This window comes from Frondihabitans sp. PAMC 28766, from assembly GCF_001577365.1.
Classification (GTDB): Bacteria; Actinomycetota; Actinomycetes; order Actinomycetales; family Microbacteriaceae; genus Frondihabitans.
Genome location: NZ_CP014513.1, coordinates 729391 through 844733, shown reverse-complemented (window position 1 = coordinate 844733; position 115343 = coordinate 729391). Strand labels below are relative to the sequence as shown.

General features: G+C 63.9%; 101 protein-coding genes (1 of these 101 running past the window's edge). 49 read left to right on the top strand and 52 right to left on the bottom strand.

All coding sequences use genetic code 11. The features are described from left to right. Positions 1-811: 811 nt before the first annotated feature. Genes AX769_RS04070 through AX769_RS04040 form a run of 7 tightly spaced genes read left to right on the top strand, consistent with a single transcriptional unit; the run spans position 812 to position 8657 of the window. Positions 812-1708: a hypothetical protein gene (locus AX769_RS04070; protein ID WP_157887442.1), complete on the top strand. Its 897-nt coding sequence runs from the start codon at positions 812-814 to the stop codon at positions 1706-1708. Then, positions 1705-3780, top strand: a complete 2076-nt coding sequence (locus tag AX769_RS04065) for a DDE-type integrase/transposase/recombinase (RefSeq protein WP_066276257.1) — start codon at positions 1705-1707, stop codon at positions 3778-3780. The genes AX769_RS04070 and AX769_RS04065 overlap by 4 nt, the downstream gene beginning before the upstream one ends. After that, the gene (locus AX769_RS04060) at positions 3777-4916 is read left to right on the top strand and encodes an AAA family ATPase (RefSeq protein ID WP_066276254.1); all 1140 of its coding nucleotides are present in this window, start codon (positions 3777-3779) and stop codon (positions 4914-4916) included. The genes AX769_RS04065 and AX769_RS04060 overlap by 4 nt, the downstream gene beginning before the upstream one ends. A gap of 3 nt (positions 4917-4919) precedes the next feature. After that, complete coding sequence (locus AX769_RS04055) at positions 4920-6866, top strand: TniQ family protein (RefSeq protein ID WP_066276252.1); 1947 nt, start codon at positions 4920-4922, stop codon at positions 6864-6866. Beyond that, complete coding sequence (locus AX769_RS23655) at positions 6854-7699, top strand: metallophosphoesterase (protein WP_066276247.1); 846 nt, start codon at positions 6854-6856, stop codon at positions 7697-7699. The genes AX769_RS04055 and AX769_RS23655 overlap by 13 nt, the downstream gene beginning before the upstream one ends. Continuing rightward, complete coding sequence (locus AX769_RS04045) at positions 7696-8106, top strand: hypothetical protein (RefSeq protein WP_066276245.1); 411 nt, start codon at positions 7696-7698, stop codon at positions 8104-8106. The genes AX769_RS23655 and AX769_RS04045 overlap by 4 nt, the downstream gene beginning before the upstream one ends. Continuing rightward, positions 8103-8657, top strand: a complete 555-nt coding sequence (locus AX769_RS04040; RefSeq protein ID WP_157887441.1) for an HAD domain-containing protein — start codon at positions 8103-8105, stop codon at positions 8655-8657. Before AX769_RS04045 ends, AX769_RS04040 begins: the two co-directional genes overlap by 4 nt. 893 nt (positions 8658-9550) lie before the next feature. Here the strand turns inward: AX769_RS04040 and AX769_RS04035 are convergent. Together AX769_RS04035 and AX769_RS24620 are read right to left on the bottom strand one after the other, a co-directional pair. Next, positions 9551-11086: a hypothetical protein gene (locus AX769_RS04035; protein ID WP_066276242.1), complete on the bottom strand. Its 1536-nt coding sequence runs from the start codon at positions 11084-11086 to the stop codon at positions 9551-9553. A gap of 520 nt (positions 11087-11606) precedes the next feature. Continuing rightward, on the bottom strand, positions 11607-13592 hold the full coding sequence (locus AX769_RS24620) for a DUF6414 family protein (RefSeq protein WP_204249320.1): 1986 nt from the start codon (positions 13590-13592) through the stop codon (positions 11607-11609). Between the two features lie 588 nt (positions 13593-14180). Here AX769_RS24620 and AX769_RS04020 point away from each other — a divergent pair. Beyond that, the gene (locus AX769_RS04020; RefSeq protein ID WP_204249319.1) at positions 14181-15446 is read left to right on the top strand and encodes an IS110 family transposase; all 1266 of its coding nucleotides are present in this window, start codon (positions 14181-14183) and stop codon (positions 15444-15446) included. Between the two features lie 47 nt (positions 15447-15493). Beyond that, complete coding sequence (locus AX769_RS04015) at positions 15494-19180, top strand: hypothetical protein (RefSeq protein ID WP_066276237.1); 3687 nt, start codon at positions 15494-15496, stop codon at positions 19178-19180. A 136-nt stretch (positions 19181-19316) separates the two neighbouring features. Here the strand turns inward: AX769_RS04015 and AX769_RS25020 are convergent, their stop codons facing one another. Next, positions 19317-19739 carry a helix-turn-helix domain-containing protein gene (locus AX769_RS25020; RefSeq protein WP_239452080.1) on the bottom strand — a complete coding sequence of 141 codons (423 nt, stop codon included), beginning with the start codon at positions 19737-19739 and terminating at the stop codon, positions 19317-19319. A gap of 426 nt (positions 19740-20165) precedes the next feature. Between AX769_RS25020 and AX769_RS04005 the strand changes: the two genes are divergently transcribed. After that, on the top strand, positions 20166-21482 hold the full coding sequence (locus tag AX769_RS04005) for an MFS transporter (protein ID WP_066276234.1): 1317 nt from the start codon (positions 20166-20168) through the stop codon (positions 21480-21482). Positions 21483-21602: 120 nt separating this feature from the next. Here the strand turns inward: AX769_RS04005 and AX769_RS04000 are convergent. Then, a protein-coding gene (locus AX769_RS04000) for an IS3 family transposase (RefSeq protein WP_157887440.1) occupies positions 21603-23011 on the bottom strand; the annotation gives its coding sequence in 2 pieces (ribosomal slippage) (positions 21603-22654 and positions 22654-23011; 1410 coding nt in all). A 198-nt stretch (positions 23012-23209) separates the two neighbouring features. Here AX769_RS04000 and AX769_RS03990 point away from each other — a divergent pair. Beyond that, the gene (locus AX769_RS03990; RefSeq protein WP_066276227.1) at positions 23210-24673 is read left to right on the top strand and encodes a glycosyltransferase; all 1464 of its coding nucleotides are present in this window, start codon (positions 23210-23212) and stop codon (positions 24671-24673) included. 64 nt (positions 24674-24737) lie between these two features. Here the strand turns inward: AX769_RS03990 and AX769_RS03985 are convergent, their stop codons facing one another. The 4 genes from AX769_RS03985 to AX769_RS03970 form a co-directional block, all read right to left on the bottom strand. Then, the gene (locus AX769_RS03985) at positions 24738-26798 is read right to left on the bottom strand and encodes a beta-glucosidase (RefSeq protein ID WP_239451935.1); all 2061 of its coding nucleotides are present in this window, start codon (positions 26796-26798) and stop codon (positions 24738-24740) included. A 1210-nt stretch (positions 26799-28008) separates the two neighbouring features. Further along, positions 28009-28539: a TMEM175 family protein gene (locus tag AX769_RS03980; protein WP_157887439.1), complete on the bottom strand. Its 531-nt coding sequence runs from the start codon at positions 28537-28539 to the stop codon at positions 28009-28011. 296 nt (positions 28540-28835) lie between these two features. Further along, positions 28836-30239 carry an NtaA/DmoA family FMN-dependent monooxygenase gene (locus tag AX769_RS03975; RefSeq protein ID WP_082763474.1) on the bottom strand — a complete coding sequence of 468 codons (1404 nt, stop codon included), beginning with the start codon at positions 30237-30239 and terminating at the stop codon, positions 28836-28838. 33 nt (positions 30240-30272) lie between these two features. After that, the gene (locus AX769_RS03970) at positions 30273-30839 is read right to left on the bottom strand and encodes a hypothetical protein (protein WP_066276219.1); all 567 of its coding nucleotides are present in this window, start codon (positions 30837-30839) and stop codon (positions 30273-30275) included. 753 nt (positions 30840-31592) lie between these two features. On the opposite strand from AX769_RS03970, the gene AX769_RS03965 reads away from it, so the two are divergent. The 5 genes from AX769_RS03965 to AX769_RS03945 all read left to right on the top strand — a co-directional run bounded on the left by AX769_RS03965 (position 31593) and on the right by AX769_RS03945 (position 37839). Beyond that, positions 31593-32732, top strand: coding sequence for a hypothetical protein (locus AX769_RS03965; RefSeq protein WP_066276217.1), 1140 nt, complete (start codon positions 31593-31595; stop codon positions 32730-32732). A gap of 202 nt (positions 32733-32934) precedes the next feature. Continuing rightward, positions 32935-34029 carry an extracellular solute-binding protein gene (locus tag AX769_RS03960; RefSeq protein ID WP_157887438.1) on the top strand — a complete coding sequence of 365 codons (1095 nt, stop codon included), beginning with the start codon at positions 32935-32937 and terminating at the stop codon, positions 34027-34029. Between the two features lie 54 nt (positions 34030-34083). Further along, a complete protein-coding gene (locus AX769_RS03955; RefSeq protein ID WP_204249318.1) occupies positions 34084-35109 on the top strand; it encodes a carbohydrate ABC transporter permease in 1026 nt (341 codons plus the stop codon). Beyond that, positions 35099-36025, top strand: coding sequence for a carbohydrate ABC transporter permease (locus AX769_RS03950; protein ID WP_157887437.1), 927 nt, complete (start codon positions 35099-35101; stop codon positions 36023-36025). Before AX769_RS03955 ends, AX769_RS03950 begins: the two co-directional genes overlap by 11 nt. Next, positions 36025-37839, top strand: coding sequence for an alpha-galactosidase (locus AX769_RS03945; protein ID WP_066276207.1), 1815 nt, complete (start codon positions 36025-36027; stop codon positions 37837-37839). The genes AX769_RS03950 and AX769_RS03945 overlap by 1 nt, the downstream gene beginning before the upstream one ends. A 2-nt stretch (positions 37840-37841) precedes the next feature. Here the strand turns inward: AX769_RS03945 and AX769_RS03940 are convergent, their stop codons facing one another. Then, positions 37842-38804, bottom strand: coding sequence for a LacI family DNA-binding transcriptional regulator (locus AX769_RS03940; protein WP_204249317.1), 963 nt, complete (start codon positions 38802-38804; stop codon positions 37842-37844). Positions 38805-39104: 300 nt separating this feature from the next. Here AX769_RS03940 and AX769_RS03935 point away from each other — a divergent pair, with 300 nt between their 5' ends. From AX769_RS03935 to AX769_RS03920, 4 genes are read left to right on the top strand one after another with little or no spacing between them, the layout of a single operon-like run. Next, complete coding sequence (locus AX769_RS03935; protein WP_239451934.1) at positions 39105-40667, top strand: amylo-alpha-1,6-glucosidase; 1563 nt, start codon at positions 39105-39107, stop codon at positions 40665-40667. Continuing rightward, entirely contained in the window at positions 40633-42873 is a 2241-nt protein-coding gene (locus AX769_RS03930; protein ID WP_239451933.1) for an alpha-galactosidase, read from the top strand. The genes AX769_RS03935 and AX769_RS03930 overlap by 35 nt, the downstream gene beginning before the upstream one ends. A 40-nt stretch (positions 42874-42913) precedes the next feature. Beyond that, a complete protein-coding gene (locus AX769_RS03925) occupies positions 42914-45625 on the top strand; it encodes a hypothetical protein (RefSeq protein ID WP_204249316.1) in 2712 nt (903 codons plus the stop codon). A gap of 58 nt (positions 45626-45683) precedes the next feature. Further along, on the top strand, positions 45684-46700 hold the full coding sequence (locus AX769_RS03920) for an aldo/keto reductase (protein ID WP_066276202.1): 1017 nt from the start codon (positions 45684-45686) through the stop codon (positions 46698-46700). A gap of 16 nt (positions 46701-46716) precedes the next feature. Here AX769_RS03920 and AX769_RS03915 read toward each other — a convergent pair whose 3' ends face one another. Beyond that, positions 46717-47973 (bottom strand): alpha/beta hydrolase, encoded by a 1257-nt coding sequence (locus AX769_RS03915; RefSeq protein ID WP_066276199.1) that lies wholly within the window; start codon positions 47971-47973, stop codon positions 46717-46719. Positions 47974-48047: 74 nt separating this feature from the next. Here AX769_RS03915 and AX769_RS03910 point away from each other — a divergent pair, with 74 nt between their 5' ends. Beyond that, on the top strand, positions 48048-48515 hold the full coding sequence (locus AX769_RS03910) for a MarR family winged helix-turn-helix transcriptional regulator (protein ID WP_066276197.1): 468 nt from the start codon (positions 48048-48050) through the stop codon (positions 48513-48515). Positions 48516-48990: 475 nt separating this feature from the next. Here the strand turns inward: AX769_RS03910 and AX769_RS23650 are convergent, their stop codons facing one another. The 5 genes from AX769_RS23650 to AX769_RS03885 all read right to left on the bottom strand — a co-directional run bounded on the left by AX769_RS23650 (position 48991) and on the right by AX769_RS03885 (position 53028). Then, entirely contained in the window at positions 48991-49431 is a 441-nt protein-coding gene (locus AX769_RS23650) for a hypothetical protein (protein ID WP_157887436.1), read from the bottom strand. 146 nt (positions 49432-49577) lie between these two features. Further along, positions 49578-50240, bottom strand: a complete 663-nt coding sequence (locus tag AX769_RS03900; protein WP_066276193.1) for a TMEM175 family protein — start codon at positions 50238-50240, stop codon at positions 49578-49580. After that, the gene (locus AX769_RS03895) at positions 50237-50935 is read right to left on the bottom strand and encodes a response regulator transcription factor (RefSeq protein WP_066276191.1); all 699 of its coding nucleotides are present in this window, start codon (positions 50933-50935) and stop codon (positions 50237-50239) included. Before AX769_RS03895 ends, AX769_RS03900 begins: the two co-directional genes overlap by 4 nt. Further along, positions 50932-52131 (bottom strand): sensor histidine kinase, encoded by a 1200-nt coding sequence (locus AX769_RS03890; protein WP_066276190.1) that lies wholly within the window; start codon positions 52129-52131, stop codon positions 50932-50934. The genes AX769_RS03895 and AX769_RS03890 overlap by 4 nt, the downstream gene beginning before the upstream one ends. A 504-nt stretch (positions 52132-52635) precedes the next feature. Further along, entirely contained in the window at positions 52636-53028 is a 393-nt protein-coding gene (locus AX769_RS03885) for a hypothetical protein (RefSeq protein WP_157887435.1), read from the bottom strand. Positions 53029-53158: 130 nt separating this feature from the next. On the opposite strand from AX769_RS03885, the gene AX769_RS23645 reads away from it, so the two are divergent. The 5 genes from AX769_RS23645 to AX769_RS03865 all read left to right on the top strand — a co-directional run bounded on the left by AX769_RS23645 (position 53159) and on the right by AX769_RS03865 (position 57508). Continuing rightward, positions 53159-53692, top strand: coding sequence for an AI-2E family transporter (locus AX769_RS23645; RefSeq protein ID WP_157887434.1), 534 nt, complete (start codon positions 53159-53161; stop codon positions 53690-53692). Next, a complete protein-coding gene (locus tag AX769_RS03880) occupies positions 53650-54246 on the top strand; it encodes an AI-2E family transporter (RefSeq protein WP_066276186.1) in 597 nt (198 codons plus the stop codon). Before AX769_RS23645 ends, AX769_RS03880 begins: the two co-directional genes overlap by 43 nt. 119 nt (positions 54247-54365) lie before the next feature. Continuing rightward, positions 54366-54959, top strand: a complete 594-nt coding sequence (locus AX769_RS03875; RefSeq protein WP_066276184.1) for a DUF1453 family protein — start codon at positions 54366-54368, stop codon at positions 54957-54959. Positions 54960-55097: 138 nt separating this feature from the next. Then, entirely contained in the window at positions 55098-56165 is a 1068-nt protein-coding gene (locus tag AX769_RS03870; RefSeq protein WP_157887433.1) for a sensor histidine kinase, read from the top strand. 134 nt (positions 56166-56299) lie between these two features. Then, complete coding sequence (locus AX769_RS03865; protein WP_066276179.1) at positions 56300-57508, top strand: sensor histidine kinase; 1209 nt, start codon at positions 56300-56302, stop codon at positions 57506-57508. Positions 57509-57978: 470 nt separating this feature from the next. On the opposite strand, the gene AX769_RS03860 is transcribed toward AX769_RS03865, so the two are convergent. Continuing rightward, on the bottom strand, positions 57979-58839 hold the full coding sequence (locus AX769_RS03860) for an alpha/beta fold hydrolase (RefSeq protein WP_066276176.1): 861 nt from the start codon (positions 58837-58839) through the stop codon (positions 57979-57981). Between the two features lie 89 nt (positions 58840-58928). Between AX769_RS03860 and AX769_RS03855 the strand changes: the two genes are divergently transcribed. Continuing rightward, positions 58929-59426, top strand: coding sequence for a CGNR zinc finger domain-containing protein (locus AX769_RS03855; RefSeq protein WP_066276173.1), 498 nt, complete (start codon positions 58929-58931; stop codon positions 59424-59426). A 604-nt stretch (positions 59427-60030) separates the two neighbouring features. After that, the gene (locus tag AX769_RS03850) at positions 60031-60501 is read left to right on the top strand and encodes a hypothetical protein (RefSeq protein WP_066276171.1); all 471 of its coding nucleotides are present in this window, start codon (positions 60031-60033) and stop codon (positions 60499-60501) included. 228 nt (positions 60502-60729) lie between these two features. On the opposite strand, the gene AX769_RS03845 is transcribed toward AX769_RS03850, so the two are convergent. The 7 genes from AX769_RS03845 to AX769_RS03815 form a co-directional block, all read right to left on the bottom strand. Further along, positions 60730-61977, bottom strand: coding sequence for an MFS transporter (locus AX769_RS03845; RefSeq protein ID WP_066276169.1), 1248 nt, complete (start codon positions 61975-61977; stop codon positions 60730-60732). Then, positions 61974-62744 (bottom strand): YoaK family protein, encoded by a 771-nt coding sequence (locus tag AX769_RS03840; protein WP_157887432.1) that lies wholly within the window; start codon positions 62742-62744, stop codon positions 61974-61976. The genes AX769_RS03845 and AX769_RS03840 overlap by 4 nt, the downstream gene beginning before the upstream one ends. Positions 62745-62752: 8 nt before the next feature. Beyond that, entirely contained in the window at positions 62753-63808 is a 1056-nt protein-coding gene (locus tag AX769_RS03835; RefSeq protein ID WP_066276163.1) for a cupin domain-containing protein, read from the bottom strand. Positions 63809-64061: 253 nt separating this feature from the next. Further along, positions 64062-64994, bottom strand: coding sequence for an alpha/beta fold hydrolase (locus tag AX769_RS03830; protein ID WP_082763470.1), 933 nt, complete (start codon positions 64992-64994; stop codon positions 64062-64064). A 32-nt stretch (positions 64995-65026) separates the two neighbouring features. Continuing rightward, positions 65027-65905: an FUSC family protein gene (locus AX769_RS03825; protein WP_157887431.1), complete on the bottom strand. Its 879-nt coding sequence runs from the start codon at positions 65903-65905 to the stop codon at positions 65027-65029. A gap of 212 nt (positions 65906-66117) precedes the next feature. Then, positions 66118-67317 (bottom strand): sensor histidine kinase, encoded by a 1200-nt coding sequence (locus AX769_RS03820; RefSeq protein WP_066276159.1) that lies wholly within the window; start codon positions 67315-67317, stop codon positions 66118-66120. Positions 67318-68035: 718 nt separating this feature from the next. Then, positions 68036-68875: an SDR family oxidoreductase gene (locus AX769_RS03815; protein WP_066276154.1), complete on the bottom strand. Its 840-nt coding sequence runs from the start codon at positions 68873-68875 to the stop codon at positions 68036-68038. A gap of 80 nt (positions 68876-68955) precedes the next feature. On the opposite strand from AX769_RS03815, the gene AX769_RS03810 reads away from it, so the two are divergent. Then, positions 68956-69555, top strand: a complete 600-nt coding sequence (locus AX769_RS03810; protein WP_066276152.1) for a TetR/AcrR family transcriptional regulator — start codon at positions 68956-68958, stop codon at positions 69553-69555. A gap of 7 nt (positions 69556-69562) precedes the next feature. Here AX769_RS03810 and AX769_RS03805 read toward each other — a convergent pair whose 3' ends face one another. The 8 genes from AX769_RS03805 to mdcA form a co-directional block, all read right to left on the bottom strand. Then, on the bottom strand, positions 69563-70489 hold the full coding sequence (locus AX769_RS03805) for an ACP S-malonyltransferase (protein ID WP_066276149.1): 927 nt from the start codon (positions 70487-70489) through the stop codon (positions 69563-69565). Then, positions 70486-70728: a phosphoribosyl-dephospho-CoA transferase MdcG domain-containing protein gene (locus AX769_RS25925; protein ID WP_066276147.1), complete on the bottom strand. Its 243-nt coding sequence runs from the start codon at positions 70726-70728 to the stop codon at positions 70486-70488. Before AX769_RS25925 ends, AX769_RS03805 begins: the two co-directional genes overlap by 4 nt. Continuing rightward, positions 70701-71117 (bottom strand): phosphoribosyl-dephospho-CoA transferase MdcG domain-containing protein, encoded by a 417-nt coding sequence (locus AX769_RS25920; RefSeq protein WP_157887430.1) that lies wholly within the window; start codon positions 71115-71117, stop codon positions 70701-70703. The genes AX769_RS25925 and AX769_RS25920 overlap by 28 nt, the downstream gene beginning before the upstream one ends. 75 nt (positions 71118-71192) lie before the next feature. Then, the gene (gene mdcE, locus AX769_RS24615; RefSeq protein WP_204249314.1) at positions 71193-72152 is read right to left on the bottom strand and encodes a biotin-independent malonate decarboxylase subunit gamma; all 960 of its coding nucleotides are present in this window, start codon (positions 72150-72152) and stop codon (positions 71193-71195) included. A gap of 116 nt (positions 72153-72268) precedes the next feature. Further along, the gene (locus AX769_RS24610; protein ID WP_204249313.1) at positions 72269-72847 is read right to left on the bottom strand and encodes a hypothetical protein; all 579 of its coding nucleotides are present in this window, start codon (positions 72845-72847) and stop codon (positions 72269-72271) included. A 2-nt stretch (positions 72848-72849) separates the two neighbouring features. Further along, complete coding sequence (locus AX769_RS03780; protein WP_066276139.1) at positions 72850-73161, bottom strand: malonate decarboxylase subunit delta; 312 nt, start codon at positions 73159-73161, stop codon at positions 72850-72852. Next, complete coding sequence (locus AX769_RS03775) at positions 73148-73987, bottom strand: triphosphoribosyl-dephospho-CoA synthase (protein WP_066276133.1); 840 nt, start codon at positions 73985-73987, stop codon at positions 73148-73150. Before AX769_RS03775 ends, AX769_RS03780 begins: the two co-directional genes overlap by 14 nt. A gap of 4 nt (positions 73988-73991) precedes the next feature. After that, the gene (gene mdcA / locus AX769_RS03770) at positions 73992-75635 is read right to left on the bottom strand and encodes a malonate decarboxylase subunit alpha (RefSeq protein WP_239451932.1); all 1644 of its coding nucleotides are present in this window, start codon (positions 75633-75635) and stop codon (positions 73992-73994) included. Between the two features lie 62 nt (positions 75636-75697). Here mdcA and AX769_RS03765 point away from each other — a divergent pair, with 62 nt between their 5' ends. Both AX769_RS03765 and AX769_RS03760 read left to right on the top strand, forming a co-directional pair. Further along, positions 75698-75889 (top strand): LysR family transcriptional regulator, encoded by a 192-nt coding sequence (locus AX769_RS03765; protein WP_066276129.1) that lies wholly within the window; start codon positions 75698-75700, stop codon positions 75887-75889. Next, positions 75832-76608, top strand: coding sequence for a LysR substrate-binding domain-containing protein (locus AX769_RS03760; protein WP_162269005.1), 777 nt, complete (start codon positions 75832-75834; stop codon positions 76606-76608). The genes AX769_RS03765 and AX769_RS03760 overlap by 58 nt, the downstream gene beginning before the upstream one ends. A 4-nt stretch (positions 76609-76612) precedes the next feature. Here AX769_RS03760 and AX769_RS03755 read toward each other — a convergent pair whose 3' ends face one another. Then, positions 76613-77413 (bottom strand): SGNH/GDSL hydrolase family protein, encoded by an 801-nt coding sequence (locus AX769_RS03755; protein WP_066276126.1) that lies wholly within the window; start codon positions 77411-77413, stop codon positions 76613-76615. A 176-nt stretch (positions 77414-77589) separates the two neighbouring features. Here AX769_RS03755 and AX769_RS03750 point away from each other — a divergent pair, with 176 nt between their 5' ends. Continuing rightward, positions 77590-78522: an alpha/beta hydrolase gene (locus tag AX769_RS03750; RefSeq protein WP_066276123.1), complete on the top strand. Its 933-nt coding sequence runs from the start codon at positions 77590-77592 to the stop codon at positions 78520-78522. 70 nt (positions 78523-78592) lie between these two features. On the opposite strand, the gene AX769_RS03745 is transcribed toward AX769_RS03750, so the two are convergent. The 3 genes from AX769_RS03745 to AX769_RS03735 all read right to left on the bottom strand — a co-directional run bounded on the left by AX769_RS03745 (position 78593) and on the right by AX769_RS03735 (position 81852). After that, positions 78593-79492 (bottom strand): SDR family NAD(P)-dependent oxidoreductase, encoded by a 900-nt coding sequence (locus AX769_RS03745; RefSeq protein WP_066276121.1) that lies wholly within the window; start codon positions 79490-79492, stop codon positions 78593-78595. A 100-nt stretch (positions 79493-79592) separates the two neighbouring features. After that, a complete protein-coding gene (locus AX769_RS03740) occupies positions 79593-80186 on the bottom strand; it encodes a TetR/AcrR family transcriptional regulator (protein WP_066276116.1) in 594 nt (197 codons plus the stop codon). Between the two features lie 163 nt (positions 80187-80349). After that, positions 80350-81852, bottom strand: coding sequence for an MFS transporter (locus AX769_RS03735; RefSeq protein ID WP_066276115.1), 1503 nt, complete (start codon positions 81850-81852; stop codon positions 80350-80352). A 126-nt stretch (positions 81853-81978) separates the two neighbouring features. Here AX769_RS03735 and AX769_RS03730 point away from each other — a divergent pair, with 126 nt between their 5' ends. Further along, positions 81979-82629: a TetR/AcrR family transcriptional regulator gene (locus tag AX769_RS03730; RefSeq protein ID WP_066276113.1), complete on the top strand. Its 651-nt coding sequence runs from the start codon at positions 81979-81981 to the stop codon at positions 82627-82629. 176 nt (positions 82630-82805) lie between these two features. Here the strand turns inward: AX769_RS03730 and AX769_RS03725 are convergent, their stop codons facing one another. Together AX769_RS03725 and AX769_RS25915 are read right to left on the bottom strand one after the other, a co-directional pair. After that, positions 82806-83174: an integrase core domain-containing protein gene (locus AX769_RS03725; RefSeq protein ID WP_066276110.1), complete on the bottom strand. Its 369-nt coding sequence runs from the start codon at positions 83172-83174 to the stop codon at positions 82806-82808. Further along, positions 83059-83295, bottom strand: coding sequence for a hypothetical protein (locus AX769_RS25915; RefSeq protein ID WP_369824112.1), 237 nt, complete (start codon positions 83293-83295; stop codon positions 83059-83061). Before AX769_RS25915 ends, AX769_RS03725 begins: the two co-directional genes overlap by 116 nt. Before the next feature lie 720 nt (positions 83296-84015). Between AX769_RS25915 and AX769_RS03720 the strand changes: the two genes are divergently transcribed. The 4 genes from AX769_RS03720 (at position 84016) to AX769_RS03705 (ending at position 88200) form a co-directional block, all read left to right on the top strand. Then, a complete protein-coding gene (locus tag AX769_RS03720) occupies positions 84016-85140 on the top strand; it encodes an ABC transporter substrate-binding protein (protein ID WP_239451931.1) in 1125 nt (374 codons plus the stop codon). Between the two features lie 146 nt (positions 85141-85286). Further along, positions 85287-86189, top strand: a complete 903-nt coding sequence (locus AX769_RS03715) for a carbohydrate ABC transporter permease (protein ID WP_066276108.1) — start codon at positions 85287-85289, stop codon at positions 86187-86189. Next, a complete protein-coding gene (locus AX769_RS03710) occupies positions 86186-87088 on the top strand; it encodes a carbohydrate ABC transporter permease (RefSeq protein WP_066276107.1) in 903 nt (300 codons plus the stop codon). Before AX769_RS03715 ends, AX769_RS03710 begins: the two co-directional genes overlap by 4 nt. Positions 87089-87219: 131 nt before the next feature. Next, positions 87220-88200: a LacI family DNA-binding transcriptional regulator gene (locus AX769_RS03705; protein WP_239451930.1), complete on the top strand. Its 981-nt coding sequence runs from the start codon at positions 87220-87222 to the stop codon at positions 88198-88200. Between the two features lie 35 nt (positions 88201-88235). On the opposite strand, the gene AX769_RS03700 is transcribed toward AX769_RS03705, so the two are convergent. Next, the gene (locus AX769_RS03700; RefSeq protein ID WP_082763462.1) at positions 88236-90557 is read right to left on the bottom strand and encodes a glycoside hydrolase family 2 protein; all 2322 of its coding nucleotides are present in this window, start codon (positions 90555-90557) and stop codon (positions 88236-88238) included. Between AX769_RS03700 and AX769_RS03695 the strand changes: the two genes are divergently transcribed. Next, positions 90556-92181: a sialidase family protein gene (locus AX769_RS03695; protein WP_082763461.1), complete on the top strand. Its 1626-nt coding sequence runs from the start codon at positions 90556-90558 to the stop codon at positions 92179-92181. The genes AX769_RS03700 and AX769_RS03695 overlap by 2 nt on opposite strands. Positions 92182-92571: 390 nt before the next feature. Here AX769_RS03695 and AX769_RS03690 read toward each other — a convergent pair whose 3' ends face one another. Next, entirely contained in the window at positions 92572-93648 is a 1077-nt protein-coding gene (locus AX769_RS03690) for a Gfo/Idh/MocA family protein (RefSeq protein ID WP_066276095.1), read from the bottom strand. Between the two features lie 136 nt (positions 93649-93784). On the opposite strand from AX769_RS03690, the gene AX769_RS03685 reads away from it, so the two are divergent. Continuing rightward, a complete protein-coding gene (locus AX769_RS03685; protein ID WP_066276093.1) occupies positions 93785-95056 on the top strand; it encodes an MFS transporter in 1272 nt (423 codons plus the stop codon). Positions 95057-95091: 35 nt separating this feature from the next. Then, positions 95092-95568 (top strand): heme-degrading domain-containing protein, encoded by a 477-nt coding sequence (locus tag AX769_RS03680; protein WP_066276091.1) that lies wholly within the window; start codon positions 95092-95094, stop codon positions 95566-95568. Here AX769_RS03680 and AX769_RS03675 read toward each other — a convergent pair. The 3 genes from AX769_RS03675 to AX769_RS03665 all read right to left on the bottom strand — a co-directional run bounded on the left by AX769_RS03675 (position 95565) and on the right by AX769_RS03665 (position 98011). Next, a complete protein-coding gene (locus tag AX769_RS03675) occupies positions 95565-96548 on the bottom strand; it encodes a LacI family DNA-binding transcriptional regulator (RefSeq protein ID WP_066276089.1) in 984 nt (327 codons plus the stop codon). The two genes, AX769_RS03680 and AX769_RS03675, sit on opposite strands and share 4 nt — an antisense overlap. Before the next feature lie 102 nt (positions 96549-96650). Continuing rightward, the gene (locus tag AX769_RS03670; RefSeq protein WP_066276085.1) at positions 96651-97706 is read right to left on the bottom strand and encodes a Gfo/Idh/MocA family protein; all 1056 of its coding nucleotides are present in this window, start codon (positions 97704-97706) and stop codon (positions 96651-96653) included. Further along, positions 97703-98011 (bottom strand): Dabb family protein, encoded by a 309-nt coding sequence (locus AX769_RS03665; RefSeq protein ID WP_239451929.1) that lies wholly within the window; start codon positions 98009-98011, stop codon positions 97703-97705. Before AX769_RS03665 ends, AX769_RS03670 begins: the two co-directional genes overlap by 4 nt. A 46-nt stretch (positions 98012-98057) precedes the next feature. Here AX769_RS03665 and AX769_RS03660 point away from each other — a divergent pair, with 46 nt between their 5' ends. Next, the gene (locus tag AX769_RS03660; RefSeq protein ID WP_066276083.1) at positions 98058-98933 is read left to right on the top strand and encodes a biopolymer transporter Tol; all 876 of its coding nucleotides are present in this window, start codon (positions 98058-98060) and stop codon (positions 98931-98933) included. A 312-nt stretch (positions 98934-99245) separates the two neighbouring features. Here AX769_RS03660 and AX769_RS03655 read toward each other — a convergent pair whose 3' ends face one another. Together AX769_RS03655 and AX769_RS03650 are read right to left on the bottom strand one after the other, a co-directional pair. Then, positions 99246-100532 carry an ATP-binding protein gene (locus tag AX769_RS03655; protein WP_066276082.1) on the bottom strand — a complete coding sequence of 429 codons (1287 nt, stop codon included), beginning with the start codon at positions 100530-100532 and terminating at the stop codon, positions 99246-99248. 720 nt (positions 100533-101252) lie between these two features. Continuing rightward, a complete protein-coding gene (locus tag AX769_RS03650; protein ID WP_066276079.1) occupies positions 101253-101834 on the bottom strand; it encodes an NADPH-dependent FMN reductase in 582 nt (193 codons plus the stop codon). A gap of 297 nt (positions 101835-102131) precedes the next feature. Between AX769_RS03650 and AX769_RS24605 the strand changes: the two genes are divergently transcribed. Together AX769_RS24605 and AX769_RS25650 are read left to right on the top strand one after the other, a co-directional pair. Continuing rightward, entirely contained in the window at positions 102132-102443 is a 312-nt protein-coding gene (locus tag AX769_RS24605) for a hypothetical protein (RefSeq protein WP_204249312.1), read from the top strand. A gap of 32 nt (positions 102444-102475) precedes the next feature. After that, positions 102476-102607 (top strand): hypothetical protein, encoded by a 132-nt coding sequence (locus AX769_RS25650; RefSeq protein WP_255359420.1) that lies wholly within the window; start codon positions 102476-102478, stop codon positions 102605-102607. Here AX769_RS25650 and AX769_RS03640 read toward each other — a convergent pair. From AX769_RS03640 to AX769_RS03625, 4 genes are all read right to left on the bottom strand, one after another. After that, positions 102579-103112, bottom strand: coding sequence for an RES family NAD+ phosphorylase (locus AX769_RS03640; RefSeq protein WP_066276077.1), 534 nt, complete (start codon positions 103110-103112; stop codon positions 102579-102581). The two genes, AX769_RS25650 and AX769_RS03640, sit on opposite strands and share 29 nt — an antisense overlap. A 930-nt stretch (positions 103113-104042) precedes the next feature. Next, on the bottom strand, positions 104043-104270 hold the full coding sequence (locus AX769_RS03635; RefSeq protein ID WP_066276075.1) for a hypothetical protein: 228 nt from the start codon (positions 104268-104270) through the stop codon (positions 104043-104045). Positions 104271-104587: 317 nt separating this feature from the next. Beyond that, the gene (locus AX769_RS03630) at positions 104588-105061 is read right to left on the bottom strand and encodes a hypothetical protein (RefSeq protein ID WP_066276073.1); all 474 of its coding nucleotides are present in this window, start codon (positions 105059-105061) and stop codon (positions 104588-104590) included. Between the two features lie 615 nt (positions 105062-105676). Continuing rightward, positions 105677-106351 carry a 3-beta hydroxysteroid dehydrogenase gene (locus AX769_RS03625; protein WP_204249311.1) on the bottom strand — a complete coding sequence of 225 codons (675 nt, stop codon included), beginning with the start codon at positions 106349-106351 and terminating at the stop codon, positions 105677-105679. 137 nt (positions 106352-106488) lie between these two features. Here AX769_RS03625 and AX769_RS25910 point away from each other — a divergent pair, with 137 nt between their 5' ends. After that, complete coding sequence (locus tag AX769_RS25910; RefSeq protein WP_066276065.1) at positions 106489-107046, top strand: TetR/AcrR family transcriptional regulator; 558 nt, start codon at positions 106489-106491, stop codon at positions 107044-107046. 134 nt (positions 107047-107180) lie between these two features. On the opposite strand, the gene AX769_RS23630 is transcribed toward AX769_RS25910, so the two are convergent. Together AX769_RS23630 and AX769_RS03610 are read right to left on the bottom strand one after the other, a co-directional pair. After that, on the bottom strand, positions 107181-107894 hold the full coding sequence (locus AX769_RS23630; protein ID WP_157887426.1) for a hypothetical protein: 714 nt from the start codon (positions 107892-107894) through the stop codon (positions 107181-107183). A gap of 17 nt (positions 107895-107911) precedes the next feature. Beyond that, positions 107912-108331, bottom strand: a complete 420-nt coding sequence (locus tag AX769_RS03610) for an RNA polymerase sigma factor (RefSeq protein ID WP_239452079.1) — start codon at positions 108329-108331, stop codon at positions 107912-107914. Between the two features lie 199 nt (positions 108332-108530). Between AX769_RS03610 and lepB the strand changes: the two genes are divergently transcribed. Beyond that, on the top strand, positions 108531-109292 hold the full coding sequence (gene lepB / locus AX769_RS03605; RefSeq protein WP_066276055.1) for a signal peptidase I: 762 nt from the start codon (positions 108531-108533) through the stop codon (positions 109290-109292). On the opposite strand, the gene AX769_RS03600 is transcribed toward lepB, so the two are convergent. Further along, positions 109230-110483, bottom strand: coding sequence for a hypothetical protein (locus tag AX769_RS03600; protein WP_066276053.1), 1254 nt, complete (start codon positions 110481-110483; stop codon positions 109230-109232). The genes lepB and AX769_RS03600 overlap by 63 nt on opposite strands. 292 nt (positions 110484-110775) lie before the next feature. On the opposite strand from AX769_RS03600, the gene AX769_RS03595 reads away from it, so the two are divergent. Both AX769_RS03595 and AX769_RS03590 read left to right on the top strand, forming a co-directional pair. Further along, positions 110776-111204, top strand: a complete 429-nt coding sequence (locus AX769_RS03595) for a hypothetical protein (protein ID WP_066276050.1) — start codon at positions 110776-110778, stop codon at positions 111202-111204. Beyond that, positions 111197-112102 carry a hypothetical protein gene (locus tag AX769_RS03590; protein ID WP_157887424.1) on the top strand — a complete coding sequence of 302 codons (906 nt, stop codon included), beginning with the start codon at positions 111197-111199 and terminating at the stop codon, positions 112100-112102. Before AX769_RS03595 ends, AX769_RS03590 begins: the two co-directional genes overlap by 8 nt. Here AX769_RS03590 and AX769_RS03585 read toward each other — a convergent pair. Continuing rightward, positions 112099-112881 carry an aminotransferase class IV gene (locus AX769_RS03585; protein WP_239452078.1) on the bottom strand — a complete coding sequence of 261 codons (783 nt, stop codon included), beginning with the start codon at positions 112879-112881 and terminating at the stop codon, positions 112099-112101. The genes AX769_RS03590 and AX769_RS03585 overlap by 4 nt on opposite strands. Before the next feature lie 185 nt (positions 112882-113066). On the opposite strand from AX769_RS03585, the gene AX769_RS03580 reads away from it, so the two are divergent. Continuing rightward, a complete protein-coding gene (locus AX769_RS03580; RefSeq protein ID WP_082763459.1) occupies positions 113067-114161 on the top strand; it encodes an ABC transporter substrate-binding protein in 1095 nt (364 codons plus the stop codon). 13 nt (positions 114162-114174) lie between these two features. Next, positions 114175-115343, top strand: the 5' portion of a protein-coding gene (locus tag AX769_RS03575) for an iron ABC transporter permease (protein ID WP_066276042.1). The gene runs 601 nt beyond the window's last position; the window shows 1169 of its 1770 coding nt (coding positions 1-1169); it begins with the start codon at positions 114175-114177; its stop codon lies off the right edge, out of view.

Below are 115343 nucleotides of genomic sequence, written 5' to 3'. Positions count from 1 at the left end.
GGTCCCATGCCGCACGAAAGAAAAGCTGCTCGCCCAGGAACCGACGTGCCAGGCGGAGAGTCCTGGCTCGTCCCGGTGGAATCGTTCACATCTGTCAGTTACGCTAGAAAGACAGCACGACGAACAGCGGTCCCCATTGACCGACGCCGTCGCACAAACATTCCGCTTTCCAGGGCACAAAAATTCGAGCAGAGCAACCTGCGTCGGATTATTTCACATGCCCGGGCTCCAAGCAAGGTTCCCTCCGACGTCCTCGACGACGAACGGATCTTCTGCATGACAGCCCACATGAAACGGCCAGTAGGCCGGCCGGTGAAGGTAGTCCCGAATCAGGACAAGGCGGATTTGATCCTGTCTGACCTCCTTCGCGCAGACGAGCGTCTTCGTGCGACCGCTGTCGAGAGGGTGGAGTTGGCCCTTGCTGCCAATGAAGCAGGCCTTACGACGCGCCGTATCGCCGAGGCGGTAGGCGCAAGCGCAGCCACGGTCGCTAGTTGGATTCGAACCGCCCGCGAACTTCGCGACAGCGTCCACGAGCGGAATGGATATTAACGATAGGAAAACTGGACACAATGGGGGAGCTGTCCTAGGGTTCCTCTATGGGACAGGAAAGCAGCGCAGTCACCAGCCATCTAGAGTCGGTGCGCCTTCACGGATGCCTTGATGATTGGAGATCGTTGGGGTGGGTTGGAAGGTCGCTGCGTTCGTCGACTAGTTCGGAACGGGCGTGAGAAGCCCAAGTGTGGATGGGGGGACGTCTCGCCGGACGGCGTCCTGGAGTAATCCGTCGTGGTCCACCCAGGACGGCTTTGTGCCTGCCGATGTCGCGACGTGGGCGGACACGGTGTGGACCGGTGGACGGTTGCAACTGCAGGCAGTTGTCGATCGCCCTCTGTACCCGTCTCATGAATTGGAGTACGGCGGAAGGGCCCGGCCGTGGAACCGGCCTCGCAGCTCCAAGCGGCTTGCGTTTCCCGAGCGCAGGGGACTGAGCGCGGGGACGCGGCTCATTTTTTCGCGCAACGGTGCGACGACCTATGAGCGAGATCCATCCCAGGTCACCGTCGAGGATCTGCTCAACTGTCGTCCGATGCGAACGTTTGCGAGGCGTTTCGGTCAGAGCAACAAGCCGGTGTCGAAGTGGACTCATACCACGAGGCACCTCGTTCCGGCCGAGTCCAGGCATGAGCGGGCGTTCATCCTCCTCGCCGATCATCATCCGCAGGTGCAGCACATCGCGGCTCAGCCCTTCAGCATCGACTGGCCAGACGGAGGACCGCTGGGCTCGCATACGCCTGACTTCGCTCTCCTCTCGCCTGGCCGGCCACCGATGATCGTCGACGTGAAAGCCCCTCACGCCTCTCAGGACCCCGATACTGTCGCCCGGCACGAAGTCGTCCGGCACGTCCTCGCGGAGGCGGGAATGTTTCATGTGGTGTGGATTGGCATGCCGGAGGCAGCCGTGACGAACCTCTCAAATTTCAGTGGCGCCCGGGTGCCGGAGGAGACGATGGCGACCTGGAGTCCCGTGGTGCTCGACCTGTTGAAGCCGGGCGACACCGCTGACGTTCTCTCCCGCCGTCTCGACGGGCGTGGTTACCCCCGCCTATTGGCGCTTACGTTGATTCGCCGGCTGCTGTGGCAGCGACGCCTGGTCACGGACATGACCGTCCGGTTCGTCCCGATGTCCAGGGTTTGGTTGCCGTGACTGGCGAGACCATCGCCCTCGGTGTGGGTACGGAGTTGGTGTGGGAGGGGCAAAGACTCACTGTCTCTAAGCGCATTGCTGGCCACCTCGTCCTCATCGATCTGGAGGGGAACGAGCTGCCGCCGCTGTCCATCAAGACGGTCGCGCAAACGCTCATCAGCGAGGAGAACCCACCGGAAGACCAGCCCGGTTTGCATGAGCTCGAGAGCCGACTCACCAGTGTCGGCGGAGGCCATTTGGCGCGCGATCGGATGTTGTTCGCGCTGGTCGACACGGGCGTGCCCCTGGGGGCTGCACCAGGAACCCGGCCGGATGCGGAGCTGGACCCCGCGACAGTGCCGCTGAACAAACGTCTCCGAACACTGGCCCTCCGGGAGGCAGCACAGCGGAACATCGACGTTGGCAGCGCCCGGAAACAGATAACTCGTCGTCTCCGCCTGCGCCAGAAAGGCTTGGGCGCTCTCGTTCACGGTCGCTACTGGATAAACGACACCACGTACCACGACCCACGCATCGTCCCCATCCTCACCGAATGGCTGAAGGATCAGGTCCCGAAAAGCACTGTGCCCGGAAGCACCCTCTTCGAGGCCTTCCGCGGGCACCTGCGGATCGCACACCCAGACATCCCGCACGACAAGTTCGGGCAGGAAACGTTCCGGAACCGGTGCTCGGAGATCTACACCCTCTACCCGCACTACAAAAATAAGGCCGCGACGAGACGGTCGGCTGAGAACCGCAACGAAGCGACCTACAACAAGCGGAAGGTCACGCGGCCTGGCGAAGTCTGGTTGATCGACACGACGACCGTGAACGTCGAACTGTGGGACCCCCATCAGCGCGGTAAGAAGGACACGTTCCGGCCCGTCCTGACGATGATCATCGACTTTGCCACGCGAATGGTCGTCGGATACTCCCTCACTGAGAAGACGGGCGAGTTCGCGGTCGGGCTGGCCCTAGCACACGCCTTCGCATCCATGGTCGATCAGGACACCTATGTCGAAATCTATGGGAAACGCATTCCGCGGCCCTACGTCGAATTTCCCCGGGCCCTCGTGTCGCACCCGATCTTCCCCGAGGCTCTCGTAAGCGACAACGGGATGGACTACACCAACTTCTACCAAACGGCGCAGCTGGAACGCCTCACCATGGACTTCGAACCGGGGCGCCGTTTGTCACCGGACGACAAGGCAGAGATCGAACGGTTCTTCCTGACGCTGAAGTGGAAATTCGAAGCTCTGATTCGCGGCTTCACGGGAGGATCCGTCGACGAGCGAGGCGAGAGTCCCGAAGCCGACGCCGTCGTCACCTACCAGGAATACCTGCGCCGCCTCGACCGATGGGTCGACTTGTACAACTTCCGAGTCCATGAGGGAATCACCCTCGAGGACGACCCCCACCGAGACGTCAGCCCTTACGAAATGTGGGTTCACCTCGCCGACAGAAACGGCATCACCGAGGTGAAACCGTGGAAGAACGAGTGGATCAAGTTCCTCCCCAGCTGGGCCGGCACCATCTCCACCGATGGAGTCTCCTACAAAGACCTCATGTACAACGCACCGGTGCTGAAAAGGATGAAGACCACCCCGGGTCTTGCGATCAAGGGCAAGCACCGGTTCTACCGCAACCCCTCTGACCTGCGCCACATCTACTGCTTCGACCCCGACGGTCATGCGAAGAAGATCCCGTGGGCCGGACTGACGGACATGACGCCCGAATTCGGCGAGTACATGAACGACATGGTCAGGCATAGTTTCGACGATCTCCACGTCACGAAGAAGCAGTACCAGGATCGCATTGTCGAGTGGCTCGTCGAAGCCCACCGGATCGACGAGGAGAACGAGCAGCTCAGAAGCGTTGCCCGAAGTCGCCACGAGGAGATGCTCGATTTCAACCTGGATCGCGTCAGGCGGGTCGACACCGGAGTCATCAGCGAGGATCCCCCCGCCACCGCGCCGGCACCCGTCGTGTTCACTGTGGCGCCACCCGCCCCCCGCCCGGCCATCAGCACCCGTCGACCGAAACGGGTCCAGCGTAGCGACGACCTCGACTACGTTTTCGAGGACCTCGCATGAGCGTCCTGACCGCAGACGATGTCCTCGCCGCATTGACGGATGAAGACCGGGCGTTCATCGCCCGCACACGCAACGACGGTGTCGAAGACCCTGGATACCTCACCGTCGAGCAGGTAAAAGCACTTAGCCCGGACGACAAACTCATGCGCAAGTACGACCTCGGGCTCTGGAACGCCGCGTTCCCCCTTGTCGCGACACGATCCGTCCGCGACGCGGACCTACAAATTGCGGCCGCCACCCCCTCCAGTCCCGGACCGGCCGCCGGTCTCAGCACCGTCACTGTCATCACCGGCAAACCCGGCACCGGCAAAAGCATGTACGTCCAGGATCTTGCCGCCACGCAGATGCGTCAGCTCAGCCGCATCAGAGTCCTCCGTACCGCCCGCGGCGAAGCGATAGATCTCCCCAGCTTTGACGGCATCTACGGCACCTTCCGTCCCGTCATCTATCTCTCCCTGGACCGCCGGTGCACCCCCAAACAGTTGTTCACCGCCCTCTGTGATGCCATCGGGTGGGCGGCCGGAGACGATCCGCAGGTCGCGTTCGGCAAAGCCATGGCCGCGTGCGGCACAGAGTTGGTCATCATTGACGAAATCCAGTTCGTGAACTTCGACGGCGAGACCGGCCGGTACGTGCACGACGCCCTCAAATGGATCACCAACTCTGGAGTGCGTCTGCTCTTGGCTGGCCACAGCATCAAGTGGCTTCTCCGCCGGCAGAAGACGGAGGCGCGCATGGCGGCGTCCGACCAATCCAGCGCCCGCTGGGACCCCATCGAATTCACGAAACTCGGATTCGGCACAACCGACGAACAAGACGAGTGGCTCGACCTCCTCGAGCACCTCGACGCCCGCGTCCGACTCGCCGGCCACGACCCCGACGAACAAGTGCTCAGCACCCATTTCGCGGAGTACCTCTGGGTGTCGACACTCGGATACCTGAACCACCTCAAAACCCTGGTGACGAAGGGCCTGAACGCGGCCGCGTCTACACGAGATCAGCGCCTCACGGAGAACATCCTTGATCGCCTGAGCGTTGAGAGCCGCGCCCAGGAGACACGGATGAATCGCCTCGCCGTCTGGAGGGCAGGAAAGTTCCCGTGGGATGCCGACTGGCACGAAAGTGGACTGGGCTGACCGATGGCTATCACCTCCATCCGCGTCGACCGGCACCCCGGCGAATGGCTCCCCAGCCTCATCGGCCGAATCGCTCACTTCTGCGGCGTTTCCCCGCTGGCCCTGTGTAAGAACATCGGAGTCGACACCGCTGGACGGAATCTGCAGTACGCCGGAACCCGCGTGTCAGACCACACGGCGGAGCGGATCGCCGGCGCCTTGAACTGGGAACCCCAGGACATCCACGCCATGACCATGTCCGACTACTCCGAGAACGCCCTCCGATTATCGAGCGACGGACACATCGCCAAAACCCACCTCTGGACCCGCGGCGCAGGAACACGCTACTGCCCTGCTTGTCTGAGGCAACATCCCGGCATGTTCTTGAAGGAGTGGAAGCTGACGTTCACATTCGTCTGCCTACGGCACAGGATCATCCTCAACGACGTCTGCACCCTCTGCGAAACGCCGACGACCGAAATGCGGATGGGGGCACCGCGCCGGGTCGACCCCACCCGGTGTCACGCTCCCGTCCCCGTCGATGAAGAACGCCGTGCACCCTGCAACGCCGAATGGTCCAAGAGCTGGACCGACGACCCGCTACCTCAGGACTCACCCATCCTTGCCGCTCAACAGGACATCAACACCCGTATCGCTTCCGGGCAAGCCCTGCCGTTGCTCACCAATCTCCGCGCAAACGCCATCGCCCTTCTCGGCGCGGACGCCATCGACCTCATCAGCGAACTGTCCCAGACTCCACGATCGGACCTTCTCGGGCTCTTCGAACCAGGACACCGTCTCGGAACGACCGCGCCGGCATCCGCTTTCGCGATGTCCGCCTTGACGGCCGCGAGCTGGCGGCTGCTCACCGACAACGAACCGAGCGTGCGCCGCAGCATCCGGCAGGTGACCTTCGACCGTCCCGTCGGACACGTCCCCCGATCCGGAGGATTCGGCCCCGGAAGCGCCGCCTTCCTCCTTTCATCCTGGCCGGAAAGTGCACCACCGATGCAGGGACGCATCCTTCGAGCTCTCGACTCGGATCTTCCCACTCTGCAACGCCTCACCTGGGGATCGACGACGGATGCCGCCACAGACTCGTCTTGGATGCAAAGGCGGAAGCAACAGCGACTGTCCGGGTACACCTTCGAACTGGCACCCGGCCAGTTCGGCCCCCGAGACCAATCGATCCCAGCGCTGCTATGGCCCGAATGGACGGTACCCAACGACGTCGGCACGCCGACATCGGCGACCGCGCTGCAACGAGGATTCGCCCAGGCGGTCCTGATCGCGAACACCCGAACGATGTCTGATAAGCGCATCGCTGGCATCCAAGACGTCTTCCGACCAACCATGCTGGGATCGCCAACCGAAACGACCGCGATCCTGTCCAGTCTTACCGAGCTGGCCCTCATCATCGACGCAGAACCTGGGCCGATCCGGTACGACCGACGACGCCACCTCACATGGCCCCGCCTTCTCACCCAACAGCAATGGCGTCTTCTCGCCGAACAGCTCGATCTCAATGTCGGAACCCGCCCCCGACGTCTTCGTTTCCGGCGGTACATGTTCACCCGACTGACCGGTGCCGGGCTGAAAGACTTGCCCGGCGTGCTGAGAATCCGTCACCCGCGCGAGGTCGCGGAATACACGGTATTCATGATGACCCTCACGACCCGCGTCGTCGCCGCAGTGGACGACTACCTCAAGGCGTTCCTAGAACACTCCGGCATCCACGAACCCGTGACATGGTCCCCGCCCCGCACAACGAGTGGCCCCCTCACGGCCCGCGAACTCGACGACATCGACATCGCCCACCTCCACAGCCAGCTCGCCGGCGGCCCGAGATCGTTGTCGTCGCTGTCCTACGAGCTGGGGCGACACGAGCGACACGTCCGCTGGGCGATCGACCGGTACCCGATCGAGGACGGCCCGGCACCGAACCCCCTCGACTGGACGTGTACGTTTTGACCGGCTGGAACCACAATGCGAGCCCCTTGGCGGGCTCCACGGAGATGCAGCCGGGGACGAGCGAGTCTCGGGTCGTCGTCGCTGGTGACTGGCATGGGGAGATCGCATGGATCCAAACTGTCCTGCCGCGCATCGGACGTCTCGCCCCTGACGTGAGGACCGTCCTTCACCTCGGAGACTTCGGCTTCTGGACCGCAGGCGAACGTCGCGGCAAAGGGTACCTCGGGGCTATCGACTACTGGGCAAAAAGGGCCGGCATTGACAAGATCCTGGTCACCCCCGGAAACCACGAACAGTGGCCGCTTCTCATGAAGGCGTTCGAGAACCAACCCGGCGACATCGTGCAGATCACCGAACGAGCTTGGGCCATGCCGCGCGGTTACCGGTTCTCCCTTCGAGGACGCGCGTTTATGTCCTTCGGCGGCGCCGCCTCCTACGACACGGAACACCGCACGCACGGCGTCGACTGGTGGCCCGAGGAGCTCGCTTCGCAGGACGAAACGAATCGGGCCGCCTCAGGCCCAAGAGTGGACGTGCTTCTCACCCACGAGACCATCACTTCGCCCAGTCCTCGGGTGGTCGAGGAGATGACCAAGAACAGGGCATGGGCCACCGAGGAAGCCCAAGAACGCTCTGCGCTTTCACGTCGTCGAGTCACACAGGTTTTCGACTACCACCAGCCGCGCTTGTTGCTCCACGGGCACATGCACACCCCCGACGTGATGACGCTGCCTGATGGGCGCGGAGTGTGGTCCCTCGGGATGGACCGGCAAGACCGCAACATCGGCATCCTCGACCTCGACACGCTCACCTTCGATTGGCTCCTCGAATGACCTCATCAGACACGACTGCGGGCCACGATGCGGCGCGGGAACATCTCGACTCGCTACTCGGCCCCTCCTTCACGCCGGACCGTGTCGCCGAATGGTTGCACTCATCCGGGGAGCACGTGCAGGATTTGACCGCGCGCGGCGATTTGGTCACCGTCCCCGATCGGGACGGTCGCCCGAGCTACCCGGCGTTCCAATTCGACCCGTACAAACGAGTTCTTCCCCACGTGAGCTGGATCCTGCGCCTGCTCGATCCAGAGGGGATCGACCCATGGGGATCCGCCCTCTGGCTGAACACCCCCGACCCGACCTTCGGTGATGTGACAGGGGCCGAGGCTCTCCGGCACGGCAACTGCCACCTCGTCCTCAATGCGGCCCGGGACGTCTATGGCCAGAGGAGTCAGGCATGAGAATCACCAGACCCCCGATGCCGCCTCGACGGATTCAACCAGCCACGGACACGGCCCTGTTTCTCGACGTCGATGGCGTTTTGTGCCCCGTGCATAGCCTCGAGACCGATCCGGGCTGGGGACCCGTGACGGTCATCGACGACCCTGGCTTCGGAGAGCTTGCCATCTCCTTGGACATGGCCGCCGCCCTGATGGGCGCCCCAGTGGAACTCATGTGGTGCACCGACTGGCAAGACATTGCCAACATGGCGTTCGCGCCCTATCTCGGACAAGCCTTGCCTCACCTCACCCGTCCGTGGGAAGCCGAGAACAGGTGGTGGAAACTAGACGCGATCCACCACTACCTCGACACCCACACCCAAATCCGTCGTTTCATCTGGATCGACGATCACCTCGATCTCCCCGAGGAAGATGGTGAACCCCGCTCGACACACGCCGCCCGCGAATTCCAACAGAGGGGTGTGCCGGGCTTTCTCATCGCGCCCGAGAAAACAGTCGGCTTGACCAAAAAGGATTGGGATCGGGCGACGGACTGGCTCCGTGACCCCTGACATCTGTTCCCGATAGCGGGCCCCGGGGACGCTCAGGCCGAGGCTCTGTCAACCTACATGTGCTGCTCCAGATTGCAACGGGCCACAACTTCAGGCGGGCCCCTCCACGTGCGGGGTCCGGGTCGCACGGGATCGAGTCGCTGGATGAGCGTCGGGACGACGGCCTGGGCTTTCGGCAACTGTGTTGATGGAGACGGTGAGCTGGCTACACAGTCGAAGAGCGTTCGATGAGGGGGCGTAAGGCATAGACAAGCGGGGCCTTCCGCTAACCGGAATCAGCTTCACGTGGTTGAGCCGGGATAGCCAAAACTCCCCAGGGGTCGAAAACGAGGTTCGGATACCTCTGCCGGGTTTCAGGAGACATCGGGTTTCCCACGCGAAAACTTCCTCCGTCGCGAGGGCTGAGGACTCGATCCTCGATGAGATGCCAGGTGTCTTTTGAGACGTCAGTTACCTGGGTTGTTGCGGGTGCCGGATCAGCCTCATACTGGGCGCCCGTCGGCGACGTTGTTCCGCACATAGGGATGGCATGGATCCCTTCCTCATCACCGACATGTTCTTTCAACTCCGAGCTCTGCCCCTTCCCGCGGGATGGAAGCGCGCGGAGAGACAAAGGCGGGCAGTGCAGGTCGTGCGGAGTGCGTGGGCACCGGCTCTGTCGTTCGCGCTCATGCTTCTAGGGACCTACCTTCCCGGCCACTGGGGACAGGCGGCACAGACTGTCGCGGGCGTCGCGGGCTTCATCTCTACACTGCGCGGTGCGCTGCGACAAGCTGGTTGGCCGGGTCGACGGGAGCGGTGATTGAGTTGGTTTTGCCGCTCATCGCACCGGGATTGCTGCTGGCTGACACGCTTTGGATTGTGCGTTCGCAAATGCGGCCCGCGGGCCCAGGTCAAGAGGACTGCTCCGCGAAGAGGACCCCTTCCGCGATTGCCATCAGCGACCAGGCCTTGGGAATGACTTCAACGACCTCACGCAAACGCGCCCCATCACTTGCCGCCATCCATCGAATGAACGTCGTCGGCGTCACCGTGCGCGTGAACCGGTACGACGAGTCCACAGCCGCATGGTCGACGAGGGCAGCTCGTAGCCGTTCGACGGAGTGGTCGGATACGTGAATTAGGTAGTTCCGCGCCGCGCGCAGCAATTCGTACATTGTCGTGAGCTCATTCAGTGGTGCCAGTTCGGTTTCGACATCCTGTGAGAGCCAACCATCCACGTTGCCCAGCCCGCTGCTGAGGAGCCGGTCAAGGTAGGTGTCGTCTATGACAGCGAGGGGGTCGGCCGCGTTGCCCACGAGTTCGTCGTGGGCGCGCCGCAACGCTCCTTTCGGCAACGCGGCTCGTCGGAGTCCCGCTGCGGGGTCCGCGAGGATCATGGATCGCATCCAGGACCGTCGGTCGATTTCAAAAGTCTGGGCGTACGAGGTCAAAAGTGAGCGGACGGCAGCGTCGCTTTCGCTGATGCCTTCAGCAGATTCGAATTCCTGGAGAGCTTGTCGCTGATCGACCCGTGCGGCGTGCAAGAAAGTGATAGCTGGGGGCGCGTTTCGCTGCGAGGCTTTGGCTCGAAGCTGAGGTGCAGTCGTGGCGGCGCGGATGGCGGCTTGCCAGGTTTCGAATTTGTTCCGAATTGCGGGCAATGACGGCCGGGAACGGTTCCCCTGCATTTCCCGTTCACGCCAGGGCTCATAGTGGGCGGAGCCCGTGCTGGCGTTCACTGAGTTTCGATCTTGTATGAAGTGCGCAACAGCGTCTCTGTAGTCCTCTTCGGAGAACAGGAGCAGGCCTCGGGCGCGTCCTCGACCGCTCGTTCCCAGGCCTGCGCTTGTCATAGCGTCGTCCCAATAGCCTTGCCCAAGCCTCTTCATGACGGTTTGCGCATCGGCCGGCCATGGGTGGGCGACTTCGCCGCGGGGCCGAGTGACGAACGGCTTGCGCAATTCCATGTACTTGTTTTTCGTGAGCGTGAGTCGTTGACCTCGGGCTTGTTCCTGAACGGCTGCAGCGACAGCAAGGATGTTCGCGATCTCCTCGACGCTGAAGCCACGTGGCAGTAATACACCTTCCAGTGCTCGAAGGTCGTCGAGTTCCAGCCCCACGAGGGCCGCCCCAGGATCTCCCTCGATTCGCAAGTGCACGCCGACGAGGTAGTGAACCCCTAGGCGCAGGGCGCTTTCCGGAAAGTGATGCGCTTCGTCCTGTTTGCTGAAGACCACTTGACTCGCGTCGAGTGCCGTGGCGACGACGACCGGATCGATGGCTGGGAACAGTAGCCGGAACCGATCGATGACGTCGAACTTGCGGGCGCCGGTCTCGGCAAGCGCGGCGACGGACAGTCCATGCTCTTCCCAGAACGAGCGGACAAGCGCATTGTCGGTCCGCGTCTGTGCTTCGCGGCGTGCAGCTCGCGAGGCGTCGGAGTCCACACCTCGCTTCGAGGATCTGGTGCACCCTGCCCCGCGAGATGTCGAACTCGTCGGCGATGACTTGCATTGTTTTCCCGCCGCGATAGGCCGCCTCGATGGCGTCGTTACGTGCGTCGTCCCGTTCGCTCACTTGATCTCCCCCTGGATGTCTGCAACGTCCCCAGTCACTATCGGCTGGAGAAGGACTTTTGTTAGAGACTCGTCTCCTGGTGGGGGAGGAGCAGTCCGCTGCGATCTCGAATCAGTTCGGGGTGACGCTGGCACTCGGCTGCGTCTAACCACACCCTCAGCCAAGGAGTTCGGCCAGAGAACACTGGCGATGCAGGAGCGGTCGCCACGAGAGGGCTGTTCGGAGTGCCCGGAGGAAGAGCCGGCAGGCGCGTGAAACAACTGATGTTTCGCGGATCGACACCCTTCAGGGACGACACGGCCGTCGACCGTGATCTATCTGGAGTAGACGCCGGCTCGCGCGGTGAACCGACACCGCCCACGATCGCCTCCGCCGCGAATTGGCGCCCCCTTATTCGGACTCTTCGCGCTGTTCGCGTGACTTGTCGTTCGCGGGTTTATCGGAGACTGCGGCAAGATCGGGCGCATTTTCATGCCCTGACTCACTGTCCAAGACGTCCATGAGTAGTTTTCGGACGAGAAGGATTGAGAACACCTGCTCGACCGTCTTGCCGAGACGCCGAATATTGCCCGTGGCGCGGGTGACGGGTTCGAGGTACTGACTGACTTCGTTGAGGTCGATCTGCCTCTGCTCGTCGTCGGTGAGCGTCGCGAAATGGCTGGCCACGAGACGCTCGAGGATGATGCGAAGATGCTCGCCGCTGAGATGTTCAAATCGGATCATGGCGTCGAAGCGGGAAGCGAGGGCTTCGCCGAGTGCGGTGTTGATGGCGGCTTCGGAGTCGTAGTTCGACGTGCAGATGATGACCGCGGGACCGACCTCCACTTTGTAGTTCTTATCCTCGAAGACGCCTCCGTCGAAGAGCTGATAGAAGGCGTTGTGGAATGCCGGGTTTGCCTTATCGAACTCGTCGATAAGGATCACCCCGGATTCCCGGTCCAGGAGGTCATGCGCGAAGGACGCTTCGGTGTGGGCCCCACCGAAGACATAGGACGCGAACTTCTCGCTGTGGAACATCGAGAACTGTTTCCGCATCAGCTCCCCGCCGAGGAGCCCGTTGACAAAGTGCGCCGTTTCCGTCTTGCCGACGCCCGAGGGGCCGTAGAGCATCAACACGATTGGCGTAGAGCGTTCCTTCGCAGTGAGCGGGTAGAGCGCTGCTAGCAGCTCGGCGCGCACATGCGCCTGGCCGACGAGGCGTTCGGCGAAGTCCTTACTGATGCTCGCGAGCGTCGAAGCGGTTACGGTGGGATAAACGTACCTCTCGGTAAGGACGGGGAAGATTCGGGAGAGTTGAGCCTGGATCTGCGCGGGTGGGTTGTGCAGGTGAAGATGCTTGGGCTGGATGGGACGGACCAGGCCGGCGAAGTTGGAGATGACGTGTTCGTTCAGTGACGCGTAGTCGCTGGACTCGGCGACGACATTCTCGGGGCGGTCCGGAGCCGTGCCGGGCGCGCTTTGCGATTGGTCGCCCTGGACGACGGTCAGTACCCGTGTTGAGTCGTCGCGAGCCATGACGATGTCCAAAAGGCTCTCCGTCGTGAGATGCGCGGTCTTCTGGTGGAACCACTTCACGGGCCCGAAGTAGAGGGTTATTTCGATGTCAGCGGCCATATTCGACCCCGCCAGAACGACGTCATAGACATCCAGGAGGACTCCCGTTGCGCTCGTGACCCCGTCGACCAAATCGACGGCTGACAGGGATGCCTGTGGGAGCGCGGCAGATAGTTCGCTGCTCAAGGTGAGACTGCTTTCCAACGTCTGCCCGACGAATATCCCGTGGTAGGTCAGCCGCATTCGGATCAAGTCCGTCAGTCCGTAATTGTTGCGGAAGGCTCGCAGATTGAACCGCAGAACGCTTTTCCGTTCCTCTCCAGGGTGCTGGGCGATCAGCTCGTAGTAGCCTTTGGCGTTGGTGAGGGCTTCATCCAACCGAGCCAACTCCACGGTCGGGTCGTCATCTTTGGCCGCGATCATGTATGGGGTGTACATCTTCACGAACGCCATCGTGTCTGAAGCTGCCGATACGGAGAGATCACGAAGCCGTTCGATCCGGGGGTCCTGATCGACCTGCTCGAGGTAGTCGGTGAGGATGGTATTCGAGAGGGTTTTGCTGAGGATGCTCTGCGCCTCCCGGGATGCTTCAGCCCCCGCTCCCGCTGATGCCGACGCCCCGATGAACGGCAGCCAGCTGAACTTGGCTGAGACCGCGGCATCCACCTTCGCGTGTGTTTCATTAGTGCGATTTCGGATGTGTTCGGCGCTAGTGACCTCCTTGCCGCCGGCGGAGATGTCGAGGTAGTCAGAGGCAGACTGTTCGTCGAAGTAGACGATCTTGATCAGGTCGGTGCCTGGCTGGTCACTCGTGTCGGTCATCGTTCCTCCGTGCTCTGGTGCGTGCTTGATTTGCCGAGTCTTTTGTCGCTGCGGCGGATTGATCGCCGTCGGTATTTCACGAAAGAGGGGTGCTCTATGGGGCGAACAACTCCGGTCGGTGTCGCAGGGCCAGCCCCGACCTGGGGGTGGCGGCCAGCGGATTAGCCTGCCGATGCGCGAGCACTCCGGCGAGCCCTTCCATGTTTATCCGTCGGAAGGTAGGCCAGAGTGTGGGTCCCACGCTCACCTTCCTCTTCGTCCAAGTCCCGCCTCACCCTCGTCCCCAGCACCGAGCAGGAGGTGACCGACCAACCCGCCCTCGAACTCAGCGCCTAACCCACCAAACGAAGGAAACACGGCTACACAGAGATGATGGATGGGTGTCCGGGAGCGTGTGACTCGCTTTTTACACTGACGCCCTTACGGGTTGTCTTTAGGTGGATTTGTCCACGTTTCCGGGCCGCTTTCGCGGTGCCGGGCAGGACATGACTTGATAGGAGCCTGACCGGGAAGTCGTCTCACCTTTGTGCTGTCTGCCCCGCCCAGCCCGCGATGACTATTCACTCATCAACGGAAGGGAATTCGTCCATGACGAGCATGACAGCACCACCCGACACAGCCAACCCCTCGAAGTCGCCAGTGGCGTTCTTCGGCGGGATCGATACCCACAAGAGCACCCATCACGTCGCGATCGTCGACGCGACAGGACGTCCCATCACGGACCGGCAGTTCGACACGACACCGACGGCATACGCGGAGATCGTCGCGTTCTTCAAAGGACACGGGACCGTCGAACGTGTCGGCGTCGAAGGAACCGGCTCGTATGGTGCCGGAATCGCGCGCGCGCTCGACGCGGCCGGAATCATCGTCAGAGAGATCGCCCGCCCCAACAGGCAACATCGCCGCCTCAAAGGCAAGTCCGACCCGATCGACGCCCACCAAGCCGCCCTGGGAGTCATCGCCGACACACACACGTCGACACCGAAATCCGGCGACGGAACGATCGAGTCCATCCGGATCCTCATGGCCGAACGACACTCCGCCGTCAAGGCCAGGTCCCAAACCATGAACCAAATCCACAGCCTCCTCATCACCGCACCCGACCGGGTCAGGCAGGACTACCGCGCATTGGACAAGACGCGGCTCGTGACTATCCTCACTCGAACACGCCCCGCCCCCGGGGACGATCCCGACGCGATCACTCGCCAGACGCTCAAGCGGCTCGCGGCCCGTCACACGGCCCTCCACGACGAGCTGGCCATCATCGACATCCACCTCGATGCCCTCATCCGGGTCGTGAACCCTGCCCTTCTCGCCCTCAGCGGTGTCGGCGTCGTCGTCGCGGCGACCCTGCTGACCGCCGCCGGAGACAACCCCGAAAGACTCACATCCAAAGCTGCGTTCGCGTCTCTCTGCGGTGCCGCACCGATCCCCGCGTCGTCGGGGCAACGGATCCGCCACCGTCTCTCCCGGGGAGGGAACCGGCAAGCGAACAGCGCCCTGCACCGCATCGTGCTCCTCAGAATGCGACACCGTGAACCCCGAACAGCCGAGTACTTCGATCGCCGCCGAGCCGAGGGCCTCTCCGACCGCGACATCATCCGCTGCCTGAAACGACACATCGCGAACGAGGTCTTCCACACCCTCACCCACCCGAGCCCGGACGCACCAGCCGGCGTCGCGCTCCGCGCCCGCCGCCAAGCCCTCGGCATCCCGATCACGGTCCTCGCCGCGACCCTCGGCGTCCCCTACCAAAAGCTCCGCCGCCTCGAAATCGGGACCCGGGGCGACACCACCCTCGAACACCAAGCCCACGCCGCCCTCGACCAAATCACCCCACCCGCCACGCCTTGACAGCAATAGGAGCATCCACCACCAGGGACTTGACCTAACCTGAACACGTGTCAGATAAGCAGTCTCCGGCGGGTGCCGAAAAGGCAAAGCGTGCTGGACAGGCGCTCCTGCTCTCGACCCTTGCACCCGACTTCGACGAAAAAAGGCACCGCTTCTACGTCGATCTTCTCACTCAAGCGCTTGACAGGCCCGAGACGAAGAACGTCGCGTTGACCGGAGCGTACGGGACCGGGAAAAGCAGCATCCTCGAGGCGATCAAGAACGACCCCTCGGGTCACGTCGTGGAACTGTCGCTCTCCACGATCGCCCCAGAAGCCTCCGAGACTGATCAGTCGGACGACAAAGCAACCTCCCGCACAAACCGCCTCCAGAAAGAGATCGTCAAGCAGCTGCTCTACCGGCTGCATCCCGGCAAGGTCCCGCGCTCGAAATTCGGCCGCGCCAGTGTCCCCCGCAGCACGACACGGTGGCTCGTCGCGACCGGTGCGGGGGCCGGCGTTATGGTCGTTCTACTCGGACTCGGACTCGTCCAACCGTTCGTTCACGCCCGCCTCACACAGACCTGGCGCCAGGACGCGGCATACCTGGTGCTGTTCGGCCTGGCCGCTGTCCTCGCCCGAATCGTCATCGCGCTGGCATACGGCAGATCCACCTTCAGCGCGTCCGTGAACGCCGGCCCCGCCATGGTCAACCTGTCACCGAAGTCGCAAACATACTTCGATGAATACCTGGACGAAATCGTCTACTTCTTCGAATCAAGCGGCGCCACCACGGTCATCGTCGAGGACATCGACCGATTTGACGACATCCATGTGTTCGACACGCTCCGCGCGCTCAACAACCTCCTGAACGCCGCCGACCAGATCAAAAAACGCATTATTTTCATCTACGCGATTCGCGATAGTGTCTTCGACCTGATCGGCATCCAGGACGACGAAACCGACCCCGCGAAATCTGGTCTGAAACGGGCAAATCGCACAAAGTTCTTTGACGTCATCATCCCTGTCGTTCCTTTCCTCAGCGCCGACAACGCACGGGACCTGATGGCCGAAACCATGACCAGCACGGAATTCGCGATCGATCGCGCGCTCATCCGCCTCGCAGCCCGGCACGTGGCCGACATGCGACTCCTACACAACATCCGCAACGAATTCGAGATTTACCGCAACCAACTTGTCGTACCTAAAAAGCACGTACCCGGCATCACCGATGATCTCGTGTTCGCTGTCGTCCTCTACAAGAACACCCACCTGACCGGCTTCGAAGAAATCCGTTACCGAGCAAGCGCCCTTGATCGGCTGTACAGCGACTGGCGGGCGCTCGTCGCCGAAAACCTTGGCATCGTCAGCGCACGGGTCGCGCTCCTGCACACCGCCCTCGACCGCACTCGAACCCGCGCCGCACGCGCCAATCGCCTTGGCACGCTCCTCGAGCAATTCCGACTCCGCCTCGAAGCAGCTGCTCGCGTCACAACGCCCGCCGCGACCGTGCAGCTCGCCGGCCCCCTCCGCGCAGGCAGCGAGTCCGATCCCGCACTGTGGGAGCAGATCATCAACGGGGAAGCCCAGCAGCTCGTCGTCTCGGACCAGGCCGGTTACAGAGCGGCGGCCATCACCCTGTCCTACAGCGCCTCTCAACTCGGGACCGAACTCGGTGTCGTGCTCCGTCAGGGCGACTGGGACCAAGGCGCCGTCGACGCGACCGAGGCCGATCTCCGGTCCGCCGAAAACGATCTCGCATTCTTAAGGCACCACTCCTGGCAAGACCTCGTCACTCGACCAGAATTCACCCTCGGAAAATCCTCCTGGACGAGAGAGGAACGCGAAACCCCGACGGCGGCCACGTTCGACGAGCTGATCCAGTGGCACCTCGATTCAGAGCTCCTCCGCGAACTTGTCAGGCATGGGTACCTCACATCGCACTTCGCCCTGTACGGCTCACACTTCTACGGCGAATACCTCGGCGTTGATGCCCTCGAGTACATTCGTCGGTGCATCGAGCCGGGCATCCCCGACGCCACATTCCCCCTCGATTCCGACAGCATTGAGCAGCTGCTGATCGACCAACAAGCTGAGGATGACACCGCTGAACTATTCCTCGACTCCGGCGTCTATAACGTCAGCATTATGAACTATCTCTTAACGCGCCGAGCCGCCGCCGCCACAGTCGTCGCGAAGAACCTTGCCCGCCGAGGGAGCCTCGAAACCGAGTTCGTGGACACTTACGTCGCCCAAGGCGCGGACCCAGCCGGGCTGCTTGGGGCGATGGCACCGTTCTGGCCCGGAGTCGTGCAGTACGCAGCCCTGGCTGCCCCGGTGAAAGAGGAGCTGCGCCCGCGCGTCCTCGACGCCATCCTCTCTGCCGTGCCGACAGACGAGGTCCCCACCAATGCCGAGGTGGGGACGATACTTGCCGAGCATTATCACGAGATCAGTGCGATCACCCAGCCGACATCGTCCCGTCGGGCGGCCATCGTCCTCGGCATCCTTCACCTCAGCGGCACGTCTCTTGAGTTGGTGGAACCATTGAACATGACGGCGCGCCAGGTCGCCATTACTCTTCGCATGTTCCCCATCGAGGAACGCAATCTCACCGCCCTCCTTGCCTTGGATTCCGTGATCGGATTGGACACAATCGCCGAGCGCCGAGACCTTTTCAGCTACGTCCTCGATCAGCTCGAGGACTATTTGCGGGTCGTCGAACTTCACCCGGAACTTTTCACCATCGCGTCGGATCCTGCACAATTCGGGTCCGTCCTTTCCGCCATCGCGGAGGCGGCGCCGAAACTTCTCGAGCAAGCGGTCGCTCTCTCAGCGCTCACGTGCCGGATCGACGACCTCGCGTCGGTGAACCAGAAAGCGTGGCCGGCGCTCCTCATCCACAATCGAACGGAACCGACCTTCGACAACATCGCCGCCCACGTGAAGTTCTACGGCGTCGACGCTTCTCTCGGAAGCTTCCTATCCGGACAAAAAAAGATCACCGCGGTGGACCGAATCGATCAGGACGCGCGACGCGATCTCGCGATCAGCATCCTCCGCGCGGCAGCGACCATTCCATCCACGGCTACCAGGGTGCGCCTTGCCGCAGGACTGAAACCCGGCCTCATCGATCCCGCCGTCCTCCCCGCCTTGGCTGGAGATCTCGTGGCCAGGATGCTGAAGCGCGGACTCATCGCCGACGAGGCCTCCACCTTCCGGCCCGACCTCATGGTCGACTGGCCGACCCTCGAAGTGACACTCGACGCGTCGAAGAAGTTCGCGACGTTCGTCAACCCCGAGATCCTTCCCGCTCAAAACGTCGCTCCGCTGATCCGTTACAGCAGCGCCCATCCGGAAGTCCTCGACACGGTCACGGCCGACCTCGGAAGCTACGTCGCGACGGCAACCCCCAACCAGGCCAACTCGATCGCTGAAGCCCTCATCTCAGCCGCCGTGCGGCTCACCGCGTCTGCCCTGTCTTCCCTTATCGGCCGGTCCACACGTCCCGCGCTCATCATCCGCCTCATCGCGCTCACAAACGCCACCCTTTCAAAGCCCGACCTGAAAGCGGTGCTTGGTCAGATGGGCGGAGAATACGTGCGAATCTCGACCGGCGGTCGCGGATGGCCGACGTTCCCACCCGACGACGCTCACGCCGTCGTCCTCGAGCGTCTCGTTGGCGACACGCTCAAATCTTTCGAGAGAGTCCACTTCAAGGGCCGAGGCGACCGGCTCAAGGCATCGCTCCAATAGGCCTCACGTCACACCCTTACTACCGAGACGTTCGGCGCGCCAGCGGTGCGACAGGGATGTGTCCGCCCATGCAGAGAAGCTGCAGACGAGTATCACGACCTCCCGCACATCCAGGGGGACTGCCGAGGGTTGCTCTCTAGCTAAGTCGACGGTATTTTCCCGGTGTCATGCCCACGAGTGGTGAGAACTGTTCGATGAACTGGCTTGTGGAGGCCCACCCGCACGCTGCGGCCGTGTCAGTGACGGATGCTCCGTTAGCCAGGAGGACGAGGGCATGGTGGACTCGAAGCTGCAAGCGCCACTGTCGGTAGCCCATACCTGTCTCTTGCCGGAAGAGTCTGCTGAGGGTGCGGGACTGCAGCCCCGCGACCTCGCCGAGAGCGGCAAGGGATAAGGGTGACGCGAGATCCGCCTCGACGTGTCGGGCCAGTGCCTGCAAGCGTGGGTCACGCAGCTCGGGGAGATGCAGGGGCTCCTGGGCGGCGGACGCTATCTCATCCACGATGACGCGGCGTAAGTGGTCCCGTGAGGCCGGCGAACGCGACGAACTCGATGTCATCGACAGGACGCCCTCCCGAGCGAGGGGTGTCGCGACGAGGACCGTTGGCACCGCGGGCAACGGGGAGACGAGTGAGTCTTCGAAATGGACAATGCGCATGTCGGTGCGGCCATGCGCACGATGTCGATGCTCGAAGCCTGCGGGAACCCATGTGAACCGATTGCCGGGGGCAATCCACACGCCGTCGTCTGTGAGAAGTGACAGAACGCCAGTCGCAGCGAGGACGAGGTGTCCGAGAGCATGAGAGTGGCGGGGCGACGTTTCGGCGTGGGTGAATCGATACGCGCCCTCGAGCCGAAGCTCATCAAGCGAAGCGCGAATGGTCGCGTTCGCCGCGGCGCCCCGTCCGCTGAGATGTCCGGAAACCGACATAGTAAGGCACTTTACGTGTTGGAGCGCATTCTGTCCTGATGGTCAACTGGGTACATGCCCATCGAGCGTCTTCAGAAGTTGCCAGTAAACGTCCGTGATAGCGGTCCGGCACCGGATCGCGCGGACGTGATCACTGGTGGTTTCATCGGCGCGGGCCTGTTGCTGATCGCCTTCAACCTCAGGACGGGCGTCGCATCCGTAGGCCCAGTGTTGTCCCTGATCGAAAGCGGTCTCGGAGTCTCCCCGGCCACAGCGAGCTTGTTGACGACGATCCCGGTTTTCGCTTTCGGCGTGTTCGCTTTCCTCACGCCGTCCCTATCGCGACGAGTCGGGCTGCACCGACTCCTCGGCATCACGATGGCGGCCGTGGCCGCCGGGATTGGCATGCGGCTGATCCCGTCGCCCATCACGTTGTTCTCCGGAACCGTTCTTCTCGGCGCCGCGATCGCAATCGGCAATGTCTGCATGCCTGCGGCGATCAAGCACTCATTCGCTAGCCGCGTCGGACTCATGATGGGCCTGTACTCGACGGCGCTTTTTCTCGGCGCGGCGGCCGCATCAGCCTTCACCGTCCCCCTCGCATCGGCTTTCGGTGGATCCTGGCGCGCAGCGCTGGCGTTCTGGCTGGTGCCTGCAGTTGTTGCCCTGCTCGTCTGGTTGCCCCATTCCCTTCGGAATACGGGCCACATTCGCGAGACGAAGGGTGTGGCCGACGGCACCGAGAAGCTGCAGACCGAGCCTCGATTGGCGCGACTTTTCCGCGACCGGGTCGCGTGGTCAGTCACGGGCTACATGGGGTTGCAGAGCCTCAGCTACTACGCGGCCCTTACGTGGATTCCTACGCTGCTCCAAGATCATGGCGCCTCCGCTCATGTCGCGGGCCTCATGCTGTCCTACTCCAGCTTCCCTGCCATAGCTGCGGCGCTGAGTGCTCCAATTCTCATGCGCAAGTCTCGCCGGACCTGGTTTCCTGTGGCTGTCACTGCCGCGCTCGGCGCCGCAGGACTGACAGGTCTTCTGGTCGCTCCGACTGGAGCGGCCCCATGGATATGGATGACATTGCTCGGGCTGGGGCAAGGGGGGACCATCGCCCTGTCGTTGAGTTACATCGTGCTGCGCTCACCCGACGCCCAGCACACGGGCCACCTTTCCACGATGGCTCAAGGAGTCGGCTACGTCGTCGCAGGCTTCGGCCCCCTTGGCTTGGGCCTTCTGCATTCGACGACGGACGGCTGGACGATGCCGCTGCTGGCCCTTCTGCTCGTGCTCGTCTTGCAATTCGCTTTTGGGGCCTCGGCAAGTCGCGAGCGGTACGTGCTTTCGAACCGACCCTCTCGCGCGAGACGGGACGAGGTGCGTCCCGGTTCCTGACTGCTCATCATGCTCGAGCATGGAGAAAGGGGCAGCACGTCTAACCGGCGGGGATCAGCATCTGTCGGAGCACTTGGCGCGACTGCGGAATTTGTCAAGGTGAATGAGGCCAGCGTGAGTTTAGGCGGCTAGTTTCGTGTCGGGTTCCTCGTCGGTTTTCTCGGTCGGTTTGTTGATCCAGGTGCTGCCGGGCAGTGTCAGGATCTGCGGGTCAGCGGTGGTGGCGAAGCGCTCGGGGTTCCGAGCGCGAGCAGCGGCGAGGGTCGTAGAGCGTTGGATGGCTTTGCCGGCGGCGAGGCCGTAGTGAACGTCGGCTGGGGTGTGCAGTCCGATACCGGTGTGCCGGTGGGTGTGGTTGTAGCCGTCGACGAATGTGGCCATGAACGCCCGTGCCTCCCCGACGGAGCCGAACCGTTCGGGGAACACGGGGGCGAACTTCAGGGTCTTGAACCACGCCTCGCTGAACGGATTGTCGTTGCTGACCCGGGGTCGGGAATGCGACTTGGTGACCTCCAGATCAGAGAGCAGGGCCGCGACGGTCTTGGAGGTCATCGACGTGCCACGGTCCGCATGAACAACCCGGGGAGTGCCGTGGATGCCAAAGATTTCCTTCATCATCTCCACCGCCAGCTGGCCTGATTCGCACGAGTGGACGTGCGCTCCGACGATGTACCGGGAGTAAATATCGATCATGACGTAGCAGTCGAAGTACTTCCCCTTGATCGGGCCGGCAAGTTTCGTGATGTCCCAAGAGTAAACCTGGCCCGGTCCGGTGGCGACCAATTCCGGGATCGCCCGGGCTGGATGCCGCGCCAGACGCCGCCGCTCTTTGACCTGTGTGTTCTCGGTCAGAACCCGGTAAATCGTGGAGATCGAGGCCAAGTAGACGCCCGCATCAAGCAGCTGGGCGTAGATCTGGATCGGTGGTAAGTCCACGAACTGAGGTGAATTGACCACCTCCAAGATCCTGGCCCGTTCAGAGGTGTCGAGCTTATTCGCTGGCGGCACCACAGCCCGGTGGGCGGGCAACGCGCGCGGTCTGCGGGTTGCCGTGGCCCGCGAGACCCCGGTCAGGTGGGCTGCGGCACGCGTTCGAACACCGGTCGCACTCAACTCGCGGTAGACGTTCATCAGGATCTCGTCTGCGGGGGTTCGTCCCGCGAGCTCTTGGACAACTGCTCCAAGAGCTCGTGTGCTTTTCCCATGATGGTCAAAGCAACTTCCGTCGTGGCCAGGCGCTGCTCGGCTTTATCGAGCTCACGACGCAGTTTCGCGATCTCGGCTTGCTCTGCGGTGAGCCGACCGATCTTGTCCCCGGGCTTCTTTCCCGCGAGTACACCCGAATCACGGAGCTTGCGCCACTCGGTAATCTGCGACGAGTAAATTCCCTGCTCCCGCAGATAAGCGCCGCCCTCGTTACGAGAAATGGCATCTTCGTAGCCCGCGAGGTGGTCGAGCTTCTGCGCCGGGGTGAATGACCGCCTCGGCGTCGGGCCCCCGGACCTCGGCCCGGGACTACTACTGTTCATCGAACTATCGTCGCGTACGGCGATCAAAGACGGGCTGGACATGATGCTGGAATTCCTGGTTCTCGCCCTACGTCAAACGGCGGACTTGCTATTAGCTCCTGGCCTCACCCAACCCTGACACGTAGGGCTGGACGCCCCTCTGCATCGAGCAAGCCAAGAGCCTCGTGACAGCTGTGAAGGGACCGCTAGCATCTGTCCATGCAGACGCCATCGGAACAAGACCCGAACACCCGCGGAGGCGAGCGGGTCCTCATCTTGTCGGCCGGCGTCGGCTCGGGACACAACAGTGCGGCGGCAGCGGTGCGGCAAGCGTGCTCCGAGCGTACCGACGTCGCAGAGGTGCAGGTCCTCGACGTCCTACAGGCGAGCAGCGCGCTCTACCGCGACGTGTTGGGAAAGGGTTATTTCGTCCTGGTCGAGGAGATGCCCTGGTTGGTCGAACTGGGTTACAACATCAGTGACCCTCCGTTTCGGCATCGTGGGCCGATGAACCCGTGGACACAAGCAAATTCCCTTCCCATCGTGGCAGCCATCAAGCGACTCCGTCCGACTGTCATCGTGTGCACACACTTCTTACCGGGTCAGTTGGTGGCGTCCCTTCTCCTGCGCGGCGTCGTGGATGCCCGGACTGCGGTGGTCACCACGGATTATGACTTTCAGGGCCTGTGGCTCAGCGGGGCGTTCCACGCCCTTTTCGTCGCCAGAGAGGAGGGCAAAGTCGAGTTGACCGCTCTCGGATTGCCCAGCGACCGTATTAACGCCACGGGCATCCCGATCACGACACGCCCAAACGACTCGATAGCGCCCGCGGCGAATGGGGTTCCCCTGCTCCTGGTCTCTGCCGGCGCCGCCGGAGGCGACTACGCCTTGGCGGTCGTGCGGCAGCTGATGCACTTGCGTTCCCCCTTTCGCGCGACGGTCGTCTGCGGTCGGAACGACGAGATGCGGCAGCGCATGGAGCAGCTGGTAACTCCTGCTGCTGACCGTTTCGAAGTGGTGGGCTTCATAACAGATATGCCGGAACTTCTGCATCGTGCGGACTTGTTCATCGGTAAGCCGGGCGGGCTGTCGGCATCAGAATGCATGGCGGCAGGTCTGCCCATGGTGCTCGTGAGCCCGATCCCCGGTCAAGAGGTTCGCAATGGCGACTACCTCATCGAGCAGGGCGCAGCTGTTCGATGCAACACCACGACAACAATTGGTTGGAAGATCGACGAGATCCTGCGGGAGCCGGGGCGCCTTGCTCGAATGCAAGCGGCAGCCACAAAAACCGGTCGCCCGGATGCCGCGCGAGACGTAATGACTGCGCTCCTGGACGGATCATCCCGACCCCTAATCGTGTCGAAGGCTGCGCAGAAAACCGTCCTCGACGTCAGTGAACGGCACATTGTCGCATCCGATCTGATGGGACCAGCCTCACTTGTCCGCCTCATCGACTCTGCTGCTGGCAGCACTGTCGCACTGCTGCGAGCCGACGAAGTCGCCGAACTGGAGAAGCATTACGGAACCTCTAGCGGCGTTCTGGTGCTGCGTCGCAATATAGCGCCCGTGTCACTCAGGTCGGAGACGAGGCGTCTGCTCCACGCCATCCTGCGCGGCGACGATGCCCTGCCCGTTCGAGTCGAAGCACTGACTGCACCCACGCCGGTCCTTCCGCGCTGAGTTTGGTAAGTCTTCCGCGGCTGCCTAACGCCGGCGACGCGTTCAGGGGCTCATCCGTGTCTGTCTACGCGTCCGCGCGCCGCAGCGGTGCGGCGTGCGCCCAATTCGTCGGGCTGTGCTGGGCGGCGAGGAGTGCCCAGGCGCCCGGGCGAGGCGACCAGCTCCGTGTCGCCGGGTCCCGTTCCAGCGTGGGTCCCGCGTCCAACGTGACTCGCACGGTCTTCTCCGCGCCCGGTTCCAGGGTGACCTTGTGGAACCCGAGTAGCTGGGCGACGGGCGTGCGTGCCGACACGTCGGCGGCATAGATCTGTACGACGGTCGATCCCTCACGGTCGCCGGTGTTCTGCACGACCACGTCGGCGCTGCCGCCTGTGCTGTTGAATTTGTGCTCGAGAAGACGGTGCTGAATCGTCGTGTAGCCAAGGCCAAAGCCGAAAGGGAATGCCGGAATGGTTCCCTCGCCGTCGAGGCGGCGTTGGCCCCACTTGTCGTCGTAGACGACGGACCTCGCCGCGCGATCGAAGGGTGGAAGATGCGCGGCGTCGGTCGGTATTACGAACGGTAGCCGCCCGCTCGGCTCAGTGTCGCCGGTCAGGACGCTGGCGAGTGCGCGACCGCCCTCCATGCCGCCGTACCAAGCCAGCAGGAGGGCTGGGACGCGGTCTTCCCACTCCTCTGTCAGGATCGTGCTACCGCCGATCAGGACGACGATGGTCCGAGGGTTGGAGGCGGCGACCGCACGGATGAGACGGACGTCGGCGGGGCGCAAGTCGAGCGAGGTGCGATCTCCTCCTCGGACGAAGTGCGACGCCAGATGGGCGAGACCTGCGAGGGCGACACGGAGGGGACCCGAGGCGAACGCGCTGCCGAGCACTCCGACGTCGACGCCGCCGGTGACAACGGACTCGCCCTCGTCGTGCTCGTCCAGGCCGACGATGACGACGGCCGTGTCTGCCCGAGCTGCCGCGGCGGCCGCCGCGTGTTCGCTTCGGCCAGAAGCGGTAGTGATTCGCACTCCCGGTAGCGCCTCGCGAAGCCCCTGCAGGGGCGAGACCGTGGAAGGAGGACGGACACGCGACGACCCGTGATCGCCGAGGTTCGCCCGTGTCGCAAGCCGTCCGATGACTGCCAGATGCCGCGTGGTAGGACTCAGAGGCAGGAGAGGCTCTTGGCCGATCGCCTCGTTCTTGAGCAGGACGATGGACTCCGAGGCGACCTGGCGGGTAAGAGTCCGGTGCGTCGGGGACGCGACGCTGTCTGCCCTCGGCCTTGCCGGCTCGCGGGTCGCAGCGTTCAGCAGGCAAGTGCGCAAAATCCGGCGCGCAGATTCGAGCACGGTGCCTCGATCCAATTCTCCGCTTTTCAGAGCGGCAGGCAGGTTCCGAGCGCGGAGCAGCCTGAGCGGCATCTCCACGTCCATCCCCGCTTGAAGACTGAGGACAGCGTCGTGCGTACCAAATACCCAATCGCTCGTCACGAACCCGTCAAAGCCCCACTCGTCCCGCAGTATGTCGGTCAGCAGGCTGCTGTTGATGTCCATGTACTTGCCTTGCACCCGGTTGTAGGAAGTCATCACGGAGTCGGCGCCGGCCTCGAGAACGGCTTTGAAATGCGGCAGATACACCTCGTGCAGCGCATGCTCGTCCACGGACACGTCGACCTCGAAGCGTTCGTTCTCCATTGAGTTGAGTGCGAAGTGCTTGACGCAAGCCATCACGTGCACGCGGACGCCACGCGTGAGGGCCGAGCCCATCACGCCGGTCAGGACCGGGTCCTCCCCGTAGCACTCCTGTGCGCGGCCCCAGGCCGGGTGGCGAAGGAGATTCACGCAGATGGAGGCGGAGTAGTTTGCCCCCCTCGCCCTAGTCTCTATGCCGATGGCGAGCCCCACCTGCTCTTCCAGCGATGGGTTCCAGGTCGCGGCGCGCGCCATCGTGACGGGGAATGCCGTACTCGCACCGATGACGACACCTCGGGCTCCATCGCTGAACCGGATGCCAGGGATACCGAGGCGCGGGACCGCCCCGGCGGTGAACGGTTGACGGGTAAGCAGCAAGGGAATGAGGGGGAGGGCCCGTCTGGGTGAATCGCCGTCGAGCAGTCCCAGCAGCTCTCGATCCGTCATCTGATCGATCAGAGAGGCCGCCGCATCGTTCGCAGGGAGCGCGCCCCGTCGGACGGCGCTGACAGCCTCCGAATAGGCGCGTCCGGAAGCGGCTCGACGATGCATTAGCACGTGCGGGCTGTCGATTCTGAGCTGAACTTTCGCACGTATCTGTTCCCGAGTCGTTGTCTCCCCGCGATGTCCATGCATTGAATTGTCCGCCTGCCACGTGTGCCATCGGGACGGTCCGACGCGAATTCTTCGACGTGCCCTGGGCATACCACTCATCAGTTCCAGTACTCGATGGGCTTCGCGCCCTGATGGGAGAGTAACGAGCCTGACGCGCAGCCCCGGGTGACGTTTAGTGGATGGCCAGGCTGACGATCGCCAGCGCCTTCTCACCGATCAAGGAGACCCCCGCGATGCCGAGGAGCGCGATGGCAAACGGCACGACGAGACGACGGCCCCGTTGAACCGGGATTGGGGCACCCACGGCCGGCGTACGACGAGAGCGACGACCGCGAGGATTGCAGCGCAGCCTGAAGACGCGAAGGAGAGGAGTCCTGAGCTCACGAAGACGATTGCTCCCAAAGGGAAGCTGTACCCGATAGGGACGAATGATGCCACGATGGCGATCGTCCAGCCGATTAGGACAAGGGCACCTCCCTCGATCAGCAGGACTTGACTGCGGCTGAGCGGCGCTCGGGAGTCGGCTATGGGGGGAATGAGATTTGGGGATGCCTCCGAGGCCAAGGAACTGTGAGTGTCTGTCATGAGACCACGCTAAAGAATCCTCAAGGGCCCGCCCTGACCCGTACGGTGGAGATCACGGTGGACCTTTCTCCACCCGTCCGAGGTAGAGCAGCTAGGGTCCGAAAGGCGTGTCGCCGCAAGCCCTGGTCTGGTAGCTAGGTTTTGTAAACGGCCTTGGACGGTCAAGGCCGGGCCATTCCATCAGCCCCCCGCGGAGGCCCTGTGCCCGCACGCTCCGCGGGCGACGACGAGGAGGCCATGTCAGCTTGGCCGAGTAATTGACTCCTTAGATTCGCGGCGCGAAATCGGCTCGTGTCTGACAGCCAGCCGTGAGGATTTCTTGTTCGTTTCCTTGCGAGCCCGATCAACGGGTCTGCTCAAGAATTTAGGCCACGGTCGGCTCGCACGAAAGAACTTCGATCTCAGTCCTCGTCGCCCGGTTCCAGGACGGGCGCCTTGGTCGTCCCGAACTTCCTGCCTAAAGTCCAGCCGACGATTCCCCCAGGATGAGGATGACCAAGGGTTTAAGCCCCAATTGGGGAGCAGTGAGGGTGAGGATGAACGCCACTGAGACGGCGAGGACATCGATACCGGAATCGATCAGCCCAGGTCGGAGGTTCGTGTCCTTCATCTGCAGTCTGGGGGTCAGAACAACGATGAGGTACTCGGCGAAGAGCGCGGCCGTGGCCAGCCACAATGTGCCCACGTAGACCGCCGCATTCGGAAACTTGGAATCGTCTGCGGACGAGAGGACGTCCATCGGAAACGTGATGAAGACTATGCCCAGTAACCACAACACTTGTGTCCACAAGAGCGGCACGGTATAGGCCCGGACATCCCGATAGAGCCCGTGGTTGTCCTTCCAGAGCTTGGCGATGGCGAGGAAGGTGACGAAGAACGTTACGAACTTGCCACTGTGAGCATTGATGATGGTCAGGACGTTGCCGCCGGGGTCTGATGTTGCCAGGTCGGTGATGGGGAACACCAGAAGCGTGATGGCGATGGCCACCACTCCGTCTGTCAGTGCGTTCAGCCGATCGAAACCGCGATGGAAGACCGTAGGCGACCACTTCACACGCCTCACGTATGAGCCTGGGTTTCTCGTCCCAGCCTCTTTCGATTTAGTAGCATTGATGCCTCCCGTAAGTCATACAATCTTTTGCGGACTGCACTGGTTCAAATGCTCTGAAGCCCTCCCCCGGTGAGTCGTCTGAAATGTCACGAATTTCGTCGGGCCCGAAGGCATACCTTTCCCATTCCTGGCAGACGCGCACTTCACTTCCGCGCACGGCCGTGAATGGCCCATCAGATCGAAGCCTCCGAGTCCGCGCCTGGGGCGAGGCCGACGCGGAATCGGCTGCCGGGGTGCGCGTCGTCGAGGTAGGGGTGGCCTTCTCCTTGGAAGCGCTCACGCAGCGTCTTCGTCGTGAATGGTTCTGGTGCTCGGCCGCGGGTCCTCAGTTCGGGCAGTAGGTTGTCGAGGATTTCGTCGTACGTTCCGGGATTCGTGTAGGTCTCCATGAGGAACCCGTCGACGCCGGTGGCGGTCGCGTATGCCTCCATGCGGTCCGCGACCTCACCGGCGGTCCCCACCGAGATGATTCCGCGAACACCTCGCGTTTTCAACTCGTTCAGGATCTCTCGCACGGTCCAGCCGTCGAAACGCTCGACGCTTGAGCGGCTCAGTTCGTCGTTACCTGCCGGAATAGGCTGATCGAGATCGAGGGCCAGCAGATCGACTCCGGAGTAGTGCGAGAATTGCGCTGCAGCGATTTCCTCCGAGTGGTACGACGCGAATTCTTCGAACTTCTTTTTCGCCTCATCGGGGGTATCCCCAACGATCACCGTGAGCCCGACGATGATCTTGATCGCGTCACCATCCCGGCCGACGGCCTGCGCCCGGGCTCGAATGTCCGCGACGGCCGCTGCATCGTTCTCGACGGTTGTGGCCTGGAGAAAAACGCATTCCGCGTGCGTCGCCGCGAACTCGCGGCCGCGGCCGGAGCTGCCGGCTTGGAAGACGAATGGCATGCGCTGCGGGGAGGGTTCGACGGAGAAGACGCCGCGGGACCGGAAATAGGGGCCCGAATAGTCGATTGGGTGCACCTTATCGGGATCGGCGTACGTGGCGGTCGCCTGGTCTTTCACGACAGCGTCGGGCTCCCAGCTGCCCTCGAGAAGCCGGTAGCTGAGTTCCAGGTAGTCGTCGGCGCGGTCATACCTCTCGTCGTGGGCGACGAGATCCCGTCCGAAGAGCTCGGCAGCGGCTGCGGCTCCCGCACTCGTGACGACGTTCCAGCCGATCCGTCCGCCGGAAATGTGATCGAGGGTCGCGAAACGTCGTGCATTGGCATACGGCTCTTCGAAGATCGTCGAAGCTGTAACGACGACGGGAAGATGCTCAGTCACGGCGAAGATCGCCGGAATCACCGCGAACGGGTCTGCACCCGGGATGTGGTTCGCCATGCGGATGGACTCATCAGGGATGACACCGTCAACGGCGGGATTGCCGTAGCTGTCGGCGAAGAACAGGAAATCGGCGTTCGCCTCTTCGAGTCGCCGTGCCAGACGCATCCAGTACTCGAGGTCGAGGTAGTCGGATCCGGTGTTCCCCGGATGCTGCCAAGTGGCCCCGGTGATCCCGTTCGGATTCATGTGCTCGAAGAAACCGATTGTCCAGGGGCGCTTCGAATTGATCGCATCAGTCATTTATGAACTATAGAGTTCAGATTTATGGACTGTCTAGAGGTTTTCTCCGAGAAGGGCGCAGACGGAACGATGGTGGGCCTCTGCCAGGTCCTCGCGGGCCTCGCCGGCCAGTAGCGCGAGCTCAAGGCCGCTCCAGACGGCAGAAATGGACAGGGCGAGGGATCTGGCATCCTCAACGGAGGCACTGACGAGAGTTGTTTCGATGAGCCCAGGGAAGCCTGCTCGGCTTCTTTCCAGGAATGACGCGTGGGTTTCGGGATCTTCCACGGCCAGACCGACCTGGGCGAAGAAGATCCGATGCCAGGCTTCCTGTGATGGGTCGGCCAGGTGGGCCCATGCGTTGTCGAGCCTTGCTATCAAGCCTTCGTCAGTGGAAAGCAGCGCGGCCAACTGCTTCGTAAGATCGCGACGCTCGAGAATGCCCCCAATCGATGCTCGAACAAGCTCGTCGAGCGACCCGAAATGATAGAGCAGCATTCGCCGATTCGAGCCGATACCGGCGGCCAGGCCCGTGAGGGTGAGGTCGAGCAGGCCATGCTGAAGGATGTACTTCTCGGCGTTGAGAAGAAGGGTTGCCTTGGCTACCCGCCCGCTACTCATCTGTCCACCCTAGGGCGAGTGGGGTTCCATAAGTGGTATCTCCAAGCAGCCCTAAGCGGCGAGGCGGCGTCAGCTAGTGAGCATTCGTCAATTCCCGGTGCATTGGCTTCACTGCCTGCTGACAGTCGTAGGACGAGGAGCCGCATACGAACTGAGGCCCAAGTCTCGAGCAGGACCTGCAGGCCGGTGTCGGTGCGCGCACGCTCCGCAGGACGCTTCAGCATGAAAGGCCGGCGTCATTGAGCGTGCCCTCTCATGAATCATTTCGTCCCCCTCCATAGCAATGACGGGCCGTGGGGCGCGGACGACCAGGAGGAGGGCGGCCGAACGAGAGTGCAATGTATCGAATGAGCGCATCGGCTCAGCTACGAAGGATGACGTCGAGTAACCCCTGTCACTCCGAGAGCGGCGGAAGGCCGAATCTCCACCTGACCTACGGCGACTGACCGATGCGTCGCAATTTTTTTACCGTCAGTGTGGACCATCTACTTCCATTCGCTGACCCCATGACGTCTTTATGAAAGTCTTTGCAATCGTCTTGCATGCCGCCTTAGCATCATCGTCATGGCAATGACGCACAGCACGGAGACCGCCCCTGAGTCGGCGCATCCTGGAGCTTTGGTCTTCAGCAGCTCCTCGGATGAATTGGCCGCGGGATTCCTGTGGGCCCAAGAGACAGCTCTGGGTTGGGTGCAGACGGGACGCGATCCTAGATTCCTGCCCAGTTACTGGGCTGGCTTGACGGATCGACCGATGTTCTACTCCCGAGACCTTGCGCATCAAGCGCTGGGTGCCCACTTGCTGGGTCTCGATGATGAGAACTTCGCGATGTTCCGGCATTTCGCTCGATCGGCTACAGAGCGGCGGCGTCTCTACCCCCTTTGGGCCTTCAATTTCGACGGCTCCCCAGCTGCCGTTGACTATCACTCTGATGACGATTTCGTCCGAGAGACCCCGGCCGTCTTCGAACTCGTTGAGAAAAGTCTTGAGCAGTTTCTCTGGACTCGTGATGCACGGTGGCTCGACGACCCCGACCTCGCACGTTTCGCGCGCGCTACGGTGACTCGCTTCGCCGACCTCCATGACGTCCAAGGAACGGGAATTGCTGGAGAAAAAGGTGGACGGGACATCTTTGCGGGGAGTCCGACCTACAACGAAGCCTCGGGGACACCCGACATCCAGGTCGCTGCTGATGCGCTGGCGAGCCAGTGGGCGGCCATGCGCCTCTTCGCGCTCGTGGCAGCCAACGGCGAGGAGCAGCTAGAACTCCTCGACGAAGTCGAGAGGATCAAGTCTCTCTTCGAGCACGAGTGGTGGCATGACGATCACTACATCACAGGGCGAACCGCCACGGGCCCGATCGTCCACTTCGCCAACGAGCCGTCATGGTTCCCCGCGGTTAAAGGACTCCTCGACTTCGATTCCGAAAGGGCCACCAACCACCTCGCGTTTCTCTCTCGAAACCTGCAAGTTTCTCCTCCTGGCAACATCGAAGCGTTCACCTATCTACCTGAAGCGTTCCACCGTTACGGGCAAGACGACGAGGCACTCGCGTGGATCATTCATCTCCTCGAGTCCCGAGCCCTTTATCCCGAGGTGTCTTTCACACTCATTGCCCACCTGGCCACGGGGTTGACAGGCCTGCAGCCGAACCTCGACGGCTCCGTCGCAACCCGCTCCCACATCGACGACGACTCGTGGGTGCAGGTCGAGCACGTATCCATCGCCGGCGCTGACATCAGTGTCCGACACGACGGTCGTCGTGCAACAACCATCACCGTTCACAGCGCTTCCGGTCCCCTTGTCTGGAATGCCGGATTCGACGGCGGGGAACATCGGTCGATCCTCGTAGAACCGGGCACGTCGGCCGAGCTCCACGCTAATCACCCCTAACCCCCCCCGTAACACCCACATAGTCAAAGGCGACCCCATGAAAAAAACCCTCCTGACGGCAGCAGTCGTCGTATCCGCAACCCTTGCTCTGGCTGGATGCAGCCATGCGTCCGGAAACACCTCGTCGGCCGGCGGGTCAGGTCCGACGACGATCACGTTCGCCCACTGGGGCAACAACGACGAAAACGCGACCCTCAAGGCGATGGTTGCCGACTTCGAGACGTCTCACCCCGATATCAAAGTCTCGGCGAACTGGATTCAGAACGACTACGAGCAGCAGTTGCAGACGACGATCGCCGGGGGCACGGCGCCGACCGTCTCACAGATCTCGAACACGTCGCTGGCGAGTTTCGCCTCCACCTACCAGCCGGTAAATCTGACTCCCTCGACGTACTCGTCGCCGAACATCGCCGCCAGCGCGAAGTTTGACGGCAAATACTACGAGACACCCTTCACTGCCAAGGCCAAGGTCATGGTCATCAACAAGAAGCTCTTCGAGAAGAACGGTGTGCCTCTACCCTCAGCGACCACACCGCTCACTCCCGACCAGTTCGCCGCAGACGCGAAAAAGCTCACCTCGGGTTCGGGCAAAACAAAAATCTACGGATCGTCACCCCTGTGGTACCTGGGTTGGCTGACTGCAGAAGGAGGCTCGGAATACAACGAGGCGGGCACCAAATGCACCTTCGACTCCGACGCCGCCGTGCGAGCCGCTCGGCTCGTCGGAGACTCCCAGGCCGAGGACGGATTCGCCCCGACGCTCCTGGACGCTCAGGGCCAGGACATGTTCGGTTGGCTCAGCATCGGCCGTATCGCCATGTATCCCGATTTCGGCCCGTGGAACATTGCCCAGTTGACAGCGCTGAAGAATAGTTCTGATTTCGAGATTGTCCCTGTCCCCGGAAAGGGCGAGCCGATGGAGATCGACGGCCTGGGAATCTCGAAAACCGCGTCGGCTTCACAGACGGCGGCTGCCAAGACCTTCGTAAAGTTCATGAGCACGAACAAGGCGGCGCAGAGCCTGCTGACCACGTCGAAGGCATCGCTCGGACAACCCGTCGTCGACTCCGCGCGGGACAGCTTCCTGGCATCCGCTCCGTCGATGAACCTTCAGGCCTTCTTGTCGGGCGTCGACCAGTCGACCGTCCCGGCCTCGGTGAAGCAGGCCACGGTGATCGAAAGCAAGTTCACGACGGACCTAGCATCCCGGACGGCTGTCGGCTCCGGCAAAGAGGACCCCGCCAAAGTGCTTCCCGAACTGAACAGCGACTGCCAGAGCGCTCTGTCGTCCAACTAGTCGCACGACCGAACGGATCCGTCCATGAACCCCGTCATACGCTCACTTGAGGGCATGCTGCAGTGGATCGGGCTCGCGCCCGGCTTCCGGCCGATCGCTTCGTTCCTGATCCTGGTGGTCGTGCTGGGAGCCTTGGTGGGTGCCCTCGTCTATCTCGGCGTGAAGCGGCGGTGGCTGAGCCACACCACCGCCGCTTTCTGGCTCTTCGCATCGCCGTGGATCTTCGGATTCTTGTTGTTCACGCTTGGCCCCATGATCTACTCCTTGGGTCTCTCGTTCTACAACTGGGATCTCCTGTCGCCTCCGACGTTCGCCGGCATCGCCAACTATCAGAAAGCCGCGAGCGACCCCTTGCTCGGTCAGGCAATCAAGGTGACGTTGACCTACGCCGTGGTCAGCGTTCCCCTTCAGACGGCCCTGTCGCTCCTTGTCGCCATGCTGATGAACATCAAGGTCCGCGGCATCAACGTGTTTCGAACCATCTGGTACATCCCGAGCCTCGTGACCGGCGTAGCCCAGGCAGTTCTCTTCCTCTGGGTTTTCAACCCCAACTACGGTCTCGTGAACGGTGTCTTGGCCGCCGTCGGCATCAAAGGACCGGCTTGGTTTAGTGACTCTCATTGGGCGCTGCCCGCCGTTATCCTAATGAGCCTTTGGACGGTTGGCGGCAACATGGTCATCTACCTCGCCGGGCTGCAGGATGTGCCCGACGAGTTATACGAGGCGGCGCAGCTCGACGGCGCCGGTCGAGTGCGCCTGTTCTGGAGCATCACGGTTCCGCAGATCAGCCCCGTCATCTTCTTCAACGTCGTCACCGGGCTCATCGGATCTATGCAGGTCTTCACTCAGGGCTACCTGCTTTCCCAGAACGGCAACGGACCGAACAATTCGCTTCTCTTCTACGTGTATTACCTCTTCGAGAACGGATTTCAGTTCTTCAAGATGGGATATGCGTCCGCACTCGCATGGATTCTCCTGCTCATGATTCTGGCGTTGACCGCCATCGTGTTCCGTGGGAGCGCCTTCTGGGTCTACTACGAATCCGCCCGCCCTACCGAAAGGCGCCGTCGTGTCCATTGATGAACGAGAGGCTCAAGCCTCGCCTCTAGCCGCATCCGCCGCAGTATCCGTATTTTCTACGCGGCCCCGTCGTCGACGCCGGGTGGCACCTGGCGATGCCTCCCCGCCCCGCAAAGCCGTGCAGGTCGGTGTTCTCGTGCTCGGTAGCGTCCTGTTCGCCTATCCGTTCATCTGGATGATCGCGACGTCTCTCCGCACCCAACTTGGCGTAGCAAGTGGTGGAATCGCGCTCTGGCCCGTGCAGTGGCAGTTCTCGAATTACGTCAACGGGCTGAGCGCCTTCCCCTTCTGGAAATACCTGGCGAACTCCGCGATCAGCACGATCGTGCCCGTCGTCGGCACTGTTGTAATTTCATCCATGGTCGGGTTCGCCCTCGCTCGGATTCCTACACGGGGGGCCAACCTCGTCTTTGGGGTGATCCTTGCCACGATGTTGCTGCCATCCGAAGTAACCCTCGTGCCGCAGTTCATCCTCTTCCGTCAGTTGGACATGATGGATTCCCTTTATCCGATCATCCTGCCGGCCTTCTGCGGTTCGCCATTCTTCATCTTCTTATTCCGGCAGTTCTATCTCCGTCTGCCCGGGGCTCTGACCGATGCAGCGATCATCGATGGAGCCGGCTGGTTGCGTATCTGGTGGGCGGTCTACCTCCCGCTCTCGAAGCCGATCATCGTGGCCGCTGCCGTCCTGCAATTCATGAGCTCCTGGAATAACTTCATCACTCCCGCTATCTATCTCACCTCTGAACGCTGGAAAACTCTGCCGCTCGCCCTTGCCGGATTCTCGTCCATCAACGGCACGAATACCCCCTTGCTCATGGCCACGGCCGTCGTCGTCGTCGTTCCCTGCGTTGCGATCTTTTTCCTCGCGCAAAAGCAGATCGTCGGCGGCCTATCATTCACCGGAAGCCGTTAATGACACTCGAGAACACAACCCTTGACACCGTCTGGTTTCCAGGAGATGGGGAGGCCAAGACCTCCGTCACATTCGACGTGGAGTCACTTCCTCTACTGGTCGGTTCGCTGGCCGTCCCCGAGGGCCATGCCCTCCCGGCCCTACACCAAGAGTCTCTCGGAGGCGACCGCGTGGAACTAATCGTCCGTTCCGCGATGGAGAACTCCGACGGGTTCACAATGACTTTCCGAGCTCCCGTCGTCGATGGCGTAACGCTCTGGCGCCCGGGCAGCACGGCCGACCACGGATCCATCCCCGCGTCGTGGGTTACGCCGGCTCGCACGTCGCCCCTCAATGGAGTTGCCGCCGCGAGTCTCGTCGGCCTCGACGACCGGGCCCTCCTCACCTTCGCCGCGACAGCCGGAGAAGCTCCGATCGAGGTGCGAGCTGGGCTCGTTGAGGAGACAGCCGAGCTTCTCGTCGCGCTGGAAGTGCCGGCCGGTGTTGGCGAACTCCGGGTGCACATTGAGGGCTCGGGCGCGGGCTTCAGCCAGAGCGTGGCGCGTGCCGGCGAATGGCTCTGGCAGGGAGTGCATCGTCCTGACCGCATCAACGAGCAACCGGTCTTTTGCACCTGGTACTTCGCCCACCAGGACATCCAACAATCCGAGATCATTGCGCAGGCGAAGCGCGCTGCAGGGTTGGGATTCCGCACGTTGATCATCGACGACGGTTGGCAGACCTCCGATCGATCGCGCGGCTACGGATCCAGCGGCGACTGGCGCCCCGACCCCAAGAAGCTCCCAGACCCTGCCGAGCTGGTCGAAGCTGTCGGGTTGCTGGGGCTCCGCACGATCTGGTGGGTTGGGACGCCCTTCCTCGGCTACCGCTCCGACGCAATAGGCGAGGACGAACTTCCGCGGGCCTTCGAAGAGCCCTCCATGGACGCAGCCATCATCGACCTCCGCTCGGTCAGGGCGCGACGCGTCCTCGTAGGGCGCCTGGCCGCGCTCCTCAAGAGCACTGGAGCACACGGACTCAAGGTGGATTTCCTGGATCGGTTTGCCACCTCGGATGTCGGCCCGCGCCCCCTCGATGGGGACGTCCCCGACCTGGAGTCCGGCGCCCTGCGTTTTCTGGACGAATTGAACGACGCTCTCACAGGGCCCGATCCGGCGGTCATGATCGAGTTCCGGGAGCCCTACATCGGTCCGATAGCCGGTCGGCACGCGACAATGCTACGCGTGGGGGATTGTCCCCTCAGCCCACTCGAGAATCGACTCGGAATCGTGGATCTCAGGCTGATCGCGCCGGGCAGGCCGGTGCATTCGGACCCCGTCATGTGGAGCGACCACGACAGCCCGGAAAGAGTGGCTCAACATCTAGCGAACGCGTTGTTCGGAGTGCCGCAGGTGTCGGTCGATCTGGTGCGACTCTCACTTGTGCACCGTGATGTCCTGGCTTTCTGGATGGACTTCTGGACCGCGAACGCCGAGACCTTGCTGCACGGGACCTTCACCGCCCATCGTCCCGATCTGCTCTATCCATTAGTCGAGGCCGGTTGCGACGGGACGATCATCATCGCCCGCTATGCACCCACTCCCGTGACTCTACCTACAGGTCAGGCTTGGAGAATTCTGCACATCGTGAATGCCGACACCGCGGGTCTTGTGCTCCTTGGCCCACCTCTATCGGGCTCGATCTCATACTCAATTTTCGATGCCCGCGGCGAGTGCATCGGGGAAGCGCAGTCCTTCCAATTCTCTGGGCCGTGCGCTCTTCCCGTTCCAAGTGGCGGATTACTCACCCTCACCCGCGACGACGCCACGGAGTGACGTCAGGAGTGACGAAGGATGGCGCTTGTCGACGCGCGCTGAACGAGTTCGGGCTCGAACAGCAGCTCCAATTTCTGCACCGGTCGTCCGGCGATGAGGCGCGTCAAAATCGGAACCACGGCCTGCGCGAGGCGCTCAATGGGCTGTCGAACGGTCGTCAGTGGAGGATCGGTAAATTCGAGGGGGTGCGCATCGTCGTATCCGACAACAGACAGGTCTTCCGGAACAAGCAATCCACGGCGCTTGGCCGCCCGGATCGTGCCAAAGGCAATCTCGTCACTGGCCGCAACAACTGCTGTTGGCGCACGATCGGCGAACATCTCAGAGGCGGCCGCATAGCCTCCCTCCACCGAGTATTCGTGATGGATGACCTTCGTCTCAGCTCCGTCCTGGCCTCGGAGGCGCAGAGCCTTTCTGTAACCGCTCACTCGACGGTCGCTCGGGCGGTTTCCGACCGGGCCGGCGATAAGAGCGATATCGCGGTGGCCGAGGTTCCAGAGATGGGCGACGGCGACTTCGGCCGCCAACTCGTCGTCGGTCGACAGCGTCGCCGAGGGCACTTCCCGGAAGGACCCGTTGATGCAAAGGAAGGGAATCTTGCGTGTTTCCAAAAATCGGGGGACGACGGGATCGGCGTTCTCCAAAGTGTTGCTTGCAGAAATGAACACCACGCCGATGGCTCCGAGGTCGACCAACGCGGAAATGAAGTCGAACTCCTGGACGGCGCCGCCCGGTGCCGAACAGATGACGGCGCGCACATCGTGCGAGCTCAGCGCGGCACTGATCCGATCGGCCAATGCTGCGAAAAAAGGATCGATCAGGTGCGGTGTGACGAGGAGGACAACGTTGCTCGATGAAGCTCGCGAATATCCCAACTGGCGCATTGCGTCCTCGACGGTCTTGCGCGTTCCGGGCGCCACTACCCCACGGTTGTTGACCACCCGACTGACAGTTGCTTCGCTCACGCCCGCTGATGCGGCAACTTCTTTCAGTCCGACTCGACTCACCGTCCACCCCCCACTCGTCTGCGGCCTTCAAGAAGGCCACAATTCCAGCATAGGCTTTCATTTGCTTGCACAAATTGATCGTCTGAAAAAGCCAGCCTTGGGACAAGGGTGAGAGGCAACTCGGCCGCAACGATCGGCCCCCGCTTTGAACTGTCCGAGGTCCCGTTTAGCACGCAAGGGTCCTGGCTGAACCTCTCGCAGGTTGTCGGACCGCATACGACAAGTGAGTTCGTCCATCTCGTGTCTCACGTGCAGGGAATGAACGCCGTCCTGCGGCTCGTTCCAACCGCCGGGACGGCGCAGCCCGTCAGCTGCTCCGTCTCGGCCACCCCTAGCCTGTCCATGTGGTCGTCACCGCGCGGTGACATCCGCGCCGTCTTCGACGGACCGAAGGTGATCCGTCTGCGGGGTAACGGGCTGCGCCTCGAGATTTACGACGCCGTCGCCGACCGCCCCTTCACCGGGTCGTATCTTTTCCTCGACCCCGTGAACGACTGTCCGACCTTCAACTCCTACGAGACCGGGCTCCGATATCGCATCACCGCGCTGCACGGCGCCGCCGAAATTGTTCACGGCCCGGACGGGCGAGCGAACGTCGCGGTATCGGGCGGCGACTGGGAGATCGCGATCGAAGAAATTGGTACGGCAAGTCCGCCTTTCCGGCCCTCTCGCGCATTCGCTGCCTGCGAGACGGGGAACCGCGACGCGTTCCGGACCTATCTAGAGAGCATTGCCCCATGGCGGACTGCCGAGACTCCTGCAGCAGAATTGGCAGCCTACGTCTTGTGGTCCGCAACCGTGTCGCCCGCCGGCTTCGTGACCCGCGAGGCGATCCTCATGTCGAAACACTGGATGGACCGCGTGTGGAGTTGGGACAACTGCTTTAACGCGCTCGCCCTGGCACCGGGCCTTCCTGCAGCAGCGCTCGACCAGTTCATGATGACCTTCGATCTTCAAGATCCCTCCGGAGCGCTCCCCGATATGGTTGGCCACTCAGTCGTGTCTTACGGATATGTGAAGCCTCCGGTGCAGGGGTGGACGCTACGAGCGCTTCGACCCCTTCTGGAACTCGAGCCGAGCCAATGGTCTGTCATCCTGAACGGGCTCGAGCGGCAAAGTCGGTTCTGGCTCGACTTTCGGCGACGACCGGGGCAAGCGCTTCCCTACTACCAGCACGGCAATGACAGCGGCTGGGACAACTCCACCGTCTTCGATGGCGACGGTGTCGTCGAGAGTGCGGACCTCGCCGTCCTGCTCGCGATTCAGCTCGACGTCATGGCAGAGATCGGGGACGACCTTGCGGATGCACGCTGCGACGGCTGGAGGCTCCAACGTGACGCGTTGCTGACCGCGGTGGTCGATGAACTCTGGACCGACAAGGGCTTTGCGGCCAGGCGCTCCGATGGCTCTCGGCCGAGTGACGGCAGCCTCCTGAACTTGATTCCGCTGGTGGCGCACGATCTCCTGCCACAGGCCGTGTCCGAGGCGATGGCCGTAAGGGTGGAGGCCTTTCTCACCGACCACGGACTGGCCACTGAGACGGTCGACTCTCCTGACTACCAGTCAGATGGCTATTGGCGGGGTCCCGTCTGGGGCCCACCCACCGTCCTGATCGAGGATGGGCTCAGGTCAGCCGGCTACGTCGAGCTCGCTGACGACATCAGCCAACGTTTTCGGCTCCTTTGCGAAGCCGAGGGCTTCGCTGAGAATTTCGACGCCTTGACCGGACGCGGCCTCCGCGACCTGGCCTACACATGGACAGCCAGCTGCTACCTGCATTTGGCTCGTGCAGCCACTCTTCGACAGACACCTCTCGTTTGACACCCCGCCCACCTTCTTTTGCGACATTCCACCGCATTTCCCGGAGACTCTCATGGCCATAAGTGTTCCCTTCATCCACCTTCGACGCAGTGGCGTCAGCGTCGTCCTCGCCGTCAACGATGGTCGACTTCCGCGGATCCTCCACTGGGGTGCGGATCTGGGAGACCTGTCCCCGGAGGATCTCGCCGCGGTCTCTGCGACCGCGAAACCGCCGATGGCTCACAACCCCAACGACCAGGCCTGGGACATCTCACTTCTCCCCGAATACGAGGCGGGCTGGGTCGGTCGACCGGGGATCGACGGATCACGAGCCGGGCGTGACTGGTCGCCGTCCCTTGCGGCCGGGCCCGCCTCGCTCGCGCAGGACGTCACGAGCGACGACGGTCGTCTTTGCGATCGGGTCGCTTGCACTGCCGCGGACGCAGTAGCTCAACTGATGATCACCCTCGAAATCGAGCTGCTCGAATCGGGCCTCCTGCGTGCCCGGGCGACGCTCAAAAACGACGGTGACACGTACCAATTGCAGGCCCTTCGACTCGCATTTCCCGTGCCCACGGAAGCCGGAGAACTCCTCGACTTCACGGGCCGACACATGCGGGAGCACTCGGCGCAACGCTCGCCGTTCACGGTGGGAGTGCATTCGCGAGAGCAGCGTGGTGGGAGAACCGGCCTAGACGCGGCTTACCTGCTCATCGCCGGAGTCGCCGGCTTCGGCTACCGCGGAGGCCAGGTCTGGGCAACTCACTTAGCGTTCAGCGGCAACCAGAACCTTTACGCGGAGCGAATCTACAACGGAGCACGCGTCATTGGAGGATCCGAACTCCTGCAGAGCGGCGAGGTCGTTCTCACGACGGGCGAGGCGTACACCTCGCCGTGGTTCTTAGGCTCCTACGCCGACGGGCTGGACGCCATGAGTGCCCGTTTCCATGAGCACGTGCGAACAGGACGGGCGTACCCCCGATCTCCTCGACCCGTCGTCATCAACACGTGGGAGGCGGTGTACTTCAAGCAAGACCTCGCCGTCCTGACCGAGCTCGCGGATCACGCAGCAGAGCTCGGAGTCGAACGCTTCGTGTTGGACGATGGCTGGTTCGGATCCCGCCGGGATGATTCCTCCGGACTCGGAGACTGGACGGTCTCGAAACAGGTATGGCCAAATGGTCTCGGACCCCTTATCGACCATGTAAAAAGTCTTGGCCTTGACTTCGGTCTCTGGGTCGAGCCGGAGATGGTCAATCGTGATTCCGACCTCGCGCGGGAGCACCCGGAATGGCTGTTCGAAGCAGGTGGTCGACACGGTTACAGTTCGCGTCGCCAGCACGTCCTCGATCTCACCCATCCGGAGGCATATGACTATATTTTCGCCGCGCTAAACGATCTCCTCACGCGCTACGACATCGCCGCCCTCAAGTGGGACCACAATCGTCAACTCGTCGAAGCCGGCCATCAGCCGGACGGACGTCCGGCCATTCACAAGCAGAACCTTGCGGTGTACAGGCTCATGGATGAACTCCGCTCGGCTCATCCTGGACTCGAACTCGAATCGTGCGCGTCGGGAGGGGGACGGGTGGACCTCGGCATCCTCGATCATGCGCAGCGCGTCTGGGGAAGCGACACCGTCGATCCCCTGGAACGCCGTCGGATGCACCGCGAGACGACTCTCGTTGTTCCGCCGGAACTCATCGGGTCACACGTGGGTTCGTCGCCATCGCACACCACGGGACGCCAGCACAGCCTGGACTTCCGCGCCCAGACTTCGATGTGGAATCACTTCGGTCTTGAACTCGACGTTCGAACCCTGGACCTCGGTGACACGGCGCTACTCGCAGAATGGATCCAGTTCTACAAGGCCAATCGCCTCCTGCTCCACACTGGGACTGTCGTCAACTCCGATCATCCCGACGAAGGTCTTCGCATTTCCGGAGTTGTCAGCCGTGACCTCGAAAAGGGTCTTTTCAGCGTCACTGCCATGAGCCGATCGGTGACCTGGCCTCCCGGCCGGGTCGCGCTGCCCGGGCTGGACCCCAAGCGTGTGTATGCCGTCAGCGTCCCGTTCCAGAATCGCCTCGGAGAAGTCTCAGACTCTCAGCCCGACTGGATGCGGGATTCGTTGACGATGTCGGGTCGCGTCCTCGGCAGTGCTGGACTCCAATTGCCCACCCTTCGACCTGAGCAATCGTTCCTGCTTCGAGTCACCTCCATTTGATTCCTGCAGCGCGTCTGCAACCACTGAAAGACATACGACCATGACCGACTTGTCATCCCACCGCAACCCTGGAATCGTCTTCGTGCCCCACACCCATTGGGATAGGGAGTGGTACGAGCCCTTCCACGTGTTCAGATTTCGCCTCGTCGAGGCGCTGGACGACGTCCTGGACCGGATCGAGGGCGACGCCGGCTTCCGGTTTACCCTCGACGGACAGACAGCAGCCATCCTCGACTACCTCGAAATGCGACCTGAGAATGAAGACCGCGTTCGAGCAGCCGTACTCCGAGGCCAGCTTTCTCTGGGGCCTTGGCTCATCCTGATGGACGAATTCCTTTCCAGCGGAGAGACCATCGTTCGTAACCTTCGGTTGGGCCACCAGGCGGCAGAACGTCTAGGCGGCGCCTCAAGCATCGGCTATCTGCCGGATATGTTTGGCCACATCGCGCAGATGCCGCAGATTCTGAGAAAAGCGGGCCTCGAGCACACGGCCCTATGGAGAGGTGTCCCAGGGCGGGTCAGTGGACACGCGTTTCGCTGGTCGGCTCCGGACGGTTCCTCGGTCAGGGTCGAGTACCTCTTTGATGGGTACGGGAATGGCATGGACATCCTGCTCACCCCCGACGAATTGACGAGGAGTATTCGGGACTACCGCGGAGTGACGGCCGACCGGTGGGGCGAAGACGACGTCCTGGCGATGGCTGGCACCGACCATGCACTTCCCAATCCTCGGCTCATGACGTTGGTCAGGGAGCATGACAGCGAGGAGCTTCCCATCCGGGTTGCGACGCTCGAGGAGTACCTGTCGAACTTTGTGGACGGATCGGATCTCGTCGCCGTCCACGGCGAGCTTCGCAGCCATGCGCGCGGCAACATCCTCCCCGGGGTGCTTTCGATTCGGAAGAATTTGAAGGAGGCAATGGCACGGGCTGAGCGGACTGTGGACGACGCTGAGAGGCTCGCCGCTCAGTGGACCATGAGGTCATTCGAACCTTTCTTCGACATGGCGTGGCACAAAATCGTCGAGTCAACGGCTCATGATTCCGTGGTGGGGTCTGGAACCGACGAGACGGTGGAGCAGGTCGCTTCGCGCCTCGCAGAGGCCACCCACGCTGGTCGTGCGATTCGCGATTCCGTTCTGGCCGAATTGGCCGCAACGGTCGGGCCGAGCGGCTTCGTTGTCGCCTCCACCTGCGCGATGGACCGAACCGGGGTCGTCGAGGTCGACGTGCCGGTGGCCGTCGATCCCGCCAACGTCGTAGCCATCACGGGAGACGGCGTTGTTGTTCCTGCCCAGTTTCTTCACGACTCTCCAGAAGTGCTCGCGGACGAGACTATGGCGGCGGCGGCGGTCCATCGCGTTCTCCGTCGCATCCACAGACGCGAGTTGTTTGGACTTCAAATCGACCACTATTCGATCGAGCCGGGCGAGCTGACCTTCCACCTGGCCGAGGTGGCAGTGGAACCGGAATTCGACCTGCTCGACCTGCTTAGTCGCCTCACACAGGCGACAAAGGAGGCCAAGGGCCAGTGGCGAGTCCGGACCCTCGCTCAACGACGATCCCGCGTCCTTGTGGCACTGCCGGTTCCCGCCTCCGGGGTGGCGTCCTTCACGGTGACCGGCGCCCAGAGCGCCCTCGACGTGATCGGTTCGACCGGCACCCACCCGACGCCGAGGGCGTCGCAGCAGGCGCGAAGCACGAGCCGGTCCGTCGACAACGGCCTTGTCCGCGCCGTCGTTACCGACGACGGGTGCTTCAGCGTGACCGCCGCTGATGGGACCACACTGAGTGGCGTCGGAAGGCTCGTGGACGGGGGCGATCGCGGAGACAGCTACAACTACGGAAGCTTGAATCACGACGTCGTCGTGGACGTACCGGAGTCCGTGAATGTGTCGGTCGTCGAAGACGGGCCGGTTCGCGCCATCCTGCGAGTCGATCGGACCTATGCCTGGCCTGCTGCCCTGGATGAGGACGTCGATCGCCGAAGCGCCGCGACCGTGTCCGTTGCGACTTCCACGTTCATCGAGGTCCGAATCGGGGAACCCTTCGTCCGGCTCAGTGTGGCGTTCGTAAATGCAGCCAAGAATCATCGACTTCGCCTGCATATTCCACTTCCGGAGCCTGTCACTCACTCGGAATCCGAAGGGCAATTCTCGGTGACTCGGCGCGGCCTCGAGGGGGAGGGCGGATGGGGAGAATTTCCGCTTCCCACGTATCCTGCCAGTTCGTTTGTCACTGCCGGCCCCGCGACCCTCCTTCTCACTCATCCGAGTGAGTACGAGATTGTCGAGAACGGACGCGAACTCGCCCTCACCCTTCTGCGAGCCGTAGGAGCCATCAGCGTGAATCTGCATCCACTGCGCGACGAACCCGCCGCCAGCGAGATCCCGATTCCGGGAGCACAGGACCTTGGGATTCATCATTGGACGAGTGTCGCGATCCTGCCATCTCCGCACGGATACGAGGATGCTGAAGCCGTCCGTCTCGCCGACGAGTTTCGTCGAGACCTCCTCGTTGCCCGTGGAACGGGAGAAGTCCTTCACCTCCCGGGCTCCCGGGCGGGGCTCAGAGTCGAGGGGCGCGGCGTAGCGGTCAGCGCCATCCACAGGATCGGCGACGCCATCGAGGTTCGACTCATCGCCATGACGGACACCCCGACCTCGGCTCGAATCGGGGGGCGTTCGACTCGGTCGTGCACGTCGATCTGCTCGGAAGCGAGACGACTCGCGCGAGTGCGGACGGCGACCTGACAGTGCATTTGGGTCCTTGGGAGATCTGCTCGATTCGACTTCTCAACGCCGAGGCAGAATGAACTCGTCTCCTGGATTCGCTGCGGCGCCTGAGCGTTACGCGGCGCTGCCCTACGAACGAGCGGGGCGCAGCGGCCTTCGACTTCCTAAAATCTCCCTCGGCCTGTGGAACAACTTCGGCACCGACCGCTCAGCCGACACGCAGAGCGATATCGTCCTTCACGCGTTCGATCGAGGCGTGACCCACTTCGATCTCGCCAACAACTACGGGCCGCCACCGGGAGCCGCTGAATGTCGCTTCGGCGAGATTATTGCACACGATCTTCTCCGCTACCGGGACGAGCTCGTTGTGTCGACCAAGGCTGGCTACGACATGTGGCAAGGGCCGCACGGATCCGGCGGCTCGCGCAAGCACATGCTGGCCTCCCTCGACCAGAGCCTGGCTCGCCTCAACCTCGACTACGTCGACATCTTCTACTCGCATCGGCCCGATCCGGATACGCCGATTGAGGAGACAGCCTCAGCCCTTGCGGATGCCGTTCGATTCGGCAAGGCGCTTTATGTCGGGATCTCGAATTACTCTCCCGAAGAGACGGTGGCAGCTGCTGAGGCTCTTGAATCTGAAGGCGTGCCCCTGTCTTTGCATCAGCCGCGCTACAACATGTTCGATCGTGTCGCCGAGCAAGGACTCTTCGATGTTCTGATCGACCTCGGAATTGGATCGGTCGCATACGCGCCCTTAGCCGGCGGTCTACTCTCTGGGCGTTACCTGAAAGGTTCCGCTCCGAGCGGATCGCGAGGAGCCGCGAGTCGTTGGTTTGATGGAGACGCAACGAACCCCGACTACCTGCTTCGCGTGGCGGCTCTCCAGGAGATCGCTTCCGCGCGAGGACAGACACTCCCGCAATTGGCCCTCACTTGGGCCCTTCGTCACAAGGCGGTGACGTCCGCCCTCATTGGGGCCTCGTCCGTCAACCAACTCGACGATTGCCTGGACAGCCTAAGGGGCGATCCACTGACCAACGACGAGGTGCGGGCCGTGGACGACTTCGCCGTGGACGGCACCGCACCCTGAAGAACTCTTGCCGGAGTTAGCGACGTGCCTGCTCGAGCGACACAGGCATTTCGCCGTTCCACCATGTGGGGTCGGCCGATCCGTCCGTCGTGTCGCCGTCGGTGTGCACGAAGTACCGCTCGTCCATGCTCGTTCCGTCGAACTCTCCCGTGAGGGCGCGCGAGAGCCAATCGGCTCCGAACCGGCACATTTCGGCTGCGACGCCTCCGAGCGGGTGAAACTCACCCTCGAAGACGCGCATCTGCTTGGGTGCCGTGATCTTCTCGTAGGTGGCGAGTGCCTCCTCGAGTGGCGTGAGCTCGTCGAACTCGCCCTGCGCCATGAGGACGGGGATGTCAATGTCGCGCACTCGGTCGCCGAGCGGCATCCGGCGGGCGATCTCTGAGTCGAAGAGCGTCTCGTCCGTGTAGCCGGTCATGTAAAGGTAGTTGTTCTTGAAGGTCGGCTGAGCGCGTTCGAAAATCGTTTCGAACGTTCCGGTCACGCCCTCGAACGATGCGAGTGCACGCAGGCCGTGGTCTTTTCTCGACGCTGCGGCGAGGCCCCAGTGTCCACTCATGCTGATGCCGAACATGCCAATCCGTCCGGCATCTACTTCGTCCAGAGCAGCCAGGTAGTCGACGTAAGCGTCGATGGCACGTGAGTAGTTGTCGAGGTCGACGGTGAGCCCTTCTGACCGGGTCTGCCCCTGCCCGGGACCCTCGATGGAGAGGGCAACGACTCCCTGCGATGTGTAGTAGCGCTCGGCGATTTGGATGTAGTCCTCTTTGATCATGTCCATGCCCGGTCCCAGAATGACTGCGGACGCGTTCCGTGCCGGAGTCGAAGGAAGATGGAGCAGCGCGAAGAGGGTTTTACCCTCGAAGGGGATCTCGACCCGGCGCACGACGCCCCCGCGAAGTTCCGCTAGGCGGTCGACGGCGTGGTCGCAGTGCTCGCGCAGCATGATCTTTCGCGGATCGGTGCTGTCGAAGATCGAGTACTGGGCCCGTCCGAACATGACTGCCGCCCGCGTGTAAAGATCGGCGGCGGTGCGGCCGTAACCGTGCTCCTCGTGGTGCTGGGCGCGTTGCTCGGCCTGGAAGGCGATGGTCGCCCATGCCTTCGGCAACATGGCACCGCTCTTCACTAGGGCGAACACTTTGTCGAAGTCAGTGGCGTTGTGCCCCAGTTCGACCATGGTGCCTTTGGCCTGAGGGTGCAGAGCATCGAATCCCCCTTGGGCGAGAGCGATATCGAGCGCCCAGCTCTGACCAGTGGATCGTGTCGTCATGATTTCTCCTAAGTACTTATCGAATAAGTTCTTAGCTAGTATGCTGAGGCGACCGGCCGAAGTCAAGGAGGAGTATGAACGAGCGCGAAAAAGGCGAATCGGCAAACAAGCAGGAGGCGCTCCAGTCCCTGTCGCGAGCTGCGTACCGATTGAGTAGTGCCGATGCACGCCTCCGAGGGCGGGCGACGCGGGGCGACGAAGCACTTTCGCTTCCTCAGGCGCGAGCACTCGGCGCCCTGGCCGCGCGCGGTGCACTGACGGTCGCGCAGCTGGCCGACGCCGTCGAGATTTCCGGTGCGGGGACAACGCAGCTGCTGCACCGCCTCGAACGGGAAGGGCTGGTGGAACGAAGGCGCGGACAGCAGAAGGACCAGCGAGCCGTGACGGTGCACTTGACGCCAACGGGTCGCGCGCGGCATGAGTCCCGGGCCGCGTTTCTCGACGCTCGGCTCTCCCGGACGTTCGGCGCTCTCTCCGCCGCGGAGACGGTAGGGATCGCGGACGCACTGCTGCAGCTTGCCGCGCTGTACGACGACCTGTAGGTCGTCGCGGCAGGCTGACTTATACGACGCTTGTGCTGCTGTCCTTGAAAGCGAGGTTCGGTAAGCGATCCGCCGTCGAAGGCATTTCTCGAACGACCAGCCGGCGCTGAAGGTTAGGGACTGGCGGTCCAGGAATGGCGAGCGAACGGGCAAACCCCACGGGGAGAAAGTGAGGCGGCCAACCGACCTGGTTCAAACGGCAGCTCCAAACACATCCTCCGCTGCCTCAAAGGAGCCATCGCCCCCAAAAAACGTGCACGTCCCGGCCCCGTTGAACGCACGGATGACCGTGGAGACTTCCGCGACAACGGCCAACTGACCCCTGTCCGCGCGGCCGAACGTCTCGGGACCGTCTTGGCCCGCATCAGCGAGTTGGAACGAAGCACACGCCTGACTGCTCAATCGTCACCGCCTGCTGCCCCCGACTCACCGTCGCTTAACGCCATTGGCGCGTCATCGGCGGAGACCGGCTATTTCAGTCACCTGCCGTTGTGAATCTCGTCACGAACGCAACCAAGCAGCCGCCGAGAAAGGCGATAAGAGCAATTGCACCCATCACGGGGAAGAAGGCCGTGATCAGGATGCTGCCGACCGAGCCGGCTGCCAAGGCTACAGCCGCACCGGTATCGCGTCCGCGAACGTGATGGGGCCGACTTGCTTTCCGGTTGAGCGCTGCCGCAACGCCGAAAACAAACACGAGGATGAGCACGATATTGGCCTCAATGATCAGCATGGCGAGTGCCGATGCGCTCGAGGCTGCAACTAGCGTCGCCGTTACGGGGACGCAAAAAACGGAAGCAACCCACAGCAATGGACGAGCAAGCCCGAGAGGCTGGCGCTCGTCCCGCGTATCTAGCCACTTCGCTGCCGCCCAAACTCCTGCCATTAACGCGACGGCAGCTGTGGAGATGACCATCAGTCGTACTGCAGCTCCGGCGAGCCCGAATGTACTCAGGTCTCCGCTTGGCCTTCCGAGGAGCGAGCCGACAGTGAGAAGGAACGCGAGGGACGGAAAAGCGACGGCCAGACGGCGAGGACTCGAAGAGGCCGACCCGGAGGAGCTCACGCGTCTTGCCTGTCCGGATCGCCGTCATGCTTCTCCCCAAAGGAATAGCCCAAAGCACGGCCCAGGATGCCACCAGGGATCAGAAGAAGGAGCGGCTTCAGACCCCAATGCGGAACCGTCACCGTAAGTATGAACGCAACTAGTACGAAGAGAACGTCAACAACGGCTCCGATGAATCCGGGACGCAGATTAACGTCTTCTTCCTGAAGGGCGGGAGTGCGGAAAGCGATCGTGTACTCGACGAATAGGGCGGCTGTCGCAAGCAACAGAGTTCCGACGTAGACCGCCGAATTCGGAAACTTAGTGTCACTTGCAGAAGACAGGACATCCATGGGGAAGGGAATGAACACAATTGCCAGCAGCCAGACGATGTGGGTCCACATAAGTGGGGGCGTGTACGCCTGGATGTCTCGGTAAAGGCCGTGATTATCGACCCACAGCTTCGCGATCACGAGGAAGGTGATGAAGAAGGTGATGAACTTGCCGCTGTGCTGGTTGAGGATCGCGAGGACATTGGCCCCGGGATCGGCTGTCGCCAGGCCCGTAATCGGAAACACAAGCAGAGTGATGGCGATCGCGACGACGCCATCGCTGAGTGCGTTGAGGCGGTCAAATCCGCGTTGGAAGACGGGCGGCGTCCACCGCGGTACGGGACTCACCGAGTGAACTCCGGAGCATCTCCACCTACCGTGAGCGCGTATCGGACGGCGTCCGCACGTGAGTGGAGGTCTGCTTTGGTGAAGATGTTGTTGATGTGGGTCTTGACCGTCGCTTCGGAGATGGTCAGTGCGTCGGCAATGTCGCGGTTTCTGAGACCTGCACCAATGAGTTGCAAGATTTCCTTCTCTCGCTGGGTCAGGAGCGATGACGCCTCGGTCCTAATAGGCCCCAATTTGCCGGCAGAGTCGCGACCAGTTGCGCCTCCGCGGGCCGATACGGAAGACGCCAGTCGTAAGAGCCTAGTCTGGACTTCGGGGTCAAGTACCGACTGGCCAAGATGGGCGCTTCTCACGGCTTGTGCTATCTGAAAGTGATCGGCGTCTTTGGTCAAGTACCCAAGGGCTCCTGCTCGGAGTGCCCGAAGAATCGACTCATCGTCCTCAAACGTGGTGAGCACAACTATCGAGATAGCGTCGTTTGCATCCACGATGTGTTCAGTGGCCTCGGCGCCGCCCATGACAGGCATGTTCAAGTCCATGAGCACAACGTCAGGGCGCAATTTACCTGCCAGTTCAACTGCCTCCTGGCCGTTAGCGGCCGTGCCGACCACGTCGAGATCCTCAACTAGTCCGAGCATGACCTCAAGCGCCTGCCGGACGGCCGTCTGATCGTCAGCAATGAGCAATCGGATCATCGGGGCAACCTCATTGAGACGGACCACCCTGTTGGGGTGTTGCCATCGGCGTAGTCATAGGGATCCTCGATCGGGCCGGCAATGACTATGCCGCCAAGAAGGCCTGCCCGTTCCTTCATACCCTCGAGACCCATTCCTATTCCTTCCTCTATTGCCTGGTCGCGACCCGCCCTCTCGGACGGCCCGTTGAGAACACGCAGGACTACGAAGGCGTCTGGCGAATCAACGTCAGAGAATGTGAGCTCGGTCCAGATATCGGCGCCTGGAGCATGCCTGTGTGCATTAGTGAGACTTTCTTGCGCGGCCCGGATGAGCGTCTGCGAGGTCTCGACGTTCAAGAGCCCAGGCTCGCCGTTCACCACGAAGGTCGCACCGAACGATGAAGCGATCGCTTGGATCGTATCGGTCAACGGCTTTGGATCTTCGTTTAGAGCGTGGACTGCCCGGCGGGTCTCTCCAATTCCGGACTTGGCTAATGTTCGGGCCCGTCGCACGGCCGCGATGGATTCTCCTAGTCGATCGTGGGTATAGAGGGTGTCTGCCATGTCTAATTGGATGGAAATGGCCGACAGTGAGTGACCGAGAACATCGTGGATCTCGCGCGCGATCCTCCCGCGCTCTAGGAGCGCCGCTTCGCGAGCTTCCGACAGACGGGCCCGTTCCGACTCAATGGCCGCCTCTTGTGCAGCTTCCAATGCAGCCGCGCGCTCCCGGCGCGCAATACCGATATATACGGGCAGGCCTGCTGTAAGGCCTAGCCACCACGGCCACCCCTGCGGACTGAACTGATCCACGATGAAGCTCGACGCGGCGCACGTCACCGCCGCGACGACGGCCACCGCGATGGCCACTAGCCGCGCCTCAATCAGCTGACCGGCGTAGAGGGCCGCCAGGAAGACGAACCCAACCGAGAATGTTTCGATCGGCACTGCGAACAGAATCCCGGACAGGATGGCAAACACGAGCAGGAGCGCAATTCGCATCGCGGATGGCGTGCGCTGCGCCGGCAAGAGAGTCCATAGAGCAAGGAGGCCTACCGGCGCGAAGAGCAGCCAGCCGAGTCGAGTCGCTGGCGCATGACTCTCAACGAGCTGCGTCGCGACTACGGCGACGAATGCCACGATCAAGAACGGCCGAAGTAGGCGATCGCTGAAGGCTGCCGCCTTCCTCGGGTAGTTCTGTCTGCCGACGATCAATCACCCTCCCTTACACGGTTCTCTTATTAGCCACCGTAGAGGCCGTGGCGCACCTTGGAGTGCTCCCACAAGCGTAGATATGGGTGGAGAACACTCTCCACCCGCCAGATCGTCCACGTGACGAAATGGTGAGCGCGAACTCGAATCGTCGGTTCGTTCAGGGCCGGACCACGTTTATGGGGAGCAAGTTTGATCCAAGATCCGATCGATCGGATCCTCATCATCGCCTCGGCGCCACGATGAGGATCCCTGCGCCCCCGGTAATGGCCTCCCGGGACAGAGGAAGCGAGCCCGCACTTCGCCCTCCAGGTTGAGAGTCGACGGAGGTATGTCCTCGATCACGACCGTCCGTCCACCTTCCGGAGTGAGCGCAGCATCAACTCATCTCGGCCAGCGCTCGAAAGGGGCTCGCGGCTCCTCTGCGTGGAATCACTCGCGCAGCAGACAAGACAAGCGGATGCAACGACCTCACCCCGAGCGGTCCAGGAAGAGCGCTCAGCTTGGTCAGGATGACAAGGCCACGATCGTCAGCGTCTTCTCGATGATGAACGAGGCTGGAGCAAACAGGACAATCGTGAGCGCGATCGTCGAGACGGGATTCAGACGTCGTGCACTGAATGCGGGCGGCTGTTGATTCCGACTCGCGAGGGCGCACATCGCTCCAGCAACGACGGCGAGACAAACGCTTACGACAACGGACAATCCGAAGATGATGCTTGACCCGACGAAGACGATTACGCCCCACGGGGGCGCGGCGTCAAATGGGACGAAAAGCGCTGCAATGGCGACGAACCAACCTATGGCGATCGAAATGACTGCTGCACGGATAACTCGGCCCGCTCGAGTCATCGAGGACGAGGTGGTCGAGGTGGGAGTCACATCAGAAACACGAGTCATGCCAAAACGATAGGAACGAGATGCCACATGAACATGGCCTCACTGGCGTATCTGGGGTGGATAAAAACCTCCACCCCAGATGGGGCGACGGCCCCAGGTAGCCCCTGAGTCTCCTTCATACGCTGAGTGGATGCCCGATCAATCAGCCCTTCCGAATGCAAGCCCCAAAGAAAAGGCACGCATAGGCATTGCGGGCCGTCCATTTACGGTCGGCTTCCTCGGCATTTTGGGAGCCGGAGCAGGACTCGTTGTTCTCGGCGGTGTTGCAGCATTGTCGACTGTTCTCACCTACACGACCATCGCGTTTTTTCTCGCGCTCGCTATCGAACCGCTCGTCACCGTCGCCGCCCGGCGCGGAATACGGAGAGGCCCCGTGGTCGGCGGAGTGTTCATCGTCGGCGCAGCCGCCGTCGCTGGCTTCGGATTCGTTGCGGTTCCGGAGATCGTACGTGAGACCGAAGCGTTGATTCGGCGTGCTCCTTCGGCCATCGCGGAATTGTCGAAACAAAGCTGGTTCCAACCGCTCGACATATCGATGTCCCGATCACGGGTCACGTCAACCCTAGAGACGTTCCTGCAGAGTCCAAGCCACCTGAAGACCATCGGGGAGGTTTGTTATCGGTGGGAACAGGGGTTGTCAGCGGGATCTCCGGAATCGTCATAGTCCTCATCCTCACCGTCTATTTCAGCGTGGCCCTCCCCCGTCTCACGGAACGCGCCTTCCAGTTCGTACCGGCAAGCAGGGCAACGGGAGCGCGAAGCGTATACGACGACATGACCCATTCAGTTGGTCGCTACGTCGCTGGCCAAGTACTCATCGCGGCCGTCAATGCAACGTTGACCTCAATCCTGCTTCTTATATTCCATATACCTGGCGCAGTTCTACTCACCGCAATCGCGTTCCTTGGCGGGCTCATCCCTGTCGCCGGGACGATTGTCGAGGCCATCATCGTCATTTCCGTGGCTTTATTTACGTCGCCCGTGGCATTCATCGCCGCCATCGCGTTCTTCGTGATTTACCACCCGCTAGAGGCCTATGTGATTCACCCGCGGGTAATGGCGCGAGTCGTCCATGTATCTGGAACACTGATCGTTCTTTCGGTCTTAGGCGGCGCCGCACTGGGAGGTGTCCTCGGCGCACTCATTGCAGTCCCCGTTGTGGCGGCCAGCACGATATTCGCCGACCGTGTCGTGATACCTAGGCAGAAGGCTCGATAACCCGCGGGTGGACGCACTTCCTCCACCCGAAAATACGGTGTCTGCCCGATTCTGCAACCTGGGTTGGTCGGCATTCTGGTTTGAGGGCCGAAACGCGGCCGACAGGAGCCACCAAGCCAATGTCAGATCCCATCGAACTCATCCTCATCATCGCCCTGATCGCCTACGTCCTCATTCGACGTATGGCTGGGCAGCCGGCCCAGGGCAAAAAGTTGCTCATCTTGCCCGCCATCATCATGGTTATCGGCTTCACCAGCCTTTCCCACACCTGGACACCTACCGCTGTCGCCTTCCTCGTCGGTACAACCGCCATCAGCTTCGTCATTGGCATCCTCCGCGGAGTCTCGATCAGATTGTTCGAGAAGGACGGAATCGTTTGGATGCGCTACACCGGTGTCACCGTCGCGCTCTGGGTCACTAACATCGCCATCAAGATCGCCGCCGCCCTCACGATCGCTGCCATCGACCCGGTCGCTGCTCACGAAGAGTCCTCCGGTTTGCTGATCAGCCTCGGTATGGGTGTTCTCATGGAGGGTGTTGTCGTCGCCTATAAGGCCGTCAATGGTGACAGCCGAGTCGTCTGGGCCAAGGGCAAGGACGGCGAGGCCGACCGCCACTCCGACTTCCTGGACAACCTGCAGCGCAACCGCGCCAACAACAACGGCAGCACCGCTTCATCCATTCTCGATAGCATTCGCAACCACCGCGACTGACTCCGCCATCTCACCGATCTGAGACCGATGAACGATCAGAGCCCTACCCCACCCGACGGCGCCAGCCGCCGGGCGGTGGCGTATACGGACCGTCTATTCCGACCGTTCCTCGTTGTGTGCGTCGTCCTAGTTGTGGGAGTGCAGTTGATCCTGAGCCCCGACGGTGATGCTGCCTTCGTCAGCTGGCTGCTCTTCGTGCCAACCGCGCTGTTGGCAATCTGGACTATCACTCGCTACGTCGAAGCGGTTCCTGTCTGGCTTCAGACCACCCTCTTTTGTCTGTACTCGATACTCGCATCCGCACTCTTCCCCATCCCTGCGGACACCTTCTCTGCTGCCTTCGTGTTCATGGCGGCTGCCTCAGCGGGCCAGCTCCTTAGCTCCTATCGCCTTGCCGTCCTCGTCGCGGTCGTCGATGGAGTCGCGTGCGCTGTGGCCAACTACATCTCTGACTTCGCAGATCCGACTCCATGGCCGTGGTGGCTAGGGCTACTCGTCGGCCTGCCGGTGTACATCGGCATCACTCGCCGGCAGCGAAACGATGCCCTGAAGGTAGCCGAGCTGGCAGCTTTCGAGATGGAACGAGCGGCGGCATCGGAAGCGCGCGAGGCAGCTCTGCTGGAACGAGGCCGAATTGCTCGCGAAATCCATGACGTACTTGGTCACTCCCTTTCCGCGATTGCCATCCAGCTCGACATGGCCCAGGTGCTCCAAGCCCACGATCGCACAGATGATGCCGACGCTGCCATCCATCGAGCCCGCGACCTCGCTCGTACCGGCATCGGGGAAACGAGACGCGCGGTTCACGCCCTGAATGAAGACCAGCTCCCCGTTTCCGACACCCTCCAGGCAGTAACCGATGATTACGCGGCGACGTTCATGTTGATAGGTCAACCAACGACGATGGCCGTAGAAAAGTCGCAAACCATCATTCGGGCTACCCAAGAGAGCCTCACAAACGCGCACCGCCATGCTCCGGGTTCCGTCGCAACCGTCACCCTCGACTTTTCAACGGCGGGATCTTGCCGACTCGAGGTCGAAAACGGTGCGCCAGCCTTCGCTCCGCGCCGTGCAGACATTGAGCTGGAAGGATCCAGCATGGGCCTGGCCAGTATGGAGAAGCGTGTCAGGGATATCGGCGGCGAGTGCCAATTCCGCACTACGCCTGAAGGCGGCTGGATCGTGCGTCTCGCGATCCCCACTTGACACGTGGGTGGAGTGGATGTCTCCACCCGCGAAGTTAGCTCCACCCGAGAATACGGTTGCAACCCGATGCTGCCAACCCTCACCATTCGTATCGTCGAATCAGGGCCGAAACGCGGCTATCAGGAGGCATCAACGTGTCAACGACCTTCCCGGGGGTCATCGCCCGGAATAGCGACCAACATAAGGCCAAGCCGACCGTTACCGACATCGTCCGGCCAATCGGCGTTGTCTCGTACATCGCAATCATCTCCGGCTCGCTCGTCAGTATGCACGCCTCTGGACTCGTTTGGGGCCTGTTCACCGCGGTCGCGCTGCTGTCGCTTGCAAGCCTTGCCCCACTTCGCCACCTGTCCGAATCCGTCCGCCTCACGGGCTTCCTCGTATGGGCCGTGCTTGCGGCCGGCTTGTTCTCAATCAACGGCGGCACGTATACCGAAGGCTTTGTATTCCTAGCCGCCGCCGGCGCTGGTCAGCTGCTCAAATCAAGCCGTGACGCCGGCATTGTCGCTCTCACGGCAGCGGTCACGAACGCTGTCGGGATCATCGTCATTCACGGCGGTGAGTTCCGCGGCTGGCCCTGGTGGCTCGGACTCGGAGCCGGAGGAGGAATCTATATCGGTCTTGCCCGACGCCTTTCCGTTGAGAAGCGCAACGACACGGTCGCCTTGCGACTCGAGACGAAGCGAGCAGATGACGCCGAGGGCGCCGAGGCCGCCGTTCTCGAACGAAATGCTGTCGCCTGCGACATCAACGATGCACTGAGCGAATCGCTTTCGTCCGCTTCAATCCAACTCGATCTGGTCGATGCACTGCAGCCCGCTACCATCACGGACGCAGCCGGCTCTCGCTCCGAGACAGCGCTTCGTCACGCTCGCGCCCTCACCCGCACCGGCATCGCCGAAAGCCGACGCGCTGTCGACGCTCTTAAGACGCAGCCTCGTCCGGTGGCAATAAGTATCGAATCTCTCGCCCGAGCTCACGGGGCCCCGTTCACTCTTGTTGGCTCACCCGCTGAACTGCCGGTTACTATCACACAGACCCTGCTCCGAGCAGTCGCCGAGGGCCTCACTGACGCGCATTTGTTTGCCCCAGGAGCGTCCGTAAGGATTGCGCTCGACCTCACCGAGCCCACCTGGGTGGACCTCCGCATCGTAATTGGGCCCGTGATCTCGCACGGAGCCGGTCGCACGGAAGCAATGGTCGACAGCCGAACCGGCAGTACGATCGGTCTTCAAGGCGTGAAGGAGCGGGCTCACCTGCTCGGCGGCTCAGTGGATTTCGGGCCTACGCTCGACGACGTGGCCAATCCCGGTTGGACGGTGCACGTCCGTCTTCCACGGTGACCGTCACCTGCCTTCGGACCTGAATAGCGTCGATCCCGTTCCCGAAAGCTGAGCCAATAACTTCGACGCACACTTGTCGTCCTCACAGGGCCCGCCTCGTTGTTCCAGGTTGAGCTTTGGCTGCAATGCACGGCGCTGCCTCGGGCAGTACTCACCGTCGAGAAACTACCGCTCTTTTCTGCCCGTATTAGCACCCTGTGCAGAGCGGCATCGGCTCCGTGTCCGCGACGTGGGGCACGGCAAAAGGCCCACGGACTCCTCCCGAACCTGCTGTTCATCCAGGACAAAAGTTGCCGGTATGGGCCTGCTCAGAAAGGGCCACCGGGCCATGGATCCTGGCGGTCAAGGTGAGGGCCGATCCTCTGAGGCTGGCGGTGGTGGGCGTTCGCTGCTGTCCAGTTCGGTCGATCACCTCTCGCCGGGGCGTTGCGCGGAACCTACCCCGCACCACCCCATGGGAGGAAACGCGGTCAAAAGCTAATGCACCAGTCGAGGATGATCTGCGCGACGTCGTCCAGGTGAGACTCGAGAAGGAAGTGGCCTCCGTCGAGCAGTTCCACACGAGCAGAAGTGACGTCGCGTTGGAACGCGCGAGCGCCCGCTGGCCCGAAAATCTCGTCGTTGTTCCCCCAGACCACAAGTAGGGGGACCTGGGATCTGCGCAACCATTCCTGCACGCGGGGGTAGAGCTCTCTATTCGTGTGGTAGTCGCCAAAGAGAGCGAGTTGCGCCCGGTCGACACCGGGTCGGTGCAACAGGGCGATGTCGTGCTCCCAAGCATCGGGATCGACCCTCGCGACGTCCGGCACGCCGTGCTTGTACTGCCATTCAACCGCCTCCCTTTCGAGAGCGGGCCGGAGCGCCAACTCGTTCTCGGGGCTCGGGTTCGCGCCGTACGCCCAGATCGGTGCCCAGAAGTCCTCGACGAAACCGTCTTCATAGGCGTTGCCGCTCTGTGAGATGACGCCGACGACTGCGTCCGGGTTCTCCAGTGCGAGCCGCCAGCCGATCGGCGCGCCATAGTCCTGGGTGTAGATGGTGTACTTCTCGACGCCGACCGCGTCGAGGAACCTAAGGGTCACGTCGGTGAGTGCCGCGAAGGTGTACTCGAATTCATCGACTGATGGCGCCGACGACCGGCCGAACCCGATGTGGTCGGGTGCGATCACCCGGTAGCGTTCGGCGAGTGCAGGGATCAGGTGCCGGAACATGTGGGAACTCGTCGGGTAGCCGTGGAGGAGGAGAAGTACAGGCGCGTCGCCTGGCCCAGCCTCTCGGTAGAACACCTCCAGGCCGTCGACCGAGACGGTGCGGTGATGGACGACACTCATTGCTAACTCCTTAAAGTTGCTTTACTGGTTAGGATGACCGTAGCACGCGTACGAGTCGCCAAGGGTGTGCCCGAAGAGCAAGGAACCGAATGGTCCACGACGAAGACTTATTACTGGCCGTGTTGAACAGCGCCCCGGTAGTCGATGGAACTCCGATGGAGAAGCTGGCAGGGCACGACGGCGCCGCACTGGTCGTCGGCTTCGGCGGCACAGGATCACCGTCGGAGTTGGAATGTCTTCGAGCGGCGCGCGTCGGATTACACGCCCTCGTCCGAGACTCCTCCGCCGACGGCGGCAGCCTGGAGGGGCTGTTGAGTAAAACCGCACTCCGGCCCAGGGTCGCCGACGGAAGGCTGACCTGGGACATTCAGGCTCCTGATGAGCTACTCCTCGCCGCCCGCGCCGTGATGGCATGGTCGCGCGTCACCGAAGAACTTCCAGGCCGGCTACGCGCCTGTGCCAATCCCGACTGCAATCTTTTCCTTCTTGACCGGAGCCGCCCCGGGACGGCGAAGTGGTGTTCTATGGCGACGTGCGGCAACCGAATGAAGGTGCGGGCCTTCGCCGATCGTCAACGCACCAGCTGAGATCCGCTCTGAACTCGCAACAGACAGAGGAGTCGTCGGCTCAGTTCGCTTCTCGCTCATGGCGCCGGAGCGCCAGCTTCGCCCCGCGAATTATTGATTTGAAATCGGTGCGTTACTGTCTAAAGTAAACTGAACCTAAAAGTTCAGAAACGGAGAACCGCCGCACGTCCACCCGCCCACTGAGGCTTGCGTACTCACAAGGTTTACGGAAGGGATCGGGCGCTCGGTCGTCCCGCCACCCAGTAGGAGTGCCCATGCGTAGGTCGACAAGTTGCGCCCCGTCGTGCCCGTTCTCAGCCGCCGTCTCGTCCTGCGTCAGCCGACGTGCGAGTCCGGATACGCCTGCGTGTTCCATGACTGATCGCGCGCTGCCGTGGTTCTCGGGTAAGTCCTCTGGGAGCTTCACCGTGCGCGTGGATCCGTGGGGCCGCTCGCACCGAAGCCAGTTTGCCCGCAGGGCCGACGCCCCTGCCGTTCCGGGCGCGGTTGGCAAGGTCATTGCTGGCACGCCGACTTTAAAGGGTGACCAACGGGTGCGATTCGCCAGATCGTCGGGAACGAAGTGAGTCGACCTGCGCCAAGAAGATCCGTCTGGACGGCCATCATGGCTGTCTCGATCGCCGCCGTTGTCGGGGGGCTGTTCTCCGGGCTCATCGCTGGAGCCAATCTCGCTCACGAGGTACCGATGTGGCGTCTAACTACGGAATTGCAGGAGTCCGGACACGTTCACAGCGCGGTGGTCATTAAAGTTAAGCATTGGACTGTTGGCAATTTGGGGAACGAATACGCGTTCGCGCCGGTGGTGCGACTAACTGACGACCATGTGGACTACATCGTGGACCTTGACAAGTACCCCACGGCCAAGAAGGGCGCCTATCAGGTGAATCAGCGAATGAGCCTCTTGTTCGACCCAGAACGCCCGTCGCAGGCCGTACTCGCCAGCCATTTCGAAGCGGACGCTCTTGCCAGAAACGTGTGGCGTGATGTCATCGTTGAACTTCTGGCCACGTTGGTCATCGGCATCGGTCTGGCCGGATGGATTCGGACTGCGCGCAAACAAACCGAACGCGCATGACCTGGTGCCGCTAGGAGCGGTCGATTCGCGAGGGCTTCTGCAACTTTGCCAGCCTCGACGTGGGCGAACGTCGCAACCGGGTGTGACCGTCAACTGTCGGAGGGCGGCGCGGCGCAGTTAGCCGATCCTTCCTGACGGCACCCCCTCCAGCTCTTGGTCTCAGCCAAGACGGGCGGCTCTCGACCGGGCCACTCCCGTTGCCTGCCGTGAGCCCCGTAGAATGCGACGTCACACCGGGCCGGGGGGAGAATCGGGGGCGGGGTGATTTCGCAGCGCGTTCATGCCGACCAGGGCCGCGGCTACGCAGGCTGCCCCACCCACGGCGAGAGCAACTCTGGGAGTAGCTCCTCCGATGGACCCGATGATGATAGATCCGATGGGAGTCGACCCGATGAAGGCCGTGCTCCAGAGAGCCGTGACGCGACCTCGGAACTCGGGAGCGGAGGCGAGTTGGATCGTGCTGTTTCCCGTTGTGATGAACGTGATGCTGGCCATGCCGATCAGGAATAGGACCGGTACCGCGATGATGATCGTGGTCGTGAGCGACAGGGCGATCATGCCGGCGGCGTAGGCGGCGGCGGCCCGGATGAGTCTTGGTAACCCAGTACCCGGATAGCGGATGCAAAAGAACCCTCCCACGACGGAACCGAACCCGAATGAGCCGATCAGGAAGCTGTAGGTCTGGGACGTGCCATGGAGTGTGAGGTGCGCGAGGAGGGGCAGGCTGACCTCGAATTCGTAGGTGAATGTTCCGATGAGCGCCATCATCAGCAACGGACCGATGATCTCGGGAACGTTCCGTGCATATCGCAGCCCGGAGACGAGCTGGCCGCGCACCTTCTTGACCGTTTTGCCCGGATGGAGTTGCGAGACGGCCATCGTCAGGAGGGCGGCGATGACAACGGTGAAACTGGCGGCGTTGAGGAGGAAGCACCACCCGATGCCGACTGTCGCCACCAGGATTGCGGCAACGATTGGCCCTACCGCTCGTCCCACGTTCACGAACGTGCTGTTGAGGGTGACTGCGTTTCGAACTAGGGGCTGGCCGACTATTTCCGGGATGAAGGCCTGTCGGGCGGGATTGGCGAGGGCAGTGAGCGTGCCGAATCCAAGGGCCACCGCGAGGATCCACCAGAGCGTGACTGTGTGGGTGAGCACCAGGATGCCGAGCAGGAGGGAGAGGGCTGCCAGTCCGGTCTGCGTCACGATGAGAAGCCGGCGTTTGTCGTGCCGATCGACGACGACGCCGGCATATGGGGTCAGAAGAAGGACGGGGAGGTAGCGTGCCGCAGTCGCCAATCCAAGGAGGACTCCAGAGTCGGTGAGCTGAAGGACGAGGAGCGCTTGGGCGACGGTCTCGGTCCAAGTTCCGACGAGGCTGACGCTCTGGCCCAGTACGAATCGTCGGAAGTTGGGGACCTGGAAGGCCGGGAAATGACCGTCCCGGGCCCGGGTGGCGACTGTGGGGTCGGTCATGGCTGGCTCCCTCCCGGAGCGGTCGTTTTCGCCTCGGCGCGGAGCACAAGACCGAGTGCGGTTGTGACGATGAGCAGCGGAAGCAGACCCCCGAGCGCGGGCGCGAGCTCGATCACCAAGGCATTGGCGAATGCCCCCGCGCAGAGTAGAACGACGCTGAAGGTGCGGAGTACGCGACCGCCCCGGTGGTGGTCGATGACGTCTTCGACGACGGCGGTGATGGTTCCGGTGACGAAGGTGGTCGACATGCCCAGGCTTCCAAAGAGCTTCTTACCGAGGACCGTCTGAAAGGCCATGGCCACCGCCGAGAGTCCGATGAGAACGCACTCGAGACCGAATCCGGTCCTCCCGTGCTCTGTTACCCAGCCGAGGAACACGGTCAGCTGAAGCAATGTCGTGCCCGCGAGGACGTGAACGAGGTGGCTGGTGATCCGCGGCTTCGACCGCGCTGCGGAAGTCTTCCAGAATGCAGCGAAGAGACCGGCCACGAACAGGAGAACGCTTACTCCTGCACTCACCAGAGTGTGCATGAACATGGGGCGTTGCACGAGGCCGATCAGGATCAGGTTGCCCGTCATGTTCGCCGTGAAGATTCCGCCGAGCGAGAGGAAAGCGAAGGCATCGGTGGCACCGGCGCTCAAGGACAGGAGAAGGACGGCGCCGACCATTTTGCGGTCAGGGGCGGCGACGGCGACTACCTGCGCCGGTGGGACGGCGAGCGGTCTCGCCGCCTCGAGGGCATGATTTCGGCGCAGGGAGTCGGTCACAGTGACACTCAGGCGACGGGGTCGGTGGAGTTGACCTTGCTGACCAGCAGCGGGTCGACCGCGGTGAAGGGCAGATGCGGCAGCACTTCCTCCTCGACGTTGAACACCGACGCGAGGATCGGACGGGAAATGGCGCTGCCCGCGGCTCGGTATCCGATGTCGCCGGGGTAAGGCTGATCGAAGAAGATGAGGAAGTGGATTTCGTCGTCGCCGATCACTTCGATCTGGTGCGGGTATGCGCGAGGAACGAAGTACACGTCGCCCGGTTCGAGGAGGTAGGTGTCTGTCGACCCGTCAGGATCGAGGATGGTCATCCGCGCACGGCCCTTATGGACGTAGCCGAGTTCGGATGTCTGTGGGTGCCAGTGCGGTTCACGCATGCCGTCCTCCTCGACCTCGATGGAGTACATCGACAGGTTTTTCAGGGCTGGCCAGAACTGGTTTCGCGCCACCTGGGCGCTGGCGTATGGGTAGTCCAGGGGCGGAGTTTGCGCTCCAAGGTCGAACTTGTGGGGGTTCGGGTGTCCTGCCGTGTCAGGGATGGGTGCGTTGTCCGGTCGCTGCAGAATTCTTTCCGATGTCGTGTCACGGACCAGAGGTTCGAAGTCGGCGGCAGGCAGGCCGTAGGCGTTCCCCAGAACGGCGTCGGTCATGGCTCCGAAGGCTGCGTGCATCGAGAATTCAGCCGGGGCGGCGTTGTTGAACGCGATGACGAGTTCGCCGACGTCGCTGCCGGTGTTCTCGATGTGGTGGAGCATCCCGGAGTCGACGTGGAACATCTGGCCTTCGGCGATGGTGAAGCTGGAGTATGCGGATGCGTTGTCGAGGATGGTGACGAGCAGGGTCCCGCTTAGGCAATAGGCGATCTCGTCGGCATTGGTGTGCCAGTGCGGTTCCCGGAAGCTGCCGGGTTCAAGGACGAGGCGTTTGATCGACATTCCCTGGAGGATAGGGAAGCTGTCGGCGGTCACCGTGGTGATGCGTCCGAGCTCGTTGTCGTTAACGTTCTCGCCATTCACAAGCGAAGCCACGTGTCGTGACTTCTGAGCGGTTGCGATGGTCATGGTTTTATTCGATTCTCTCGAAGTGTTATTCGGTGAGGACATGCGTGTTCGGAGGCCGATTGGGTGACGCGTCGGTCGGCCGTGTCGAGGTTGCGGCTGTGCAGGAGACGAAAACGCGGGGCGCCTGTCTCGGTTCTCGCAGCGGATTCCGGCTATCTCTGTCGAAGAGCGCTGACGTGGAGGATTGCCGGCGCCCTGGAGGTTGACTCTCGGAAGGCGGGTTGAGCCCAAGAGAGTTGGCTATGGGTCTCGATCAGTGCGAGGTGGCTTTGATTGCCGAGGCGATGACTGCGGTGACGGCCGCGGGGTGGGAAATGAGCGTCAGGTGTGACCCGCCGTGAAACAGGGTGACTGTCGAGTGCGCACGCTTGGCCATGGCCTCTTCGGAGGTGGGGGTGATGATTTTGTCACCGGTAGAGATGAAGAACCACGACGGGATGGTCTTCCACGCCTCGTACTTGGAGGGGGTGTTGAACGCTGCGGTCGAGGCGCTGCGCTGAGTGGCCCAGAGCTGTTCCGCCTGGCCTTTGGGAAGGTCCGCTCCGAAGTAGTTCACGAAGATCGGCTCATTGAGGTAGATATCGTCCACTCCGGCGGGTGCTCCGGGCTCGGGTACGGACGTGAAGAGCGTCGAGGCGGGGTCTTTGCTGAGGATCGAGTCAGAGCCACTGAGCGACCCGTTCGTCTCGCCGGTAGCGGGCGCTGCCGCGTCGACGTAGACGAGCGCTTTGACTTCTTTGTCGCCGTAGGCCGCGTTCGTGATGACGGAACCGCCGTACGAATGGCCCACCAGGACGATGGGTCCCTTGATCGAGTCGAGGAAGTCCTTGACGTATTCCGAGTCGGTGGTGAGGTTCTCGACCGGGTTTGCGATGGCGCGCACGGGGTAGCCGGCGTCCTGCAGATAGGTGACCTCTCCGTCCCAGCTGGAGGTGTCTGCCCACGCACCATGGACGAGCACCACCGTCGGTTTACTGCTGCCTTTCGGGGTGGCCGCTTCGAGTTGCTTCACGACGCCAGGGGTCTTCGCGGCAACTGAGGCAGGTGCCGCGGTAGCACTGCCGGCGGCGGCGACGACCGTTCCGGCGAGAGCGAGGCCGAGTGCCGCCACGCTTGCTCCAACGATCGTGAAGATGGCGGGTCGCTTGGAGCCGCTAGTGGACGAGGGGTTCAAGATCTGCTTCATGACACCGAAGGTATGAGTCGTCTGAAGGCCAGTCATGAGCCGTCTGACGTATTCCGGGTGGACTTCTGGATGCCGGCTCGACGCTGGGTGGAGGTGTTCTTCTCCACCCGACGACCGACCTGGGTTAGAAGGAGTTGAAGGAGGACCACGAGAACTCCGGCCAGGACGGCACCAGCGAGCGTGAAGCTGACGCGTTGGATGTCCGTGTCGATCAGACGGCCGCCAGATGAGTTAAGGAGGACGATCGCGCCAGTGAGCGCGATGGAGTACAAGGCGTAGTTGGACTTCTTCAACTGCAGGATGACGGCGAAACCGAGACATGCGACGCCCAACAGGGTCACGACGAGGGAAATCGGCACAAAGAGACCGACAATTCCTGCTCCGATTCCGCCCGCCAAGGTGCCGACCGACCGGGACACGGCCCGGTGGCGCGTTTCCGCATAACCAGGCCGAGCAACCACGAGCACCGTGAGAAGGATCCACCCGGCCATCGTGCCTTGTGCCCACATCGTCGCCACGAAGGCCGCGCCTCCGAGCAGAACCGCAAGGCTTGTCCCGTAGGTCACGGCCGTCGCCCGGGGTTGTGCGATGAATTCGCCTTGAGGAGGATTCGGTAGGAAGGCCGTCGTGACGGCGAGAGTCCACGCGCCACCGATCGCGGTGGCTGCTGCCGCCAGGACGATGACGGCGGTCGACGAATCGAGCCAGCCGTGATCGAACACGGGTGTCGGCGGTGAGACGAGCAACACGGATGGCCATGAGGTCACTACGACCGCCACGGTATGCCAGCCGCGAAGGCTTGAGGCACCGACGCCGAGGCCGACAAAACCCATGACGACGCCTGCGACGATCGGTGTCGATCCGGCCGCGACAAGGATCGCGACAAGAACAGTGGTCGCCGCAGGCGCCACGATGGCGGCCCGACGTCCGTGCATCAGACCTATCAGGGCCGGGATCGTGCCGACGAAGAGCAGTTCCCCGAATCCGCCCCATGGCGTCACAGAGAGCACGAAGCCGGGCAGAACGAGGCCCGTCACGACGAGAGGGACGTTGTTCTCCGTTGCCCGGAAACGGGGACGCCCACCCTTTGGGGTTGAACCGTCGTCAGCCGAAGGATGGGTTGTCATCGAGGCAGTCTGACGTGGACGGCCCACCCGGGATTGGCCGCATCGTCCAGGGTCGGGCCGGCCTCAAGGGAGCCCCCGAGGAGGCGGGCGCGTTCTTGGACCATTTGGAGGCCGAGCGTGTTGACGGCGGGACCGTCGACTAGTCCGGTGACGCGTGCGTCGTGGCCCTCGATCGACGGGCCGTTGACGATTGCGACCTCCGCCCATGACGGATCGGTCAGATCAAGTGAGATTTGCACCCAGGCGGCTGGTGCGAACAAGGCCGCATCGGAAAGGCTCTCGGCGACAGCCCTAAGCAAAACCTGCTCAGTCGGCACCGGCAGTCCCGCCGGTTCACCAATGACGTCGAAAACGGCTCGATGAGCGCGGGCGATCGACTCGATGCTTGTGTGCGCGGGGAGCGATTGAGTCTTGAGAGCGTCCACCGCCCGGCGGGTCGCGACAACTCCCGCACGAGTCAGAGAGCGGGCGTTGCGGAGGGCGTTGGAAGCCCGCGAGTTCGCGGCGTCCGTCGACTGCAGGGCGTCAACGAGATCGAGTTGGATCGAAACCGACGACAGCGACTCGCTCAAGGTGTCGTTGATGTCGAGCGCCACAGCGTTGCGTTCTAGGACGGCAGCCCGAGCCGTCTCCGCCTCTTCGGCGCGTTTTCTCTCGGTCGCAAGAGCCGCCGTGTCGGAACGTTTCTCGACGGAGAGCCGCCGGGCGATACCGACGTAGATACCTGCGCCCGCCCCGAGGCCCAGCCACCACGGCCAGCCGATGTATTCACCGCCGTGGATCACGATGATGCCGACCGCATTCATGGCGGCTGCCGTGGCTGCGACGATTCCGGCGTCTCGGCTCGAGCTGAGTAGTTGGCCGGCTCCGGCTGCGGCCAGGAAAACGAAACCCTCAGCGTACGTCCCGCCGTTGATCGAGAAAAGGACGGCAGCGAGGACCGCCCACACGACGAATCCTGCCAGGCGGACCCCTTCAGGGACATGTCGGAGCGGAAGGATGCTCCCTAGAGACAAAAGGGCCACCGGGGTGAAGAACATCCAGACCAAGCTCGAGGCGTGGACAGTCGCGAGGGAACCCGCGATGATCGCTACGTATGACACCATGCCGATCGGTCGGACGATGTCGGTGACCGTCAGCTGGGCCCCTCGGTGGCCAATGCCCCGGGCTCTGGCGACGCGGAACGTCGTTGACATTTCGATTCCTCCTGCGGGCCGACTTTCGGCCTCCTCTGCAAGGTATGAGTTGAGCGCCCCCACAACATCGGCTGGCGAGAGTATCTCCAGGTGGAGCCTGACCATTTAGGTGGAGACAAAACTCAGCCCGCCTGGGAGGTGCTGATTCCTGTTAGCAGGGCTCCCAGTCACTACGCACATCGACCGCGCGATGGCGAAAGTCGACGCCAGAGACCCTGGATAACTCGTGGCCTTCGCTTTTCGTGGCGGCATCGCAGGTTGAGGCGATCAGCCGCAAACTTTCGGTATCTGCAACACGAACCTTGGAATCGCGTGCGGAGAGTCTCGAGACGGGCGCACAAAACTTACTGGCGATGGCGCATAAGTGCGTAACTTGCGCCGGTCGCGAGGCTCGCACGATGTTCATTTCCTCCAGGACGAGGTATTTTGAGCCCCTCCAATCGGACAAGATCATTTCCCCAAAGCGGGGATTTTGGGACTAAATAAAGTTGGCTCGACATTGTGAACGGCCCACGCAAAGTGTCGCTGGCCCACATAAAGTGTCGCCAGCTGCCCGGAGCGACACTTTATTTGGCAGAGCGACCTCAGACCAGTGGTATGGCTTCCAAAACTAAGTGTCGGTTTCCAAGCTTTCGTGTCGTGAGTTCAATGGCCCGCAGTGAAGTAAGCAAAGGACCGCTCGCCCAACAGGGCGAGCGGTCTCCGTTTTTCGCCTGAGCTACGCGCCCTGTGTGAGGAACGCCGGCGGGTTCGTCGTGACCGACGCGATGACGCCGCCGTCGACAAGGACGTCGATGCCGGTGATGAATGACGCCTCGGAGCCCAGCAGGAACGAGACGGTGTTGGCGATGTCGGCGGGCGTGCCGATCCGCTTTGTGCCGGAGCCTTCGATCATCGCCTTCATGTAGACGCCGGAGGGCCCGTCGAGCTCTTGCTGGCCCATCGGGGTGGAGATGATGCCGGGACTGACGGAGTTGACACGGCCGCCGCGCTGGCCCCAGGCGATGCTGGCGTACTTCACACGGAGCTGGTTCGCCCGCTTCGACAGGCCGTAGGCGGCGCCGGGGTCCGCGATGCCCTCCTTCACGAAGGGGAGGTCGAGCAGGTCGTCGGTGCCGGTGGTGGCAAGGGCGAACTCCTGCTCGGGAGTCAGGCCGGGGTAGGTCTGGCCGGCCATGCTGGCGATGACGACTCCTGCTCCGCCGTCGGCGATGACGGCGGCGAACTCCTCGAGGACGATGGCGACGCCCAGGAGGTCCACGTTCAGGATCGCGCCGATTGGAGCCTGTGTCGGCGAGAGGCCGGCGGTGTCGATGACCTCGACCACGGGTCCGGCAGCGGCAGCGGCTTCGGCGAGGGCCTTGACCGAGTCGCGCGATGAGACGTCGACCTTCTGCGTGGTCACCTCGAAGCCGTCGAGTTGCAGGGCGGCGGCTTTGCTCGCCAGCATCTCTTCGTTGAAGTCCGCGAGGAAAAGGTGCTTTCCGGCGCCCTGGCGGCGGGCGATCTGCTCGCCCATCCCGCCTGCTCCGATGATGACGACGACGTGCTTGGACATGGTGACTCCAATGTGCTGAAAATAAGACGAGACGGTCCGTCTCGTTAAGACGAGCATACGCCTCGACTAGCGTGGCTCCCATGAGTGAGCCGAGTCCGACCAGACCACGCAGCGAGCGGGCCCGCACGGCGATCCTGTCGGCGACTCGCGACCTCGTGTCGGAGGTCGGCTACGAGCAGATGAGCATCGAGGGCATCGCGGCTCGGGCCCATGTCGGCAAGCAGACGATCTACCGCTGGTGGAGTTCGAAGAGCGCCATTCTCGCCGAGTGCGTGCTCGAGGGGCTGATCCTGCCGTCGCAGGACATGCCCGAGGACACCGGCGACCTCCGGGAGGATCTGCTCGGCTGGTTCCGGCGGGCCCTGCAGGATCTCGGCGACCCGGCGAACGCCAGCCTGCTTCGGGGCCTCGTGTCGGCTGCCGCAGATGACCCGGATCTCGCTGCAGTGCTCTACGAACGCCTCACCGGGCCGCAGGAGGCGACCATGGCCGAACGCCTTCGTCGCGCCGAGGCGGGCGGCGAGATCGACTCCGCCCTCACGTCGACCGCCGTGATCGAGATGCTCTTCGGGACCATCGTGTACCGGATCCTCAGCCGCTTGGACGTGGGGCCGGAGCTGGCCGACGGCCTCATCGACACCCTGCTCAACGGTCTTCGCGGAGATCGACGAAGCTCCTGACGGCCTCCTACGCTCGCGACGCAAGTCGTTGCGCCCGAACGAGCGAGTCCGCGAACGACGCGTCGTCGAGTGTGACCAGCGGGATGTCGGGATGGCCGTCCCGAAACAGATCGGCCGTCGCGTGCCCGGGGGCCAGCTGGATCACACCGGTCGTGCCGAGTTCGGCGAGGAGGTCGGTGGCGTCGCGCCAGCGGACCATCCGCTCGACTCCCCCGGCGAGATCGTCGACGACCGCGTCGGCCGTGGCTGCCGATCGAGCCGTCATGGCCGACAGGTAGCGAACCTGCGGACGCCGGGCGGACGCCGAGCCGAGCTGCTGCCGTACGGCTTCCGCCACCGGCGCCATGAGCAGGCAGTGGGATGGGACGGCGACGTCCAGGCGCCGCAGCTCACGGACACCGAATCCGGGTGCAGCCGATGCGACGCGCTCGAACGCGGCATCGCTTCCCGCGAGGACGACCTGATCCTCCGCGTTCTCCATCGCGACGAACAGGTCGTCGCCAGCACGCGCCGCGGCGACGAGTCGGCGCACCTCGGCCAGTGGACTCCCGAGCACCGCCAGCAGTCCGAAGCCTCCGGGATACAGGTCGCGCATGCCTCGGGCTCGGATGCGCACAGCCGCCACGGCCTCGTCGAGGGTGAGGACCCCTGCCTCGACGGCTGCCGGGAAGGCGCCGATGGAGTGCCCGAGGACGGTGTCTGGCCTGACGTCGCGCTCGGCCAGAAAGCGCGTGCACGCGACGCCGACGGTGAAGAGGGCCAGCTGAGCGGCGACGGTGTCGGCAAGGGCTTCCGCCGTGTCGAGTTCCCGGGGATCCTGCCCCAGCGCTGCGCCGATCTCGTCGAGGGTGTCGGTCACCACCCGGTCGGTCGGCAGGGCGGCGATCATGCCGGCGTGCTGCGAGCCCTGGCCGGGGTAGAGGAAGGCGATCATCGGGCGTCATCCTGCCACGGGTCGCGGATGAGAACCGGGCCGGTCGGCGTCCGGAGCAGCACGGGCCCACCGGCCGGGTCGGCCCACTCGGCCAGCGCGACGGCGCCGCGCTCGGTTTCGAGCAGGCAGTCGGCCCGGCAGGGCAGCGTCTGGAGGAACCGCAGGATCACGCGTGCGTCCTCGCGAGCCAGGCGTCGGTCGGCGCGCAGGATCAGGTCGAGGTCGCTCGTCGCACGCACAGCCCGAAGCCGCGTGGTTCGAAACCCGCCGAACCCGTCGGGCCCCACGCGAGCCCCCCGAGCGTCTCCGAGCTCGCGGTCGCGAGGATCGACAGGGCCTCCGCCAGCACGGGATTGACCGAGCTTCCGAGGGTGCGGCCCGCGAGATCCTCCGGGGGCACGACCTCGACGACGTCCCGGAGCTTGACCTGGAGCGGCACGCGTTCCGAGCGGTTCGCGCCCCGGAGACCGAGTGCGGTCGCGTCGGGAGCGGTCGCGGGCGGCCGACGGACGACGCCCCAGACGGTGTCGCCGTCGCGCGTGACCCACGGCGGCACTCGGGCGTCGTCGTCGGCCCGGAAGCGGACCAAGTCGTGGACGCGGAGGATCCGCTCGTCGGTCACTCCCACTGCGCGGTCATCGCCTCCCAGACGCGTCGGGTGGCGGCGCGGTTGTCGCCCGACGTCTCGGCGACCAGCGCCCGCTCAGACCGGAGTCGCCGGCGCGGCGCGAGAGACCGCCGCCCGGAGCTGCTCGCTCACGGTCGCCACGTCGTCGGCGGTGGGGTGGTCGGCGTCGGCGACCTCCAGCAGGCCAGTGCAGAGCCCAAGGGTCGCCCAGTCGCGGACGTCGTAGGACAGCGGCGGGATCCTGGTTGCCAGTTCGTCGAGTTCGGCGACCGTCCGCCTGGTGATACGGGCCGCTGCGGGCTTGTGCATGGCGTGGATCTCGACGTCCGGGTCGTTCAGCGCGAGGATCTGATCGGCCTGCAGTCCGTGGGCGAGGAATCCGCCGGACAGAGCCGTCCCCACGACGAGAGCGACGACCGGGTGCCCGTGCGTGCGCGCCGTGGCGTAGGCGTCCGCGGCTGCCGCGAGGTGCAAATGGATCCCGACCATCTCTTCGAGACGTCCGTAGGCCTGGCTGGGGAGGTCGACGACGGCGATGATGGGGCGCTTCCGCTCGGGCTCCAGGTCGGCATCCTCGGTCACGATGGCGGTGACCCGTTCCGCGAGGGCCAGGCCTTCCAGGAGCCCGACCTCTCCGTGTCGGGCACGGCGGTAGGGGCTGGCGGCGTCGGGGACGACAGCCAGCAGGATCGCCGAAACCCCGTGCATCCCGATCGTCGCGTCGATGACGGTCGACTCGACCGCAGTCGGGGCTGTGTCGGCCAGGGCAGTCGTCCAGGCAGAGCCTCGGCCGGTCGATTCGACTGCAGAGGCGGACTCGGGCGATCGGGGACTCTCCTCCGTGCTCGCCGGGGCGACGGGCGTCGCGAACAGCGCCGGAAGCTCGGCCGGCGTCGGCGGCGAGCTGGGATCGAGAGAGGTCAGGTGTGCCCGGAGTCGGGCGAGGTCACGGGAGGCGGGTGCTGTGGGAGCCTCACCGGACATCGCCCCGCGAACCGCCTCGACGATCTCGTCGGTGTCGTCCTTGACGAGCACATCGGCCTGCCCGAGCGCGTGGCGCTGGACACCGCCGTCGATCGACCAGACGAGGGCGTGGTCCGCGGAGTCGAACTCGGAGATGCCTCCTTCAGACTCGATGACCTCGGGCCCGTTCAGCCCAACCGTGCTTCGCGGGTCATGATGACGGCCGAGCAGAGTCCTGCGACGATGCTCATCCCGCCGAAGCTGCCGAGACCACCGGCGATGACGGCGATGACGGGTTGAAGGGCGCGGAGCTCGAGCACGCCGGAGCAGGCTTCAGCGACCGCCGCCAGGCCAAGGTTCGCCTCTTGGAGTCGAACGCCTCCGGTCTCCAAGAGCAGGACGGCCGCGCGGTCGCTTGCCGGCACGGCTGTCTCGGGCTGCCAGCCCGAGGGCTGCGGCGATCTTCGCCCCGGACACCTCGCCGATGCCGCCGCCCTGGAAGCCCTGCTCGATGCCGATGACCACGGTGGCCTTGCCGGCCACGGTGCCCTTGACGACGACGACGTCCCGTCGTCCGCCTCGGGGACGACGCCCTGCTGCTCGAGCCAGGGCGACTCGAGGTGGTCGAACGGATCCAGGAGCTCCCGGCCTGATCCCTCATCGACAAGCGCGAACGCCCGTGACCGGGCATCGCGCTCGATGAAGCTGTCTCGACAGACGTACGCGCTCTCGGGCACCAGGGGCTCGACGTCGGTTTCCGTTGTCATGCTCAGATCTCCGGGGTCTGGTCGTCGGTGGACTGGTCGAGTGCCTGGAGGAGGCGGATGGACACCACGCCCGGTGTCGCCCCGAAATCGTTGATCTCGATGGAGCCGGTCAGGCCGTAGCGCGTGAAGAAACGCTCCAGGACGTTCCGCCAGACGTCGTCGAACCCGTCGACGCTGGTGCGGATCCGCACCGACGCCGAGTCGCCGTCGGACGGAACGACCAAGACCTCGAGGTCGGCCGAGGCGACGACGCCGACGTGGGCGCGCTGGGTTGCCGGCCGGTCGCCCGGGAATTCGAATTCAAACGTCTGCATGGGCGTGCTCCTCGAAAGGGACGGTCGTGGGGAGGGAGAGGCTTTCAACGAAGATCGCACCCGACAGCAGATCGGCGCTTCCTCCGGGGGAGAGACGTCGACGCTCGGCGCGGCCGACGAACCGGCTGAGAGCGCTGTCGAAGCGTCTGGCCCGCTGGACCGCGCGGGCTGACGCCTGCATCCAGCTGAGACCAGCCGCGCCGCCGCGGTGAAGGACGCAGGTGTCGTCGAGGGTCGCCACGAGTGCCAAGAGCGCTCCGAGCTGCGCGCGCTCCACGCTCTCACCCCAGGCCAAGCTCGATCGGACGGCGGGGAGGGCATGCAGGCGGATGTGGGGGAATCCCGCGGCCGCCTCGCCGACGGCTCCGGAGACGCCGTAGGTCCGGACGGCGGCCTGCCCATGGGAGGACGACGACGGTGCGGCGGCGGAGTCGGGGATGACGGCCAGCGCCCCCGCGATCCTGAAGATGTCGGCTTCCGCGTGTGCCGCGCCGGCGGCGGTCGCCAGCAGCCCGACGGTCCAGAGTGCCCCGCGGTGGGTGTTGACCCCGCCGGTGGCTCGCAGCATCGCCGCCTCGCCTGCGCGTCCGAGCACGCCCACCCTGTCGCGGAGACTTTGACCCACCGGCTCTTCGCCGCCCGCCCGCGCGAGGTCGAGGAAGGTGTCGAAGAGGGAGTCGGCGGAGTCGAGGAGCATGGCCAGGGTCATGTCGCAGTGGCTGCCCTGCCCGTTGCGGTCGACGAGGCCCGGCTTGGGGGTGAGCAGCGCCTCCTCGCGGAGGGCGCTGACGGCCAGCGCGGCGATGGTGTCTGGAGCGAGTGTCACGACGTCAGAAGTTCCGGAAGCGCGCCGGCGGGTCGTAGAGGCCGCCCGACCACGCCTCGAGGTCGCCGATGCTCTTGGCCGCCAGCAGCGTGCGGTCGGCGCGACGCACGTCGACGCCCAGGTCTTCCGGGAACGCGACGACGCCGTCTCGGCGCAGCCGCTCGGTCACCTCGGTGTCGTGTCGGAGTCCGATCGGCGTCGCACCTGCCACCGCCGCGATTGCCGCGCGGCGTTCGTCGAGGCTGTCGGCCTTATAGAGATACGCGACTCCCTCTTCGGTGACGATGTGGCTGACGTCGTCGCCGTAGACCATGATCGGAGGAAGGGCCATTCCGGCCTGGGCACCGACGTCGATGGCGTCGAGTCGGTCGACGAAGGTCGGGGTGCCCCCGGCCTTGAACGTCTCGACGAGCTGGACGACGAGCTTCTTGCCGCGGCGGCTGGCCCCTTCGCCCGAGGCGAGGTCGAGCCAGGCGGCGGTGCCGTGACGGCGGCCGTGCGGGTCGTGGCCCATGTTCGGCGCGCCCCCGAAGCCAGCGAGTCGGCCGGCGGTGACCGTCGATGAGTTCCCGTCGCCGTCGATCTGGAGCGAGGAGCCGATGAACATGTCGATGGCGTACTGCCCGGCGAGCTGGGCGAGAACCCGGTTCGAGCGGAGGCTGCCGTCGCGGCCGGTGAAGAACACGTCGGGTCTCGCGGCGACGTAGCGTTCCATGCCTGGTTCACCGCCGAAGCAGTGGACCGACTCGACCCAGCCGCTCTCGATAGCGGGAATCAGCGTCGGGTGCGGGTTGAGCACCCAGTTCTTCGCGATCCGCCCCCGCAGCCCAAGCTCTTCTCCGTAGGTGGGCAGGATCAGCTCGATGGCGGCCGTGTCGAAGCCGATGCCGTGGTTGAGCGAGACGACCTCGTGGCGCTCGTAGACTCCGCGGATCGCGAGCATGGCCTTCAGGATCTCGACGCGGCCGATCTTCGCAGGATCGCGGGTGAACAGGGGCTCGAGTTTGTACGGGCGGGGGCTCACGATGACGGCGTCGACCCAGTCGCCGGGGATGTCGACGCGCGGCAGGGTCTCGACGATCCGGTTGACCTGGACGATGACGATGCCGTCGTGGAACGCCGTCGCCTCGGCGATCGTCGGGGTGTCTTCCGTGTTCGGACCGGTGTAGAGATTGCCGTGCTCGTCCGCTGCCTCGGCGCAGAGCAGCGCGACATTCGGCGGCAGGTCGACGAACATCCGGGCGTACAGCTCGACGTAGGTGTGAATCGCGCCGATCGTGACGACCCGATCTTCGACGAGCTGCGCGAGGCGGAGGCTCTGGGGGCCCGCGAACGCGAGGTCGAGCCGCGAGGCGATCCCGCGCTCGAAGACGTCGAGGTGCGCGGACAGGCTCACGGACGAGATGAGCAGGTGCAGGTCGTGGAGCAGCGCCGGGTCGACCTCCGCCAGGGACTGCGCCAGGAAGTCGGCCTGCTTCTGGTTGTCTCCCTCCAGCGAGACGCGGTCGCGGGGCTGGATCAGCGTGGAGAGAACGGTGTCGATGCGGTCGGCGTCGACGATCTTGGTGGCTTCCGACAGGCCGAGCGCGTCGAGGCGTCGCTTCTTCTCGCGACGATGGGTCGTCCAGCGAGTTTCGGTGTCTGCCACGACAGCCACTCTCCGCCTCGGCCGCCCTTGCGTCCACCGGGCGACCCGTGTTTCATTCATGCATGCATGAATCTTCGGCCGCCTCGCTCGCCCCGACGCTGGCGCAGCTCGCCGCGCTCGCCCTCGACGCGAACATCACCCGCGCTGCGGAACGAACCGGTACCAGTCAGCCGACCCTGAGCCGGTCCCTGCGTTCGTGGGAGGACGACCTCGGGTCGCGATCGTCGCGCGGCGCGGCCGGAGCATCGAGCTGACGGAGGAGGGCCGGATCCTCGCGGCTGCCGCTGCGGAGTCCGTCGAGCGCATGGACCGGGCTCTCCAACGCATTCGCGGCACCCGGACGGCGAATTCCCTCGCCGTCGGGTTCCTGCGTTCGCTCGGCCCGACCGTGGCCGGCGAGTTGATCGCCTCGTTCCTCGACAAGAGCCCGGGCGTGCTGATCACGCATCGAGAAGGATCGGGCGTCGAGCTTCTCGACGCCCTGGACGAGGGCCGCGTCGACGTCGCGATCACGGCGCCGAAGGCCCCCGAGCGCTTCGGGTGGCTGCCGGTCGGCCGGCAAGCGTTCGTCCTGGTGGTGCCTCGGGGGCACGCACTGGCCGAGGTGGGGGCCGTCGACGTGTCCGACGTCAGCGGCGAGCCGTTTCTCGTGCTCGATCGGCGCTTCGACGCGCGTCAGCGCGCCGACGCCCTCTGCGCCGCGGCGGGCTTCTCACCCCGGGTCGTTCTGGAAGCCGACGATCTGACCACGGTCCGCGGCTATGTCGCGGCCGGGCTAGGAGTCGCGATCCTGCCCGCCGACGGAGCCCTGAGCCCGCGGACGGTCAGCGTGCCGCTGACCGATCCAGACGCGCACCGGAGCTTCGGGCTGACCTGGGACGGTGAACACGCGTCGTCGGCGGCTCGGGCGCTCATCGACTTCACGCGAGACCTGACCAAGAGGTATCCGGGCTGGGCGGACGTGACCGGCTGATCGATCAGGCGGTGAGCGTGCGCTCCAGTTCGGTTGCGATGGCCGTCATGCCCGCCTCGTTGGGGTGGAACGACCCTGCAGTCGCCGCCATGTCCTGGTGGAACGACTGGACCCAGGGCTCGGCCGATCCGAGCGCGTGACCCTCGCTGAGCGCGGAGGCGAGGATGAGATCGGCACCGGTCCGTGCCGCCGCATCGCGGAAGACCGTGCCGATCGCCGTCTGGATGACCAGGAACTGCTCGAGCTCGTCCTGGTCGAACGGCGTGTGGTCGAGGGAGTCCGCATCGAGGACGGTCAGGTAGTCGACGAGCAGGATCCGAGCGTTGGGCGCCTTTTCGCGGGCCTTCTCGACGACCCGGACGAGTCCGGCGGTCGCCGCCTCGACGGCCTCGTCGGTCGGCGCGGGAATGCCGCCTTCGAACATCGCCCCGAGCATCGGGACCATCGGCGACTCCGGCTCCAGGCGTCGCCACGCGACGTAGAGCATGGCGCCGGCGAACTGGAGGTCGTTGCCCCCGGCGGTCACCGTGATGGCGTCGGCATTCGCCGGTAGTCCGTCGACCTGCGGCGGGTAGGAGGAACCGGTCGGGCTCTGCTGAGGAGTGTCGATGACGTTCGCCGTCGTCGCCCCCGAGACGGTGAGGTCGACGAGCTCGGCTGAAAGTCGGTCGGCGAGCTGGTGCGCGTAGTTCCTGGCGGAGCGCATGGCGGCTGCGTCGGCCACGGGTTCGATACCGGGGCCGGCGGCGAAGGAGCTTCCGAGGGCCGCGATGACTTTGACGGGGCCGTTCTCTGAGGTGGACACGACGCCATGGTGCCACCGGACTCTGGTTCCTGCTGAAACTGTCATGCGAAAGTGAATCACTCAGTCACGGGTCTGAGGGGTGGCGAAGAAATGCATGTGATCGAGAGCTGCAGGGGTATCGTGATCAGACGAGACGCATCGTCTCGCTCCAGTGAGAATGACGAGGATGTCAGACAATGACCGATGACACGACCGCCCACGTTCCGACATCCGTCAGCGCCCAGGCGCAGCAGTGGCTCCAGATCCCCAAGCAGACGCAGACCTATCCGCCCACCGAGGACACCGACGCGTGGCTCTCGATGATCGAGCAGACCGACAAAGCCGTCGTTCAGCAGTTCCTGAGCGTCGAACTCCCCGTGACAACGGACGACGTCACCGTCGACGGCGTGCCCGTCTTCGTCGTCCGCGGCCCGGGCGTCGCCGACGACGATCGCCGCATCTACATCGACTTCCACGGCGGTGGCCTCATCACCGGCGGCGGCCAAGTCGCCCGGACCATGACCGGGATGGCCGCCCTGTCGGGTGGCCTGACCACCTGGGGCGTCGACTACCGGATGCCTCCGCTGCACCCCTACCCGGCTGGCCTCGACGACGCCATGACGGTCTACCGCCACGCGCTCGAAGACCACGATCCCGCCGACGTATTCGTCGGTGGCGGGTCTGCCGGCGGCAACATCGCCGCAGCACTCATGCTCCGCGCGCACGACGAGGGGCTGCCGATGCCGGCGGCGTTGGTGCTCAATACGCCGGAGGTCGATCTGACGGAATCGGGCGACTCGTTCCACACCAACGCTCATTTCGACAACATCCTCGGTTCCCTCAAGGAGGTCAACGAGTTGTACGCGGCAGGACACGCACTCGACGAGCCCTACCTGTCGCCGCTCTTCGGCGACGTGAGCCACTTCCCTCCGACGTTCCTCAAGACTGGAACGCGCGACCTCTTCCTGTCGAACACCGTCCGTATGCACCGGAAGCTCCGGAATGCCGGAGTCGAAGCCGTCCTGCATGTCGGCGAGGCGATGCCCCACGGTGGCTTCGCGGGTGCTCCTGAGGATTACGAACTGGATGCCGAGCTGCAGCTCTTCCTGGAGCAGCACAGCCGCCGCTGAGGCGCCGGTCGACAACGAGAAGGAGGTCAGCGACGTGATCGCTGACCTCCTTCTCTGTCACGCCTCTCGGCTACTGGAAGAGGCCAGACGGGACGGCGGTGTCGAGCTCGTCAAGCGTCCAGAGCGCGCGCAGGTCGTCGTCCTTCATGATGGACGCGCCATCGACGGGTTCCTTCCAGCGGGTCACCTGCGAACCGGAGACACCGAAAACCTCGCCCGTGACGTCGGCGGCTGCGTCGGAGCACAGCCAGGCGAGGATCGGTGCAATGAGGTCGGCAGGCGGGAGGTAGAACCCGCCCATCTCGTCTTCCGGAACACCCTGCGCGCGGAGGGCCTCCTCCATGTCGTCCTTGTAGAGGTCGAAGGTGCGGGTGCCGGCAGAGGGGGCGTAGGAGTTGAACGTGACGCCGGAGCCACGGTGGGTGTTCGCCAGATCGTGCGACAGTCCGATGCTGCCGTTCATGACAACGGCCCCGAGAGGGCTCGCCTGCGTGCCGCGGGCGATTTCGGAGGTGGCGAACAGCAAGCGACCCCATCCGCGCTCGAGCATGGCAGGAAGGGCCGCCCGGGTTAGCCAGAACTTCTGGCCGAGATAGAGGTTCACCATCAGTTCCCAGGAGGCGTCGTCAGCCTGGACGCCTGCCAGGGCTCCCTTGACCAGCGCACCCGCGTTGGCGACGACGATGTCGCAGGCTCCGAAGTTCTGCACGGCCGTATCGACCGCTTTCTCACAACCCGCGGCGTCGGCGACGGAGTCGTAGTTGGCGACGGCCGTGCCACCGGCCGCGATGATGTCGGCCACGGTCGTGTCGGCCGCTTCCGAGCTCACGCCCTCGCCGAAGGCGCTGGTGCCGAGGTCGTTGACGACGACGTTCGCCCCTTCCGACGCCAGCCGCAGGGCGACCTCCCGGCCGATTCCGTTTCCGCTGCCTGTGACGAGTGCGGTGCGACCCGCGAGACGACTTGTCATGTACCTGTCCTTTGATCAGGAGATCGACGACCGTCGACCCCGTTCCACAGAACGAGTCTCGCACAAAACGAGACAAATAGTCTCGAATACAGCTGTCAGTTCACCGCTCTTCGCGGTTGACGATTCCGCTGAAGATCAATTCCACGAGCTCGTCGACGAAAACATCGTCAAGTTCTTGCCGGGTCAGTATCCGGTAGAGCAGAGCTCCGACGACCGTCTCCGCAACGGTGGACACCCCGGTGTCCTTGTGGAGTTGGCCGGCATCGACACCTGCGCGGAGCCGCGTGACGAGGGTCTCCTGTGTGATTGTGACCTGGTCCTGAAAATGCGCCGCAACAGCGTTGTCCTCGGCGGCCGCGGCTGTGATCGCTCGCGTCAGCGATGCTGCCGACGGCGTCCTGCTCTCCTTCGCGAATGACCGGATCCAGGTGGCGATGTCGCGACGAACATCACCCGTGTCGGGCGTCATGATGACGGGACGCACGATGTAGCCGGCCAGGATGCAGTCCGCCACGAGTTCGCTCTTGGACGGATACCAGCGGTAGATCGTCTGCTTTCCGACGCCGGCTGCTGTCGCGATCCGGTCGATGGAGAGCCGGTCGTACCCTTCAGCAGTGAGCTCGTCGCGGGTGGCCTCGAGGATCGCCGCGCGAGACACTTCACTCCGCTTTCGCCCCGGACGGTCTCCTGCCATGGGTCAAATCCTCACGGTCGAGAAGGTCTTGCGCAAATCGCACCACTCAGGACTGGGTTACATCGACCTGGGCTGGCCTCGTCACTAATGCCGCAAACACCCACACCAAAGAAGGACCGATCCCTGGCGGGAAACGGTCCTTCTTGGTCGGTAGCGGTGCAGCTTACTTGACGACGACGATGGAGTCGGTGTCTTCGACGCCGAGTCTCTTGGCCGCGGCAAGGCGGCTCTTCAGCGATGGGGCGGCGAGGGCGATGACGATCGCGAGGGCTGCGACGCCGGCGCAGGCCCAGAAGCCGATCATGAAGGTGTCATCGGAGGGCAGCGCGATCTTCCCGGTGGGCAGGGTGAACAGCTTCGTGTGCGAGGAGATGAGGGCGGCGATGACGGCCGTGCCGACGCTGGAGCCGATGGTCCGGGCGATGGTGTTGGCGCTGATGGCCTCACCGGTCTGCGTCATCGGGACGCTTTCGATGATGGCGTTGGAGGCGGCGGCGAGGCCGAAGCCGATGCCGGCACCGGTCAGGATGCCCGAGACCAGCACCTGCCAGGTGTGAGCGTGCGAGATCGCGGGCAGCACGAAGGCGGCCGTCAGCAGGATCGCGCCGATGACGAGTGCCGGTTTCGGCCCGGCCTTCCGGACGATGCTTCCCGAGACCGGGGAGACCACGACCATCATGAGCACGGTCGGCAGGAGGAACAGTCCCGAGACGGTGGCGGTCTTGCCGAAGCCGTAACCGGTGAAGGCCGGCAGCTGAAGCAGTGTCGGGACGAGGACGAAGGTGCCGTACATCGCGAAACCGAAGACGAGGGCCACGACGTGGGCCGTCCAGACGCCGCGGATCTTGAAGAGTCGGACGTCGATCAGCGGGCTCTTGACGCGCAGTTCGACGAAGACGAACACGACCATGGCGACGGCGCCGAGGGCGAGCAGGCCGATGGTCTTGACGTCGCCCCAGCCCCAGGTCTCGCCCTCGCTGATTGCGAGCAAGAGCGAGACGAGAGAGACGGTGAGGATGCCGGTGCCGGCGAGGTCGAGCTTGCCCGGGGTACGGACCGGCGACTCCTTCATGCCGAAGACGATGCCGATGAGGGCGATGACGATCAGCACGAGTGGGAACCAGAAGAGCCAGTGGTAGTTGAGGTGCTGGACGATTGGCCCGGCTGCCACGATGCCGACGCCGGCGCCGATGCCGAAGATGCCGGAGAGGATTCCGATGGTGACGCTGACGCGCTCCTTGGGCAGTTCGTCGCGGACGATGCCGATCGACAAGGGGAGGACCGCACCTGCGGCGCCCTGGAAGATGCGGGCCACGATCAGCACGCTGAGGTTCGGGGCGAGCCCGGCGACGACCGTTCCGACGAGCAGGAGGCTCATGACGACGATGAGGATTCTGCGCTTGCCCATCATGTCGCCGAGCTTGCCGAAGATCGGCGTCAACACGGAGGCCGAGAGCAGGTAGGCCGTGATGAGCCAGCTGACGCTCGACGTGGTCGCATTGAGGTCTTTGCCGATGGTCGACAGGGCCGGGGCCACCAGCGACTGCAGCACGGCGTAGGCGAGACCGCCGAGTGCCAGGTAGACGACGAGGAGCGTCGTGTTCGGCTTGTGGCCTACAGCCACGGGAACGGAGCCGGTCGCGGGCTCCTGCAGTGTGTGCGACATGTGTCGTCTCCGGTCGATGTAAACGAGTGCTGACTTGCAAACTCTAGAGGCTTTTCACTGAAAGTCAATGCCCGTTTACCTCTCTCAGAATGGACCTGTAGCGTGACGCAGAACGAAAGGAAATCGATGTCACCCGACTCGCCATCCCCGGTCGTCACTGACGACGACCTGGAGACCACGGTCCGGTCTCGTGATGCCGGGGCTACCCGGCAGCTCCTCTTGACCGCTGGCCGCCGTCGATTCGCTCAAGACGGCTACTCCTCGACCAAGGTTCGAGACATCGCCTCGGACGCTGGCGTCAACGTGGCACTCATCAATCGGTATTTCGGCTCGAAGGAGGGGCTGTTCGAAGCCTGTCTGGCTACCGCTCGCGACGAGCTGGGTCGAACCGACGACGCCACGTCCTCGTTGGGCGACCTGGTCGAGAAGACCACGAGGCAGATCTCCGGGCCGCCGAGCGGCGAACGCACGCTCATGATGCTTCTGCTTCTGAGGTCGTCCGGCGACGAGGGCGCAGACCGGATTCGGCGGAACACGCTTCGATCGTTCGCCGAGCAGATGTCCGCCGCGGCCGGCTGGGCACCGGGCAGCGCCCGAAGCGACGACCTCATGCTCCGGGCTCAGATCGCCCTCTCGACGATGCTCGGGATCGCCCTTTTGCGGGCGTCCTCCACTGGGCTCGAACCGCTGACGTCCGCCGGGGCCGGTGACCTCGAAGGTCCCTTGGGCGATGTGCTCACGGCTCTGCTGGCACCACCGCCGGGCCGAGGCGCCTGACAGATCAAGTCTGGGGCACCAGGCACAAGGATTCCGCTCGCCTACACGAACACGATCAACTGTGCGTGATCGTCGCGCGTCCACCTCGGATAGGTGATCCCTCGCTTGACGAACTTCTCCCGCTGCCGACCTTAATTCGGGTGTGGAGGTCGGCGTTCTGTGAGCCGTCCCGGGTTTCATGCCGCCTTTTTGTTGGCGGCCTCGTCGGCTGACGGGCCGGTTTTACCAGCGTAATAGTTGGCCTCGAATTCCTCGGGCGGGACGTCGCCGAGGAACGAGTGCCGGCGGTCGTTGTTGTACCAAGAAACCCAGTCGAAGGTGACTTCTTCGACGTCTGCTAGGCCTTTGAGAGCGCCGGTCCGGAACGGTGAGCCGTTGCGGATCGCTTCGTTTTTGCACAGGCCCATCACGGTCTCGGCGGCGGCGTTGTCATAAGCATCGCCGACAGATCCGATGGACGCGACGAGGCCCTCGAGGGCGACGGTCTCGGTGAAACGAATCGAGGTGTTGCGACGACCAGTTGAATTCACCTTGGCTGCCGGCATCGCTGTGATGAATCATTCCGGCCTCGACCTTCCGGTCCGTTTGGTCCCGCCGCCAGAGCGCCATCCGCAGACATGACTCCACGAACGCAGTGTCTTTCACCGTCGACGCCTGCCAGCCCACGATCGCCCGGGAGAACAAGTCGATCGCGAACGCCACGTAAACGCCCTGGCTACGCCGCAAGTGAGCACGGACCAGACCTGGGCCGACCGTTGAACTGTTGTCGGGGACAGGCCGACGACCGTCTGAACGGTGGTCTCAGTCGAGACGGTGGGGATGAGGCCGAACAGGGCTCGAGCTCGTGCTTTCGCCGGGGCGGCAACTCTCTCAGAAGCAGAACCATGGCTCTGCATTTGACGAGACGGGTGTCGAACGCCCCCGCTGATCACGGTTGCGGCGGGAACGCAGCGTCGGCGAGCTCGGATGGACGTCAGCTCCCTCACCACAGCGGACCGCCAGCCAAACGGTCAGTGATTGCAACGCTGCAAAATGCTTGCTACAGTCGGCGTCACCCACAGCAATCGGCACTCTTGTGCCCGACATCCGGTCAATGAAGATAGGACCGTCATGCGATCTGCATCGCTTTTCTCCCGCGTCACAGACGCCGCCTTCCGTCGATCACCCAAGAAACGGATTGCCGCCGCGGCGCTGGCGGTGGGCGCGGTCGTGGCTCTCACTGCTTGCAGCAGCGGTGCAGGTACTGCCGCGTCCCCTTCGGCCAGTTCGAGCTCGGCGACTGCCTCTGGTTGCTCGTCTTCGGCTACCCCGGTCACGTTCTGGGGGTGGTCGGCGGGGTATGACCTTGCGGTCAAGCAGTTCAACAAGACGCACCCGAAGATCTGTGTGAAGCTCGAGAACGCGGGCGCATCGACTGCCGAATACACCAAGCTCAACGATGCCCTGAAGGCGGGCAGCGGAACTCCCGACGTCGCCCAGATCGAGTACTTCGAGCTGCCTTCGTTCGAGGTGACGAACAGTCTCCTCGACCTGTCAAAGTACGGCCTCGCGTCCGCGAAGAAGAACGAGGCCCCCGTGGCCTGGTCCCAGGTCACGCAGGGCAAGAAGATCTTTGCGATGCCGGTCGACCTGGGCCCGATGGCGCTCTTCTACAACACGAAGGAATTCTCGACGAACGGTCTCGCCGTTCCCGCGACGTGGAGCGACTTCGCGGCGACCGCGGCCGCGCTCAAGCAGAAAGACTCGTCTGCGGCGATCACGAACTTCGACCCCGAGAGTGCCCAAGACGTCCTGGCTCTGATGCAGCAGTACAACGCGTTCCCGTTCACCTACACGGGCGGATCAAAGCTGGGCATTCACTTCACGGGAGCGTCCGAGACGTCTTTCGCGAATTTCTGGCAGAAGCTCATCGCGGCGAAAGAAGTGACCACCGCCGCTGACTTCTCGCCCGCGCAGTGGGCGAACCTCGACAGCGGCGCCAACGCCGCCCGGCTCAGCCCGGCATGGGGTCCCGTGGGCATGCAGCTCAGCATCAAGAAGACGATCGGTGACTGGAAAGCGGCACCCCTGCCGCAGGTGAAAGCCGGCGACAAGCTCTCGGGCAACTGGGGAGGCTCGACTTTGACGGTCGTCAAGGGTACCCCGCACGCGAAGGAAGCTGCGGAATTCGTGAAGTGGTTCGGTGGCTCCGCCGACTCCTGGAAGATCCTCAGCGGCCCGGTCGCGGGGGCGTTCCCCGGATATCTGCCGCTGCTGAACTCGTCGACGTTCCAGAAGACGACCCTCCCGATCTCCGGCACGTCGATGTCCAACGTGACGTTCGCGGCAGCCGCCCAGAACATGATCAGCCCGGAGTGGCCGCCGATCATGACCGCGGCCCTCACCCAGTGGACGTCGACGTTTGCTGGCGTCACCAAGGGCACCGAGACTCTGCCGCAGGCTTTCGCGTCGTTCCAGAAGTCGATGGTCTCGTACGCCAAGAGCCAGGGCTTCACGGTCTCGACCGATTAGTCGGACGCCTCGACGCTCTCTCCCCGTGCCGGGCACCACCGACAGGTGGTGCCCGGCACCTCCCCGCACCGGAAGGACCCCCCATGTCGGAGCACACGCTTCGAGCGCCCCGTTCGGCTCAGCCGTCACCGCACGAGGTCTCCACTATGCCGACACATGGCCGGCGCCCCCGCCGTTCGTCACGCCGGCAATGGCCCGGCGCCGTCTTCGTCGCCCCGCACATGCTGATGCTCGCCCTGTTCATGCTGGTGCCGACCGTCTACGCCGTCTATACGAGCCTCTTCACCAGCCGGCTGATCGGAGGCAACCGCTTCTCGGGTCTGGCCAACTACGTGACGGTCATGCACTCGACCGTGTTCTGGAGCGGTGTCGGCCGGGTGCTGCTGTTCGCGGTCATCCAGGTTCCCGTGACGATCGCGCTCGCCTTCGCATTCGCGGCGATCTTCGACGCCGGGATCGTGCCGTTCAGCCGCTTCTTCCGCACCATCTTCTTCATGCCCTTCGCCGTCCCCGGTGTCGTGGCATCCGTGATGTGGTCCTTCCTGCTCTTGCCGGGCTTCGGGCCCTACGCCGAGTTCGCCAAAGCCCTCGGGCTCGGGAATGTGAACTTCTTCTCGAGCGGCCTGATTCTGCCGACGATCATCCTCATCGTCATCTGGGAGTGGACCGGTTACAACATGACCATCCTCTTCACCTCCCTCAAGTCGATCCCCAGAGAGGTGACCGAGGCTGCGATCATGGAGGGAGCGTCGCTCTGGACGATCATCGTGCGGATCAAGCTGCCGATGGTCATCCCCTCCATCGTGACGCTGGTCTTCTTGAATGCCGTCGGGGCACTGCAGCTGTTCACCGAACCGTCGATCCTCGCAGCCTTCCAGCCGCAGGCGATCTCGTTCGGATTCACACCGTCCCTGTTCGTCTACAACACCGCTGTCGGCAGCGGGCAGTACAACCTCGGTGCCGCCGCTGCCATCGTGCTCGCCGTCATCATCGGTCTGGTGTCGGTCGGCGCCTTCGCACTCACCCGTCGGAGAGGAGAAGCGAAATGACCCGCCAGAAAGTCGCACCTGAGCAGGTACCCCTGCGCCTGTACGGAGTCACCCCGGTGACACGGATCGCCCTGACCATAGCCACCTGCCTCTTCGGGGTTTTCATCCTCGCGCCGCTCCTCTGGCTCCTCATCAACGCCACGAAGAACCAGGCCAACGTCTATGGCAGTTTCGGGTTCTGGTTCAGCGGACCGTTCACCCTCTTCAGCAATATCCGGGCCCTCGGCCAGGACATCAGCGGCGCCGGCATCTTCGTCGTCTGGCTGAAGAACACCATGCTCTACGCCGTCGTGGGCGCCGTCGGAGCGACCCTTCTGTCTGCGCTGGCCGGTTACGGATTCTCGCGATACCGGTTCCGGGGATCGAACGCTCTCTTCTTCTTGGTCATGGCGACCCTGCTGGTGCCGATCACCTCGATCGCGCTCCCGCTCTTCCTCGTCTACGCCAAGGTCGGTCTCGTCAACTCGATCTGGGGCATGATCCTGCCCAGCATGGTGTCGATCGTTGGCATCGTCCTCATGCGCACCTTCATGGACGCCTCCGTGCCCAATGACCTCATCGAAGCCGCCCGGCTCGACGGGGCGAGTGAACTCGGCATCTTCATCCGGATCGCACTCCCTTTGTCCGTTCCCGGCTTGATGACAGTTCTTCTCTTGACAGTCGTGGCCGTGTGGAACAACTACTTTCTGCCGCTGGTCATCTTCAGCAAGAACAGCCTGTATCCGCTCACTGTCGGGCTCTCGTCACTCTCGCAGGCAGCCGAGACCGGGTCGAAGGCCGACCTGGTGCCGATCCTCATCACCGGAGGTCTCGTCACCGTCCTCCCGCTGATCGCGCTCTTTTTAATCCTCGAGCGGTACTTCCGCGGCGGCATGCTGCAGGGCAGCACGACAGGCTGACACGGGGGATTCGCGCCTCTGCAGCGTTGAAATAGGCTGGGGGTCTCTCGACCCGGAGGTGAAGAGTGGCTGCAGCGCGATTGCAGGACGTCGCGGAGCTCGCCGGCGTCTCCGTCCGCACCGTTTCGAACGTGGTGAACGGCTACGCGCCGGTGAGTGCCCCGAAGCGGGAACGGGTCGAGGCGGCCGTGGCGAAGCTCGGATACCGCCCCAATGTCGCCGCGCGAAACCTCAAGAGTGGTCGGAGCGGCCTTATCGCGCTGGTCGTTCCCGAGTTGGATGTGCCGTACTTCTCGGAGCTGGCGCGCTCTGTGGTGACTCTCGGTCGGGACGCCGGCTTCACTGTGGTCGTCGACCAGACAGACGGAGAACCCGAACGAGAACGAGAACTGCTCAGCCGTGACGGACGGGCCGCCATGTTCGACGGGATCCTGCTCAGCCCTCTGGCCCTCTCCCGCGCCGATCTGGCCGAGAGGGGATCGACGACCCCCTTGGTGCTGCTGGGTGAGCGGATCGCCGGGAGCGAGTTCGATCACGTGACGATCGACAACGTCGCCGCGGCGCAAGAAGCCACCGAACACCTCATGGACCTGGGCCGGAGTCGTATCGCCGCCATCGGTGACCAGCCGTACGAAACCGGCGAGACCGCGCAGCTCCGGACCCAGGGATATCTCTTGGCCCATCACGCCCGCGGTCGCCAGGTCGACTCCTCGCTTATCATCCCGACCCGACGCTTCCACTTCTCGGACGGCTCGGCCGCAATGACCGAATTGCTGAATCGGCCGGGTCCACGCGTCGATGCCGTGTTCTGCTTCAACGACCTGCTCGCCATCGGCGCCATTCGCACTCTCCTCGCGGCCGGCCTTCGCGTGCCGGAAGACGTCGCCGTCGTCGGTTTCGACGACATCGAAGCCGGGCGGTACCACACTCCCTCACTGACCACCGTCTCACCGGACAAACCGGAAGTCGCCCGCATCGCCATCACGCGCCTGCAGGCGCGTCTCCGCGACCACTCCGATCACCCCGGCGAGGAGCTGAGAGCGCCCTATCACCTGGCTGTTCGGGAGAGTACGACCGGGCGAACACACGAGGCCCGCGCCCTCGACATCTGAGGGCGCGGGCCAATTGGCGGAGGGTATGGATCTGCTCAGTCGCGAACCACGTCGACGGATCCACGGCCGATGAGCTCGCCGTTCGTCGACAGGGTCACGTGAAGGCGAGACGATGACGCATCGGCTGGAAGAGGGACCTCGAGTGTGACCGTGCCGCTGAGCCGGAACGGATCGACGCGCACGGTGCCAGCGTTCTCGGCCATCCCGGTGGGGGCCTCGCTGAAGACGGGTCCCCAGGCCACGGCGACATGCACGTCCACCGCGGAGGAGCCGTGGTGCGACACGGCCACGCCGAGCCGCGCGACGCCGTCCGGAGCGACGAGGTCTCTGCCGGGTTCCAGGGGAGTGACGTCGAAGACGGTTACCGTCTCGGCGTTGGCATCGGCCGGCGGCCGGCCACCGTGATCCCGCAGATGGCGCTCGAAGTCGACGATGCCAGCGGTCTCGTGCTCGATGTCGTTCAGTTCGGTCCACACGTAACCGGCGATCGAGTCGTGCCGACGGAGTTCTTGCGTCTGCCAGTGCAGATTCCAACCACGTTCGACGGACGTGTAACCGCCGCCGAATTCGCTGTTCACGAACGGCACGTCAGACGGGACGTCGCCCTCGACCATCAGCTTCTTGTCGACGATTCTGTCGACGGCGATAGCGACGGGGAAGCTCGGCGCGGAGTCGGTGACGAGGTCCCTTACCTTGTCGGCCCAACCAGCGGGCTTCTCGTCGTAGACGTGCCAGTCGACGAGATCCGTGTCGAGGTGGGTCCATCCGGAGTTGTCCACGGCCGGCCGCGACGGATCGAGCCTTTTGATTTGCTGGAACGCGTCGCGGACCGTTTCTTGCTTTGCGGGGTCGTCCGGGAGGGCCCAGTCGAGGCCCCATTCTTCGTTGTAGAGGCCCCAGATGATGATGCTGGGATGGTTTCCATCTCGTCGGACCATCGGTTCGATCTGGTCGGCGAAGGCTGCAGCGGCCTCAGCGGAGTATCGCCCCGTTGACGCCGGTTCCGCCCACACCAGCATGCCCAGCCGGTCGGCGTGGTAGTGGAAACGGGGATCTTCCATTTTGAGATGCTTGCGGACGAGGTTGAATCCGGCCTGCTTTGCGATCTCGAGATCGCGGACGAACGCGTCGTCGTCAGGTGCTGTCAGACCGGTTCGCGGCCAGTAGCCCTGGTCGAGGACACCGCGCATCGAAATACGTGTGCCGTTGAGGTACAGCTCAGGGCCTAGGGTCTCGAAGCGGCGGAGACCCGTCGTCCCGGCCACCCGGTCTTCGCCGTTCTCGGACTCCACGATCACAGTCACCCGATACAGGTGGGGATCCTGTGGCGACCACAGGCGGGGCGACGAAATGTCGAGCGTGAGACCGGCCTGCAGCTCTGCCGGGCCGACACCCGTCAAGACCTCGACGTCGTCCAGCAGGACCGTGAGGGTCGCGGAGGCCGTTCCCATCCCGGAGAGGGCTCCTCGGAGATCGATGCCGTCCAGACCGTCAGTCGCCCGCAGGTCGAGGCCGGCCAGGTATGTGGCGGGGCGACCCTCGAGCCAGACGGATTGCCAGATGCCGCTGGTGGGGGTGAACGAGCAGCCGTCGTAGTCGTCGCGAGGCACGCTTCGCTGCTTCCCGTGTGCGATACTCCGCTTGTCCACGGGGGAGTCCACGCGCACGAGGACTTCGTGAGCGTCGCCTGGCGTCAGCGCGTCCGTGATGTCGAACTCGAACGGCACGTAGCCCCCCGTGTGTGCGCCGACGTTGGTGCCGTCGATCCAGACCGTGCACGAATGGTGGACTGCGCCGAAGTGGAGGACAGTTCGATCCCCGTCCAAGCTGCGGGATACCTCGAAGAAGCGCCGGTACCACGCGCGATCCAACCAGAGGGCCTCCACGCCCGAGACTTCGGTCTCCCACGCGAACGGCACGACGATGCTTTCCGTCCACTCCTCCAAGGCCGGACCGTCGCTCGTATGTTCGGCGTCCCGGGCGAAGTCCCACACCCCGTTCAACGGCTGCCAACTGTGGGACCGGTCGAATTGAGGCCGGGGATACTCCGCCCGTGGGGTGCCGGACGTGTCCGTGAGTGCAGGGGCCAGCAGAGAATCAGTCACAGAAGACGTCCTTCGGAGTAGAGACAAAAGTGAGGGCACGCGGTGACGCCCAACGGGCTCGGCCTTCGATCGGCTCACGCTAACACCACAATTGCAGCGTTGCAATCTCCTTCGATCAGGTTTAGTGTCGCCCTCGAATCCGTTCTGCAACGATGCAAAGGAGAATCGAATGGCGATCACAGGTTCAGGGGCGGCGTCGAGAGGCGCCGGGGCACGATCGAGGACACGGCGACGTGTCGCCACAATCGTCATGGCCGTAGCCGCGGCAGCTCTCGCCCTCGGAGGAGTGGTGCACTCGGCGTCACCAGCCGTCGCCGCGACCACATCAAGCGGTGTCTTGTACGCACCGAGTACCGCCTCTGGATCCACCGAGGATGCCAGCTACCCGCGGGCCATCCGACTCCAGCACTCCGGATCCGCCAACGGCACCCTGCTGGCGACCTTCGCCCATTCCGGAACGGGCGTCACCAAAGCGAACTTTCCCATTTACCGGTCCACGAACAACGGGGTCACGTGGACGCCGTCGCCAATCGGCACCGTAACCGACACCCAGCACGGCTGGGACATGGACGGCCCCACCCTGTACGAACTGCCTCAGGCCGAAGGCAACCTCCCCGCCGGGACCCTTCTCGCCGCGGGCACCGCGTGGAACCACGGCGACTACACGCAGCAGGCCGTCGAAGTGTACGTGTCGACCAATCAAGGCGTGACGTGGAGCTATCGCAGTTCCTGTGCGTCCGAGTCCGGCACCGCCAACACGACCGGGCACGGCATTTGGGAGCCCGAGTTCGACGTCGCTGGCAACGGTGACCTCCTGTGCTTCTTCTCCGATGAAAGGCCCTCGTCGAATAACTACAACCAGGTCATCGCCCACGTCGCCTCCACCGACGGAGGCTTGACCTGGGGCAGCGAGGTCTACGACGTCGCCGTGCAGAACAATGTCGAACGACCCGGCATGGCCACGGTGGTCAACCTTCCCAACGGTACCTACGCCATGAGCTACGAGGACTGCAAAAACGGGTACGACCCTGACCAGGCGTGCGACGACTACATCAAGACGACGTCGAACGCTGAATCCTGGAATCCCAGCAGCCTCGGCACGCGGATGCAGACCAGCGACTCTCGGTTCCTTCTTCACACCCCGTACCTGGCGTGGTCGCCAGCCGGTGGCACCAACGGCACTCTCATCGCCTCTGGTCAGCGTGTCGTGGCCGGTACGGACGGGTCCCTCACCGTCGAGGCCGAGTCCGGGCACGTGCTTTTCACGAACACGAACCTTGGCGTTGGTGCGTGGAAGGAGGTCACGACGGCGGTGACCACCGACCCGACGGGCGGCTACGACGGAAGCGAGACGTCCTGCGCCGGGTACAGCTCCCCTCTGCTCGGTGCGACCTCTGGGACCAGCTACCTGATGCTCGCCGGAACGCACGTGTCGACGGGTAAGTGCGAGACACAATTCGCCACCGCCACCCTGCCCACCGCCAACGGGCCGATCACCGGTCCCGGCACGACGGGTAAGTGCGTCGACGTCAACACCAACACGTCCGTCGCCGGAAACGCTGTCCAGCTGTATACCTGCGGCACCGCAGAAGGGCAGCAGTGGGCGCTCGAGTCCGACGGCACCGTTCGCGCTTACGACAAGTGCTTGGATATCGTCGGCAACGGCACCGCCGACTCCACCAAAGTCGAACTCTGGGGTTGCGACGGTGCGGGCGGTCAGCAGTGGACTGCGCGCTCGGACGGGTCGCTGTACAACCCGCAGTCGGGACGCTGCCTCGACGACCCGCAGGCCATCACCACCGATGGAACGCAGTTGCAGATCTACGACTGCAACGGCCTTTCCACCCAGGTCTGGCACGTTCCGACAACCAGCTGAAATAAAGTGGCGAGCGACACGAATGGGCCCGACATCCTCGGATGGCGGGGCCATTTCGTGTTTGCGCGATATATCAGACTCAGACCGCAAGTGAGAGTCAATTCCGGATAAGGCACTTCGGCGCCATTACCCTCGCTGACCCCGGCGATGTCCATCGCTCATCACATGCCCCGAACGGGCGGTCGAGCCCGAGGCAGGCGATATCAGCGACGAGGAGTGGTCTCGGCATCGCGCAGTTCGTCGGCCCCGCTGTCGTCCTCGCCCTTCGACGTCCCTGACTGCCGCTCGACCACGTCAGCACGACCTCCGCGCTGCGTTCGACGACAGTGGAATCCCCGCATCGACCGCTCGCCGCCCACGGGGCCTCGCCCCAAATCCCGCCCTCGCGAGTCAGGCCCCCGAGCCAATGCCCTGCCCAGCCCGGCTGCCGATCGCCTGCAGCTCGAGCTGAGTCCGCGCCTCGTCGATCGTCGCGAGGATCGAGACGGTCTCGTCGAGCGTGTGGAGGGGCGACTCGGTGCTGCCCTCGCCGACGAACCGCGCGAGGGCGGTCGCTTCCCACGAGAGGGCGGCGAAGCCGCGAAGGCTGGTCGGGTCGTCCCAGTGCATCGGGGTCGCGAAGTGGTCGTTGCCCGTGACGGACAGGCTCGTCGGGTTGTAGAAGGTCGGGGCCACGAACAGGTGCGCTTCGGATCCGGCGACAACGGCCGAGTTCGGGGTGCGGGTCACCATCGAGGTGGTCAGCGTCGATTGAGCGTGGCCGTCGTGGTTCAGGATCAACGACGCGTACTCGTCGACGCCGGTGTCGGTCAGACCACCGATAGCCGTCACCCGGGTCGGAGCGCCGAGCACCATCGAGTCGAACTGCAGCGGGTAGATGCCGAGGTCGAGCAGGGCGCCGCCGCCCAGGTCGACGCGCGAGAGACGGTGCTCGGGGCCCGGATTGATGGCCTGTCCGTGATCGGCGACGACCGCGCGGACCTCGCCGAGGGCGCCGTCCGCGAGGAGCGCCCGGATCACGGACGTTTGAGGCAGGTACCGCGTCCACATCGCCTCCATCAGGAGGACGCCCGCGGCGCGTGCGGCGTCGGCCAGCAGCTGGGCCTCGACGGCGCTCGACGCCAGCGGCTTCTCGATGATGACGTGTTTGCCGGCGGCCAGGGCAGCGAGTCCCTCGGCGAGGTGCGCGCCGGGGGGCGAGGCGATGTAGACGACGTCGACGTCGGGTCGGGCGAGCATCTTCGCGGCCGATCCGAATGCCGACTCGATGCCGTGTTCGCTCGCGAACGCCGTGGCGCGGTCGAGCGAGCGGGAAGCGACGGCGACGAAACGCTGCGCCGTGTGCTCGTGGACCGCATCGACGAACTCGCCCGCGATCCAGCCCGGGCCGATCAGGCCCCAGCGCAGGGCGGGCTCGCCGCTCTCGGGCAGGAACAGTTCGGCTTCGGGGAAGGCCGTGAACGTCATGAATCATCTCCATCAGAAATCAGCTCTTGGCGTTCGAACCTAGCACGAGCTAAACTCGCCACGCACTCCTTTTAGCACGAGCTAAAGACGTGCAGAACTTTTCACAGTTCCATTCGTCCGACTCAAGGAGGCGTCGTTGTCCACCGAAATCCCCGGGCTCCACCCGTTGACCACTCCCATCGCCACAAGGCGTGTTTCCAACCTCTACCTGGCGGGGCTGGGCATCGCCCAGTTCGGAATCTTCATCGCGATCCTGTCGCCGATCTTCGTGAGTATGCAGCTGAAGGCACAGGAACTGAACCCGGGCGACCCGGCATCTATCATCGGCACGGTCCTGCCGATCGGTGCCCTCGGCGCCCTCATCTCGAACCCCCTCTTCGGCGCGCTCAGCGACCGCACACGATCGCGGTGGGGACGCCGCCGCCCGTGGCTGCTCGGAGGCATCGTCGCCCTGGCGATCGGCCTGGGCCTCGTCGCCGGTTCGACGAACGTTCTGGAGATCACTCTCGCGTGGCTGCTCTGCCAGGTCGCTTCGAACGCCGCTTCGGCCGCCCTCATCGCCAGCTTCGCCGACAACGTCCCGATCGAACAGCGCGGACGCGCCTCGAGTGTCGTCGCCATCGCGCAGAACGTCTCGATCCTGGCCGGCATCTACCTCGCGGTCTACCTGGTCGGAAATCTCCCAGTCCTGTTTCTCGCGCCCGGCGTCCTCGGCGTGCTCTGCATCGTCGTCTACGTCTTCGTCGCGAAGGACGTCCTTCCGACGAACCCGGTGAAGCCGTTCACCTTCATCAACATCGTCTCGTCGTTCTGGACGAACCCGGTCAAGAACCCGGACTTCGCATTCGCCTGGTGGTCCCGCTTCCTGATCACCTTCTCGTCGTTCATGTTCACCACCTACCGGTTGCTCTACATGGAAGACCGCCTCGGCCTCTCGAGCGCCAAGGCCGTCGGCGCCGTCGCCCTCGGCGTGCTGCTGTACACCATCGCTCTCCTGATCAGTTCGCTGATTTCGGGCTACCTGTCGGACCGGCTCCGGCGCCGGAAGATCTTCGTCGCCGGGTCGACGTTCCTCTTCGCGATCGGGCTGATCGTCCTGGCCCATTCGAGCACCCTCGGTGTCTTCTACACCGCCGAGATCGTCATGGGCTTCGCCTACGGTATCTACACCGCCGTCGACACCGCGCTCGTCGTCGACGTCCTTCCGAACGCCGACCGCCCCGGAAAGGATCTCGGCGTCATCAACATCGCCAACGCCCTTCCCCAGTCGCTCGCCCCCGCCGTCGGCCTCATCCTCCTGAAAGTCGGCTCCGCGGCCGGTGACAACTACACCGCCCTGATCTGGGGTGCCGGCATCGCCAGCATTCTCGGCGCACTCGTTGTCATTCCGATCAAGCGGGTGCGTTGAAACCCTCACCTCCGCCCTCCACAGAAAGCAGCACCATGACCATCCTCGACGCTCCCGATCTGCTCGCCACTCTCACCGAGCAGGATCAGCGCCTCCGTTTCACCCAATTCGAACACGACGACGCGCTTGCCGTCGGCGCCCGGATCATCGAGCTGGCGCGCTCGCGCACTCAGACGATCTCGACGGCTGTGTGGTTGGGCGAGCAGCTGGTTTTCCAGGCCGCTCTGGCCGGGACTTCGGCCGACAACGACGGCTGGATGAACCGCAAGGCCGCCACGGTGCGGCGCTTCGACACGTCATCGCTCGGCATCATGAAGCGCATGGAGGCCTACGGCATCACCGATGTCGCCAGCGCCCGCATGGTCGACCCGATGCTCTACGCCTTCAACGGCGGCGCGGTGCCGATCCGGATCGGTGCCACCCAGGTCGGAGTCGTCGTGGCGTCCGGAGTCAACGACTTCGTGGAGCATGACCTGGTGGTCGAGGTGCTCGACGAGCACCTCCGCGCTTAGGCCTGGCGGGCGGGCCCGGTCGACCCTCGAACGACGAGAGTCGCCAGGGTCGCGACCTCTTGAGCGGGGAGCGCAGGATCGGCGAGCCGCCGCAACAGAGAGGTCAGCGTCGCCTCCACCGTCAGCTCGACATCCTGTCGAATCGTCGTCAGCGAGTTGAACGAGAGGCTCGCCACGTCGCTGTCGTCATAGCCGGTCACCGAGATGTCGCCGGGCACGGCGACGCCGGCCTGTGCGAAGATCGCCCGCAGCCCGGCGCCGGCCAGGTCGGAGCCACCGACGACGGCCGTCGGCAACTGCTCACGCGCCAGGAGCGTGCGCCCGGCCGTCGCGCCGTCCTCAGCGCCGAACCCCACCTCCACGACGTCGATGCCGGATCCGAGACCCGCCCGTTCCATTGCCCTGCGGTAGGTGTCGGCGCGGTCGGGCCCGACGGTGCCGTCGAGCCCGCCGGCGTATGCGATCTCCCGGTGCCCGAGCGAGACGAGGTGGTCGACGATCAACTGAAGGCCTGCATCGTCGTCCGTGCGCACGACATCGGCCCGCGGGTCGCTCGCTCGCTCGCCCAGCCACGCGACAGGAATCGTGTCGAACGCCCGAGAGAGTGCGGGTGATGCCGGGTCGGGGTTGTAGCAGGCGATTGCCTCGACCCGCTGTTCGAGCAGTTCGGAGATGACCACGTCGGTCGTCCGGGTTTCGCTCATCGGTCCGATCACCATGTGAAAGCCCTGCTCGGCGGCTCGCTCGAGGAGGCGTTCGACCACCCGCAGCTCGAACGGGTTCGACGACTGGATCATGACGCCGATCAAGTGGGTCCGCTTCTGGCGGAGGAGACGGGCCGAAGCGTTCGGCCGGAAGTCGAGCGCGGCCGCGGCCTCGAGGATGAGCTTCTGCGAAGCGTCGCTCGGCCCGGGAAGCCCGCGCATGACCATCGAGACGAGCTGCCGTGAGACGCCGGCACGCGCGGCCACGTCGCTCATCGTCGGCGGTCGAGAGACGGACCCCGCGTCGGGTCTGGTCTGATCGCTCGGGGCCACGTTCGGATTATCGCATTCTCGGGCGCCGAGACGCCGTCTCGAGCATCAGCGGGCGGCGTCGTCGGGGACGACGGTGAGGCTCGCACGCACCGTGTCCGACGTGCGCGCGAGCGACACGGTGTCCTCCAGCGTGTGCTCGGGCGCTTCGGTGAGGCCGTCCGCGACGTGAGCGGCGACAGCTGCCGCCTCGTACGCAAGCCCTCCGCGGCCGACGATGCCGGAGTGGTCCGCCCACTCGAGCGTCTCCGATCCTGCCCCGCCCGAGGCCGTGGTGAGCGAGAAGCGCGCCGGGAAGACGAAATGGTCGAGGAACCGCACGGACCCCCCAGCGCCGTTGATCGTTGCCAGCCCCGGTGCCGTCGCTCGGATGCTGGTCGACGCGGTCGCCAGAGCGCCGGAGGCCGACGTCAGCGCAGCCACCGCCTCGAGGTCGACACCGTTCGCCAGCACTCGGCCGAGCGCCTGGACACCGACGGGGTGGCCGATCGCGAACTGGGCGAACCAGAGGCTGTAGACGCCCATGTCGAGCATGGCTCCGCCACCGAGAGCAGGATCCAGCAGTCGCCCGCCGGAGGAGAGATCGGCCCGCCATGCGACCTCCACGCTCGAGAGCACGACCTCGCCGATCGCTCCGTCGCGGATCAGCGCGTCGAGGGCAACGAAGTGGGGCAGGAAGCGAGTCCACATCGCCTCCATGACGAACACCCCGGCGGCACGAGCGGCATCCGCGATCTCGCGTGCCTCGGCCTCGGAGGTCGCCATCGGCTTCTCGATGAGGGCGGCCTTCCCGGCCGCGATCGCCGCCAGGGCGCCCGCGCGGTGCGCCGTGTGCGGGGTGGCGATGTACAGCACGTCCACGTCGGGCAGTTCGGCGAGCTGCGCGGCCGAGGCGACGACGCGTTCGACGCCGTGCGCTGCGGCGAAGGCCGCACCGCGCTCGGCGGACCGCGACGCGACCGCGACGATGCGCTGGTCGGTGTGGGCATGCACGGCATCGATGAAGTCCCCGGCGATCTCACCGGTACCGACGACACCCCAGCGCAGGACGGCACCGCCGCGAAGAGGAGCGGGCGAGCTGTCGGGGAACACGTACCCGCTCACGCGGCAGCCCCGTCGTAGGGCTCGAAATCGAATTCCGTGAAGGAGGAGACCTCGGCAATCCATCGGCTCTCGACGAAGCCGCGGTGGTCGGGGTGGGCGTCGTAGGCCGCGTACGTGGCGGAGTCCGGGAAGTCCATCGAGAACTGCCACCGCAGGTCGCTCTGCGAGCCGACCTGACGGGCGATGCGGAAACCGGTGACGCCGGGGACGTTCGGAAGGACCGCGGCAGCCGTCGTCAGGAAGTCGCGCTCGGCGTCGCTGCCGGTCGGATGAACAAGGGTGAAACACACCGTGTGCTGGATCATGATGAAAGCTTAGCTCGTGCTAACCAATCCTTGGTAGGGTGCCGTCATGGATTACAGGACGCTTGCACCGGGTCAGCACTCTCGCGTCTGGGTGGCTTCCGCCGACGGCGGCCCTGCGTCGCTCCTGTTCGAGACGGGGTCGATGCTGATCGAGGCTCCGAACTGGTCGGCCGACGGGCGCTCTCTGTATCTCAATGGCAACGGGAAGCTGTGGCGGCTCGATGTCGAGAAGCCGGAGGCTCTGCACGAGGTGGTCTTCGACGGGTTGCCGGCCATCAACAACGACCATGTCCTCTCTCGGGACGGGGAGTGGGTGTTCATGTCTGCGATGGATGGGCACATCTACCGAGGTTCTCTGACGGGCGGCGCCGTCACAGGCGTGTCGCCCGACGACGGCAACTGGCACTTCCTGCACGGCGTCAGCGCGGACGCGAGTCGTCTCGCCTATGTCGAGCTGGGCGGTTTCGAAGAGCCCGGGCGTCTGATCGTGTCGAAGGGCGATGGGCAACCGGGGTATCAGGTCGAAACCGGCCCGAGGCACATCGACGGGCCGGAGTGGTCGGCCGACGATGCCTGGATCTACTTCAACACCGAGGGCTTCACTGTCGAGCCGGGGCATGCCCAACTCGCGCGGATCTCCGACGCAGGCGGCGACGTCGAGCACCTCGTGACGAGCGAGACGGTCGACTGGTTTCCGCACCCTTCGCCGGATGGTGAAGCAGCGACCTACATCGCGTTCCCCGCCGGAACCCTCGGACACCCGGCAGACCTGGAGGTCGAGGTGCGTCTCGTGCGAACATCCGATTGGACGACCCCGATCGCGACCTACCCTGTTTTCGGTGGACAGGGCACCCTGAACGTCAACAGCTGGAGCCCCGACAGCGGTCGCTTCGCTTTTGTCTCCTACCCCGTCCGGCCCTGACAGGCCGCCGCCCGGGCGATGGCCTGCAATTCTCCGCCGCCATCCACGGCGACGCCGTACTGCTGGCCTCGCACACTCGTCCCCTAAACGATCGGCTATCGGGGCGGTTGCTCATGGCCCGACGCAACGATTTGTGAGCCGTGATGCCACGTAGCCGGAGGTCCATGCAGAGTGGGTGGTGAGTCGCACTGCGCTCTCAGCCCGAGAACCTCCCTGTCAAAGGGGACAGACCTCCACTGGGGCTCGAAAGTCGGGAAGTTCGGTTGTCGAATCCGACCGTCAGGGAGGTGCGGGGATCTGCGGCCCTAAGTCCTAAAGTCGCGCGAGGGTGTCGATGTCTTCTAAGAAGGCTCTTGCGACGTCCGCGGAGACGGTGGCGCGTGTTCGGGAGATGGCGCCGAGGTAGTCGCTCGTCCGGGGGCCCGTCGCGCCGGCGAGAGAGTCCGAGCCCGTGAGGGCAATTTCCAAGGCTGACTGGGAGGCCTTCTGCGCGGCGTATTCGATGTCGGCGGGGGAGAATCCGTCGGTGGCGTGGACCAGCGCGGCCAGATCGATCTCCACCAGGACATGCTCGGGGATGTACTTGGACCAGATCGAGACGCGGGCGGCGTCGTCGGGGAGTCCGATGGGGATGACGTAGTCGAATCGGCCGTGGCGGAGGAACGCGGAGTCCAGGGAACGGATGAAGTTCGTGGCGCAGACAAGCAACCGGTTGGGTTGGTCTCGGAAGCTCGGAATGATCTTCAGCAGCTCGTTGGTGACGCCCTGCATGGCCGAGGGCGGTTCTCCGCCTCGCTGGACTGCGATCTCCTCGACTTCATCGATGAACACGACGGCGTGCTCCAAGTCGGCTATCCGCAGGAACGTCTCCCGCAGGGCGCCGGCGAGTCCTGCTGGATTGGTAGCCAGGCGCGACGGGAACACTTCGACGAACGACCATTCAAGTCGAGAGGAGATCGCTCGGGCGAAGGTGGTCTTGCCCGTTCCAGGGGGCCCGAAGAGGACGACGGCACTGGGCGGGACGACACCGAACCGTTCCGCGAGGTCGGGTTGCGCCAGGGGGAGCACGAGGCGGCGTTCCAGGAGATCCTTTTCCCGCTGCATTCCGCCGATGGAGTCCCAGAGCCCGCGAGGCAGGATCCTGCCTCCCAGCTCGTTCAGGGCATCGATTTCGTTTGGTTGCACCGGGATCTGCCGTTCGAAATACCTGAGGTTTTTCTTCGCGATGAAACCCTGCTGGCTGAACGCGTCGACCCGTAGCGCTGATTCCGGGAGGAGAACGGAGAGTTTCGACAGACCCAACGGCGCCATCCGCTTCTCCAGTGCAGCAAGCATTTTGCCGCCGACGCCTTGCTGTTGGTGGGTGATGGCCGTGGAGAGGAAAACGATCCACCCTTGTGCGTGAGCGGCACGTCCGACGGCCGCTCCGATGACGACGTCGTCGAGCACGGCGACGATGGCATGATCTTGCTGGCAGGACGCGAGTACCTCGGAGAGGCCGTAGACGGGCTCGGTCCGGCTGGCGCGCATCTCTTCCCAGAGGTGCAGGATGCCGTCGATGTCGTCGGGATGGAAGTCGCGAATGCGAAAGTGCGCCATGGGGGTGCCTTCGGGTCATGTAACGAGGGGGACGTGCTCGAAGGCCGGGTGGTGGCGTGAGAGAGCAGATGTTCCCGGTCGGTAGACCCGGAGTCAGGAATCCACCCGCGATGAGGAGGAACCCGGACCAGGAGTATTGCACGGATGTCGGTCGATGTGGAAGCGACCCGATTCCGGCCTGGGTGGTATGGCCAGGCGTGAACGATGTTCCGCGCCGTATCTCCATCTCGAGAGGACGAGGCTGGATCGAAGCGGCAGGGGTCTCGAGTCCTCAGGTTTTGATGTCCGGGGTGGTCGTGTATGAGAACCGTTCGACGGCGGTCGTGCCACGGGAGGATATGGTCGGTGCCGTCCCCCGTCGACTCGCGCTGCCGACGTCCACGCGTTGTCGAGCGTCCTCCAGCACAGTTGAGCGCCATCACTGGCCGCGTCGCTGATGAGCAGGAGTCGCCCTCGGCCATCCCGGGAGACGAAATCAGCTGGAGGCGGGACGGCGACACCCACCGCAAGTCCGGAACTGCAGAGGTGAAGTCGTCGACGAAGGAGTGATCTTCGGCAGGCACCGCAAATCGGTCTTCTCGCACTTCGGGCCAGCCGTCGACCCGGTCGATGCCGGCAACGAAGACCTAGGCGGCCGTGAGGTTGTTGAAGCGTGACTGTCGCCATGAGCGCGTGCGATAGCTCGAGATGTTGCTAGAACGACTCGGGTCCCACTTCCGTCTAGGCGGCGACGGTCTTCTTCTCCGCGCGAACACGCTGGAGGGCGCCGGCCCAGGAGAGCACTTGGTCGAGCATGACGTCGACCAGGGCCGAAATCCCTGCGGTGGGCTCGTAGCCGTCATCTCCAAATCCGGCGTGCGTGTTGACGGCGGGCTGTGCCCTCACGGTCGCGACCTGGACTTCGGCCAGAACGAGTCGTAGGGCTTCGGCGGCCCGGACACCGGCCGCCCAGCCTCCGTAGCTGACGATTCCGGCTGCCTTGTCGTTCCACTCTCCATAGACGTAATCGATGGCGTTCTTCAGCGCGCCGGGAAACGAGTGGTTGTACTCGGGCACGACGAACACAAAGCCGTCGAGTCCGTCGATGACTCGAGACCATTCCTTCGTGTGCTCCTGTGTGTACTGGCCGAAGGTCGGGTTGCCGGGCTCGTCGAGGTTGCCGAGGTCGTGGTCTGCGATGTCGACGAGCTCGAAGTCGGCACCACCGTGCTTGCGTGCGGCGTCGACGACCCAGGTGGCGAGCGAGTCGCCGCGTCGACCAGGTCGGTTGCTGCCGAGGATGATGCCGATGCGAAGGGTCATGATGCGCCTTTCAAGAGTTGATGTATCAACTCTATGGCTCAGAGTGTTGATGCGTCAACTTGTCGAGCGTAGGCTGGCAGACATGACGCGCCTTCCCCTCTCGTCCTCCGATTGGGATCTGTGGCACGCGTGGATGGAGGCGCAACGTGTTGTCACGGCCGATATCGACAGTGCCCTGCAATCCGAGGCTGGAATCTCCAAGGCCGAGTTCAGCGTCCTTCGGACCCTCGGGAACGCACCGGGCTCGACTCTCCGCGTTGGAGACCTCGCAGGGGCTCTGCACTGGAGAAGAGCCGCGTGTCGCACCTGCTGACCCGGATGGAGGGTCGCGACCTGGTCGAACGACGCGAAGAAGGTGCTCCGGGGCGTCGGACCGCCGTGACTCTCAGCCTCCACGGTCAGACGGTGTTGAAGGGCGCGCTGCGAGTCCACGAGGAGAGCGTCGGTCGGGTCTTCTTCGACCACCTCACCAGCGACGAGGCCGGCGCGATCCGCTCCTGGAGTGAAAAACTCTCTCTGCCGCCTCGCCAGCGACCCGACCAGCAACGAGCTGAAGGCTCAGCGTTCCCCGGGGTGCGGCCGGTGAAAGAGCCGGAAGGCGCACGGTGATGGTTCCCGGCGGACGCGGTCTGTGTTGCACGATGGACGTCCGCCTCAAGCAGTGGCGCGGCATCGCGATGCGCTCGGACAAGCTCTCGCGCCACTTCCACGCCGCGATCAGCCTCGCTGTCGCATTACTCCGCATCAAGACCGACTTCGTATCCCCGCGTTAGTCTGCTTCGGCGAAAGGGCCTCGCCCAGTCGAACAATTGGCGCGCCGGCCTGGTTCCAACGAAACAGCACCAAGTGCCAAAGCCCTGGGCGCTTTCGAGAGGGGTCAATCAGACCGTTTGCGCCGACCTCGCGAAGGCGGTCGCGAACCTTCCAGGACTTCGGAGTGCCTCCCGTGGCAACGATGTCCTGCCAGGGCGCGACCGCGTCAGCGATGTCGATTCCGACAGCCTCCAGTGCAGTCGCATTGCGAAGATCCACGATGCCCGACGCCTCGACGTCGATCTCAACGATCTCCAGCGCCACCGACCGCGCATCCTTGTGAGCGACCATGGCCGCCTCGACGCCATCGACGGAGGAGCTCAGATACAGCGTTGGCTCGTTCGCCCGCGAATAGCGCCCCGCCAAACGCGATCCTGCGATCGCGAACTCGCGGAAGCTCGGATCAATCGCGCGATAGAACGTGCCTCTTATCAGTGGAACAAGAATGGAGTCGACGCCGGTCATGATGCCAGCTTCTCACCCCGCACTCGGCGCGAGCCCCCAAGGGGGTAGTTGGTCCACACGCCCTGAGCGATTTGACGAGACCAGGCCCAACCCCTGATCTGGACGCCCGGCAGGCGCTTCCCCTGCGGTCGCCTGCCAAGGCGAACGTTGCGGGTTCCCCACCGAGACTTTGACATGCTCGTCGACGCGGGAGTTACCTAGCAGGCGTGAACTCGGAAAATCACGACTCCACCCCAGACATCATCATCCAGCAGCTGCGGCTCAGCAGACGGCTTGGTGTCGGAGTCGGTGTCCTCATAGCGCTCGTTGGAGGGTTCATCATGTGGCAGGGAACCTGGACCTCCCCGGGCTGGCCCTCGTTCGGCTTAGGAGCCTTAGCCGCGCTATTCGGAATCGTGGCGGCGATCCGCATTCCTCGGTCACGCGTCGTTCTTCGTCAGGACGAGATGGTTGTTCACGGCCAGTTGTGGTCACGAACTGTTCCTCGCAAGTCGATCACGTCGATTACGCCCTGGCCGATTGTGAGGTGGACTGACCCTCGCGGGCGGGAGCACTCAACGCCGGTCACCGTATTAAACGCCGGCGGAGGAGCCTTCTCCGAATTTACCGAGCATGCGCTTGAGGGTCGAAACACCTTGCGCGAATGGGCAGGAGTTGACGGCGCCTCAGTAGACGACGCACGCTAGAGGTTCCCATGCGGGCGCCTGCGGTGCCGCACGCGAGAGGTCCGGCTTTCGCCCTGGACACGATCAACGGATTCGAAAGCAGTCCCTCTTTCATGAAATAGGTGATGCGGGGCGACGATTGCCTTCGCAACCCAGCCAGGGTCCCGGCCCGTGCGCGCGGCAGACGCGCTGTAGAGGTCGCAGCAAGGCGCCGCCTAGGCAAGGCGCGGGGCTCTCCCATCCCCGACACACCGGCCTCCTGCTCTCATTCCAGGACGAACTGATCCCGGACGATCTCGATCGTCTCCGCGTCCACGCCGACGCTGAGATGCAGAGGCGGGCGGGCGAAAATCAGTGCGAACGCGGCCCGGACCCTGGCCACCTCGTTTCTGGTGACGTTTTCCCCGACTCGGTCGCCTCGGGTGACGACGGAGGCGAGGATCGACAGGTCGTTGAAGTGGCGGTCTGCCTTGGCGCCCTCGCCGATCAGCATTGCGGACGCCTTCGCGATGATGGCCCCCTGAAGCGTTGGCCGAATGACGGTCCCGGTGACTCCCGCGACGGCGACTCGCCTGCGGACTTGTAGCCGAGGTCGGTGAGGGTCGTGGTGAAGTCGAAGAGCATGGTCAGCTGGGCACGGATGTCGAGGACGGCGTCCGCGTCCTGTGTGGGCCGGGGCGGGTTCGCCTCGCGCTCCCAGCAGAGCGAGTGGACGGACGAGCGCCCGGCCCTCCGGGTGCGCCTTGTGGACCTCGAAGAGCGCGTGCCACGCCTCGGCCTGGGCGGGAGTCATGGCTGGGGCGGTGATGGTCAGGCGTCGACCTTTCGGAGGAGTTCGGCTACGCGGGATCGTTCGCGGACGCCGTCATGTTGCGCGAGGTCTACGAGGAGTAGCCCGAGGGGCAGGGGTGACGGTGGTTTCTCGTCGGCGAGGTGCAGGAGGACGTTGGGCCTCTCGGATGGGCGGAGCAGGTATTCGCGGCGGATCGCGTCGGCGTCATCCTTGGCGACGCGGGCTTCGAGCTGGCCCGCAGCGGCGATCTCGGCGCGCGGATCGCTGAATCCGGACTTGACGATGCGTTCGTCGGCGGCGAGATCGGCGAGGTCGCTGGCAGCGACCTGGAGCTTCAGAGGCGCCTGCTCGCGGACCCAGGCACCAAGGATGCGGTCCGGATCGGGGCTGTGCATGAGTTCGTTGCGGTAGCGGCGGAGGCGTGCGCGTTCGGATGCCGAAAGCCCTTGAGGGGCATCTCCGGAGAGGATCGCGAGGAGGTTCGCGCGCATCCGGTCGGCTAGCGGGCGGGAGGCTGCGGGGCGGTGCGCGGAGGACTGGTCGATGAGCCACTGCCTACCACCTGGCGGGCCGGGATGGCGCCTTGCTCGATGAGCGCGCGCACGCGACGAGGGGACACTTCCTCACGCTTGGCGAACTCGGCAACGCTCTCTTCGGGCATGTACACAAGCGTACCGGTAGCGGTAGGGATGTGTATACGGTTGCGGCCGTCGGCAGCAAGTACGCGCCGGATGTGCACCGGCGCGTCCATTCAAGCGCGGGTTTGACCACCCGCGCTCGACACGCCCCGACCCGCACGTCGATGAACGACGCGGGTTCCCCTGTTCACGGAGACTCCTTCCCAAACGGGATGGAGTCTCCTCCCATGCGGCTGAGCCCCTGTCTAGGGCACTCCGCCCGCGGCCATGAGGATCCGCGTTCCCGTCGTCCTATTCACGTCCAACGGCAGGACCGCGTCGGTGATGAAATCACCCGCCTGCATCCTCGCCCAGAACAGCTGGAGCAAATCAGGTCGAACACGAAGTGAATACGTCGCCACAGCACACCATCCATCAGGTGTTGCAACCACCGCAAGAACCCAAGGTTCGGTCAATGTGCCTGCCTCGTCAGGATGTCCGGAGCCATTCTGCGAAAGCCGGACCGACTTTCTCGACGTTGTCAGCGGGGAGCAGAGCTCCTTCGTTGATTGCATTCCATGTCGCGCCCGGTAGTGCTAGAGGCAGACGAATGCGTCTCGTGGGGCGGACTCGTCTCGCCATCTCACCCAAGGTGATCCGTTCCGGGCCAGAGAGGTCGATCATGCCTCCACCTCGTCGACCCACGGCGACGTCAGCAACGACTTGGGCGACCGCATTCAGGGCGACTGGTTGGATGAGCATTCGCGGAACCAGCGCAATCGGGCCTGCTCCCATCCGCTCGAGGGTCTGCTGGGCGAATTCGAACCATTGCGTCGTTCGCACGATCGCTATATCTGTGCTCACCGCGCGCGCCAGGCGCTCCTGAGCAGCTTTGCCGGCGAAGTACCCGTAGCCCTGCACTTCGGGCAACTCACAATTCACGATCGACAAGAGGACGTGTTTTGCGTCGGCGGCCCGTGCGGCCGCCGAGATGGCACGAGTGGAACCCGTGAAGAACGCAGTGGCGCGCTTTCGGCTCGTCGTGAAGCGCCCCGTGGCCTCCACGACGGCATCCGCGCCATCGATCCGAGCGGCAGCATCGTCCCGGAGGACATCGAATCCTGTCGACCGCGACAGCAACTCGACGCTTGCTCCACGCTCCATCAGGGCATCCCGAATTGCTCTCCCCGAGACCCCTCCGCCCACCACAACGACCTTCACAGCATGCCCTCCCGCAGGAATCAGAACTCTACAAAAGTAGAGACTCTAGGATTGTAGAGGCTGAAGCCGGAAGGAGCGACATGACGCGACGAGATGACATCGGGGATGCCGGCGTTCGCTTGATCGCTCGAAATGGCGTCCGTGCCCTGACGCACCGCGGCGTCGACACCGAAGCCGACTTGCCGCCCGGTTCGACGACCTACTACGCAAAGACACGCCGCGATCTCACAGCTCTCGTCGTAGATCGGCTCGCCGACTACACCCAGCAGGATCTCGAGGGTCTCGCGTTTCCGTCCAGCCTGACACCGGACGAAGCGACGCGTGTGGCCGTCGGCTTCCTCGAGCACCTCTCGAAGCGGGACGACGCGCAAGCAGTCCGTTTCGCACTCCTGTTCGAGCTGCGCGACGACGACGGCATGCGTGCCGCTCTCACCGAGCAAGCTCCGGTCAGGCAGCTTCTCGTGCAAGCGGCCGAAGGAGTGCTTCACGCGCTGCATGTAGTCGATTCGTCACTTCATGCTCGGGATCTCGTCGCGCTCGTTGACGCGCTCCTGATGTACGGGACGGCGCGCGCGGCCACGTTCGACGCGGCCGCGATTCTGGGTGCGTATTTGTCCGGCCTCGAGCGCGAGGGCTGAAGGATTGATCGCGGCGTACGCGTGGTCGTGATTGAACGTGACGTGCATGCTTCGTCTCCGACGATCGTGCAATGTGAGGGTTGAATTGACCGCTTCGGATTTGGTCCCGTCGTCTTCAGCCGGCAGGTCCCGGTTCAGTCCCAGAGGGTGTAGCCGTTCTTTGCGCAGGTCGCGGCCCCACTGGCGCCGTCGAGGACGTAGACGATGGCGTGCTGTGGGTCGACTTTGCAGGCAGTGAGCATGCTGGTTGTCAGCGGGACGGGGGGAAGTGAGACGGTGACGCAGTCCGCGGCCCTGGAGCTGGCGCGCGGCGTGAAGCCGCCGCTCATCTGCGGAAGTCCTTGGACGATCTTGTACGTGAAGTAGAACGGGGCTTCACCGGTGATATTGACGATGCCGCAGTCGTGACCGGCGGCATGCTCCTTCGGAATGGCGAGGCCGAACTGTTCGATCGCCAAATAGGTGTGAAGCGAAGATCGGCACGTCTCCGCCGGGTCGGCCTTCGCCTGAGCCAACATTGCTGGGCTTGTGCTTGTGAACTGTTGAGTCGTCAGCGCATCGGATTGGTCCGAGCGTGCCACCGGGTAACAAGCGACAGAAAGCGCCAGATTCTTCGGCACCGCGAGAGGCGTTCCGAAGGAAGTCGGTGCCGCGGCGCCAGCGTTCGCTTCCGCACCAAAGGCAATGCCGCCGGCGAAGAGGCCAAAGCCCGCAAGGACGGCTCCGATGCCGATGACGCTTCGGCGAGCCCGGCGACGGGGCCGGACTTTACTGAACACGGTTCGGCCGACTTTGTCCACGCTTTCCGCAATGGCGGTGTCTGACGTCCAGGGGTCGGTGTTGCTCATGAGATCTCCTTGAAGAATCAGTCGTTCGTGAGGGCGGCGCGAAGAATCGCCCGGGCTCGGTGAAGGCGGTTGCGGATCGAGGCCGGCGTCGCCTGTATCTGATCCGCGGCCTCCTGGTAAGTGAGGCCTTCGCCGAGGCACAGCTCGCAGATCTGGCGATCGAGTGGTGATAGTTGCTCCAGGGCGTCCTCGATCGCTGAGAAACCGACGGTCGCCCGGCTTGGGGCGTCCTGGTCCGTGAGAGGGACGGTGAGGCTTTTTGCGTTGCGGCGGGCCTGATTGCGGACGTGATTTCCGCAGATGGCGAGGATCCACGGCAGCAGAGACTGATCGACGATCCGCGAAGAGCCAATCTTGCTCCAGGCGGTGAGGAACGTCTCCTGAAGTATCTCTTCGGCTTGGGAGCGATCGCCGAGTCGAGACCAGGCGTAGCGCATCACCACGGAGGCGTGACGCTCGTACAAGTGCGTGAACGCGCGGACGTCGCCTCGTTGGCAGGACTCGAGAAAGTCGAGGTCCGTCTTAGGGGTAGCGGGACTGATAGTGATCACCTCAATGAGAAGGTGTCAGGAGAATGCGATTCGTCTCAGACGCTCGCAAACTTTATTCGAGACGAGATCGCCTACGCTCCGCCCCATGGGGGAATCCATTACTGACACGGCCGCTCCCGAGTCCACGCATCGATCGCGCAAGCCGCGGCGCCACGGCACGGCCCGCTTCGTCCGCGACATCCTGATCATCTTGCTCGGGGCGATCCTGATCTCGTTCTTGATCAAAACATTCCTCTTCCGCTCCTTTTACATCCCATCACCGTCGATGACGAACACACTCGAGATCAACGACAGGATCATCGTCGACGAACTCGTCCCCAAGGTCACTCCGCTCCAACGCGGCGACGTCATCGTCTTCACCGACCCCGGCGGATGGCTCGGAGCCGACGACACGATGCAGGCCACGGGCTCGACGAACCCGGTCGTCGGAGCCATCCGAAACGGACTCACGGCCATAGGTCTCGGAACGGAAGACAGCGACAACCACCTCGTCAAACGCGTCATCGGCTTGCCCGGCGACAAAGTCACCTGCTGCAACTCCGCAGGCCGGCTCGAAGTCAACGGTGTCCCCATCAAGGAGCCCTACATCAACGTCACCCCGGGCGAGCCAGCCGACCGATACACCTACTCAGTGACGGTCCCGAAGGGCGACCTGTGGGTGCTCGGCGACAACCGTTTCAACTCCGACGACTCCGCCGCCCACTACATCGAAAAGGACGTACCTCAGCCGTTCGTACCCATCTCCGATGTCGTCGGACGCGCAATCGTAATCACCTGGCCCGCCTCACACTGGGGAACCCTGAGCAACTACCCCACGGTCTTCCGGGGCACTGACCCCGAACAGTAGCGCCGACCCAATCGCTCCCAGAGCAGGTCCCCCTTCAGACGCCGGCTGGCTCTCCCGTCGTCCGTTCGTGGACCGACTTTGGCAACCCTGCGCCGCCACGCTATTTCTTGAGGCCGTGGTGACAAGCGCGATGGCGAGGATCGCTACGAGGGCGCCCGTCCGGAAGAGACCAGCTACAGGTGCTGCGAGCAGATAGTCGTTTGCAGTGATGCCAATGACCGCCACGATCGTCGTGATCGGAAGCACCGCGCGCGATGCGCGAGCTGCACGCCCCGTGTCGAAGAACAGAGTCCCGAGGACCAGCCCGGAGTCGTAATAGAGGTAAGCCGCCGGATCCAGAAGCATTCGGAACGCCACGAGAAGGAGGAGAACTGCTTCCCACCGCCGCCGAAGCACGGCCAGCAGAACCAGCGCGGACGCACCACCAAGTTGAACGACGCGGTCCCACGCGGGCGTCGTTGTCGCATGGACTCCGAAAACCCGAAGAGACGAAGTCGGTGCGATCGGGATCACGAACCCGAGGATGTTCGCGGTGGCGGGGTCGGCGAGAAAGAAGGGGAGCCAGGCGCCCAGGACGACCGCTGCGACGAGCATGGCACCTCGCGCGAGTCGACGTCGATCGACACAGAGGAGGGCGACGAGGGGAAGGGTCCAGGGCTTGAAGTCGATCGCTACGCCTATGCAGATGGCTGCAGCCACGAGGCGGCCATTCCGAGCAGACGCAATCGCGAGGACCCCGGCGCCGAGGGCGAGTACGTCGTCAAGGTGCGCGTAGTGAACCGCAACCTCCGTCCAGACGAACGCAGTCAGAATCGCGGCTCCCATCCACCCTCGCTGATGGCGCGCAGACGCCATCGGAATCCTTCTCACGGTCGTGCAGATCGCGATGAAGCCGACCGCCAGCATTGCGATGATCGCTGCCGTCGCTCCCAGCGGCCCGGGAAGAAACACCGAAAACAGGCCACCGACTGCGAACGTCAATGGCCCCATCTGCAAGTCGGGGGACAGCGCGTAGAGGTGCAGGCCGTCCGAAGACCACAGCGCCTTCGACCCTGCGGTGACGAAGTGCCACGAATAGAGAGAAGTCGCTGCCAGGTGAGCCAGCGTCGCAACTGCCAAAGCGATCGCCACGGATACCTGCCGACGACGGTACAGGAGGTCAAGGAGGCTCGTGAGGCGCATGACGTTCATCCTCGAGGTCTATGGCGCCGCTTCTCAGAAGGCCCCAAGATGCGGTAGTCGGATGCTCGTCCGAACCGTGGTGATGAAGGAGTCCTGCGGGGGGCGAGCCGGAATCCTGGGGCCATCCTCGTCTTAGCAGTTTCTGTGCTTCGACCGGTTCTACTCGGTCCATGAGACAGCGCTCACGTGGACGGGGATGGACTTCCGCCATGGGGACTCCATGACTACAGGGCTTGCTGCTCCCAACCGGACAAGCCTCGCGACCAGGCTTCATGTGGGCAATCGGGATCATTCGGACGTCTTGGCCGTCGCCCTGATCATCGTGATCGGCACGCTCATCGCTTGGTTCCGTCTGCCAGCGTCGACAACCGCGACTCTGTGGGCCGAGGACAGTCGCAACTTCCTCGGGAACGCCGTGGCTCAGGGCCCGGTCGTGCCTCTTTTCCGCGTGTATGCGGGCTACCTGCACACTGTTCCTCGCATCGTCGCCGGCCTCACCGTCACCTTCGTGCCAGTCGCCCAGTGGGCGCACGCGATGGCGGCAGCGTCATGTCTCGTCGTCGCAGTCGTGGCCGCCGCGATCTTCTACTGCTCGCGTGTCGTCACCGAATCGTGGAGAGTGCGCATGGCGCTGGCGGCGATCACGATTCTGGCCCCCCTTGCGCCCGCGAGGTGCTCGGCAACACTGCCAACCTTCACTGGTACTTCCTCTGGCTGGCACCATGGCTGATCCTGTATCGCTCGCGATCCCAGCGAGGCACCATCGCCTTGACGGCACTGGCGTTGCTCGGGCACTGACCGAGGTGCAGATGCTCGCGTTCGTGCCACTGATGGCACTGCGCTGGAGGAGTGGAGCACGACTACCGGTCCGCCTTGCGCTTCTCGTCGGCGGAGCATTCCAGCTCATTGCCTACGTCAATTCCCCTCGAGGGCACAGCAAAGCGCTACCGAACGATCTGCCGTCGACGGCATACGGCTACGCGATCAACTCGGCCATGACTATTTGGAATGCCAACGGGCACGTCATCGGCCAGGCCTTGGTCCATTACGGCCCGGCGGCTGCGGTCGCAGCCCTCGTCCCCGTCGTCGCAGCAGCGATATGGGTGCTCCGCTTCGGGTCACGAGACCAACGCTGGCTGGTGGTGACGCTTCTCGCCGCCTCGGTGATCCTGTGGGTCGTGGCCGTCAAGACCAACCCAGGGCCGTACTACGAGTACGCGTCTTCCACGAAGGCTCACCTCGCCAAGCCGTGGCTGAGTCGGTACGGCGTCGTCCCGTCGATGGAGCTGATCGCCGTCATGGTGCTCGCCCTCGGGGTGCGCTGGCGACCATCGCTCGCCCGGGAGGCTCCCGACTCGGAACGTCGACGGATTCCCGTCGCCAGGATCGTCGTCGGCGCTGCTCTCTTGGCGGTCGTTCTCGTATCCTTCGTCCCCAGCGTCACTCGTCGCTCCGGGGGGCCGGAGTTGGCGCCGCAGGTCACAACCGCCGAAAGGTCGTGCATCGGTCAGGCGGCAGTGACACCAGTCACGCTGCTGTCGCCGCCCCACACGAATTGGAAGATCGTACTCGACTGCGGGCGGTTGCCTCGGGTGGCGGCGCCGGCCACGACGGACCGCGACGGTTAGCCGGCGCTGAGGGACTCTGTCGGGATGATTTCGTGGGCCGCAAGTACGCGCTCCAAGATGGACCCGCCGCCGTGGTCGGCGTGTGGCCAGGTCACGTCGCCGATCGCCTCGACGCGTGCAGCCCCGCGGGCGCAGACGACGAAGGCGCCGTCGAAGAGGCCGAGATCACCAGCTCGGACGGGCAGCACGACGGTCGCTATACCCGCCGCCGCCAGCTGAGGTTCGAGCAGGCCGCGCCCGAGACTCGCCAACGCCGGCCCATCGGGCCAGACGACCCGGCGGCCGCTGATCAGCCCGAGCGTGCCGTCCGCGATCTCGACCACGTGTCCACTCGACGACACCAGGACCGCGCCGTCGAACCCCGCTCGCCGCGAGAGGCGGTCGATGACCTGGGGCGACCCGAGCGCGGTGTGCTCGATACCAGGAAGCAGACGATCGTGGCGGACCAACTCGAGCCGGTGAGGCGCTGCGTCGCGCGGTGATGCGGCGCCAGCCTCGACGAGGACGTGCTGGTGCCCCGCAGGATCAGCAAAGATCTCGATCCGCAGGGTGGCTTCGTTCGGTGCCGTGCCCAGCACCCGAATCGCAGCCTCGACGACCTTCGTCAGCGGTGCCGGAGCACCGAACAGCGCTCGCGACGCCTGGTCGAGCCGCTGGAAGTGAAGGTCGAGACCGCGGACGCGACCGGCACGCACTTGGAGCGCCGTGCGGTGGCCTTCGGAGGCATTGAGGCGGTCGAGGAGGGCCGCGGAGGTGGCCTCGGCGCCGTCGATGAGCATCGTCACGATCCGACTCCTCCCGTGGGTTTCTCGGAAAAGTACCAGCAGCTGGTGAACGGAGAACGACCTCCGACAGAGTTCACCTCAGCGTCACCTCGAAGCCACTCCGGGGCACAACCTGTTGCTTACTGTTTCTAACACCCGTTAGAAGTCGCAATCAACACTCACCTCGAAGGAACCCTCTTATGAACGCTCGATCTTGTATCGCCGTACTCGGAGTGATCGCCGTCTCGTCGATCGCGTTGGCTGGTTGCTCGGCCGCGACGAACGCCACCACGAGCAACGCCACGACCGGCACCGGCGCCTCGGCCGCAGCCGGCAAGGTCGAGCCCCTCGTCCTTTACGCGGCGGAGGCCTACGACGTCAACATGGGCAAGGCGTTCACCGCCAAGACCGGGATCCCCGTCAAGGTCGTCGACGACTCCACCGGCCCCCTTCTCACCAAGGTTGCAGCCGAGAAGAACAACCCTCAGTGGTCGATGCTCTGGGTCGACGGCGACACCGCCTTCGCCTCCCTCGACAAGCAGAAGGAGCTGCTCGACTACACCCCGAGCGCCACGTACACCTCCGTCGGCAAGACCCTCGTGCCGAGCGACCACAGCTACGTCCCCACCGGCACCACCGCCGTCGCGGCGCTGATTTACAACTCGGCTGCCACCACGAAAGTCCCCACCTCGTACAGCGACCTCCTCACCTCGGCATACTCCGGCAAGGTCGGCATGAACGACCCGTCGCAGTCCGGCCCCACCTACCCGCTGATCGCCGGGCTCATGAACCAGATGGGCGGCCAGTCCAAAGGCGTCGCGGCGGGCGAGGCCTACCTCACGAAGCTCAAGTCGAACGGGCTCAAGGTCTACCCGACCAACGGCGACACCCTCCACGCTCTCGAGACCAAGCAGATCGACTACGGCCTCATCCAGAGTTCCGCCGCCGTCGGCGAGACGCTCAAGGTCAAAGCCACGGGGACCTACGCGCCCAAGATCGTCTACCTGCCCAAGACCACGCTGCTGCCCGGCGTCATCGGGATCGACAAGGCGATCGACGCCACCCAGCAGGCCGAGGCGAAGAAGTTCGTCGACTACGCCCTGTCGCCTGCCGGCCAGCAGGTCATGCAGAAAGCCGACACCGCCGGAGACTCGCTCTTCTGGCCGGTCGTTCAGGGCTCGACGAAGCTCGCAGCCCTGCCCGCACTCCCGACGACCTACCAGCAGCTCGACCCGTACTTCTGGGGCCCGCTCCAGTCGCAGGTCGTCACCTGGTTCGACTCCAACATCAAGTAGTCGGGACGAGTCGATGACCGCGAGAGAGATCCTGGGAGCGCCGGCGGTTCTGACCGTGGCACCGCGGCGCCCGACGCTGCGCCGGCTCCGGCGGGGTGTCAGTGCGTCGGCGGTGTTCTGGATCCTCGTCGCGGTCATCCTCATCCTGCCGATCTTCCTGTTCCTCGCCGTCGCCTTCAGCCCGGCACTCCTGGGGCAGGGAACACAGTGGTTCACCCTGTCGGCGTTTCGGCAGGCGCTGACCGGGCAGCTGCTCACCGGTGTCCTGAACTCGTTGATGATCGGCATCTCGACCGCGGTCGTCTCCGCTGTCATCGGGTTCGGCGTCGCCTGGGTGGTGCTGCGGACGGACGCCCCCGCCCGCCGGATCGCGACCGGAGTCGTCTTCGCGCTTCTGCTCACGCCGTCGTATCTCATCGCTCTCGGCTGGGAGCGTCTGCTCGAGCCGAGTGGCGTTCTCGACTCGCTCGGCTTCGACCCGTCGGGCGCCCGCTCGATCATCTACGGCCCGGTCGGCATCGTCGTCGTGCTCACGGTCAAGGGGGTGCCGTTCGCCTTCCTTGCGATCTCGAACGCTCTCCGGGGGCTGGGACACGAGTTCGAAGACGCTCTCCGAGTCCACGGTGGCGGTCGCTTCGCCGCGATGCGGCTCGTCGTCTCACTCCTGAGCCCCGCGATCTGGGCCGCGCTGGCGATCGTCTTCGCCGAATCGGTCAGTGACTTCGGGGTCGCGTCGACCCTGGCGAACGACGCCCACTTCCCGGTCGCCACGTTCACGCTCTACAACGCCGTCCAGGCCTTCCCGGCCGACTTCCCGGTGGCGTCCGCGGTGAGCTGGGTGCTGCTCGCACTCGTCGTGCTCGCCCTCGTGGCTCAGGGGAGAGCGCTGCGGGGCCGCAGTTTCCGTGTCCTCGGCGGCCGCAGCCGCCCGCTCGTGCGGCAACGCCTCTCGGCGCCGGCCAAAGCGCTCGTGACGGTGGTCCTCGGGATCCTGGTCGCCATCGGCCTCGGAGTGCCGACCTTCGGCGCCGTCTCAGCCTCGCTGATCAACAACCTCGGGTCGCTGGGATCGCACGCGTGGAACCTCGACAACTACACGCGCGTCATCGGGAGCCCCGACCTCAGTTCGCCACTGATGTACTCGGCCGGGCTCGCGGCCATCACGGCGACCGTCACGCTCGT

Bases quoted from the DNA above. Each gene is read 5' to 3' on its own strand.
- AX769_RS04060 (WP_066276254.1), top strand. From the start codon at position 3,777: ATGAGCGTCCTGACCGCAGACGATGTCCTCGCCGCATTGACGGATGAA.
- AX769_RS04055 (WP_066276252.1), top strand. From the start codon at position 4,920: ATGGCTATCACCTCCATCCGCGTCGACCGGCACCCCGGCGAATGGCTC.
- AX769_RS04045 (WP_066276245.1), top strand. From the start codon at position 7,696: ATGACCTCATCAGACACGACTGCGGGCCACGATGCGGCGCGGGAACAT.
- AX769_RS04040 (WP_157887441.1), top strand. From the start codon at position 8,103: ATGAGAATCACCAGACCCCCGATGCCGCCTCGACGGATTCAACCAGCC.
- AX769_RS24620 (WP_204249320.1), bottom strand. From the start codon at position 13,592: ATGACCGACACGAGTGACCAGCCAGGCACCGACCTGATCAAGATCGTC.
- AX769_RS04020 (WP_204249319.1), top strand. From the start codon at position 14,181: ATGACGAGCATGACAGCACCACCCGACACAGCCAACCCCTCGAAGTCG.
- AX769_RS25020 (WP_239452080.1), bottom strand. From the start codon at position 19,739: ATGACATCGAGTTCGTCGCGTTCGCCGGCCTCACGGGACCACTTACGC.
- AX769_RS04005 (WP_066276234.1), top strand. From the start codon at position 20,166: ATGCCCATCGAGCGTCTTCAGAAGTTGCCAGTAAACGTCCGTGATAGC.
- AX769_RS03990 (WP_066276227.1), top strand. From the start codon at position 23,210: ATGCAGACGCCATCGGAACAAGACCCGAACACCCGCGGAGGCGAGCGG.
- AX769_RS03985 (WP_239451935.1), bottom strand. From the start codon at position 26,798: ATGACGGATCGAGAGCTGCTGGGACTGCTCGACGGCGATTCACCCAGA.
- AX769_RS03975 (WP_082763474.1), bottom strand. From the start codon at position 30,239: ATGACTGATGCGATCAATTCGAAGCGCCCCTGGACAATCGGTTTCTTC.
- AX769_RS03970 (WP_066276219.1), bottom strand. From the start codon at position 30,839: ATGAGTAGCGGGCGGGTAGCCAAGGCAACCCTTCTTCTCAACGCCGAG.
- AX769_RS03965 (WP_066276217.1), top strand. From the start codon at position 31,593: ATGTTCTACTCCCGAGACCTTGCGCATCAAGCGCTGGGTGCCCACTTG.
- AX769_RS03960 (WP_157887438.1), top strand. From the start codon at position 32,935: ATGGTTGCCGACTTCGAGACGTCTCACCCCGATATCAAAGTCTCGGCG.
- AX769_RS03955 (WP_204249318.1), top strand. From the start codon at position 34,084: ATGCTGCAGTGGATCGGGCTCGCGCCCGGCTTCCGGCCGATCGCTTCG.
- AX769_RS03945 (WP_066276207.1), top strand. From the start codon at position 36,025: ATGACACTCGAGAACACAACCCTTGACACCGTCTGGTTTCCAGGAGAT.
- AX769_RS03935 (WP_239451934.1), top strand. From the start codon at position 39,105: ATGAACGCCGTCCTGCGGCTCGTTCCAACCGCCGGGACGGCGCAGCCC.
- AX769_RS03925 (WP_204249316.1), top strand. From the start codon at position 42,914: ATGACCGACTTGTCATCCCACCGCAACCCTGGAATCGTCTTCGTGCCC.
- AX769_RS03920 (WP_066276202.1), top strand. From the start codon at position 45,684: ATGAACTCGTCTCCTGGATTCGCTGCGGCGCCTGAGCGTTACGCGGCG.
- AX769_RS03915 (WP_066276199.1), bottom strand. From the start codon at position 47,973: ATGACGACACGATCCACTGGTCAGAGCTGGGCGCTCGATATCGCTCTC.
- AX769_RS03910 (WP_066276197.1), top strand. From the start codon at position 48,048: ATGAACGAGCGCGAAAAAGGCGAATCGGCAAACAAGCAGGAGGCGCTC.
- AX769_RS23650 (WP_157887436.1), bottom strand. From the start codon at position 49,431: ATGGTCATCTCCACAGCTGCCGTCGCGTTAATGGCAGGAGTTTGGGCG.
- AX769_RS03895 (WP_066276191.1), bottom strand. From the start codon at position 50,935: ATGATCCGATTGCTCATTGCTGACGATCAGACGGCCGTCCGGCAGGCG.
- AX769_RS03885 (WP_157887435.1), bottom strand. From the start codon at position 53,028: ATGACTCGTGTTTCTGATGTGACTCCCACCTCGACCACCTCGTCCTCG.
- AX769_RS23645 (WP_157887434.1), top strand. From the start codon at position 53,159: ATGCCCGATCAATCAGCCCTTCCGAATGCAAGCCCCAAAGAAAAGGCA.
- AX769_RS03875 (WP_066276184.1), top strand. From the start codon at position 54,366: ATGTCAGATCCCATCGAACTCATCCTCATCATCGCCCTGATCGCCTAC.
- AX769_RS03860 (WP_066276176.1), bottom strand. From the start codon at position 58,839: ATGAGTGTCGTCCATCACCGCACCGTCTCGGTCGACGGCCTGGAGGTG.
- AX769_RS03855 (WP_066276173.1), top strand. From the start codon at position 58,929: ATGGTCCACGACGAAGACTTATTACTGGCCGTGTTGAACAGCGCCCCG.
- AX769_RS03850 (WP_066276171.1), top strand. From the start codon at position 60,031: ATGGCTGTCTCGATCGCCGCCGTTGTCGGGGGGCTGTTCTCCGGGCTC.
- AX769_RS03845 (WP_066276169.1), bottom strand. From the start codon at position 61,977: ATGACCGACCCCACAGTCGCCACCCGGGCCCGGGACGGTCATTTCCCG.
- AX769_RS03835 (WP_066276163.1), bottom strand. From the start codon at position 63,808: ATGACCATCGCAACCGCTCAGAAGTCACGACACGTGGCTTCGCTTGTG.
- AX769_RS03830 (WP_082763470.1), bottom strand. From the start codon at position 64,994: ATGAAGCAGATCTTGAACCCCTCGTCCACTAGCGGCTCCAAGCGACCC.
- AX769_RS03820 (WP_066276159.1), bottom strand. From the start codon at position 67,317: ATGTCAACGACGTTCCGCGTCGCCAGAGCCCGGGGCATTGGCCACCGA.
- AX769_RS03815 (WP_066276154.1), bottom strand. From the start codon at position 68,875: ATGTCCAAGCACGTCGTCGTCATCATCGGAGCAGGCGGGATGGGCGAG.
- AX769_RS03810 (WP_066276152.1), top strand. From the start codon at position 68,956: ATGAGTGAGCCGAGTCCGACCAGACCACGCAGCGAGCGGGCCCGCACG.
- AX769_RS03805 (WP_066276149.1), bottom strand. From the start codon at position 70,489: ATGATCGCCTTCCTCTACCCCGGCCAGGGCTCGCAGCACGCCGGCATG.
- AX769_RS24610 (WP_204249313.1), bottom strand. From the start codon at position 72,847: ATGACAACGGAAACCGACGTCGAGCCCCTGGTGCCCGAGAGCGCGTAC.
- AX769_RS03780 (WP_066276139.1), bottom strand. From the start codon at position 73,161: ATGCAGACGTTTGAATTCGAATTCCCGGGCGACCGGCCGGCAACCCAG.
- AX769_RS03765 (WP_066276129.1), top strand. From the start codon at position 75,698: ATGCATGAATCTTCGGCCGCCTCGCTCGCCCCGACGCTGGCGCAGCTC.
- AX769_RS03750 (WP_066276123.1), top strand. From the start codon at position 77,590: ATGACCGATGACACGACCGCCCACGTTCCGACATCCGTCAGCGCCCAG.
- AX769_RS03745 (WP_066276121.1), bottom strand. From the start codon at position 79,492: ATGACAAGTCGTCTCGCGGGTCGCACCGCACTCGTCACAGGCAGCGGA.
- AX769_RS03740 (WP_066276116.1), bottom strand. From the start codon at position 80,186: ATGGCAGGAGACCGTCCGGGGCGAAAGCGGAGTGAAGTGTCTCGCGCG.
- AX769_RS03735 (WP_066276115.1), bottom strand. From the start codon at position 81,852: ATGTCGCACACACTGCAGGAGCCCGCGACCGGCTCCGTTCCCGTGGCT.
- AX769_RS03730 (WP_066276113.1), top strand. From the start codon at position 81,979: ATGTCACCCGACTCGCCATCCCCGGTCGTCACTGACGACGACCTGGAG.
- AX769_RS03725 (WP_066276110.1), bottom strand. From the start codon at position 83,174: ATGCCGGCAGCCAAGGTGAATTCAACTGGTCGTCGCAACACCTCGATT.
- AX769_RS03715 (WP_066276108.1), top strand. From the start codon at position 85,287: ATGCCGACACATGGCCGGCGCCCCCGCCGTTCGTCACGCCGGCAATGG.
- AX769_RS03710 (WP_066276107.1), top strand. From the start codon at position 86,186: ATGACCCGCCAGAAAGTCGCACCTGAGCAGGTACCCCTGCGCCTGTAC.
- AX769_RS03695 (WP_082763461.1), top strand. From the start codon at position 90,556: ATGGCCGTAGCCGCGGCAGCTCTCGCCCTCGGAGGAGTGGTGCACTCG.
- AX769_RS03700 (WP_082763462.1), bottom strand. From the start codon at position 90,557: ATGACGATTGTGGCGACACGTCGCCGTGTCCTCGATCGTGCCCCGGCG.
- AX769_RS03690 (WP_066276095.1), bottom strand. From the start codon at position 93,648: ATGACGTTCACGGCCTTCCCCGAAGCCGAACTGTTCCTGCCCGAGAGC.
- AX769_RS03680 (WP_066276091.1), top strand. From the start codon at position 95,092: ATGACCATCCTCGACGCTCCCGATCTGCTCGCCACTCTCACCGAGCAG.
- AX769_RS03675 (WP_066276089.1), bottom strand. From the start codon at position 96,548: ATGAGCGACGTGGCCGCGCGTGCCGGCGTCTCACGGCAGCTCGTCTCG.
- AX769_RS03665 (WP_239451929.1), bottom strand. From the start codon at position 98,011: ATGATCCAGCACACGGTGTGTTTCACCCTTGTTCATCCGACCGGCAGC.
- AX769_RS03660 (WP_066276083.1), top strand. From the start codon at position 98,058: ATGGATTACAGGACGCTTGCACCGGGTCAGCACTCTCGCGTCTGGGTG.
- AX769_RS03655 (WP_066276082.1), bottom strand. From the start codon at position 100,532: ATGGCGCACTTTCGCATTCGCGACTTCCATCCCGACGACATCGACGGC.
- AX769_RS03650 (WP_066276079.1), bottom strand. From the start codon at position 101,834: ATGACCCTTCGCATCGGCATCATCCTCGGCAGCAACCGACCTGGTCGA.
- AX769_RS25650 (WP_255359420.1), top strand. From the start codon at position 102,476: ATGGACGTCCGCCTCAAGCAGTGGCGCGGCATCGCGATGCGCTCGGAC.
- AX769_RS03640 (WP_066276077.1), bottom strand. From the start codon at position 103,112: ATGACCGGCGTCGACTCCATTCTTGTTCCACTGATAAGAGGCACGTTC.
- AX769_RS03635 (WP_066276075.1), bottom strand. From the start codon at position 104,270: ATGCTGATCGGCGAGGGCGCCAAGGCAGACCGCCACTTCAACGACCTG.
- AX769_RS03630 (WP_066276073.1), bottom strand. From the start codon at position 105,061: ATGCGCGCGAACCTCCTCGCGATCCTCTCCGGAGATGCCCCTCAAGGG.
- AX769_RS03625 (WP_204249311.1), bottom strand. From the start codon at position 106,351: ATGGAGCGTGGAGCAAGCGTCGAGTTGCTGTCGCGGTCGACAGGATTC.
- AX769_RS25910 (WP_066276065.1), top strand. From the start codon at position 106,489: ATGACGCGACGAGATGACATCGGGGATGCCGGCGTTCGCTTGATCGCT.
- AX769_RS23630 (WP_157887426.1), bottom strand. From the start codon at position 107,894: ATGAGCAACACCGACCCCTGGACGTCAGACACCGCCATTGCGGAAAGC.
- AX769_RS03610 (WP_239452079.1), bottom strand. From the start codon at position 108,331: ATGCGCTACGCCTGGTCTCGACTCGGCGATCGCTCCCAAGCCGAAGAG.
- lepB (WP_066276055.1), top strand. From the start codon at position 108,531: ATGGGGGAATCCATTACTGACACGGCCGCTCCCGAGTCCACGCATCGA.
- AX769_RS03600 (WP_066276053.1), bottom strand. From the start codon at position 110,483: ATGAACGTCATGCGCCTCACGAGCCTCCTTGACCTCCTGTACCGTCGT.
- AX769_RS03590 (WP_157887424.1), top strand. From the start codon at position 111,197: ATGGCTGATCCTGTATCGCTCGCGATCCCAGCGAGGCACCATCGCCTT.
- AX769_RS03585 (WP_239452078.1), bottom strand. From the start codon at position 112,881: ATGCTCATCGACGGCGCCGAGGCCACCTCCGCGGCCCTCCTCGACCGC.
- AX769_RS03580 (WP_082763459.1), top strand. From the start codon at position 113,067: ATGAACGCTCGATCTTGTATCGCCGTACTCGGAGTGATCGCCGTCTCG.